The sequence below is a fragment of the Streptomyces luteogriseus genome (assembly GCF_014205055.1).
GTDB lineage: Bacteria > Actinomycetota > Actinomycetes > Streptomycetales > Streptomycetaceae > Streptomyces > Streptomyces luteogriseus.
The window spans coordinates 7,848,096-7,963,438 of record NZ_JACHMS010000001.1 but is presented as its reverse complement, the minus strand read 5'-3'; the positions used below and the strand labels follow the sequence as shown (position 1 = coordinate 7,963,438).

Here is a 115,343-nt window from a genome sequence, read left to right as displayed (position 1 = left end):
AGCGGATGTAGGCGCGGGATCCGCGCGGTCCGTACAGGTCTGCCTCCCGGCTCATCTCCATGCCGAACTTGGTGGCCAGCACCACGTGGTCACGGCTGCCCTTGAGCGCGGCCCCGAGGAGCCGTTCGCCGTCGCCGCGGGAGCCGCCCCGTTCGCCGGACCCGCCGTACATGTCGGCGGTGTCGAACAGGGTGATCCCCTCGTCGAGCGCGGCGTGGACGACGGCCTTGGTGCCCTCCTCGTCGAGACGGGCGCCGAAGTTGTTGCCGCCCACGCCGACGACCGAGACGGTCGGACCGCGCTCTCCGAGCGTCCGGTATCTCATGACCGGTTCCCGAACCCGATGCAGACGTTCTTGGTCTGCAGGTAGCTGGCCAGGCCTTCGAGACCCTTCTCCCGGCCCCAGCCGCTGTGCTTGTAGCCGCCGAAGGGCAGTTCGACGCCGGTGCCGACGCCGGTGGCGTTGACATAGACCTGGCCGGCCCGGATGCCCTCGGCCATCCGCATGGCCTTGTCGATGTCCCGGGTCCACACGTACGAGGCCAGGCCGAACGGGCTGTCGTTGGCGATCTCCAGGGCCTCGCCCGCGTCGTCGAACTCGATGACCGTGACGACGGGGCCGAAGATCTCCTCGCGGGCGCACCGGGCCTGGTTGTCGAGGCCGGTGAGGACGGTCGGCTGGACGTAGTAGCCGTCAGCCAGTTCGGGGTCGGCGGGGGCGCCTCCGCCGGCCCGTGCCACGGCGCCTTCCTCGCGGGCCAGTTCCAGGTAGCCGAGGACCCGGTCCCGCTGCCGTGCGGCGACGAGAGGGCCGACGTCCGGGTCGCTGAGACCGGGGCCGATGCTGAGGGAGGCGGCGTGCGCGACGAGCTTGTCCAGGAACTCCTCGGCGCCGCGCTGGAGGAGCAGCCGGGTACCGGCCGAGCAGGTCTGCCCGGCGTTGCCGAACGCGGAGGCGGCGACCGCGCCGAGCGCCAGGTCGAAGTCGGCGTCGGCGAAGACGACGACCGGGGACTTGCCGCCCAGTTCGGTGACCGAGGGCACCACGTTGGCGGCGGCGGCCTGGGCGACCTTGATGCCGGTCGGTACCGAGCCGGTGAAGGTGACCTGGTCGATGTCCGGGTGGCCGGCGAGGGCGGCACCGGTCTCGCCGTCACCGGGGACGACGTTCAGCACGCCCGGCGGAAGACCGCACTCCAGGGCGATCCTGCCGATCTCCAGCGGGGTGAGCGGTGCCTCGGGGGACGGCTTGAGGACGACCGTGCAGCCGGCGGCCAGCGCCGGGGCGGAGCCGCGCGCGGTGTTCTGCAGGGGGTAGTTGAACGGGATGATGTGGCCGGAGACACCGACCGGCTCGCGGACGGTGTAGTCGATCAGGCCGGGGCCGAGCGGGATCGTCGAACCGCCGAGCTTGTCGGCGACGCCCGCGTAGAACTCGAAGTAGCGGGCGGCCGCTTCGACGTCGGCCTTCGCCTGGCGAAGCGGCTTGCCGACGTCCTGGCTCTCCAGGCGGGCGAGCCGTTCGCCCTGGTAGCGGATCGCCTCCGCGATGCGGAACAGGATCCGGCCCCGGTCGGCGGCCCGCATCCGGGCCCACTCGGGAGCGGTGAAGGCCGCGCGCGCGGCGGCCACCGCCTGGTCCACGTCCGCCTTGCCGGCCAGCGCCACCTGGGCGATGGCCGTGTCGTTCGACGGGTCGAGGACGGTGAAGGAGCGTCCGTCGGCGGCCGGGACCTGCTTGCCGTCGATCAGCAGCTCGGTCAGTTGCAGTCCGGTCGGTGGCAGTTCGCCGCTCATGGCTGGATCTCCCCCAGCACCTCGCCGAAGATGACGACCTCGTCGCCCGGGCGGACCGTGCGGATCCGGCGGACCCAGAGCACGATGCCGTCCTGCGGCGCGGTGACCTCTTCCAGCGTGGTGCCGTAGTGGTCGGTGATGGTGGCGATCAGGTCGCCTTCCTTGCAGGTCTCCCCCGGCTCGGCGCAGGCGACGAAGAAGCCGCCGGAGGCGGACCGGGCGAAGGTGCCGGAGACCGTGGTGTAGGTGTCCCGCAGCTGCGCCGCGCCGTCGATCAGGCCGAGGCTGCGCAGGATGTTGCGGATCGAGTTCATGTGGTGCTCGACGTTGGTCTCGCGGTAGGTGGCGCCGCCGCACTCGATGGTGATGGCGGGCTTGCCGGCCTCGAGGACGGGATGGCGGACCGTGCCGCCCCACTTGCCGCCCTTCCAGACCAGCTCGTGCCCGGCGGCCAGCGCCAGGTCCGTCGCGAGGTCCTCGTAGCCGCCCTGGAGGATGACGAGCGGGGCGATCTCGCCGTAGGCGCCGCCGGTGTGCAGGTCGACCACGGCGTCGACGGCCGGCACGACCTGCTCGACGAAGGTGGCGGCCAGACGCTGCGAGTACGAGCCCTCCGCGTCGCCCGGGAAGATCCGGTTGAGGTTGAGGTGGTCGATGCCGCTGGCGCGGGCGGCCGCCTCGAACGCCGGGGTGTTCAGGCAGGGGATACCGACGACGGTACCGCGCAGCGTGGCCGGGTCGATCTCGGCGAGCACGCGGCGGATGGCCTCCTGGCCGTCGTACTCGTCGCCGTGCACGCCCGCGTCCACGCACAGGACGGGGCCGTCCTGGACGCCGTTGACGACGATCAACGGTATGCCGAGCTCCACGCCGTAGCTGCTGGTGCCGACGGGGATGAGGCCATGAGCACGCTCACCCGGAGCGACGGTCAGCGGACCGATGGAGTACATGTGGTTCCTTCCCAATACGTGGATCAGATGCGGGACGAGGCCTCGGCGAGGACGCCCGCGATGATCGCGGCGATACGGTCGAGGACGGCGCGGTCGCTGATCAGCGGGGGCGCGATCTGAACCAGCGGCGCGGAGCGGTTGTAGACGCGGGCCAGCAGTCCGGCCTCGCGCAGTCGGCGCGGGATCAGGTCGGCGATCAGCTCGGTTCGGGCCTTGGCGCTGAAAGCGCCGTCGTCGAGGTCGCCGACGAGTTCGCAGGAGTAGAAGAAGCCGGTGCCGCGGACGTCGCCGACGATCGGCAGGTCCTTGAGGGCACCCATGCGCCTGGCCAGGTCGCCCTGGAGACCGCGGACGTTGTCCAGGACGCGGTCCCGCTCCATGATCTCCAGGTTGCGCAGGGCGATGGCCGTGCTCAGCGGGTGTCCGGCGAAGGTGTAGCCGTGGTTGAGGACCGCGCCGGGCCGGTTGATGACCTCGGTGATCCTGGTGCCGACCAGGGTCGCGCCCAGGGGGGCGTACCCGGCGGTGATGCCCTTGGCGACGGTGACCATGTCCGGGCGGGCCCCGTAGAGGTCGCCGCCGAACCACTCCCCCACCCGGCCGAAGGCCGTGATGACCTCGTCGGCGACGAGCAGGAAGCCGTACCGGTCGGCCAGCGCCCGCAACCCCTGCCAGTACCCCTGGGGCGGGGTGATGCAGCCGCCCCGGTTCTGCACCGGCTCGGCGATGAGCATCGCGACGGTCTCGGGCCCCTCGGTGAGGATCGTCGCCTCCAGCTCGGCGAGCAGCCAGGCCGTGTACACCTCGTCGTCGGCGAACTCCGGTGCGAGACCGAAGCGGTTGGTGTTCGAGACGAACCGGGTGTCGATCGCCGGCGGACCGTACGGCTCCGTCAGGCCGGGGTCGTCGGTGAGCGAGAGCGCTCCGACGGTCAGGCCGTGGTAGGCGCCGCGCCGGGCGATCGCCTTGGTGCGGCCGGGCTCGCCGCGCAGGGCGTGGTAGCGGCGGGCTATCTTCCAGGCGGTCTCGACGGCTTCTGCGCCGCCGCTCGAGAAGAAGGTGTGCTCGATGTCGACGGGGGCGATCCTGGACAGCCGCTCGGCGAGTTCGATGGCCGAGGGGTGCGCGGATCCGGTCCACAGCGGGCTGTAGCACAGCTCGCGCAGCTGCCGTGCGGCAGCCTCGGCGAACTCGGGGCCGTAGGAGTAACCGAGTTGGCAGCAGTAGAGCCCCGACAGGCCGTCGATGTAGCGCCTGCCGTCCGCGTCGTCGATGTACGGGCCCTCCCCTCGCTGGACGACGAGGAGGTCTTCGCCCTCGTCGCCGAGCGATCCGTTGGCGGTCATGTGCAGCAGCAGGTGCCGCTGAGCGGTGGCCGCGGTCAACTGAGCGGCGGCGGTGGTCATACGGCCTCGCCTCCCGGGTTGGCGACGCCGACGGTGTTCTCGACCGAGAGCAGGGAGTCCTGCCGTCCGGAGCCGAGCCAGCGCACCAGGGCCACCAGGCCGAGCGCGAGGATGGCGAAGGCGATGAGGATCGCGCTGACGGCGGTCACGCTGGGGTCGATCTCGAAGGTGAGGGAGTTGTAGACCTGGACGGGAAGGGTGACGGTGTCGACGGAGGAGAGGAACTGGGAGATGTAGAACTCGTCGAAGCTGGTGATGAAGGAGAAGATCGCTGCCGCGATCATGCCGGGTGCCGCGAGCGGGAAGGTGATCTTCCGGGCGATGGTGAGACGCCCGGCGCCCATGCTGGCGGCGGCGTCCTCCAGGCGCTCGTCGATGCCGCGCAGGGTCGCGATCAGGATCAGCACCGCGATCGGTGCGGCCAGCACCGTGTGACCCAGCGCGATCGCGATGGGGCTGCCCAGCATCGCGGCCGGCTCGAAGAACAGGAACAGCCCGAGCGCGGTGACGATCTGCGGAATGACCAGCGGCCCCAGGACCAGGGCGAACACCGCGGAGCGCAGCGGCAGTTCACTACGGACCAGGCCGGTCGCCGCGGTCACTCCGATGATGAGGGAGAACACGGTGCTCAGGGCAGCGACCAGTGCGGACAGGGACAGTGCGGCGGGCCATTTGCTGCCGTCGGCGAACAGGGCCTTGTACCAGTTCAGCGTCCATGCCTCGGGTGGGAAGGAGGCGAAGGCGTTGTTGCTGAAGGAGGTGACGAGGATGACGACGATCGGCAGCGCCAAAAACAACAGGATCACGGTGGCGACCGCGGTGAGGGCGATGCGGCCGGCGAGGGTCTTGCGCAGTTCCATCATCACGCGCTCCTCTTCTTACGGCTGGCACCCAGCGAGGTGACGACCTTCACCAGCAGCAGTCCGGCCAGGGTGAGGACCAGCAGGATCACGCCCTGGGCGGCCGCCCCGTTCCACTGGTTCTCCTTGGTGACCTGCTGGTTGATGAGGGTGGCGATCATCGTCTGGTTCGGTCCGCCCATCAGGGCCGGGGTGATGTAGTAGCCCAGCGAGAGGATGAAGCTGAGCAGCCCGGCACTGGCCAGACCCGGGGCGACCAGCGGCAGATAGATACGCCGGAAGATGGTCACCTTGCCCGCGCCCATACTCGACGCGGCCGCCAGCAGCCGCCGGTCCACCCCGCGCATCACCCCATACAGCAGCAGCACCGTGTAGGGGAGCATCATCGAGGTGGTGCCGATGACCACACCCAACTCGTTGTAGAGCAGCTGGAACGGCGCTCCGGGGACCGACATGGCGGTCAGGGTCTCGTTCACCAGGCCCTTGTCACCGAGCATGATGATCCAGCCGTAGGTGCGCACCAGCGCGGAGACGAAGTGCGGGACGACCACGACCAGCATCGCCAAGCCGGCCAGGATGGGCTTGAGCCGGGTGATGGCCTGGGCCAGAACGAACCCGAACACCAGGCTCAGCACGGCTGTTTCGGCGGAGATCCGCAGCGTGGTGAACAGCACCGACAGATTGACCCCGGTGAGGGCGTCGGCGTACCAGTGCAGCGTGAAGGAGCCGTCGGCGTCCTTCAGGCTCAGCAGCAGCGTGGAGAAGATCGGGTAGACGAACAGCACCAGCAGATACACGACAACGGGAAGCGCGTACAGGATCCCGACCCGCGTCCGGCGCGAAGCCAGCAGCTTGCGCGGACGAGCCGGAGCCCCCGCGGTGAGGGTGGCAGCCATGACTCACCCCGCCTCTTCGTCGATGGAGAAGAGGTTGACGTCCTCGGGATCCGCACTGATCCCGACCCGCTCGCCGGCCACGGGGCCCCGGCCGGCGGGGACTTCCAGGCGCAGCAGCGGCCCGTCACCACCGTCGATCCGCACCCCGGCGCGCACCAGCGTGCCCACGTAAGTGGCGGTCTCCACCGTGCCGGTACAGAACCCGTCATCGGTGCCACAGGCCCGCAACCGACCCGGCTGCACAGCGACCTTCACCTCAGTGCCGGAGGCCAGCTGGTGGCGGCGCGCCTTCAACAGAGTGCCGGACTGGGTAAGACGGACCAGGGTGTGCTCGCCGTCGTGCTGCTCGATACGCCCGGGCAGGAAGTTCGCCGCGCCGAGGAAGTCCGCCACGAACGGCGTCCTCGGCCGCTCGAACAGCTCGCGGGGGGTGTCGAACTGCTCGATCAGACCGTTGCGCATCACCGCGATACGGTCCGACATCACCAGCGCCTCTTCCTGATCGTGCGTCACATAAATGACGGTCAGGCCGAGTTCCTGCTGGATCGTCTTGATCTCCACCTGGAGCTGGTCACGCAGCTTCTTGTCCAGAGCGCCCAGCGGCTCGTCCATGAGGATGACCGGCGGCCGGTAGACCAGCGCCCTGCACAACGCCACCCGCTGCTGCTGACCACCCGACAACTCACGCGGCTTACGGCCGCCGAACCCGGACAGACCCGCGATCTCCAGCGTCTCCCCGACCCGGCGGCGGATCTCGGCCTTGCCCACCCCGCGCAGCGTGAGCGGGAACGCGACGTTCTCCTGCACGGTCATGTGCGGGAAGAGCAGGTACTGCTGGAAGACGAAACCCAGGCCCCGCTTCTGCGGCGCCAGCCGCGTCACATCACGGTCCCCGACGGTGATGGTGCCGGAGTCCGGTTCGCAGAACCCGGCGATCATCATCAGCGTCGTGGTCTTGCCCGACCCCGAGGAACCCAGGAAGGTGACGAACTCCCCCGCCGCGATCTCCATCGACGCCTCGTCGACAGCCACGACATCGCCGTAAGTCTTACGCAGGGCCACTACCGACAGCGATTTGCCGGTCGCGATGGCCGGCTTGTCGCCGGCCACCTTCACCGACGGTGCCGCGATACCGAATTCAGCCACGAGCCCACTCCAACCAGCGCTTGGTGACGGCCGATTCGTTCTTCAGCCACCAGCCGATGTCCGTGTCGAAACCCTTGTCGTAGTACTCCGGCGCACCCGCCAGCGCGGATCGCTCCTCGTTGGTGAGCTTCGCGTAAGCCAGCGGGGACGACGGGTTCGACGGGAACGCCTTCGCCAGGGCCGCCTGGCTCTCAGCCCGCAGCGAGAAGTCCATCAGCTGGTAGGCGGCGTCCACATTCGCCGCGTCCTTGGCGATGGCATAGCCCTGGAACTGCCGTCGCATACCGTTGAGCTGCCGGGTGACCGGGACACCCTGCTTCTCCAGATCGGCGAGCCGGCCGTCCCAGACGGTGGACATCGTCACTTCCTGGCGGCTGAGCAGGACACCGGGGAGCGGGCCGCTGTCCCAGAACTTCTTGATGTCGCCCCGCAGCCGCGTCAGCACCTTGAAGGCCCGGTCCACATCCAGCGGATACAGCTTGTCCATCGGCACGCCGTCGGCCAGCAGCGCGAACTCCAACTCAGGCAGGTCACCGTCCGGGTTGCACATCGAACGGCCGCCCTTGAACGCCTTGGTGTCCCAGAAGTCCGCCCACGACTCCGGCTTCCTGCCCCCGAACGCGTCCGTGCGATATGCCATACAGGCGCCGTAGAAGCTGCTGCCGACGGCATGGTCGGTGATCTGGTTCTCGGGGATCTTCGCGCTCTTCACGCTCTTGATCCGGTCGAGGTCCAGCGCCTCCAGCGCGTCCTGCTTCACGTACTTGGTGTGCGACATCATCGAGTTGTTGATGAGGTCACACTGCGGCCGACCCTGCTTGATCTGGGCCAGCAGCGGGGCGTCGTCCAGGTTCAGCACCTTCACCTGGATACCGGTCTCCTGCGTGAACGGCGTGTAGATCGCCTTCTGCAGAGCCGCACCATAGGAACCGCCACTGTCACGGACGACCACCGTCTTGCCGCCCTTGCCTCCGCCGGCCGAGGCGCGGCTGGTGCCGGTACCGCAGGCGGAGAGGGTGGTCGCGGCGGCGACACCCGCAGTGACCCCGCCTATTCCTCGCAGGAACAGTCTGCGGTCTATTCGGGCATCTTTCATCGTGTGCCTCCTGGGTGGTACTGGCCGTGGGAAGGGGAGCGGCTGGGGACGTGGATTGGGGGGCGGCTGGAAGGGGGGTCTAGGGGCGGGGTTCCGCCTCGTCTGATCCGGCGCCCAGACCGGGGGCCCGGAAGGTGTCGGCCCGCGCGGCCGTGTCGGGGTCCCACGGGACGGCCAGGGCGGCCAGTTCCTTGCCGGGGGCGACGGTGAGGCCGTGCATGCCGTAGAAGATCCGGCCGTCGGCCGGGGCGTGGACGGTGTGCTCGGTGCCGTCGGTCGGGTCGATGATGCGGCCGAGGAGGTCGCCCTCGGCGACTTCGCCGATGACGTCGGCGTCGAAGGAGAACTCCGGGTACCACAGGCCGGTGGCCTCGGCGGTGACGCCGCCGGACCAGACCCACTCGCGGATCGGTTCCGGAGCGGAGCCGTCCTGGTCGAGGACGCCGAGATGGCGAAGTGCCTTCAGTAGCCCGTCGACACGGCGGAGGGCGGTGGCCTCGTCCCGCCGGCCAAGCTGGCCCACCTCGACGAGGACCGCCGAGATGTTCCGGCGAGCGGCGGCCGCGTGGCTGTTGCCGCCCTCGGGCGTCAGCCCGAGGATGACGTCCTGAATGCCGAAGGAGCCTGCCAGTTCGGCCGTTGCCTTGTCCAGGTCGGGGTCACCGGTGCGGCGGTAGCCGACGAAGTCCCGCAGGACCTGGTCGATGCCGCCGCAGTGCAGGTCGATGTAGACGTCGGCGCCGTCGACGAGGTGGTCGAAGAGCCAGGCGGCCAGCCGCTCGGTGGGGCCGCCGGCCGGGTCACCGGGGAAGACACGGTTGAGGTTCACGCCGTCGACCGGGGAGACGTTGAGCCGGCCCTGGTACACGGCGGGAGGGTTGGCGACCGGACAGACGATCACCTGCCCGCTCACCTCTCCGGGCTCCAGCAGGTCTGCCAGGCGCGCGGCGGCTTCGATGGGCGTGAACTCGCCGCCGTGCACACCGGCGGTGATGACGACGCGGGGACCCGGGCGGACTCCGTTGACCAGGATCACCGGGATGTCCGCGGTGAGGGTGCCGAGATCGACCGGGACGGTGCCGCGGGCCTTGGTGCCGGGCCGGGCCGCCAGAGAGCCGACGGAAAGGGGGGTGTCCTGCATGGTCATGCCTCCGTACGGCCGACGGTGGAGAGGAAGCCGATGGGCTGGGGCGAGGCGCCGTCCAGCGCGAGGTCCGCGGCGATGTCGCCGAAGGCGGGCGAGAGTTTGAAGCCGTGGCCTGAGAAGCCGGCGAGGAGGATGACGTTCTCGGCGCCGGGCAGGGGGCCGACCAGGGGGCGGCTGCTCTCGGTGTAGCCCTCCATGTAGACGGAGAGGCGAGTGGGGTCCGGGTACAGGTCGGGCAGGTAACGCCCGATCAGCTCGGAGAAGATCTCCAGCTCTTCGGGCCGCACGGTGCGGTCCAGCTGGTTGGGGTCGTCGGCGAGCCGGTGCAGCGCGCGGGAGAGTCCGAGCTTGACCGAGATGCCGTCCGGGGAGGGCAGGCCGTAGCAGTGGGTGGGGGCGGTGCGGATGAACGCCGGGCGCTCCTCGCCGAACCAGGCGTCGGGGGCGGTGGGCACGTACCATGCGCTGACGAGGCGACGGACCTCCACCTCCCACGGCAGGTCGGGCAGCAGGTCGTTGACCCAGGGGCCGGGCGTGACGACGGCGGTGTCGAAGCGCTCGCTGCCGGCGTCGGTGCGGATCTCCACGCCGCCCTCGACGGGGACGATCTCGCGGACCGTGGTGTAGCGGTGGATCACGGCGCCCAGCTGCTCGGCGCGGCGGGCGGCGGTCTGGATCGTCAGCTCCGGGCGGATGAACCCGGCGCGGCGGTCGAGCACGGCCGCGTCGCCCTCCTCGATGCGGTACTGCGGGAACCGCTTGGCGAGCGCCTCGGCGTCCAGCACCTCGTGGTCGAGGTCGTGGTCGGCTATGGACTGCAGGACGGTGGCCATCTGCTGGTGGTCGGTCGGCCCCATGAGCAGGCATCCGGTCAGCCGGCGCAGCTCGCGGCCGGTCTCCTGCTGGAGCTGCTCCCACAGGGCGTCGGCGTGCTTGAGGAGCGGGACGTAGCGGGAGTCCTCGAAGTGCGCGCTGCGGAAGATCCGGGTCTCACCGCCGGCCGCGCTGCGGTCGTGGCCGGGAGCGTAGCGGTCGTATCCGACGACCTCGGCGCCGCGGGCCGCCAGCCGCCAGGCGGCCTGGCTGCCCATCGTTCCGACGCCGATCACCGCGACGCGCTTCCTGGCAGCTGACACAGGGCTTTCCTTTCGTAACGCCGAGGCGCATGCTGAGCCTTCGACGTGAGGATTGTTCGATTCGAGATGGTTTGGGCGGGAGCCAGGTCCCCCATGTGGACCTGCGGCTCACAACCGCCGCGTCTCGCAGTCCGGCTCACTTCCGGGGGATCTCTCCGAGACCGTGCCACTATGTGGAATACCGTGCTAGAATCTGGCACAGAGAATGACAGCGGCTTCAGCGGGGAGTCAAGAGGGTGTCCAGCAGAAATTTCGAGGATTAACAGGGGGAAACCGGATGGAAATGAAGAGCGTCACCAGGTCGCTTCGAATCCTGGAGGCGGTCGCCCAGCATCAGCCCGTGACCGTGGGGGAGTTGACGAAGATCTTCGGGCTGCCGAAGTCCACCGTGCAGCGCACGCTGGTCTCACTGGCGGAGGCCGGCTGGCTGCGAGCGAACCGAAAAGACACCACCCGCTGGGAGATCGGCGCCCGCGTCCTGGCCGTACGGCCCGCCGCACTGCAGGGCTCCAGTCTGTTCGCCGCCGCCCGTGAGCCTATGGTTCGCCTTCGGGACGCGGTGAACGAGACCATCCACCTGTCGGTGCCCGACGCCCTGCAGTGCATGGTCGTGGTGGACCGCGTCGACTGCGACCACCCGGTACGCACCTTCCACACGATCGGCGACACCTCACCTCTGCACGCCACAGCCGTCGGGCGCGCCGCACTCGCGCACCTTCCGAGGCGGGACGTCGAAGACCTCATCGAGGCCGGGCTGGAGCGGTTCAGCGACACGACGCCCGGGGACCCCGACGAGCTGCGCGCCGAGCTGGACCGAATCCGCACCGACGGCTACGCGGTCAACCGCAACCAGTTCCGTCCGGGCGTCTGCGCCGTCGCCGCCGCCGTGCTCGACGAGGACGGCACCCCGCTGGCGGCCGTGGCCGTCTCCATGCCCGAGGCGCGCTACGACGAGGAACAGGTGCCCAAGTGGGGCCGCCTCGTCGCGGACACCGCCGCGGAGATCTCACAGCGCCGCCTGGGCGCCTGAACGGCGGACGACGACCCGTACCGCAAGCCGTCGACCCGAGGGCCGGCCTCGCATGCCGACGTGTGCGAGGCCGGCCCTCGGTCATGTGTCACGGCAGCCACCGCTCTGCGCCCGGCCGGGGGAAGGCCGGACGCAGAGCGGCCGCACCACGCGGCTCGGCAGGCCTGGGTCAGGGCCCTGCCGCTGCCCACCGCCGCGGGATATCGGGACCCCTGCACACCGCAAGGCCGGTCCACTGATCTACCGAACCCCGGCCGTGTACCACATTGTGGCATGCTATGCTGCATTCCGGCACAGATCATGACCGGTGACTCCTTGCTGGAGTCGCGAAGTGAGAACCAGGATCCACGGGCCTGAGGGGGCATCTAATGGAAATGAAGAGCGTCACCAGGTCACTGCGGGTTCTGGAGGCGGTCGCCCGACACCAACCCGTGACCGTCGGAGAGCTGACGAAGATCTTCGGGCTGCCGAAGTCCACCGTGCAGCGCACCTTGGTCACCCTCAACGAGGCAGGCTGGCTGCGGGCGAATCGCAAGGACACCACCCGCTGGGAGATCGGCGCCCGCGTCCTGGCCGTACGACCGACCGCACTGCAGGGCTCCAGCCTGTTCGCCGCCGCCCGTGAACCCATGATCCGGCTCCGTGACGCCGTGAACGAGACCATCCACCTGTCGGTGCCCGACGCCCTGCAAGGCATGGTCGTCGTCGACCGCGTCGACTGCGACCACGCCGTACGCACCTTCCACGCCATCGGCGACACCTCGCCCCTGCACGCCACCGCCGCCGGGCACGCCGTCCTGGCCCATCTGAGGAAGTCCGAGATAGCAGAGGTCACCGCGGAGACGCTGGAGGGCTACGGCGAGGAGACCATCACCGACCCGGGGCAGCTGCGCGCGGAACTCGGCCGCGTGAGAGAGCGTGGCTACGCCGTCAACCACAACCAGTACCTGCACGGCATCTGCGCCATCGCGGCACCCGTGCTCGACGCTGAGGACACACCGCTGGCCGCCGTGGCCGTCTCCCTGCCCGACTCCCGCTTCGAGCCCGGCCGGCTACCCGAGCTGGGCCGGCTGGTCGCCGAGACGGCGGCGGAGATCACCGCCCGGCACCTGGCCTGACGCGGGTCCCGGCTCCGCGGGCGTCGCGGGTCGGGCGTCGCGCCTTCGGGCGTCGGCGTCACTTCACGATCACGTAGATCTTGCGCACCGTCTCGATCGTCTTCCAGACACCGACGAAGCCCGGCTTCATGACAAAGCTGTCGCCCGCCTTGTAGACCACCGGCTCGCCGCCTTCCGGCGTGAGTTCCGCGACGCCGGCGAGGATGTGGCAGAACTCGAAGGTCTCTCCCTTGATCGAGCGCGTCTCGCCTGGCGTCGCTTCCCAGACTCCCGTATGGATCATTTCGCCGCGGGCGATGTCCTGGGGCCAGGTCAGGAACGCGGGGTCGCCGGAGACCAGACGTTCCGGGAGCGGGCCGGACTCGTGCGGCGCGAACGAGGGGTTGGTGTCGATGGTCTTCAGGAACGACATGTTCTTTCTTTCCTTGGAGTCGAGAAATCATGACCGCCGTCAGCTCACGGGCACCGCGAGGTACTGGTACTCCAGGAACTCGTCGATCCCCACCCGGCCGCCCTCGCGGCCCAGCCCGGACTGCTTGACGCCGCCGAACGGCGCGGCCGGGTTGGACACGAGGCCCGTGTTCAGCCCCACCATGCCCACCTCCAGCCGCTCGCTCACCCGCAGTGCGCGGTCGAGGCCCTCGGTGAAGACGTAACCGACCAGGCCCCAGGGGGTGTCGTTGGCCCGGCGGATCACCTCGTCCTCGTCGTCGAACGTGAGGATCGCGGCGACCGGGCCGAAGATCTCCGTGTCCATCAGACGGCTGCCGGGATCGACGTCGGCCAGCACGGTCGGCGGGTAGAAACAGCCGGGGCCTTCGGGGGTACGGCCGCCCACGAGCACCTGCGCCCCGCGCTCCACCGCGTCGGCGACGAGCTCCTCCACCTTGGCGCGTCCCCGCCGGTCGATCAGCGGGCCGACGTCGACGCCGTCGCGGGTGCCCGGACCGACGACCAGCGCGCCCATCCGCTCGGCAAGACGCCGCCCGAACTCCTGCGCCACCGAGCGGTGCACGAAGAAGCGGTTGGCGGCCGTGCACGCCTCCCCCATGTTGCGCATCTTCGCGACCATCGCGCCGTCCACGGCCTTGTCCAGGTCGGCGTCCTCGAAGACGACGAACGGCGCGTTGCCGCCCAGTTCCATCGAGGTCCGTACGACCGCCTCCGCGCTCTGGGCGAGCAGCAACTGTCCGACGGCCGTGGAGCCGGTGAAGGAGAGCTTGCGAATCCGCCCGCCGCGCAGGAGCGGTTCGCACACCTCCCCCGCACGGGAGGTGGTGACGACGTTCAGCACGCCGTCCGGCAGCCCGGCCTCCTTGAGGATCGCGGCGAGGGCAAGGCTGGAGAGAGGGGTCTGCGGGGCCGGCTTGAGCACCATCGTGCAGCCGGCGGCGACCGCCGGGCCGATCTTGCGGGTGCCCATGGCCAGCGGGAAGTTCCACGGGGTGATCAGCAGGCAGGGGCCGACCGGGCGGCGGGAGAGCAGCATGCGGTTGCGGCCGTCCGGCAGGGTGGTGAGTCCCCCGTCGATACGGACGGCCTCCTCGGAGAACCAGCGGAAGAACTCGGCCGCGTACGCCACCTCTCCCCTGGCCTCGGCGAGCGGCTTTCCCATCTCGGCCGTCATCAGGTGGGCGAGCTCGTCGGTGCGCTCGAGGATGATCTCGTAGGCGCGGCGCAGGATCTCGCTGCGCACCCGGGGCGCCGTACGCGCCCAGGCCTCCTGCGCCTGCACGGCCGCTTCCTCGGCGAGCTTGGCGTCCTTCATGCCCGCGTCGGCGACATGGCAGAGGGCCTCGCCGGTCGCCGGGTCGTCGACGGGCATGGTGGCGCCGTCCGCGGCGTCCACCCAGGCACCGCCGATGAACAACTGCGTGGGCGTGTCGGTCATGAGTTCTCTCCTGGTTGTCCGGGCCGGTCGGCGGAGGGGTCGAGCAGTTCCGCGAGGTGCAGGGCGCGGATGCCCCGGTCTCCGGCGAGGTGGTCGATCTGGGTGGCGCAGCTGAAGCCGTCGGCCACGACGACGGCCGGGGTGCCCGGGTCGATGTCGTCGAGGCGTGGCTTGAGGGCGAGGTCGGCGACGGCCATCGAGGTGTCGTAATGCTGCTCCTCGAAGCCGAAGTTGCCAGCGAGTCCGCAGCAGCCCTCGGCCTCGTCAACCTTGCGTACGCCGAGGCGGCCGAGCAGGTCGCGGGGGTGGCGGCCCTTGAAGGTGGCGTACTCGTGGCAGTGGGTCTGCAGCACGACGTTGTCCGGCAGCTCCGGGGGCGTCCAGCCGGGTTCGGCGAGGTCGGTGAGGGCTCCGGAGAGGGTGTGGACACGGGCCGCGACACGCCGGGCGGCGTCGGTGCCGAGGAGTTCGGGCACGTCACGCTTGAGTGCCGCGGCGCAGCTGGGTTCGGTCACGACGATAGGCCGTTCGTCGCCGTTGTCGAGGCGGGCGACGGTGCGGGCCATGATGCGGCGCGCGAGGGACAGCTGTCCGGTGCTCACCCAGGTCAGGCCGCAGCACAGGTCGTCCTCGGCCGTGCAGGGGATGCCGGCGTCGGCAAGTACGCGGCTGGCGGCCCCGGCCACCTCGGGGCGGAAGGCGCGGGTGAAGCTGTCCACGAAAAGCAGCGTCTTCGCCGGTTCGCCGGTCCTCGACGCGCGGAGGGCACGGCGCAGCGCGCGGCGGGTGGCGAAGGCCGGGATCCGGCGCTTGGTGGTCACGCCGCCGAGGCGCGCGAGCAGCTTCCCGACGGGTCCGCGCAGCAGCGCGTTCAGCGGGCGGGCCGCGTACCCGACGAGCTTGGACGTGAGCGGCAGCCAGCCGAGGGAGTAGTGGGAGCGGGGTCTGAGCCTGCCCTTGTAGTGCTGGTGCAGGAACTCCGCCTTGTACGTGGCCATGTCGACGCCGACCGGGCAGTCGCTGGAGCAGGCCTTGCACGACAGGCACAGATCGAGTGCGTCGCGCACCTCGGTGGAGCGCCAGCCGTCGGTCACTGTCTCGCCGCGGACCATCTCCTGGAGCATGCGGGCCCGGCCGCGGGTGGAGTCGTTCTCCTCGCCCGTGGCCCGGTAACTGGGGCACATCACCCCGCCCGCATCGCTGCGGCAGCGGCCGACCCCGACACACCGGCGCACCGCACCGGCGAAGCCGTCCTCGTCGTGCGGGAAGCCGAACGTCGTGTCCATCAGAGGCAGTTCACGCAGCGCCAGGTCGGCGCCCAGTGGGGCGGGGTCGACGATGACGCCGGGGTTGAGCAGCCCCTCGGGGTCGAAGACCTGCTTGAACGCGGCGAACGCGGCGATCATCCGGTGGCTGTACATCACCTCAAGCAGCTCACCGCGGGCACGTCCGTCACCGTGCTCACCCGACAGCGTGCCGCCATGCTCCACGACCAGGGCGGCGGCCTCGGCGAGGAACTGCCGCATCACGGCCCGGCCGGCGTCGGTGACCATGTCGAAGTCGATGCGTACGTGCACACACCCGGCGCCGAAGTGCCCGTACAGCACACCGGTCAGGTCGTGCGCGGCCAGCAGCTTGCGGAACCCCCGCAGGTAGGCGGCCAGATTCTCCGGCGCGACGGCGGCGTCCTCCCACCCGGGCCAGGACTCCCCGCCGTCCACCAGCCGGGCCGCGAGCCCGGCCCCGTCCTCACGCACCCGCCACAGCGAGCGCCGCTCGGCGGGACTCTCCACGACCCGGCCACCGGTCAACCGCCCCTGCGCCTCGAGGGCTTCCAGCAACGCGTCCGCCCGTGCGTGCACCTCGGCCGGGTCGTCTCCTTCGAGTTCGACGTACAGCCAGGCGTGGCCTTCGGGCAGGCCGGTGACGGAGTCCGGTCCGCGGCGGGCGCGCATGGTCGCCACGATCGCCTCGTCCATGCCCTCGACCGCGCTGGGCGCGAAGCGCAGGATCTCCGGCACGTCCTCGGCCGCAGCGACCACGTCCTCGTAGCCGAGGGTGAGGAGGGTGGAGGCCTGTGCGGTCGCCACCAGACGGACCGTCGCGGCGGTGACGACCGCACAGGAACCTTCCGTGCCCACCAGCGCACGGGCCAGATCGAAGCCGTTCTCCGGCAGCAGATGGTGCAGCTGATAACCCGAGACCTGACGCGGGATACGCCCCAGCTCCGTCCGGATCAACGCCAGGTTCTCACCGACCAGGCGCTTGAGGTCCGCCTCCAGCCGGGCGACGAGAGCACCCTCGCGAGGGTCGACCGGATGCAGCCCCGTGTGATCGGCCACGGCCCGCACACCATCCGCCGTCACGATCTCCAGCGCGACCACATGCCCGCTGGTGCGCCCGTCACGCACCGACCGGTTCCCGCACGCATCGTTGCCGATCATCCCGCCCAGCGTGCATCGACTGTGCGACGACGGATCCGGACCGAAATCCAGACCATGCAAAGCGGTCGCGCTGCGCAGCGCGTCCAGCACCACCCCCGCCTCGACCCGTGCCGTGCGCGCCTCGACGTCGATGTCCAGGATCCGGTTCATGTACCGGGAGAAGTCCAGCACCACCCCCGGCCCGACGGCGTTGCCGGCCATGCTCGTGCCGCCGCCCCGGGCGGTGACCGGCACACCCGCCTCACGGCAGGCCCGCACAACGCCGACCACATCATCGACGGAACGCGGGAAGACCACCGCCCGCGGCGGCACACGGTAGTTGGACGCGTCATAGGCGTAGGGGCCGGTGGCCCCCGGGCCGGTCTCCACCCGCAGACCGGGCGCCAGCTCGGCGAGCCGGGCCGTGAGACCCGCCAGGTCGCGGGTGGCGGTGGTCATCGGCCCGACGCTCCCGACGTCCCGGCCTCGACCGCGTTCGCCCAGGCCTGGAGACCCTCGTCGACGCCCGCCTCGTCGATCACGAGCGCCGGGATCATGCGGACGACCTGGTTCCAGGCGCCGCACAGCAGCAGGAGCAGGCCCTCGTCGATGGCGGCGCGCTGGACGCGGGCGGCGGTCTCCGGGTCGGGGCTGCCGTCCTCGGTGACGAACTCGGTGGCGAGCATGAGACCGAGGCCGCGGACGTCGCCGATGCCCGGGGTGCGGTCGGCGACGGCCTCCAGGCCCTGGCGCAGCCGCTTGCCCATCGCCTCGGCGTTCTCGACGAGCTTCTCGTCGCGTACGACGTCCAGCGTCGCGCAGGCGGCGGCGCAGGCGACGGCGTTGGCGCCGTACGTGCCGCCCTGCGAGCCGGGCCACGCCTTGGTCATCAGTTCCTCGGAGGCGGCGATGCCGGAGAGAGGGAAGCCGCTGGCCAGGCCCTTTGCGGTGACGAGGATGTCGGGGGTGACGCCGAAGTGGTCGTGGCCCCAGAAGCGGCCGGTGCGGCCGACGCCGGTCTGCACCTCGTCGAGGATCAACAGGAAGCCGTGCCGGTCCGCCCGCTCGCGCAGGCCTTCCATGAAGGCACGGTTCGCGGGAACGTAGCCGCCCTCGCCGAGGACCGGCTCGACGATGATCGCCGCCGTGTCGGCCGGCGAGGAGATCGTCTGGAGGGTGTAGTCGAGTTCCCTCAGGGCGAAACGCGTCGCGGTCTCCTCGTCCCAGCCGTAGCGGTAGGCCGTCGGGAAGGGGGTGACGACCACGCCGCTCATCAGCGGGGAGAAGCCGGACCGGAAGCGGATGCCGGAGGTGGTCATGGAGGCCGCGGCGACGGTGCGGCCGTGGAAGCCACCGTGACAGACGACGACGTTCGGCCGGCCGGTGGCCTGGCGGGCCAGCCGCAGCGCCGACTCCACGGCCTCGCTGCCGGAGTTGGTGAAGAACAGGCTGTCCAGGCCGGCCGGCAGCACCTCGCCCAGCTTGTCGACGAGACGGCGCAGCGGCTGGTGCATGACGGTCGTGTACTGGCCGTGGATCAGCGTGCCCACCTGCTCCTGCGCCGCCGCCACGACCTTGGGGTGGCAGTGCCCGGTGCTGGTGACGCCGATGCCGGCGGTGAAGTCGAGGTAGCGGCGGCCGTCCTCGCCGTAGAGGTGGACGCCCTCGCCCCGGGCCGCCACGACGGGCGTGGCCTGGCGAAGGTGCGGCGACAGTGCGGTCATGATGTCTCCCGGCCGTACGACGAGGTGTGGTTGCTTGGCTCAGCTCCGGTGTCCGAGCATCCAAGCCGCGGCGACCGCCGACAACGCGTGATCTGTCCGGCCGGAACCCGTTGTTCGGACGTTGTGTCAACCGCCGCACCCCCCAGGCACCCCCTGTCCCACCCGTGGACTGCTCTTGCGCAGGTCAGCCCCGCTTGTCAGAGTGACCGGGCACGCAGGGAGGCATCGTGAACCAGCACCCCCCGACGGCCTGCCGTGACTCCGCCCCGGCCGGTCGCGCACCCACCCTCGCCGACGTCCTGGCCCTGCCCGTCCTGGCCGCCGGACAGCCTCAGGTCGTCACGGGACTGGCCCAGCTGGACCGGCCGGTGCGGTGGGTGCACATCACCGAGCTGACGGACCCGGCCTCCTTCCTCAAGGGCGGCGAGCTGGTCCTGACCACCGGTATGCCCCTGCCCGAGGACGCCGCGGGCGTCCGCCGGTACGTCGACGAACTCACCGAGGTGGGAGCGGCTGCCCTGATCATCGAACTCGTACGGCGCTATCACCGGCCGCCCGATGCCCTCGTGCAGGCCTGCCGGGCCCGGGGACTCCCCCTGGTCACCCTCGCCCGGGACGTCAACTTCCTGGAGGTCACCCAGGTCGTGCACGCGCTGATCCTCGGCAACCAGGCCGACGCGATGCGGCGGACGCAGCGGATCCACGAGGCGTTCACCGCTCTGACGTTGCGCGGGGCCGGGCCGGAGGACGTGGTGCGCGCGGCGGCGGAGATGAGCGGCCGCACGGTCGTGCTGGAGAACCTGGTGCACCAGGCGCTGATCTGCGAGCCCTCGGGGAGCACGGTGGAGGAGGCGCTCGGGGACTGGGAGCGGCGCTCCCGTGCGGCCGAGCCCGGCGGCGACCGTACCGAGGTGGGCGGCCCGGAGGGCTGGCTCACCGCTCCCGTCTCCTACCAGGGCGAACGCTGGGGGCGTCTGGCCATGCTGCCCGCCGACGGGCCGGTCTTCGGCCCGGAGCACGTCACCGTCCTGGAGCGGACGGCGATGGCCCTGACCGTGGCCCGGCTCATCCACTCCACGCCGTGGGAGCACACGGCCCACCGCACCGTCCTGCGGGAGCTGGCGGAGCAGCGCCACCACTCCGCCGAGGACGTCCGGGCCCGCTGCGCCGCGCTGGGATTGCCCACGGAGGCAGGTGTCTTCCTGGCGATCCTCGTGGATCCGGGCCCCGGCGCGGAGGGGAGCGAGGCGGAGACGCGGCTGCACCGGGAGCTGAGGTCGGCCGGGATTCCGGCCCTGGTCGGCGAGCTCTCCCCCGGCCGCCTCGGCGTGCTGCTGGCCCTGCGTCCCGCCCAGCCCTGGCGTCCCGTGGCCGAACGGCTGAGCCGCACCGCGCTGGCTCTGGCCCCCGAGGCGATCATCGGCGTCGGCTCGGAGGTGGCGGACCTCGCCGACACCGCACGTTCCTTCCGGGAGGCGGCCCGGGTCATAGAGGCCACCCCGCCCGGACAGCCCCTCCCCGCGGACCGTTCCTTCCACGAGCTGCCGGACATCGACCTGCGCCGGCTGCTGTACGCGCTGCGCGAGGACACCCGGATCCAGGACTACACGGAACGGCGGCTGAGCCGGCTCGTCGACCACGACACCCGGCACGGCACCGACCTGCTGACGACCCTGGGCCACTACCTCGACGCCGCCGGCAACAAGACGACGGCGGCCCGTCGCGGCGGTCTGTCCAGGGAGACCATGTACCAGCGCCTGCGCACCATCGAACGCCTCCTCGACACCGACCTCGAATCCGGCGACCGCCGTACCGAACTGCACGTGGCGCTCACGGTGTTGCGGGTTCTGCGCGGTGGCCAGGGGCGGTGACGAGGCGAGGATCAGGTGTCGAAGTCCACCGTCAGCTCCTCCGACACCGGGAACGACTGGCAGGTGAGGACGTAGCCGGCGTCGACCTCGGACGGTTCGAGGGCGAAGTTGCGGCGCATGTCGGCCTTGCCGTCGGTGACCTGGGCGCGGCAGGTGCCGCAGACACCGCCCTTGCAGGCGAAGGGCAGGTCGGGGCGGGTCTGTTGCGCCCCTTCCAGGATGGTGCGGTCGCGGGGCAGCGGGGACGTGGTGGAGCGGCCGTCGAGGGTGACGGTGACCTGGCTGACCGGGCCGGTGGGGCCGGTCTCGGCGTGGTGGACCTCGCGGACGGGCTCGTCGTCGGCGTAGAAGAGTTCCTGGTGGACGCGGTCGGCGGGCACGTCGAGGCCGGTGAGGACCTGCTGGGCGGCGCGGACCATGCCGTGCGGGCCGCACAGCCACCAGTGGTCGGCGGACTCCACGTCGACCAGGGCGTCGACGAGGGCGGAGAGCCGCTCGGCGTCGAGGCGGCCGGAGAGCACCTCTGCTTCGCGGGGCTCGCGCGAGAGGACATGGGCGAGCTGGAACCGCGTCGGGTAGAGGTCCTTCAGGTCGGCGAGATCGTCGGCGAACATCACCGTGCCGGTGCGGCGGTTGCCGTAGAGGAGGGTGACGCGCGAGCGGGGGTCGGCGGCCAGGACGGACTCGGTGATGGAGACCATGGGGGTGATTCCGGAGCCGGCGGCGATGAGGACGTGGTGGCCGTGAGTGGTGAGGTCGGGGGTGAAGGCGCCGGTGGGTGCCATCACCTCGACGGTGTCGCCGGGGCGTACGTCGTGCACCAGCCAGGAGGAGAAGAGGCCGCCCGGCACGACCCGAACGCCGATGCGCGGTGCCGTGCCGGCGGGGGCGCAGATCGAGTAGGAGCGGCGCTCGTCCCGGCCGTCGATGTCGCGGCGCAGGGTGAGGGACTGGCCGGGGGCGAAGGTGAACTCCTCGGCCAGTTCGGCCGGGATGTCGAAGCTCACGGCTGCCGCGTCCTCGCACAGCGGCTGCACTGCGGCGACCCGCAGGGGGTGGAAGACCGGACGTCGGCGGGCACGCGGGCGGGCCGCCGGGGTGGGGGCCGGCTCCATCAGGTCCTCCATCAGATCTCCTTGACGTACTCGAACGGCTCGCGGCAGGCGAGGCAGCGCCACAGGGACTTGCAGGAGGTGGCGCCGAAGCGGGAGGTCTCCTCGGTGTCGGGGTGACCGCAGCGGGGGCAGGGCACGGAGCGGCGGGCCGGCGACAGGACGAGCGGGACCGGGCCGGCGGCGCGCGCGGGCGCGGCGCCGGGCGGGGCGATGCCGTGCTCGGCGAGCTTGCGGCGGCCGTCCGCCGTGATCCAGTCGGTGCTCCAGGGCGGGTCGAGGACCGTGCGGATCTCGACGCGCTCGTACCCCGCCTCGCGCAGCCGCGCGGCCACGCCGGCGCGCATCTCGGCCATCGCCGGGCAGCCCGAGTAGGTCGGGGTCAGGCTCGCGACCACGGTGCCGTCCGGGGCCAGGCTCACCTCGCGCAGTACGCCGAGGTCGGCCAGGGTGAGCATGGGCAGTTCGGGGTCGGGCACCTGCTCGGCGATGTGCCGGGCCCGTCGCTCGTCGAGGAGTGCCGTCACCATGTCGCCTCCGGGTGGGCGCGGGCCACGCCCTGCAACTCGGCGAGCAGCGGGGCGAGATGCTCGGTGTGCTCCCCGGCGCGGCCGGAGCCGGGCAGCGGGCGGTAGACGGGCATGGGGAGCCCGGCGGCCTCGGTGACCTGGCGCAGCACGGCGACGACCTCGTCCCGGACGTCGTACGCCGTGAACAGCTCGCCCAGGTAGGGCGCGACCTGCTCCTGTGCCCTGCGCATCCGGCGGTGCGACTCCTCGGTGCCGTCGCCGAGGCGCACGGCCCACTCGGCCGCGTACTGGCGGTGGTAGGTCAGCTCCTTCACGCCCTTGGCGGCGATGGCCGCGAGCACCGGGTCGCGGTGTGCGGTGAGCCGCTCGAAGTGCGCGAGGCGCCAGCTGGCGAACACCAGCAGCCGCACGACGGAGAACGCGAAGTCGCCGTTGGGCAGTTCGGCCAGGCGTACGTTGCGGAAGGCGGCGGCGTCGCGGAAGTAGGCGAAGGCGTCCTCGTCGCGGCCGGTGCCGTCTGCCTGGCCCGCGCGGGAGTAGAGCAGACGGGCCTGGCCGAGCAGGTCGAGACCGATGTTGGCCAGCGCCACCTCCTCCTCCAGCTCGGGGGCGCGGGTGGTCCACTCGGCGAGCCGCTGGGCGCAGACCAGGGCGTCGTCGGCCAGGGTGACGCAGAGGGCGGCCAGTTCACCGGCGTCCACGGCGTCGGGCACGGCGGTGTCGACGCCGTGCAGGGGGTCCTCGAAGCCGGTGCCGTAGGCCCAGCGGGTGTCGTCCTCGTGTCCCTCGGCGAGGGTCATGTAGACGTGGTCGTCGCTCATGCCCTCTCCTTCAGATGTGCGGGACGTCGTCGGGGATGTCGTAGAAGGTCGGGTGCCGGTAGACCTTGTCGGCGCTGGGCTCGAAGAACGGGTCCTTCTCGTCGCGGGTCGAGGCGGCGATGTGCTCCGAGCGCACGACCCAGATGGACACGCCCTCGTTGCGCCGGGTGTACAGGTCGCGGGCGTGGGTGAGGGCCATGCGGTCGTCGGCGGCGTGCAGCGATCCCACGTGGACGTGGTTCAGGCCGCGCTTGCCGCGTACGAACACCTCGTACAGCGGCCAGTCCTGCTTGTCGGCGGTCATGCCACCGCTCCCTTCCGCTCGCGGGCCGCCTGCTTGGCGGCGTGGGCGGTGGCCGCCTCGCGCACCCAGGCGCCCTCCTCGTGGGCCGTGCGGCGCCGTTCCATCCGCTGGTCGTTGCACGGGCCGTCGCCCTTGATGACCCGCATCAGCTCGTCCCAGTCGGGCGTGCCGAAGTCGTGGTGGCCCCGCTCCTCGTTCCAGCGCAGCTCCGGGTCGGGGAGCGTCACGCCGAGCTTCCCGGCCTGCGGGACGGTCATGTCGACGAAGCGCTGCCGCAGTTCGTCGTTGCTGTGCCGCTTGATCTTCCAGGCCATGGACTGCGCGGAGTTGGGTGAGGCGTCGTCGGGCGGCCCGAACATCATCAGTGACGGCCACCACCAGCGGTTCACGGCGTCCTGCACCATCTCGCGCTGTTCCGGGGTGCCGCGCATCATCGTCATCAGCAGCTCGTAACCCTGTCGCTGGTGGAACGACTCCTCCTTGCAGATCCGCACCATGGCGCGCGCGTACGGCCCGTAGGAGGAGCGGCACAACGGCACCTGGTTGCAGATCGCGGCGCCGTCCACGAACCAGCCGATCACCCCGACGTCCGCGAAGCTCAGCGTCGGGTAGTTGAAGATCGACGAGTACTTCTGGCGGCCCTCGATGAGGCGCTCGGTCAGGTCCGCGCGGTCGGCGCCCAGCGTCTCCGCCGCCGAGTACAGGTACAACCCGTGCCCGGCCTCGTCCTGGACCTTGGCGAAGAGAATGGCCTTGCGGCGCAGCGACGGCGCGCGGGTGATCCACTCGCCCTCCGGCTGCATGCCGATGATCTCCGAGTGCGCGTGCTGCGCGATCTGCCGGATCAGTGTCTTCCGGTAACCCTCCGGCATCCAGTCGCGCGGCTCGATGCGCTGGTCCCGCGCGATCGTCGCGTCGAAGTGCTGCTGGAGATCCGGCTCGCCGCCGTCCGTCCCCGCGGGGCTGGAGCGTGTCGTATCCATCCGTCCCACTTCCCAACCGACCATTCGTTCGGTACATCGTAGGACACGCCGGCGCGCCTTGGTAAGACCCCTCGGGCAAGTCCTGGACCCTTGACAGGCCTCGAAGCGGCTCGATTACATGGCAACGCCAGCTAACCGAATGTTCGGTCGGCCCATGAGGTGGTGCGAGAAGTGACCCATACCGCTGACGCGACGCCGCCCGCGGAGGCGATGTTCGCCGCGGACGAGGCCTCCCGCGGGCTCGGGATCGAGCTGCGGGAACAGGGCGAAGGGACCGCCACGCTGCGGATGACCGTGACCCCGGCCATGGTGAACGGCCACGGGATCGTCCACGGCGGCTATGTCTTCCTGCTCGCCGACAGCGCTTTCGCCTGCGCCTGCAACAGCCACGGCCCGGTGACCGTCGCGGCGGGCGCCGACATCACCTTCGTGGCCCCCTCGTACGAGGGCGACGAACTCGTGGCCCGGGCCGAGGAGCGCACCCGCTACGGGCGCAGCGGTCTCTACGACGTGACGGTCCGGCGGGGCGACGAGGTGATCGCGGAGTTCCGGGGCCGCAGCCGGAGCATCAGGAGCACGAGGCCGGAGGAGTGCTAGATGACCAGCGAGACGACGACCTCCGGGGCCACGAGGCCCGGGAGGCAGCGGCGCGGCGAGCCCCTCCCCCACGATCTGCTCGACGACACGGAGCGCCTGACGCGCGAGCAGTTGCGGGAGCTCCAGCTCGACCGCCTGCGCCGGAGCCTGCGGCACGCCTACGAGAACGTGGAGACGTACCGGAAGAAGTTCGACGCGGCCGGGGTGTCCCCCGACGACTGCCGCTCGCTGGAGGACCTGTCCCGGTTCCCCTTCACCACGAAGGCCGACCTCCGGGACACCTACCCCTTCGGCATGTTCGCCGTCCCCATGGACCGGGTGCGGCGCGTGCACGCCTCCAGCGGCACCACCGGCCGCCCGACGGTGGTCGGCTACACGGAGAACGACCTGTCGATGTGGGCGGACCTCGTGGCCCGCTCGATCCGCGCCGCCGGCGGGCGTCCGGGCCACAAGGTGCACATCTCCTACGGGTACGGGCTGTTCACCGGCGGTCTCGGCGCGCACTACGGCGCCGAGCGCGCCGGCTGCCTGGTGATCCCGGCCTCCGGTGGCATGACCGCGCGCCAGGTGCAGATCATCCAGGACTTCCGGCCCGAGATCATCATGGTCACCCCGTCCTACATGCTCACCCTGCTCGACGAGTTCGAGCGCCAGGGCCTCGACCCACGCGCGAGCAGTCTGCGCGTGGGCATCTTCGGTGCCGAGCCGTGGACGGAGGAGATGCGCCGCGAGATCGAGGAGCGGACGGACATCCACGCCGTCGACATATACGGCCTGTCCGAGGTGATCGGGCCGGGTGTCGCCCAGGAATGCGTGGAGACCAAGGACGGGCTGCACGTCTGGGAGGACCACTTCTACCCCGAGGTGGTCGATCCGATCACGGGTGAGGTGCTGCCCGAGGGCGAGGAGGGCGAGCTGGTCTTCACGTCCCTGACCAAGGAGGCCCTGCCGGTCGTCCGCTACCGGACCCGCGATCTGACCCGGCTGCTGCCCGGCACGGCCCGCCCCGCGTTCCGCCGCATCGAGAAGATCACCGGCCGCTGCGACGACATGATCATCCTGCGCGGGGTGAACGTCTTCCCCAGCCAGATCGAGGAGATCGTGCTGCGCACGCCCGGCGTAGCCCCGCACTTCCAGATCCAGCTGACCCGGCGCGGCCGCATGGACCACATGACCGTCCGCGTCGAGACCCGCCCGGGTACCGGCCCCGAGCAGCGCGAAGCCGCGGCCGGGACGATCGCGAAGGCCGTCAAGGACGGCATCGGCATCACCGCCGAGGTGACGATCGTCGAACCGGAGACCCTGGAGCGCTCCCTCGGCAAACTCCGCCGGGTCAAGGACCTGCGCGAGGCGTGACCCGGACCGGCCGCGGCGGCTGTCAAGGGCAGCACTTCGCCTCGGACACCGGGGCGAGGACGCTCGCCCCGGGGGTCGCCGCAGCCACGTCCGCGCCTGTGGGGCGTGCGGCCGGCTTGCGGATGAGGAGCAGGGCCGCGTCGTCGTGCAGCCGGCCGCCCACATGTGCCAGCAGTTCGTCGTGGAGCGCGCCCAGGGTGTGGGACGGCTCGTGGGAGACGTGCCGTTCCAGGCCCTCGGCCAGGGGGTAGAAGGCGCGGCCGCCGTCGCGGGCCTCGGTCACACCGTCGGTGTAGAGCAGCAGTTGGTCGCCGTCGGCGAAGGGGAGCACCTGGAGCCCCGGGGGGTGGCCCGTGAGGGCGCGCAGTCCGAGGGGCGGGGCCGGGCGTGCGGGCTCGACCGTGCTGATGGCCCCGGAGGCGCTCACCAGCAGCGGGGGGTTGTGCCCGCAGTTCACCACCTCAAGATGCCCGGCCCTCGGGTATCCGGCGACGACGGCGGTGACGAAGTCGTCGTGGCCGAGGTTGCGGGCGAGGCTCCGCTCGATCCTGTCGACGACGGCGAGGAGGTCGGCTTCGTCGTGGGCGGCCTCACGGAACACACCGAGCACCAGCGCCGCGGTCCCGACGGCGGGCAGTCCCTTGCCGCGCACGTCGCCGACGATCAGCCGCACCCCGTGCGGGGTGGGTATCAGCGCGTACAGGTCACCGCCGATACGGGCCTCCGCCGCCGCGGCACTGTAGCGCACGGCCACCTGGAACGGCCCCACGGTCGACGGCACCGGCCTGAGCAGCGCGTGCTGGGCGGTCTCCGCGACCGAGCGGACGGCGGCGAGCACCCGTTCCCGGCGTCCGCGCAGGGCGCTGGCCAGGCCGCTCGCGAGGGTGACGGCGACCAGGGCCGACAGTACGGCGGTCAGTTCCCGGGCCGGTACGCCGTCCCGGATCCCGAGTGCCAGGCCGAGCGCCGCGGCGAGGAAGCCGACACAGAGGACCCCGCGCGGCCCGTTGGTCGTGGCGGCCAGGGCGGGCCCGGCCGCCAGCAGGGGCAGCCAGATCATCCCGGCTCCGCCGGCGAGGTCGGCGGACACGACGAGGGCGATGACCAGGACGGGCAGGACGGGTGTTCCGACGGCCAGCCGTGCGACGGCGCGCCTGCGGGCCGAAGTCCCGGCACCGGCCACCCGGCTCCTGAACGGCCGTACCGGCCGGTGGTCGACGCCATGGTTACGGGCTTGGCTCATGTCTGGGTCCGCAGTCCTCACCTGTGCCGGCGCACATCCCGGAAATGTCTGACTTATACAGAAAACGGGGTGAGAGTGGTCCCCGGCAAGAAGCGGATTTTCAGATAGTGAGCGAGAGGCTCCGGGTCACGCGGCTCGCGGTCGGGAGCAGCCGCTCGCGGATCTCCGGAAGCCGGGAGAGCCGGTTCGACGGCAGCGAGACACCGAGGGAGCCGAGCGTGTCCCCACTGTAGACCGGGACGGCGACGCAGACCGTGCCCAGGGCGTACTCCTCCAGGTCCGTGATGGCCGGGGCCATGGGCGGGGCCTCCAGCCGCTGGAGGAGTACCGGGAGGCTGGTGATGGTCCGCGGGGTGAGGTCGGCGAGGTGGTGGCGGGAGAGGTACTCCTGGCGGGCCTCTTCGTCCAGCTCCCGCAGGACGGACTTGCCCAGCGCGGTGGCGTGTCCCGCGTCCTCGAAGCCCACCCAGAGATCGACGCGGGGGATGCCGGGGCCGTCGACGATCTCGGCGACCCGGATCTCGCCCTCCTCGTAGAAGGTGAGGTAGGCGGCCGTCGCGAGTTCGTCGCGCAGCGCGGCGAGGGTGGGCCGGACGCGGCTGAGCAGTGCCTGCGCCCGCCCCGTGGACTGCAGGGTCTGGAGTTTGTCGCCGAGGACGAAGCCGCCGTCGTCCAGTTTCCGCACGTACCCGTCGTGCACCAGGGTGCGCAGCAGGTGATAGGCGGTGGCCAGGGGCAGGCTGGTTTCACGTGCCAGCTGCTTGGCCGGTGCGCCGTTCTCGTGCGCGCTCACCGCCTCCAGCAGGCGCATGGCCCGCTGGACGGAGTTGATCAGCGTGGGGCCGGGGCCGTCTTGCGCACCCATACGAACAGCGTGCGTCAGGCGCACGGCCCAGGCAAGGGAGAATGCGGGCGGGCGCTGCCGCGGGCGAGGCGCGGCTGGACAGGCAGTACCCGCACAGCGGGCCGTTGGCGGGGGGCCCGGGCCGCTGGCGTGCCGCGCGGTGGGCTCTTGGCGGCCACCCGCAGCGCGGGCGGAACGCCCCGCTCGACGGGCACCCGGCTTCACAGCGTCGGCGCCCCGCTCGACGGGCGCTCGACGCCGATCAGCAGCGACGCGGGGCCGCGGAGGGCGGTTCCCAGGGTGACGACGCCGATGGAGCGGGTCCGCCCGGAGGCCAGGGCCCGGGCGGCGCTGTTCAGCCGGTAGCCGAGCTCCCCGGCCGCCGCGAGCACCCTGCGGCGTACGTCCTCGGAGACGTACCGCTCCCCGTTGGGCACCCGCGACACCGTCTTCTGCGAGACACCGGCCAGCCGGGCCACGTCCACGCTGCGCGGCGCACCGCCGGCCCGCCCTCCCGTTCGCGTCATCGCTCTCCCCCCCCCCCCCCCGTGTCCGGGGGCCGCACCGCGGCCGATCACACCCAGCGTTCCACACCGTGCCGCACCTGACCGGCCTCGTCGGCGCTCGGCCGACCGCGGCCCGCGACGCACAGCACGGGTTCGCCCGCGTGTCGGCGGTGACGTACAGGTAGTACCGGGTGCCGGTGTCGCGGTGCGCGACCGGGTCGCGGACGAGGCCCGCGGCACCGGATACGTTCGCGGGCGACGGCCGACCGGTATTCCGCTCAGGTTCCGCTTACCCGTTCGGCCGGAAGCGGTCGCCGGCCGCGAAACGCCGCCGTGGTCCTTCACCGCCCTCCCCCGACCGGCGACCATGCGATGTCATGGACATCTTGCTCGTCGCCAGCGCGTTCAACAGCCTGTCCCAGCGTGTGTTCGCCGAACTGTCGGACGAGGGGCACCACGTGGAGGTCGTGCTCGCCTCGCACGGCCCCGACGCCGTCCGGGCCGCCGTACGCGAGGTGGGCCCGGAGCTGATCGTCGCCCCGATGCTGAAGTCGGCCCTGCCGGAAGACGTGTGGCGCGAGCACACCTGCCTGATCGTGCACCCGGGGCCACCCGGTGACCGGGGCCCGTCGTCGCTGGACTGGGCGATCGCCGAGGAGGCGTCCGAGTGGGGCGTGACGGTGCTTCAGGCCGAGGCGGCCATGGACGCGGGGGACGTGTGGGCCGACGGCACCTTCCCGGTGCCTCCGGTGGGCAAGAGCGACATGTACCGCAACGAGGTGGCGGACACGGCCACGGCCGCCGTGCTGCAGGCCGTGCGGCGCTACGCCGAAGGGTCCTACAAGCCGCGCCCGCAGAGCGAACCGGGGGCCCACGTGGTGTGGCGGGACTACTTCCGCCAGGAACAGCGGCGGATCGACTGGGAGCACGACAGCACGACGACGGTGCTGCGCAAGCTCCGCGGCGCCGACTCACAGCCCGGCGTCCGGGACGAGATCTGCGGCCAGGAGGTGTTCCTGCACGGCGGTCACCCCGAGGACCGGCTGCGCGGGGAGCCCGGGGAACTGCTCGCGACCCGGGCCGGCGCGCTCTGCCGGGCCACCCGGGACGGCGCGGTGTGGATCCCGGAGCTGCGCCCCCGCAAGAGCTCCGGTGACCCCGCGCCGTTCCGTCGCCCGGCGGCCTCGGTGCTCGCCCATTTCCCGGCCCCGCCCGGCAGCGCACCGGGCATGCCGGGTGCGTACGACCGCCCGTACTGGCTGCCCGAGATCGCCGCACCGCTGGAACTGCCCCCGGACCGCACCACCTGGACCGACATCCGCTACCGGCAGCGCGGTCCCATCGGGTTCCTGGCCTTCTCGTTCCCGGGCGGGGCCATGAGCACCACCCACTGCCGCAGGCTGCTCGCCGCCTGGCGGTACGCCCTCACCCGCCCCACCTCGGTGCTGGTGCTCGGCGGCGCCCGCGACTTCTTCTCCAACGGCATCCACCTCAACGTCATCGAGGCGTCGAGCGACCCGGCGGGTGAGTCCTGGTCCAATCTGAACGCCATGGACGACGTGGTCGAGGCGGTGCTGCGCACCACCGACCGGCTGGTGGTGTCAGCCCTCGGCGGCAACGCGGCGGCCGGCGGTGTCATGCTCGCCCTGGCCGCCGACGAGGTCTGGTGCCGCACGGGCAGCGTCCTCAACCCGCACTACCGGAACATGGGCCTGTACGGGTCGGAGTACTGGACGTACTCGCTGCCCCGCCGGGTGGGCGCCGAGACGGCCGAGCGGCTGACGGCCGAGGCGTTGCCGGTGAGCTCCGCGACGGCCGCGCGCATCGGGCTGGTGGACCGTCTGGTGCCGGTCACGGCCCAGGAGTTCGCCCCCGAGGTGGAGCGCCTGGCCGCAGACCTGGCCGCGGACCCGGACCTTCCGCGCCGGATCACCGCCAAGGCCACGGCCCGCCACGCGGACGAGCTCGCCCGCCCCCTGGCCGAGTACCGGCGGGCCGAACTCGCCCGTATGCGCGCCGTCTTCTTCGACCCCGAGGCGCCCTACCACGCGCTGCGGTCCGCCTTCGTCCGCAAGCTCCCGAACGGCTCCGCCCGGCCGCTGGCCACCGAGGACGCGCGATGAGCGCGCGGCTCCTCGTGGCGGGGGTCGGCAACATCTTCCTCGCCGACGACGCGTTCGGCCCCGAGGTGATCCGCGCCCTGGACCAGGACCCGCTGCCTGCGGAGGTGCGGGTGCGGGACTTCGGCATCCGCGGCATGGACCTCGCGTACGAGCTGCTCGACGGCTACGACACGGCCGTCCTGGTCGACGCGGCCGTGCGGGGGCACGAGCCGGGCACGCTGTCGCTGATCGAGCCGGACCTGCCCGACGGCGCCACGGCGGGCCCGCCGCCCGAGGCGCACGGCATGGACCCGGCGAAGGTCCTCGCCCTGGCCGCCCACCTGGGTGACGAGCCCCTCCCCCGCGTCCTTGTACTGGCCTGCGAGCCCGAGGTGCGGGCACCCGCCGACGAGGACATCGCCCCGGGCATCAGCACGACGGTGCGCGAGGCGGTCGGGCGGGCCGTCGCGGCGCTGCACACTCTGGTGCCGGTACTGCTCGCCGACCCGGCGGCCACGCCCCCGTTGAGCCGCCCGGACGAATCCGCCGCCCTGTCCTCGGCCGGGCTGCCGGGCAAGGTGGGCGGCGGCGCGGAGGATCGGTAGCGGAACGATTTCCCTACCGACCCGCGAGGAGCGGCGCCCATGTGCGATTCCCTGGACGAGGTCACCCAGGCCGTCCTGGCGAAGAACGACGGTCTGGCCGCGGACCTGCGCGAGGAGCTGGCCCGGCGCGGAGTGAGCGTGGTCAACCTGCTGTCCAGCCCGGGCAGCGGCAAGACGGAACTGCTCGGGCGGGTGCTGGCCAGGGCGGTGGAGCGGAGCCTTCCGGTGGCCGCCCTCACCGCCGACCTGGCCACCGAGAACGATGCCGACCGGCTGGCCCGGTCGGGAGCCCCGGTGAAGCAGCTGCTGACGGACGGGCTGTGCCATCTGGAGGCGAGGCAGCTGCGTGGGCACGTGGAGAGCTGGCTGCCTGCGGGCACGTCGCTGCTGTTCGTGGAGAACGTGGGCAATCTCGTCTGCCCCGCGTCCTATGACCTCGGCGAGAGCCTGCGGATCGTGCTCATGGCGGTCACGGAGGGCGAGGACAAGCCGCTGAAGTACCCGACGGCCTTCGGGTCCGCCCATCTGGTGGTGCTGACGAAGACCGATCTGGCCGGGCCGGCCGGGTTCGACGAGACGGCCTTCGAGACGAACGTCCAGCGGGTCAACCCCGGGGTGGAGGTGATGCGGTCCTGTGCCCGTACCGGCGCCGGGGCCGACGCTCTTCTGGAGCGTGTGCTGGCCGTCCGGGACGGGGCCCCCGCCCACCGGCCGCCCCTGGCGCCCCGCCCGCACACCCACACCCACACGCACGAGGGCGCCGAAGCCGGCCTCGTCCCGTGACGGCGCCCGCCACCGGGGCGGTACGCCGGCGCGTCACCGTTCGGGGCACCGTGCAGGGCGTGGGCTTCCGCCCGTTCGTGCACCGCCTGGCCACCGAACTGGCGCTCGCGGGCTTCGTGAGCAACACGGCGAGCGGTGTCCTCATCGAGGTGGAGGGCCCGCCGGACGGTGTCGCCGACTTCTGCGACCGGCTGACCGCGGAGCCTCCGCCGCTGGCCACCGTCACCGGTGTCGGCTTCGAGGACCTGCCCGTCACCGGCGCCGAGAGCACCTTCGGCATCCGCTCCACCGACCGCTCCCCCGGCAGCACCCTCCTCCCGCCCGACACGGCGACCTGCCCGGACTGCCTGCGGGAGCTGGCCGATCCCGCCGACCGGCGGCACCGGCACCCGTTCGTCACCTGCACCCACTGCGGTCCCCGCTTCACCATCGCCACGGGCATGCCGTACGACCGGGCGGTCACGACCATGGCCGGCTTCCCGATGTGCGCCGCGTGCGCCCGGGAGTACGGCGACCCCCTCGACCGCCGCTTCCACGCCCAGCCCGTGGCCTGCCCCGACTGCGGTCCCCGGCTGCGCCTGGTGCCGGCGCCCGGGAGCGAGGTCCGTCCGGCCCGGGGTGCCGAAGCCCTGGCATCGGCACGGGCGTTGCTGGCCACCGGGCGGATCGTCGCCGTCAAGGGCCTCGGGGGCTATCACCTGGCCTGCGACGCCACCGATGCCCGGGCCGTCGACACCCTGCGCACCCGCAAGGCACGCGGCGGCAAGCCGTTCGCCGTGATGTGCGCGGACCTCGACGACGTACGGCGGATCGCGGACCTCTCCGCGTCCGAACGGGCCGCTCTCACCGGCTCCCGGCGTCCCATCGTCCTGCTGCGCCGGCGCGGAGAGGCGGGCGCACTCGCGCCCGGCGTCTGCCCCGGCAGCCCGCACGTCGGCGTGATGCTTCCCTACACGCCCGTGCACACCCTGCTGCTCGGCCTGCCCGGTGACCCGCCCGGCCCGCGCGTGCTGGTCATGACGAGCGGCAACCGCTCCGGGGAGCCGATCGTCACGGACGACGACGAGGCGCTGACCCGGCTCGCCGGGCTGGCCGACGCCTGGCTCGCCCACGACCGGCCCATCGCCTCGCCCTGCGACGACTCCCTGCTGCGGGTGCGGCCCGACGGCACCGAGCAGGTGCTGCGCCGCTCCCGGGGGTACGTGCCCCGGCCGCTGCGGCTGCCGGTCCCGGTGCGGCCCGCCCTCGCTGTGGGTGGCGACCTGAAGAACGCCCTGTGCCTCGGCGCGGGCGAGCAGGCCTGGTTCGGCCCGCACATCGGCGACATGGGCGACCTGACCACCCTGGAGGCGGCCCGGCGGGCGGACGCGCACCTGCGGCGCCTGACCGGCGTGAGTCCCGAAGTGTTCGCCGCCGACCGGCACCCCGGGTACCACTCGACACGGTGGGCCGCCCGACTGGCCGGGCACGCCCCCGTGACGGTCCAGCACCACCACGCGCACATCGCCTCGGCGATGGCCGAGCACGGCCTGGACGGCACCACCCCCGTGATCGGCGTCGCCTTCGACGGCACGGGCTACGGCGACGACGGCACCGTCTGGGGCGGCGAGATCCTCCTCGCCGACTACACCGGCTTCCGGCGCTACGCCCGCCTCTCCCCCGCCCCGCTGCCCGGCGGCGACGCGGGCGTCGCCAACCCGTGCCGTCTGGCCCTGGCCCGGCTGTGGGCCGCGGGACTGCCGTGGGACGCGGACCTGCCGTGCGTGAGCGCCTGCACACCTCGGGAACTCGCCTTGCTCCGGCGGCAGTTGTCCGGCGAGCTGGCCTGTGTGCCGACCTCCAGCATGGGCCGGCTCTTCGACGCCGTGTCGTCGCTCCTGGGCGTGTGCCATCGCGCGGGGTACGAGGCGCAGGCCGCGCTGGAGCTGGAGGCGGCGGCCGCGTCGGCATGGGGCGCCGACGGGTCCGCGTACGCCTTCGCCGACGGGCTCGACCCCGCGCCCTTGCTGGGTGCGCTGGTCGCCGATCTGCGGCGCGGCACCCCCGCCGCCGTGCTCGCGGCCCGTTTCCACCGTGCCGTGGCGCGGGCGGTGGCGGCGATCTGCCGGCGGGCGCGTCAGGACACCGGACTCGCCACCGTCGCACTCAGCGGCGGGGTGTTCGCCAACGCGCTGCTGGAGGAGGAGTGCGCGCGGCTGCTGACAGAGGACGGCTTCGCGGTGCTGCGGCACGGCGAAGTCCCGCCGAACGACGGCGGGCTGGCCCTCGGCCAGCTGGTGGTCGCGGCGCACCTACGACAGGAGGAGTGACCCATGTGTTTGGCAGTGCCGGGCAAGGTCGTCGCCATCGACGACAGTGCCGAACCGCTCACCGGGCTGATCGACTTCGGCGGCGTGCAGAAGAAGGCGTGCCTGGAGTACGTGTCCGACGTGAAGGTGGGTGAGTACGTCATCGTGCACGTCGGCTTCGCGCTCCAGCGTCTGGACGAGGAGTCGGCCCTGGCCTCGCTGAAGTTGTTCGAGGAACTGGGGCTCCTGGAGGAGGAGTTCGGGGACGCCTGGGAGCAGGCGGCCAAGGAGGCGGGCGGTACCGCGGCGGCGGAGGCCCAGGGCAGTGGGAGTGAGGCCCGGTGAAGTACATCGACGAGTTCAACGACCCCCAGCTGGCACGGCGACTGCTGGACGAGATCCGCGCCACCGCCACCCGGCCCTGGGCCCTGATGGAGGTGTGCGGAGGGCAGACCCACTCGATCATCCGACACGGCATCGACCAACTGCTCCCCGAACAGATCGAGTTGATCCACGGGCCCGGTTGCCCGGTCTGTGTCACGCCGCTGGAGGTCATCGACAAGGCGCTGGAGATCGCCGCGCGCCCCGGGGTGATCTTCTGCTCCTTCGGCGACATGCTCCGGGTGCCGGGCACCGACCGCGACCTGTTCCGGGTCAAGGGCGAGGGCGGCGACGTACGGGTGGTGTACTCGCCGCTCGACGCCCTGGAGCTGGCCCGCCGCAACCCGGACCGGGAGGTGGTGTTCTTCGCGATCGGCTTCGAGACCACCGCCCCGGCCAACGCGATGGCCGTGCACCAGGCGCGCAGGCTGGGCCTGACCAACTTCAGCCTGCTGGTGTCGCATGTGCGGGTCCCCCCGGCCGTCGAGGCGATCATGACGGCGCCCGAGTGCCGGGTGCAGGGCTTCCTGGCCGCCGGGCACGTGTGCAGCGTGATGGGGATGGCCGAGTACCCGGAGCTGGCCGAGCGGTTCCGCGTGCCGATGGTCGTGACCGGCTTCGAGCCTTTGGACATCCTGGAGGGCATCCGCCGGGCGGTCCGCCAGCTGGAGCGCGGTGAGCACCGGGTGGAGAACGCCTACCCGCGTGCCGTGCGCGAGGAGGGCAACCCGGCCGCGGTGCGCATGATCGAGGAGGTCTTCGAGGTCACCGACCGGTCCTGGCGGGGCATCGGGCGGATCCCGGCCAGCGGCTGGCGGCTGACCGACGCCTTCCGCGCGTACGACGCGGAGCACCGCTTCGACGTGAGCGGGATCCGTACCGAGGAGCCCGCCGAGTGCCGGGCGGGCGAGGTGCTCCAGGGCCTGATCAAGCCGACCGAGTGTGCCGCCTTCGGCACCACCTGCACGCCGCGCACCCCGCTCGGCGCCACCATGGTCTCCAGCGAGGGCGCCTGCGCGGCCTACTACCTCTACCGCCGGATGAACGCCCCGGCGCCGCAGGCCGACGGCACCGCGCAGCAGGAGGTGACCCCCGTTGCCTGAGCGACTCGCCGATGTGGTCGACCCGGCCAACTGGACCTGCCCCGCCCCGCTGCGCGACCAGGGGGTGGTGGTCATGGGGCACGGCGGCGGGGGTGCGCTGTCCGCGGAGCTGATGGAGCAGATCTTCACCCCGGCCTACGGCAACGCCACCCTGGCCGGGCTCGCCGACTCCGCCGTCCTCGAACTGGGCGGCGCGCGGCTGGCCTTCTCCACCGACTCCTACGTGGTCCGGCCGCTGTTCTTCCCCGGCGGCTGCCTCGGTGACCTCGCGGTCAACGGCACCGTCAACGACCTCGCGATGAGCGGTGCCGTGCCCGCATACCTCTCCGCCGCCTTCGTCCTGGAGGAGGGCGTGGAACTGAGCGTCGTCGAACGGATCGCCCGCTCGATGGGGGCGGCCGCGGAGGCCGCCGGGGTCACGATCGCCACGGGTGACACCAAGGTGGTGGAGTCCGGGCACGGCGACGGGGTGTACGTCACCACCGCCGGGGTGGGGCTCGTGCCCGCCGGGGTGGACATCCGGCCCCAGCGTGCCCGGCCCGGGGACGCGGTCATCATCAGCGGCCCGATCGGACTGCACGGCGTGGCCATCATGAGCGTGCGGGAAGGGCTGGAGTTCGGGGTGGAGGTCGCCAGCGACACGGCGCCGCTGGCCGGTCTCGTGGCGGCGATGCTGGCCGTCACTCCGGACGTCCATGTGCTGCGCGACCCCACCAGGGGCGGCCTGGGCGCGTCCCTGAACGAGATCGCCCGCGCCTCCGGGACCGGTGTCCGGCTCCAGGAGCGGGCGATTCCGGTGCCGGACGCGGTGGCGAACGCCTGCGGGTTCCTCGGGCTCGATCCGCTGTACGTCGCCAACGAGGGGCGGCTGGTCGCCTTCGTGCCGCCGTCGGAGGCGGAGGAGGTGCTGGCGGCGATGCGGGCCCATCCGCAGGGTGCCGGGGCGACACGGATCGGCGAGTGCGTCGCCGAGCATCCGGGGATGGTGGTGGTCGCCACCGGACTCGGCGGCACGCGGGTGGTGGACCTGCCGCTCGGGGAGCAGCTGCCGCGCATCTGCTGACCGCCGGACAGGAGAAGGGGCCCCGCCGACGGATCGGCGGGGCCCCTTCTCCTGTCTATGCCGGGACCGGCTCGATCCCGGTGATCTCCAGTTCACGGCCGCTGCGCAGGTCGCTGGAGGGCTGGTCGCAGCGCGGGCACCAGAAGAACGGGGGCATGCCCACCGGGAACTCCTCGGCGCACGGGCCGCACCAGGCCTGCGCGGGGATCTGCTCGACGACGAGGTGCGCCCCCGCGAGGGCGGTGCCGTCGCGGGCCACCTCGAAGGCGAAACCGAGGGCGTCGGGGACGACGCCCGCCAGCTCGCCGACCCGGACGGTCACCTTCGAGACGGCGTCCGTCCCGTCCGCCCGGGCCAGCTCGTCGGCCCGCTCGATGATCGCGGTCGCGATCGACAGTTCGTGCACGGCCGGCTCACGGGTAGCGGTGGCCGGCGCGGAACCCGCCCGCCATCCGCCAGATCCGCATCTCGCGCCTCAGGCTGGGCCACTCCCAGGCGAGCAGGGCCAGGGCCGCGCCGCCCACCAGGACGGCCTCGGTCTTCAGCACCCGCTGCCCGCTCATCCCGCCCCGCCTGCGCATGACGGTTCTGCGTGCTCGTTTCATTGCGGCGACTCCCTGCTCGTTCGCATCACGATGTTCATCCCGGCGAGATGTTCGGCATGGTCTCGGCGAGGGCGTCATGCCGCTTCCAGTGGATCCCCGTGGAGCGGCGCGCGTCGGCGGTGCCGTCCGCGTGGTGCCCCTTCTGCCGCTCGCGCGGTCCCTTGTTGCCCTGGTGCATCCCGGCGATGTGCCCGGGCGTGTCGGGCTTCGCCTGGGGCCGGCCCACTCTGATGTTGCCCATGGGTGCTCTCCTTCCTCGCCTCCGACCTGCGGAGTGCGTGGCTATGGCCGCTCGGTGAGGTCCTGGAAGAACTGCTCGACGGCCGGCCAGATCCGGCCGCCGCCGGACATGCCGCGCCACTCCCGGCGTACGACGGCGATCATCCGGTAGCAGTCGTCGATCGGCACGATCCAGTGCTCATCGAGGCCGTGGACGGTGTTCACCAGGAGCGCCTCCACGTCGGGTTCCACGGTTGCGAGCTGTGAACACGTCCCGGCCAGCTGCTGCCAGGCCGCCGTGTCCACCTCCCACCGCATGGCTCCCGCGGGGCTCGGGCCCTCGGCGGTGACGGTGCCGTCCGCCCGGGGCACGAAGAAGACCAGGCCGACGGGTACGCCCAGGACGGCCGTGTCGACCTTGGGCAGCCGGAGCCGGCGCCGGGGCACGAGCCGGTACTGGCCGTCCCTCGCCGCCGCGTCGGCGAACAGCACCGAGCAGGGGCCGCAGGCGCAGCGCACCTCCTGCTGGCCGGTGTCGTACAGGTGGGCGTGCTCGTCGGCGACGGGCGCGGCGCACAGGTCGCACACCTCCCGCTCGGCCACCGCCGTGCGGTCGGCCGAGGAGCGGATGAGGCGGGCCAGGGCCCCGTCGGTGGTCACGGGGCGCTCCGGTGCGTCAGCGTGGTCAGCGGGACGAAGGCGGGGGCCGTCTCGGTCAGGGGCTCCACCGCGGTCAGCTCGGGCGCCGCGGCGAGCACCGCCGCGCGGACCGCGTCGGTGACCTCGTCACCTCCGCCGCCGCAGCCGGACCCGCATCCGCCGCCGCCCGTGGTCAGACGGACCCGGGCGACCTGCCCCTCCACGCCGGCCCACTCCACGTCGCCGCCGCGTTCCTGCACGGCGGGCCGCAGCCGTTCGACCGCGCGGGCCGCCCGGCGTTCGGCGGGCTCGGGGTGGATGTCGTGCAGCACCAGCAGGTGCCCCAGGAGCTCGTCCTCGGCCAGGCGTTCGGCCAGCTGCTCGTCCGCCCGGTCCAGGACGCGGGCCAGGGCCTCGCCGTAGACCTCGGTCAGCAGGGCCACCGCCTCGGTCGCGGTGCGGGTCGTGGGGCCGGGGGCGGACTCGAGGCTGTCCAGCGCCTGGTCGAGCCGGGCGAGCCGGGCCTCGACGTCCGGGTCCGCCAGCCGTGCCGTGGTGGCCTCAGCCATGGTTCGCCCCGTACGTCGGCGAGTGCAGGGTGGTCAGCGTCTTGCCCTTGCCGACGTACATGTGCACACCGCACGGCAGACAGGGGTCGAAGCTGCGGACCGTGCGCATGATGTCGACGCCCTTGAAGTCGTCCGGCCCGTTCTCCTCGAAGATGGGCTGGCCCTGGACGGCGTCCTCGTACGGTCCGGGGGTGCCGAACTTGTCGCGGGGGCTGGCGTTCCACGGGGTGGGCGGGTACGGGTGGTAGTTGGCGATCTTCTTGTCCTTGATCACCAGGTGGTGGGAGAGGACGCCGCGCACCGCTTCGTGGAAGCCGCAGCCGATCGCCTCGTCGGGCACCTCGTAGTTCTCGAACACCTTGGTCTCGCCCGCGCGCACCATGCCCATGGCCTCTTCGAGGAACTGCAGGGCCATGGCGGCCGCGTAGGCGACGAAGTACGGCCGGGCGCGGTCGCGTTCGATGGTGTTGCTCCACTGCGGGATGCGCCACTCCAGGGTGGTCTCCGGCAAGGAATCGCCCTTGGGCAGGGAGATGCGCACACTGTGGCCGGTGGCCTTGATGTACGGGGTGTCGACCAGGCCGCTGAGCGCCGTCGACCACAGGCGGGCGAGGGGGCCGCCGCCGGTGTCGAGGGCGAGGTGGTCGCCGGTGCGCTGGTCGAACCAGCGGGGGCTCATCACCCAGCTGTACTTGTCGTCGAAGTCGCGCTTCTGCGGCACCGGGACGGTGGTCTGGTTCCACGGGTGGCGCATGTCGATGGGGTTGCCCAGCGGGTCGTGGGTGACGAAGGGCTGCTCGTTGACCCAGTCCTCGTAGTAGGAGCTGCCGAGCATGATGCGCAGGCCGAGGTTGATGTCGACGAGGTTGTTGGTGACCAGCTCGCCGTCGACGATGATCCCGGGGGTGACGTACATCGCCTTGCCCCAGGTGTTCATCGTCTCGTAGCGGTAGTCGACGACCTTGGGGTCCTGGAAGGCCCCCCAGCAGCCCAGCAGGGTGCGGCGGCGGCCGACCTCCTCGTAGCCGGGCAGTGCCTCGTAGAAGAAGTCGAAGACGTCGTCGTTCATGGCGACGGCCTTCTTCACGAAGTCGATGACCCTCATGAGGCGGCTGAGGTAGTCGGTGAAGACGGTCGGCTGCGGCATCGTGCCGACGCCGCCCGGGTACAGCGTGGAGGGGTGGACGTGCCGCCCCTCCATGAGGCAGAACATCTCGCGGGTGACCCGGCTGACCTTCAGGGCCTCCTTGTAGACCTCGCCCTCGAAGGGGTTGAAGGCCTTCATGATGTCGGCGATGGTCCGGTAGCCGTGGATCTCGCCGCGGGGCGCCTCGGTGCGTTCGGCGCGGGCCAGGACACCGGGGTTGGTGGCCTTGACCATCGCCTCGCAGAAGTCCACGAAGACCAGGTTGTCCTGGAAGATCGTGTGGTCGAACATGTACTCGGCGGCCTCGCCGAGGTTGACGATGTGCTCGGCCAGCGGGGGCGGCTTGACGCCGTAGGCCATCTGCTGGGCGTAGTCGGAGCAGGTGGTGTGGTTGTCGCCGCAGATGCCGCAGATCCGGGACGTGATGAAGCCCGCGTCGCGCGGGTCCTTGCCCTTCATGAACACCGAGTAGCCGCGGAACAGCGACGAGGTGCTGTGGCATTCGACGACTTCCCGGTTGGCGAAGTCGATCTTCGTGTAGATGCCCAGGTTCCCGATGATCCGTGTGATCGGATCCCAGGACATGTCCACGAGCTGTGGCGGTTTGCGGTCCGTGGGACGGGCCTCGGTGGTGGTCATCTGCGGTACTGCCCCTCGCTGTCGGTGGTGTGGGGGTGGGGGGTGTGCCCGGTGGGGTTCATCAGGCGCGCCAGTGCGGGTCGTAACCGCTGGTCAGCTTGCGCTTGTTGTGGCGCCACCTGGGCTCGTGGTTGACCAGCTCGTTGGTCATGCCGCGCAGTCGGCGGACGACGGCCCCGTACGGCTTGATGACCAGGGACGACAGGGTGCTGCCCGGGGGCTCGTCCATGAACGGCATGAACGCGTCGGGGAAGCCGGGCATCGTGCAGCCGATGCAGATGCCGCCCACGTTGGGGCAGCCGCCGATGCCGGCCATCCAGCCGCGCTTGGGCACGTTGCAGTTGACGACCGGACCCCAGCAGCCCGTCTTCACGAGGCACTTGGGTGAGTTGTAGTCCGCTGCGAAGTTGGCCTGCTCGTAGTACGAGCCGCGGTCGCAGCCCTCGTGGACCGTCTTCCCGAACAGCCACTGCGGGCGCAGCATGTGGTCCAGCGGCGGCGGGGGTGCGGAGCCGGCCGCGTGGTAGAGGACCCAGATCAGGGTCTCCATGAAGTTCTCGGGCTGAATCGGGCAGCCGGGCACGTTGACGATCGGCAGCCCGGCCTGGGAGGTGTAGTCCCAGCCCAGGTAGTCGGCCAGGCCCATGCAGCCCGTCGGGTTGCCGGACATGGCGTGGATGCCGCCGAAGGTGGCGCAGGTGCCGGCGGCGACGACCGCCCAGGCCTTGGGGGCCAGTTGGTCGATCCACCAGTTGAGGGTCTGCGGCTCGCCGGTCTCCGGGTCGTTGCCGAAGGACGTCCAGTAGCCGTCGCCCTCGATGATGTTCTGGTTGGGGATCGAACCCTCGATGACGAGGATGAACGGGCCCAGTTCGTCGCGTACGGCCGCCCGGTAGGGCGCCAGGAAGTCCTCGCCGCCCAGGCTGGGCGAGAGCACCTTGTTGACGAGGTTCACTTTCGGCAGGCCCGGGATCAGCCCGAGGACCAGGTCCTCGATGGAGGGCTGGTCGGCGGCGGTGAGCGAGACGGTGTCGCCGTCGCAGCTCATGCCCTCGGAGATCCAGAGGATGGTGATCTCGTCTATGCCCTTGCGGTCCTCGGACCGTTCGGGCTCCTTGCTGACTTCGGTGGTGCTGCTGTGGGTGGTCATGTCACTCGGCCTCCGCTGCGGGGGTCTCGGAGTCGGACGTGTGCCGCGCAGGAGCTGCGGCGGGAGCCGGTGCCGACGGCTCGTCCGGGGATCCGGCGGGCTCGAGGGGTTCGAGTTCGTCGGGCCGGAAGTAGTGGAAGCGGCCGTACCAGTTGTTCAGTTCGGCGGCCGGGTCGTCGTCGAGGGTGACGGCGAGGTGGACGCTGCCGTCCACGTCGTGGAAGACGGCGGCGACCTCGGCGGTCCGTCCGGCCAGGAACATGTCCTGGGCGTCGGCGCCGCGTCTGCGGGGGCGGAGCCGTACGCGGCTGCCGCCGCCGAGCCGGACGCCGTCGACGAGCACGGTGTCGGTGGTCGGGGAGAGACCGTCGTCGGCACCCTCCTGCCACCAGGCGGGCCGGTCGGCGGATGCCATGGGGGTGAACGGTGCAGCGCCCGGCAGCCGGTCGGCGGACACCACGGCGGGGACGGCCGGTGCCGCAGAGCCGACAGCACCCGGCACCCGCTCGGCGGGCGCCGGCCGGGCGGCCGGTGTCAGGGAACGGACGGCGCCGTGGAGCCGTTCGAAGACCTCCTGCGGCATGGTGTCGACCCGGTCGAGGATCGCCGCCGCCCGTGGGTCGGTGGCCCGCGCCTCGCGCTTCTCCTCGTCGGTCAGCAGCATCGTGCGCAGCGTGAGGATCTCGTCGATCTCCGCGGCGTCGTGCAGGTCGCCCGGGCTTTCGGGGGCCACCTGGGGGTGGTCGGGCAGGATGATCGGCGCGGACAGCACGACGGATCCGGTGTCGCCGGACTCGCCGCCGAGCACGGGGAAGGTGAACTCGTTGCGGCACGCACGCACGGGTGCTGCCAGGTCCGCCGGCGGATCGATCAACGAGACGAACTCCACCCCGTCTCCGCCGAGGAGGGTGTGGGTGGCGATGAGGGCCCGGCGCAGTGCCTCGTCCCGGAAGGTGCGCGGCGGCGGGGCGGGCGCGGTGTTCGTGGTCCGTACGCGGATCCGGCAGAGGCCGTCGGAGAGCCGCTCGGCGGTGACGGTGGTCTCGGCCCGGATCTCCTCACGGCTGCGCACCACCCGTCCGGCGTCATCGGGCAGATGTTCGACGTCCTCCCCTGCCTCGGCGCCCACCGCGACGGTGCGTCCGCCCCGGAGGAGTTCTCCTAGCGGGGCCTCGATCTCGTACTCGCGCGGCAGGGCCTCGTCGAAGGTCAGATGCACCGTGCCGTCGTCGCCGTGCAGCGACTCGACGGGCCGGCCTGCTTCCTCCACCTGCTTGCGCTGCATCTGGAGGTAGCGGACCCGCACGCGTACGCGGGCGCTGTCCGGCCGCCCGACCCGCAGCAGACACTCGGTCTGCTGGTACCAGGAGTCGGCGGAGCCTGAGACACCGGGAGTGACGGGGCCGTCCGCCTCCACCCAGTCCCGGGGGAACAACACGCCGAACTGCCAGCGGACACGGTTCTTGGTGGAGGACCGGCGGTAGGGGTACAGGAGGTAGCCCTCGTAGAGGACGGCGTCGGCGACGGCGCCGAGCTGCTCGAAGTCGCCCGGGGACGGGCCTGGGCCGCCCTTCTGGGCAGCGCTCTTCGTGCCGCCGTCGGCCAGTGCCTCCGCCATCGTGCCTCCTCGTCACCGTGTGCACGCGCATTCCTTCCACCACGGTCACACCGGTCATCCACGGTCGCCTCCTCCGGCGCAGTGGGATTGGGCCGTTCGGGGTGGCTCCGAGGCCGTGGCCGGGTGACTCGGGTCGGTTCGCCCGGATCGGGGCGTGGCGGACAGCGACGGGCCCGTCGGCGCCTGGGCGCGACGGGCCCGTGTCGGTGGTGTGGAGGGTGGGACGTGTTCAGCGCCGCACGTGGGAGAGCCTGCGCGCCAGCAGCGGGACGACGACCGCGGCGGCCACCACATGGGACGCGGCGAGCACGATCTGGGTGGAGGTGGCGGTGTGCGGGGCGACGGCCGGGCCGGCGAGGGACAGCGCGGTGAGGGCGACGGTGGTCACGGTGAAGGTGCGGGCTGGCTGCTTCGCCCAGTGGGCGAGGACGACCGCGAGGACGATTCCGGCGACCGACCAGAACAGCACTCCGCCGAAGAAGCCGCCGACCGGGATCTCCGCGGCCTCCGTGGCCCCGGGGCTCGCCGCTTCCATCGGGACACCGGCGGCCCGCGCGACGAGCGCGAACGCCTCCGTCACCACGGCACCGGCGAGGGTGGCCAGAATGCCGACCAGCCACACGGGGCGTGTGGAGAGAAGGCCGGACTCGGTCCGCTGTTCCTGGGACTGAGGCGTCGTCACACTCATGTCACTGTCTCCTGAAGGGCGTTGGGGCGCGGTGGGGCGTACGGAGAGATAGACCGGACGGCGGCGCGGAACTCATCGGTGGCCGGGGGGGCGTTTTCACGGGACCGGTGGTTCCCCCGGATGGCACACGTCACCCGCACGAACCGGCGCGTCACGGGAAGGCGTTACCTCATGGATCAGCCGACGCATCACCCCCGCCCCACCACCAGCCCCGCCGTCACGACCCTGGCCGACCCGTTGGTCAACAGGGGCACCGCCTTCAGCCGGCGCGAACGCGAGGAGCTGGGCATCGACGGGCTGCTGCCGCCCGCCGTGGAGACCCTGGACGAGCAGGTGGCCCGCGCCTACGAGGCGTTCCGCGGCTACGACAAGCCCCTCAACCGGCACATCTACCTGCGGCAGCTCCAGGACACCAACGAGGTCCTCTTCTACCGTCTGGTCACCGAGTACCTGGAGGAGTTGCTGCCCGTCGTCTACACGCCGACGGTGGGTGAGGCCTGCCAGAAGTTCAGCGAGATCTACCGGCGGCCGCGCGGTCTGTTCCTGACCTGGGAGGACCGGCACCGCTTCCGGGACATCCTGCGCAACCGCCCGCACCGGGACCACGACGTGGACGTCATCGTCGTCACCGACGGCCAGCGCATCCTCGGACTGGGCGACCAGGGCGTGGGCGGCATGGGCATCCCCATCGGCAAGTTGAGCCTGTACACGGCGATCGGCGGCATCCACCCCGCCCGCACCCTGCCCATCCTGCTGGACGTGGGCACCGACAACGAGACCCTGCTCGACAACCCTCGCTACCTGGGCCGCCGCGACCGGCGGCTGACCGGTGCCGAGTACGACGAGATGATCGAGGCGTTCGTGTCGGCGGTCGAGGCGGAACTGCCCGGGACGCTGCTCCAGTGGGAGGACTTCGCCACCGCGCACGCCCACCCGATCCTCGCCCGCTACCGCGACCGGCTGCTCACGTTCAACGACGACATCCAGGGCACCGCGGCCGTCACGCTCGGCGCCCTGTCCACCGCGGCGGACGTGGCCGGCACCCCGCTGCCCGAGCAGCGCGTGGTGATCCTGGGCGCGGGGTCGGCCGCCATCGGCGTCGCCGACATGATCCGTACGGCCATGGTCGACGAGGGTCTGCCCGAGGACGAGGCGACGGCCCGGTTCTGGATCCTCGACGTCGACGGCCTGCTGGTGTCCTCGCGGTCCGAACTGACACCGCAGCAGCGGGAGTTCGCGCGGGACGACAGCGAGGTGGCCGACTGGGACGGCACCGGCCTGGCGGAAGTGGTGCGCCGCGTCGGGCCGACGGCGCTCATCGGGCTGTCGACGGCGCACGGCGCGTTCACCGAGGAGATCGTGCGGCAGATGGCGTCGACCTGCGAACGGCCCGTCGTCTTCCCGCTCTCCAACCCCACCTCGCACTCCGAGGCCGAGCCCGCCGACCTCACCCGCTGGACCGACGGGCGGGCGCTGATCGCCACCGGCTCGCCCTTCCCGCCGCTGACCGTCGACGGGCGCGAGGTGCCGGTGGCGCAGTCGAACAACGTGTACGTCTTCCCGGCCATGGGCCTCGCGGTGACCGCGAGCCGGGCCACCCGTGTCACGGACCGGATGCTCGTGGCCGCCGCCCGGGCCGTCGCACGGTGCGCGGTCCGGGCGGCGGACGGCGACGACCTGCCCGTGCCGCTGCTGCCGCCGCTGACCGGGATGCGGGAGTCCGCCCGCGAGATCGCCCTGGCCGCGGCCCTCGCCGCCGTAGAGGACGGGGTGGCCCCGCAGGCCACGGAGGAGGAGCTGCGCAAGGCCGTCGCCCGGGCGCAGTGGACGCCCCGGTACGAGGACTAGGAGCGTACGCCGGTCTTCCGGGGCCCGTACTGTCGGGAGACACGACGGTCGACCCCGGAGGCATCGGCACATGGATCAGCAGCGGCCCCTCCCCGACGACGCGCTGGACGCGGCGGCGGACGCGTTCGAGCGGCTGCGTCCGCGGCTGTTCGGCATCGCCTACCGCGTGCTGGGCAGCGTGTCGGAGGCCGAGGACGTGGTGCAGGACGTGTGGGTGCGCTGGCAGGGGGCCGACCGGAGCACGGTGCTGGACGAGGGCGCGTTCCTGGCGAAGATCACCACACGGCTGGCGATCAACGTGGCGCAGTCGGCGCGGGTCCGGCGCGAGACCTACGTGGGGCCGTGGCTGCCGGAACCGGTGGACACCGGTGTCGATCCGCAGGTCGGCGCGGAGCGCGGCGAGGCACTGGAGCTGGCCGTGCTGGTGGTCCTGGAGCGGCTGAACCCGGTGGAGCGGGCGGCGTATGTGCTGCGCGAGGCGTTCGACTACGCGTACGACGAGATCGCGGGCATGCTGGAGCTGAGCCAGTCCAACACGCGGCAGATCGTCAGCCGGGCCCGCAAACGGCTGTCCGCCGAGCGCCGGGAACCGGTCGACACGGCTCAGCACCGGCGGCTGCTCGACGCCTTCGTCGCCGCCGCGCGGGAGGGCGACATCGCCGCGCTGGAGAGCGTGCTGTCCGCCGACGTCGTCGCCTACGCCGACGGCAACGGTATGCGCGGCGTGGCCCGGCTGGAGCTCGTCGGGCCCGGGCGCGTGGCCAGGGTCACCGCCTTCGCGCACACGTTCTTCCCCGGCGCCGAGTACCGCGTTGTCGAGGCCAACGGGCAGCCGAGCCTGCTGCTCGTGCAGGACGGGGCGGCCGTCGCCCTGGTGAGCGCCACCGTGGGCCCCGAGGGCATCGACGGTCTCTACTGGGTCCTGACGCCGGAGAAGCTGAGGGCGTACGAGCGGTCGGCCCGCAGGGTGACCGACCGCCCGTAGCCCCGCCGGTACGGGTCAGTTCCGCTTCAGCCACTCCTCGTACCGCGTGGTGGCGAGGTGTGTGCTCTCGTCGCCGGTGAGCACATCGGGCATGCCCGCGAACAGGCCGGCGGTCTCGTCGGTGACGACGGCGCGACCGTCCGGCTTCACCGCGAGGGTGATCTCACCGAGCCGGTCGAGGCCGTGCACCTCGGGGCCCGCGATGGTGCGGATGCCGTTCGAGGGTTCGCCCTGCGCGGCCTCGGCGACGGCCGCGGCGACGTCGGCGGAGGCGATCGGGCGCAGGCGCGTGGACGGCAGCCGCACCTCGGCGCCGTCGGTGGACATGTCCATCACCGGGGCGACGAACTCGAAGAACTGGGCGGCGCGCACGATGCTGTAGGGCACGCCGCTGCCGCGCACGGCGTTCTCCTGGGCGACCTTGGCCTCGTAGTACCCGTAGCCGGGGACCTCGTCTACGCCGACGATCGAGAGCGCCACGTGATGGCGGACGCCTGCCTCCTTCTCGGCGGCGAACAGATTCCGGGCCGAGCGGGTGAAGAAGTCCAGGGCCGGTTCGGTGTCGAAGGACGGCGCGTTCGACACGTCCACGACCACGTCCGCGCCCTTGAGGGCGGCTGCCAGTCCTTCGCCGGTGAGGGTGTCGACGCCCGTGGAGGGGGCGGCCGGCACGGCCTCGTGACCGCCCTCGCGCAGGAGGGCGCACACCTGGGAGCCGATGAGGCCCGTACCGCCGACGACCACGATCTTCATCACTGTCTCCATTCGCTGAGGTGCTGACTCACCAGAGAGACAGGGCGGCGCCCGGATCTGTGACGGCCGGGCCGGGAACCCACTCCGTCGGCACGGCCGCGGGCATGCCGAGGGCGGTCGAGGTCTGGCGCCGGACGGCGGTGAGCGCACGCCGGGCCGTCCCGCCGCTTCAGACGCCGCCGGGCGGTGACCTGCGGGCCCTGTGCCCGGCGGCGGAACAGCCGGACTCCATCACCGGCGCCGGCCGGTAGGGCGCCGCGCCCCTCACCCGACCCTGATGCCCACGATGCACGTGTCGTCGTCGGTGTCCGACTTGCTGTAGGTCAGGAGGCGGTCCAACTGCTGGTCGAGCGTGCTCGGCGCCGTGCGGGCGGTGGTCAGGAGGTGGGTCAGGGACTCCTCGACGGGCCGGTCCCGGCGCTCGACCAGACCGTCCGTGTACATCAACAGGGTGTCTCCGGCGGCCAGTTGGAGCTCGGTCTCCTCATAGACGGCCTCGGGGACGGCCCCCAGCAGCAGGCCCTTGACCAAGGGCAGGGGGGCTGCTTCGGTGTCCCGGACGAGGACGGGCGGCAGGTGTCCCGCCCGGGCCCAGCGCAGCGTCCGCCGGACCGGGTCGTACAGTCCGCACACCGCCGTCGCGGTGACGGCGCCGGTCAGATGGTGCGCCACGATGTTGAGCCAGGACAGCAGCTGGCCCGGCCCCGCGCCGGTCACGGCCAGGCCGCGCAGCGCGTTGCGCAGGACGACCATGCTGGTGGCGGCCTCGATGCCGTGCCCGGCCACGTCCCCGACGCACAGCAGTACCTTCCGGGACGGCAGGACGACGGCGTCGTACCAGTCGCCGCCCACCAGCTGCTCGGTCTCCGCGGGCCGGTAGCGGACGGCGACCTGGAGGCCGGACACCTGCAACGGCGCCTGGGTGGGGGGCATGATGGCGTGCTGCAACTGCAGGGTCAGCCGGTTGCGTTCGGTGGCCTGCTGCTCGGTGTGGGCCAGCTGGTCCCGGGTGGCCGCGAGCGCCACCTCGGTCCAGTGCTGGGCCGAGATGTCCTGGCAGGCCCCGCGGACCAGGAGCAGCCGGTCGTCGGTGTCCAGCACCGGTTCGGCGACGATCCGGATGTGCCGGGTCACCCCGTCCGGCCGCTGGAGCCGGAAGGCGGCGGCGGCCGGCCGCTGGTGGTGCAGCAGCGTGCGCAGGAAGCGGCGGATGGAGACGCCGTCGTCCGGGTGGGCGTGGGCCGGCAGCTCCTCCAGGGGCACCGGGGTGCTCGTCTGGGGGCGTCCGTAGAGGTCGAAGAGCTGCCCGTTCCAGGTGATCTCCCCGGTGAGCACGTTCTCCTCGAACCCGCCGATGCGGCCGAGCCGTTGGGCGTGCTGGAGCAGGCTGGCCAGTCGCGCCGTCTCGTCCTCGATGCGCCAGATGAGGAGGACGGACATGCCGTGGCGGCTGATGCTGATGTCCGCGACCGCCGAGAGGGGCACCTGGTCGACGAGGGCGGTGAGGTTCATCCGGCGGGTCCGGAAGGGCTCGCCGGTGGCGTAGACCCGCTCGACTCGCTGGAACAACTCGCTGTCCCCGGCGGCCATCGGGTAGGCCTCCAGGAGCAGCGCGCCGCTCACGACCGCCCGCGGCCTGCCCGCCGGGTCGAGGAACCGGCTGTTCACGTGCTGGATGCGGAAGTCGACCAAGTGCCCGTCGGCGTCGAGGTGCGGCACCAGGACGAGGGCGGGGTCGTGCAGTCCGTCGGCCAGGTCCATCAGCTCGGCGGCGTCCGGCAGGACGCGGGGCTCCTGGGCCGCTCCCTGGGGCGGTGTGTGCGTCTCCAGTGTGTGGGCGCACAGTTCGGCCAGCGCCTCCACCTGGCGGACGATCTGCGGGGGCTGGGGCGCGAGCGGCTCCGGCCAGGCGATCTCCAGCACGCCGTGGATGCGGCCGCCGGTGCCGGCGGGCAGGGCGGCCCGGCCGCCGTCCGGATGGTGGTGCAGGCCGATGGTGGGCAGCCCGGTCACGCCGAGGGTGGTGATCCACTGCCCCTCGCGCTCGATGAGCCCCCGCCGCGCCACGGTCACCACGTCCGGCGGGACATAGCGCCAGCGCGCGGCCTCGGCCGGTGAGAAGCCGGCACTGCCCGCCAGGGTGAGCGAACCGTCGGCGCCCGCCGCCCAGATGGCCACGGCCACGGCGCCGAGGGGGCGCAGCGCCTGCTCCAGCAGGGCGTCGGCGACGGCCTGGGCGTCGTCCGCCGCCAGTACGCCGCTCTCCGCCGCGCGCAGGCGTACGGCGGCCGACTCGTCCTCGGCCTCGTCGGCGCCCCGGGTGGCGGCGAGGAAGGCGTCCGTCACCTCGGACATCCGGTCCCGGGCGGCCTGGTTGATGACGTCGACGGCGAGCTCGAGGGGGGTGACCTGGGCCTGCTCGGCCAACTGGGTGAGCTGCCGGGCGGCCTGGGCCGGTCCGCACTTCAGCCGTTCGACGAGGACGCCCTTGGCGAGCTCGATCAGGGCACGCCCTTCGGCCTCCGCCTGGGCGGCCCGCACCTCCCGGCTGAGCCGCTCCACGGTGGCGGCGAGCCGGCCCACCGGGGATGCGGTGGAGAGGTCCTCGAGGTCGGCGGGCGGGGCATCCGGGGACTCCGACAGCTCGCCGGAAGCCCCCGACCGCCCGTCGGGAACCTGCTCGTCGCCCTCGGAGGGCTTCGGCTCCCCCTCGATGCTCAGGGGCAACCCGTCGTACGTCGCCGACGGCGACTCGGCCTCCGGACCGGCGGCCGAGTCGCGCTTCGGCTCACCGCCCCGATCCGGTTCGCGCGGCTGCTCGGACTTGCTCACAGTGTGGAGGCTCCTCGGCTGGAGCGCCCTGGGGCGCGGAACGACAGGCGCTGCGGGGCGCCCGGCCCGCCGGTGCGGGGGCCGGGCGCCGGTGTCCTCATGCGGGCAGCCAGCGGCGGACGCAGGCCATGAGGTCGCGCGTGTCGACGGGCTTGGTGACGTAGTCGGTGGCACCCGAGGCGAGGCTCTTGTCCCTGTCCCCCGGCATCGCCTTCGCCGTGACGGCGATGATGGGCAGCTCGGCGTACTGCGGCATGCGGCGGATCTCGGCCGTCGCGGTGTAGCCGTCCATCTCGGGCATCATCACGTCCATGAGCACGATGGCGACGTCCGGGTTGTTCACCAGTGTCTCGATGCCTCTGCGCCCGTTCTCCGCGTGCAGCACGCGGAAGCCGTGCATCTCCAGGATCCCGCTCAGCGCGAAGAGGTTGCGCGCGTCGTCGTCGACGACGAGGACGGTACGGCCCGCCGTCGCGTCGTCGACCGAGGGCGGCGTCAGGTGCTGCGGCCCTTCGGTCCGGACGAGGGAGAGCACGTCGCCGGGTTCCTCGGCGGACAGGTGCAGGGCGATGCGCTCGCGCAGTTCGTCGAGGCTGGACAGCAACTCCAGTGCGCCGCCGGCGGAGCGGGAGCGCAGCGTCTCGTCCAGGGACGCGTCCCCGGGATGGCTGGTGTGCACCAGCACCGGCACGCTCGTCAGCGCCGAGTCCCCTTCCAGGGCTTGGAGGAACCGGGACGCCTCGTCGTCGCGCATGCCCAGTTCCAGGACGACGCAGTGGCACGGCTCGGAGGCCAGCGCACCGGCCGCCTCCTGCGCGCCGACGGCGGTGATGACGTCGACCGCGGGCCGCTGAGCACCGTCGGCGCGCCCGTGTGTCAGGTCGGCGACCACGCTCTCCGCGACGAGGGTCAGCAGACCGCGCGAGCGCTCCTCCACGACGAGCAGGCGCCGGGGCCGGGGGCCGGGGCCGATCTGGGGCACCGGCACCGAACCGGCCAGTCCCTGCGGCGCGGGTTCGGCCGAGGCCCGGTCGAGGGGCCTGCCGTGGCTGAGCAGCTCCTCGAAGTCGGGGCGGGCCACGGGCAGGAAGAGCGTGAAGGTGCTGCCCTGGCCGGGCGTGCTGTGCACCGACACGGCGCCGCCGAGCAGTTGGGCGATCTCACGGGTGATGGACAGACCCAGGCCGGTGCCGCCGTACTTGCGGCTGGTCGTACCGTCCGCCTGCTGGAAGGCGCCGAAGATCGTCTCCAGGTGCTGCTCGGGAATGCCGATGCCGGTGTCCTTCACCCGGAAGGCCACGACGGCGGCGCCCCGGACCACGCCCTCGGGCACCTCGTCGTCCGACGCGGGCTCGATGCTCAGCTCCACGCCGCCCTGCTCGGTGAACTTCACCGCGTTGGACAGGAGGTTGCGCAGCACCTGGCGCAGCCGGGAGTCGTCGGTGAGCACGTCCGCGGGCGCGCCGGGGGCGGTCGTCACCGTGAAGTCCAGGCTCTTCTGTGTCGTCATGGGCCGGAAGGTGGCCTCGACGTACTCGATGAGCTGCCGCAGCGTCACCCGCTCGGGGGTGACGTCCATCTTCCCGGCCTCGACCTTCGACAGGTCGAGGATGTCGTTGATCAGCTGGAGCAGATCGGAACCGGCGGAGTGGATGATCTGCGCGTACTCGACCTGCTTGGGCGTGAGGTTGCGGGACGGGTTCTGCGCGAGCAACTGGGCGAGGATGAGCAGGCTGTTGAGCGGGGTGCGCAGTTCGTGGCTCATGTTGGCCAGGAACTCCGACTTGTACTTCGAGGCCAGCGACAGCTGCTGGGCGCGGGTCTCCAGTTCCTGGCGGGCCTGCTCGATCTGCAGGTTCTTCGCCTCGATGTCCCGGTTCTGGGCCGCCAGCAGCGAGGCCTTCTCCTCCAGTTCCGCGTTGGAGCGCTGCAGTTCCTCCTGCTGCACTTGCAACTCGGTGGAGCGGGCCTGGAGTTCGACGGTGAGGCGCTGCGACTCGACGAGCAGTTCGTCGGTGCGGGCGTTGGCCACGATGGTGTTGACGTTGACGCCGATGGTCTCCATCAGCTGGGCGAGGAAGTCGCTGTGAATCTGGGTGAAGGGCGTGACCGACGCCAGCTCGATGACACCGAGGACCTGGCCCTCGACGACGATGGGCAGCAGCACCAGCGCGGTCGGCACCACCTCGCCGAGGCCCGAGGAGATGGTGACGTAGCCGTCCGGCAGCTCGTTCACCACGATGGTGCGCCGACTGCGCGCGGCCTGGCCGACCAGGGTGCGGCCGAAGGCGATACGGGAGGGCCGGCTGCTCTCCTCGGGGTAGCCGTAGGAGCCGACGAGGCGCAGTTCGGGCCCGTCGTCGCCGTCCTCGGCGAGGTAGAAGGCCCCGTACTGGGCCGACACCAGCGGGACCAGCTCGTCCATGATCAGCTCGGCGACGACGGGCAGGTCGCGGTGGCCCTGCATCAGGCCCGAGATGCGGGCGAGGTTGGTCTTGAGCCAGTCCTGTTCCTGGTTGGCCCGGGTGGTCTCGCGCAGGGACTCCACCATCGAGTTGATGTTGTCCTTGAGCTCGGCGACCTCGCCGGACGCCTCCACGGTGATCGAGCGCGTCAGGTCGCCCTCGGCGACGGCGCTCGCGACCTCGGCGATGGCGCGGACCTGCCGGGTCAGGTTGCCCGCCAGTTCGTTGACGTTCTCCGTCAGGCGCTTCCAGGTGCCGGAGACACCCTCGACCTCGGCCTGTCCGCCGAGGCGTCCCTCGGTGCCGACCTCGCGGGCGACGCGGGTGACCTCGTCGGCGAACGCCGACAGCTGGTCGACCATCGTGTTGATCGTCGTCTTGAGTTCGAGGATCTCGCCGCGGGCGTCCACGTCGATCTTCTTCGACAGGTCACCCTTGGCCACCGCGGTCGTCACCAGCGCGATGTTGCGCACCTGGCCGGTGAGGTTGTTGGCCATGGAGTTGACGTTGTCGGTGAGGTCCTTCCAGGTGCCGGCGACGTTCGGCACGTGGGCCTGGCCACCGAGGCGCCCCTCGGTACCGACCTCGCGGGCGACGCGCGTGACCTCGTCGGCGAACGCCGACAGCGTGTCGACCATCGTGTTGATGACCTCGGCCAGCGCGGCGACCTCGCCGGCGGCCTCGACCGTGATCCGCTGCGACAGGTCGCCGCGCGCCACGGCGGTGGCGACCTGGGCGATGGAGCGGACCTGGCCGGTGAGGTTCGACGCCATCACGTTGACGTTGTCGGTGAGGTCCTTCCAGGTGCCCGACACCCCGCGCACCTGGGCCTGTCCACCGAGGCGGCCCTCGGTGCCGACCTCGCGGGCGACCCGGGTGACCTCGTCGGCGAACGCCGACAGCTGGTCGACCATCGTGTTGATGGTGCTCTTCAGCTCCAGGATCTCCCCGCGCGCGTCCACGGTGATCTTCTGCGAGAGGTCGCCCTTGGCCACCGCCGTGGCCACCAGCGCGATGTTGCGCACCTGGCCGGTGAGGTTGCCGGCCATGAAGTTCACGGAGTCGGTGAGATCGCGCCAGGTGCCCTTGACACCCTTGACGTCCGCCTGGCCGCCGAGGCGGCCCTCGGTGCCGACCTCGCGGGCGACCCGGGTGACCTCGTCGGCGAACGCCGACAGCTGGTCGACCATCGTGTTGATGGTGCTCTTCAGCTCCAGGATCTCCCCGCGCGCGTCCACGGTGATCTTCTGCGAGAGGTCGCCCTCCGCGACCGCCGTGGTCACCTGGGCGATGGAACGGACCTGGCTGGTGAGGTTGCCGGCCATGTGGTTCACGGAGTCGGTCAGATCGCGCCAGACGCCGGCCACGCCCGGCACCTGTGCCTGGCCTCCGAGCCGTCCCTCACTGCCGACCTCGCGGGCGACGCGGGTGACCTCGTCGGCGAAGGCGGACAGCTGGTCGACCATCGTGTTGACGGTCTCCTTCAGCTGGAGGATCTCGCCGCGGGCGGGCACGTCGATCTTCTGCGAGAGGTCGCCCTTGGCCACCGCCGTGGCCACCTGGGCGATGTCGCGGACCTGGGTGGTCAGATTGCCCGCCATGGCGTTGACCGAGTCGGTCAGGTCGGCCCAGGTGCCCGAGACGCCCGGCACCTCCGCCTGCCCGCCGAGCGTTCCCTCGGTACCGACCTCGCGGGCGACCCGGGTGACTTCGGAGGTGAACACGGACAGCTGGTCGACCATGCCGTTGAAGACCTTGGCGATGTCGCCCATGAGGCCGTCCGCGTCGTCCGGCAGCCGGGTACCGAAGTCCCCGTCGCGTACGGCTGTCAGGCCGGCCAGCAGCCGCCGCAACTCCTGGTCGCCCGGCACCGCATCGACGACCCCAGTGCTGTCGCTGGTCATGCGCACCCTCGTTCCGCTCCCCAAGAGCCCTCGAGAACCGAGGACTCGGAACCCCCCGGGCCGATGTGCGGCCCGGTTGTCGTGCATGCGTTTTCCACGTTCACAGATGTGGATGTGGTGTGGAAATACGCCGCAGGTTAACCCACGTTTCAAGCCCCGAACAAAGCAGGAGCCGCCGGCCTCGGCCGAACAGCGGCGCCGCGTCACCAGCCGTTTCCCGCAGCCCGGGACGCCGTCCCGGTGCACCGGGAAGCGGCTTCCCCACCCTTGCCACGCGGAGGGCGACTCAGGACACGGCGGCGTCATCCAGCGAGGCGCGCATCTCCAGGATGCCGTCGACCCCGGTGATCTCGCAGAGCCGCTGGAGCTGAGGTGACGGCGCGACCACGCGCAGGGTGCCCGTCCGGTGGGTGAGGATCAGCAGATTGAGCAGCGTCGAGTCCGCGAAGGTGATGCCGGAGGCGTCCAGCACCACCTTCGGGTGCTCCCTGACCGCGCCCCTCAGGGCGTCCGACAATGGCGGGATCGAGTCCATGTCGTAGGCGCCGCGGGCGGCGACGACCCAGGCCCCGAGCCATGCGTACTGCACCACCGCTGCCCCTTCGGGGGCGTGGGCGGTGGCCCGCTCCGGCAGCATCTCGACGCCGGTGTCGCGCGTGAGCGCCGGCGCACCGGCCTCGTCCCAGGGCACCTTCGGGCTCCTTATGTGGCTTTCCCCGACGGGAACACGTCATCAGTTGCATGAAAAGTATGTCACGTATCTGCGTTCCGGCAATGCTGCCCCCTAAAATGCTCGACATGGTAGGAGTGCCCGAGTCCCACAGCGGATGGACGTTCATCACCAGCCACGCGCGCGTACTGGCAGCCATCGCGGACAACCCGAGCGCCCGCATCCGCGACATCGCCGCCCATTGCCGGCTGACGGAACGCGCCGTCTCGCGGATCATCTCCGATCTGGAGCAGGACGGTTACCTCTCCCACACCCGGGACGGGCGCACGAACAACTACCGCATCGAGCCGGACAAGGTGCTGCGCCACCCGGCCGAGGCCGGTCTCTCGGTGGCCTCCCTGCTCTCCCTGCTCGTCCAGGACGAGTCCGACCGTGTCAGGAAACCGGTCGCCCCGTAGGAGCCCTCGTCTACGGCGACGCGGCCCTCGAAGCGGTCCAGCGCCTCGTCCCCCTCACCGAGGAGGCCGGGATGAGCATGGCGACCCTGGCGCTCGCCTGGGTCCTGCGTCGCGGCGAGGTCGCCTCCGCGATCACCGGCGCCTCCCGCCCCGAGCAGGTCCGCAGCAATGCCGCGGCCTCGCCCGTGGAACTCTCCGAGGACCTGCCGGCAGCGGTGGACCAGGCTCTCGGCGACGTCCCCGTCACGGAACCGACGCTCGCCCCGGGCGCGCAGTCGGGCGTCAAGCACCGCTGACCCTGCGCGGATCCGGTCCCCGACGAAGCTCGAGGCCCCTGCCCGGCGGGTGCCGGACGCGGGCTTCGAGCGTGTGCCGAGCGTCAGCAGCTCATCGCCCACGTGTGGGAGTCGCCCCGGTCGTTGGCCACGCCATTGTGGCCGACCTCCTGGCCCGGGGTGAGGCAGATCGTCGTCTGCCCGCCCTGACCTGCGCTGGAGTAGACCTTGACGTGGTCCTTGATACCGGGCCCGGAGATCCCGTGGTTGGCCCAGGAGGAGTCTTCGTCCGCGATCCAGCTCTCCCACCAGCCGTCATCGCCGGACCAGTTGGCGCGCTGACCGGAGAAGTCGGCGTGGGCCGGACTGGGCGTGGCAGCCTCGGCGGTCGAGTAACACAGCGTGGTCGCACGCGCCGCTGCCGCCAGGGCCCACGCGCTCGGCGTGCCCTTCCTCTGCCCTGGCACGGGTGCCGGGCGGAGTCACTGGGGTTGCACCTTCCGTAGCGGTACGTTCTCCCCGGCCCGCCTGCGCTGCATGGAATGGCCGAGGAACTCGCTGCCCACGAGTCACCCGCTTCCCAGAACACGACCTAGCCCGGGCGGATCGCGGCCTCGATGTGGGCGAGGTGGGCGGCGAGGATCTCCTCGAACGCCACATGACGATCCGCCCCGAGGGGACGGACATCGCGGGCGAAGTGGGCCAGGGCGGGGAAGCGTTCCGGGTCGGCGCCCAGGACCGCCACCCGGAACAGCTCCATGCCCTGCTCGCGTTCCGCGGCGGTGACGGTGCTGACCCCGGCCTCGGAGGCGATCAGCGCGGCGATGAGGACGGCGAGCCGGTGGTAGCGCGCCGGGATCTCCTCGTCGGGCAGTCCCGACGCGCGCAGGGCCTGCAGCACCTCTTCCATGACCAGCCGGGAGCCCGTACCGCTTGACGCGTAGCGTCCCCAGACGGTGGCGAGCTGGGGCTGCCGTCCGAAGGCTTCCCTCAGGTGCAGGGCCAGTGACGTGATGCGCTGCTTCCAGTCGCCCTCAAAACGGTGGCCGTCCATAGCGGCCAGAAGAATCCGGTCGGCGACCGCGCGCAGCAGTTCGGTCTTGCTGCGGAAATGCCGGTAGAGGCTGGAGGAATCGGTGCCGAGGGTCGTCGCCAGCTTGCGCACGCTGAACGAATCCGCGTCGCTCGTGCGCAGCAGTTCCGCCGCCGCGTCCAGGATCTCCTCGGTTGACCAGCGCCTTCGACCCGCCATCCCGCTCCTCTCGCCGAAACCTCATCCTATCGGTGCACCTGGCGCTGCACGCACCGCGTGCATAATGAGGACATGGACGTGCCGGGCGAGCCGGCATGCCATTCGTGCCCCGTTGTCCGGTCAGGTGACCGATACACCCCCGGGCAACACGAAAGGAGCATGTCGTGACGAACCCACTGGATTGCGCGGCACTGGACGCGGCCATCGAGAACGTCCACCGCGCCGGGATGCCGGGACTGTTCGCCGAGGTACGGGACAGCGACCAGGTCTGGCGCGGCGCCGCCGGGGTCGCCGATGCCGCCACCGGCCGCCCCGTCACCGCCGACATGCGCCACCGCGTCGGCAGCATCACCAAAACCTTCACCGCCGCCGCGGTGCTGCAGCAGGTCGAGAGCGGTCGGATCGGTCTCGACGCACCGATCGGCCGGTACCTTCCGAAGCTGGTTCCCGGAGCGCGCGGTGACGCGATCACGGTCCGGATGCTGATCAACCACACCAGCGGCCTCGCCGAGTACCTCCCCTACGCCTACCCCTCCCTCAAGGCGTTCCCCGCCCTCGCGGACACGGGGCCCGAGAGCCTGGACGATCACCGGTTCACACGGTTCGACCCCGTCGAACTGATCGAGATGGGCGTCACCGCACCCGCCGTCGGCACCCCGGGCGGTTCTCCGGGGGTGTACTCCAACACCAACTACCTGCTCCTCGTCCAACTCCTGGAACAGGTGACCGGCACGACCGCCGAGCGATGCATCACCCGGAACGTCATCGAGCGCGCCGGGCTTCGGGACACCGAACTCCCCACCGGACCGCACGTCGAAGGGCCGCACTCACGCCTCTACGAAGCGTGGTTCGGCATGATCGACCCGCCACGCGACTACAGCGTCTACGACATGTCATGGGTGGGGCCGTCCGCCTCACTCATATCGACCGTCACGGACCTCAACCGGTTCTTCGGCATGCTGCTGTCCGGGGAGATCGTCGGCCCGTCGTCGCTGGCCCAGATGCAACGCACCGTCCCGGTCGTCTCCCAGGAGGGAAGGATCATCGATTACGGCCTCGGCCTGCACCCGATGGAGGGCCCCGGCCAGGGCATCTTCTGGGGCCATGGCGGCACGGTCTGGGGCGGTGGAGCGCTGGCAATGACCCGTGCCGACGGCAGGCGCCAGATGTCCGTCGCGGTGAACATGCAGCGGTGGAACAGGCTCGACGCCTCCGGCAGGCCGCGGCCCCATCCCATCGATGACGCGCTTGCGGCTCTGTACCGCGTGGCGATGTACGGCTGACGGGGCAGGAGTCGGCGACGCCCGGCGACCGTCCGGGACCGGGCGCGACCGGGGTGGGCGGCGCCGTTCGGTGAGCCGGCTTCGGCGACAGACAGCACCAACGCGCTCCGCCTGCTATGGGCGGGCGTTTCAGCGGAGTCGCACAGTGCCCGGCGCCGCGCCCGGACCGGCGAAACGGCCGGCCCGGCCGGGCCGGCCGCTCCCTCTCACGCCCCTCGGGCGAAGGGATCCCATTGATCGGAGTGAGTACTCACTCATTGACGGAGTGAGTACTCACTCATACTCTCGGGTCATGACAGCATCTCAGGAGAACCAGACCACTCGCCGCCGCGCCCCCGGCATGTCGCCGGAGCAGCGCCGCGAGATGATCATCCGGACCGCTATCCCGCTGATCACGGAGTACGGCTCCGCCGTGACGACCGCCAAGATCGCCCGCGCCGCGGGCATCGGCGAGGGCACGATCTTCCGCGTCTTCGCCGACAAGGACGAGCTGCTGCAAGCCTGTATTGCGGAGGCGCTCTCCCCTGAGCACGCGATCCGCGAGCTGGACGCGATCGACGTGTCCCAGCCGCTGCCCGACCGGCTCGCGGAGGCGGCCGAGGCGCTGCAGGCGCACATGGACCGGCTTGGCGCGATCATCGGCTCGCTGGGGCACGGCGGCGGCAAGCACCCCGGCACGGTGCGCGGCGCGGGGCGCAACGAGTCGACGACCCGTATCCGTGCGGCCCTCACGGAGCTGCTGGAGCCCGACAAGGCCGCCCTGCGCCGACCGCCGGAGCAGATCGCGGCCCTCTTCATCGGGCTGCTCTTCACCCAGCCGCGTACGGAGGACGAGCCCGACCTGACCCCGCAGGAACTGGTGGAGGTCTTCCTGTACGGGGCGCTCTCGGGGCGTGCCAAGTGAGCGCGCGGAGAAGGCGCCTGAGGGTTACGGCCCTGGCCGTCCTGGCCCCCGTCCTGGTGTGGCTGGCCGCGGACCCACTGCTGGGGCACCGGCTGCGGATCGCCGATGGCGAGCAGACGCTCGACATCGGCGCCGCGCCCGTGGCGGTTGTCGCACTGCTCGCGTCGCTCTCCGGCTGGGGACTCCTGGCCGCCCTCGAGCGGTTCGGGGTACGGCGCGCCCGCGCCATCTGGACCGGGGCGGCCGGCGCCGTACTGGCCGTGTCCTTCCTGCCGCTCCTCGGCGACGGCATGGACGCCGGCACCCGGATCTCCCTCGCGCTGATGCACCTGGCGGTGGCGGCGGTACTGATCCCGGGGCTGGGTGGCAGGTCGCCCGGGGTGGGGGCCGGAGCGGGCAGGGGGGGGTGAGCGTCGGCAGCACGTGAGGAGGGCGGGCAGCACCGGATTCGGGCGGCGGAACCAACACCGCCCTCAGCCCTCCACGTCGGCGACTCCCCTTTCCTCCACGTCGGAGCACCTCAGCGCGAGGGCCGCGATGTCGTCGTCGAGCCTTCCGCCGCTGTGCCGGAGCAGATCCCGGTGCAGCGCGCCGAGCAGCTCGCGGGGCTGTTCCAGGTCCTGCAGCCGCATCCAGTCCGGCAGCGGAAAGAACCGGCCGGCGTGATCCCGGGTCTCCGATACGCCGTCCGTGTAGAACAGCAGCTGGTCCCCCGGGGAGAAGGCGACGCTGTCGACCCAGTAGCGGTCACCGATGAGCGACGCGAGGTTGAGGGGCGGAGAGGGGACGGTGGGGTCCAGGACCCGGACCTTCCCGCGGTGCGCGATCAGCGGCGGCGGATGGCCGCAGTTGAGAAGCCGGATGTGACCGCCGTCGGGCGGGATCTCGGCGAGGAGAGCGGTGGCGAAGTGCTCGGGCTGGTCCTGGGCGGGAAACGCGGCACTGTGGCGCGTGACGGTGGTTTCCAGGCGATGGACGATGCCCTGCAGGTCGGGCTCGTCGTACGCCGCCTCCCGGAAGCTGCCGATCACCGCCGAGGCCACACCCACCGCGGACAGACCCTTGCCCCGCACGTCGCCGATGAGCAGCCGGACCCCGTGCGGTGTACCGAGCGCCTCGTAGAAGTCGCCGCCGATCCGGGCCTGCTCCTGGGCCGCCAGATACAGCGACTCGATCTCGAGGTCCTCGATGCGGCGCGGCAGCGGGCGCAGCAGAACCTTCTGGGCCGCGTCGGCGACGAGCCGGAGCTGGAAGAGCACCTCCTCGCGCTGAAGTCGGACGTGACTCCCGTACGCGGCCGCCAACGTGACCGCGACGATGGCGGCCGACGTGTACTGCGTCCCCAGATCGGCATAGAAGAGGCTGAGGACCGTCATGAGCAGCAGACAGAACGCCCCCAGCCCGATCGTGGGAAGCACGGGCCACATCGCGGCGGCGAGCGCGGGCGCGGCGGGCAGAAGGCGGCTGATGGCGATCTCCCGGGGCGTGGAGAACGCCAGGACGGCGATGAGGACGGTCAGGACCACGGGTGACAGCCGGGCGGCTTCCCACCGGCCGCTGTAGGCGGGGCGACTGCGCCTCAACCGTGCAGACATGATCACAAATGCATAATATCGACCTAAACGGGACTCGGGCACGGAGAAGGCGCCGTGCGGCGCACGCTCTGCGGCGGACAGTTCTGTGCGGGGACCCAAGGCCGTGCGCCGCGCCTGAACCCTAGGCCGCGCACCACGCATGACCCGAGGTCGCGCACCACGCAGCCCCCACAGATTCCCGCGCCGACCAGGCATGGACCGGATGGCCCCTGGCCGCTCGGGATCACCAGTGTTAAAAAGGTCGCATGGCGAATCCCTTCGCCCGCTTTCAGCACCTATCGGTCAAGCGCGTGATCAGCAAGACCACGCGGAGCGTGGCCGGGCAGGTGTTGATTTTCCAGGTGGCTCTCGTGGTGCTGCTCGTGGCCTGCGGCGTCTTCGCTCTCATTCTGCAGTCGGAGCGGGACACCAACGCCGAGGCCAGGCGCCGCTCCACGGCCGTGGCACAGACCTTCGCGCACTCACCGGGCGTCCTGGCGGCATTGCAAGCCCCGGATCCGAGCAAGATCCTCCAGCCGCTCACCGAAGCGGGGCGCCGGGCTGCCGGTGTCGACTTCATCGTGGTGATGGACACCAAGGGCATCCGGTACACGCACCCCTTGCCGGACCGCATCGGAAAGAGGTTCGTGGGCGAGATCGGACCATCACTGGCGGGGAAGGTCTACGTGGAGAGCGTCGACGGCCCGCTCGGTCGCGAAGTGCAGGCCACGGTCCCGATCGAGAACGCCGACGACGAGGTGGTGGGCCTCGTCTCGGCAGGGATGAAGGTCAAGAACGTCCAGAGTCAGCTGACCCGGCAACTACCGATCATCCTGGGCGCCGGCGCCGGAGCGCTCGCGTTGTCCACCGGAGTCACGGCGCTGGTGGGCAGGCGGCTGCGACGGCAGACACACAGCCTGGCCCCGGACGAGATGACCCTGATGTACGAGCACCACGACACGGTCCTCCACTCCGTCCGGGAAGGCGTCCTGATCGTGGCCGCCGACGGGCGGCTCATGCTGGCGAACGACGAGGCCAGACGGCTGCTGGAACTGCCCCCGGACGTCGAGGGCGGGCTCGTCTCGGAATTGCCCGGCCTCGATCCCGAGACAAGGGCGCTGCTCACCTCCGGACGCGAGGCGACCGACGAGGTGCACCTCGCGGGAGAGCGGCTGCTCGCGGTCAACCAACGGCCCACGGATCACCGGGGAGGTCCCAGGGGAACCGTGGTGACGCTGCGCGACTCCACCGAACTTCAGGCGGTCACCGGCAGGGCCGAGGTGGCACGGGAGCGGCTCAGGCTGCTCTACGACGCCGGACTCCACATCGGTACCACTCTGGACGTGCTGCGCACCGCCGACGAGTTGGCGCGGGTCCCCGTTCCTCGCTTCGCGGACTTCGTCACCGTGGACCTGGCCGACACCGTCCTGCACGGCGATGAGCCGTCCCCCACGGCGACGGACATGCGACGCGCGGCCGTGTGCGGCATCCGGGACGACCACCCGCTCTCCGAGCAGGGCCGGCTCTTCGACTACGTTCCCTCCACCCCCCAGGCCCGCGGCTACGGCAGCGGCCACTCCCAGTTGGTGAGCGATCTGCCGACCGCCACGAGCTGGCGCCTGCAGGACCCGGAGCGTGCCCGGGCGATCATCGACTACGGCATCCATTCCCTCATCACCGCGCCGATCCAGGCCCGGGGCGTCGTGCTCGGCATGGCCAGCTTCTGGCGCGGGCAGCAGCACGAGCCGTTCAACGAGGAGGACCTGTCGCTGGCGGAGGAGCTGGTGGCCCGTGCTGCGATCAGCATCGACAACGCCCGCCGCTACACCCGTGAGCACGCCCTGGCCGTCACCCTCCAGCAGAGCCTGCTGCCGCAGGCGATGCCCGAGCAGAACGCCCTCGACCTCGCCTACCGCTACCTCCCCGCCCAGTCGGGTGTGGGCGGAGACTGGTTCGACGTGATCCCCATGCCGGGGAGCCGGGTGGCACTTGCCGTCGGCGATGTGGTCGGCCACGGCCTGCACGCCGCCGCCACGATGGGACGGCTGCGCACCGCGGTCCACAACTTCTCCGCGCTCGATCTGCCACCCGACGAGCTGCTGAGCCATCTGGATGACCTGGTCGGAAGCATCGACCAGAACGAGACGTCCGAGACCGCGGCGGGCGTCGTGGGCGCCACCTGCCTGTACGGGATCTACGACCCCGTGACGCGCCGCTACGTGGTGGCGCGTGCGGGGCATCTGGTCCCCGCGCTGGTCCACCCCGACGGGACCGTCACCTTCCCGGACGTGCCGGCCGGTCCGCCCCTGGGTCTGGGCGGCATGCCGTTCCGGACAGCGGAGCTGTGCCTCGAGGAGGGAACCCAGCTCGTCCTGTACACCGACGGCCTCATCGAGGACCGCAGGCGCGACCTGGACGCGGGACTGGAACTGCTGCGCGATGCGCTGACGGGCCACCCCGGCCGGCCGCCCGAGGAGACCTGCCAGGACGTGCTGGCCAGCCTGCTCCCGGGGCACCCCAAGGACGATGTCGCCCTGCTCGTCGCCCGCACACGGGAACTGCCGCCCGACCAGATCGCCGACTGGGACGTGCCGGCCGACCCCGCCGCCGTCTCCGGCATGCGCGACGCCGTGTCGCAACGGCTCGAGGCGTGGGGCCTGTCGGAGTGCGGCTTCACCCTGGAACTCATCCTGAGCGAGCTCATCACCAACGCCATCCGCTACGGCGCCGGGCCGATCCACGTCCGACTGATCCGGGACCGCACGCTGATCTGCGAAGTGGCCGACGGCAGCAGCACCTCACCGCATCTGCGGTACGCCGCGACGACCGATGAAGGAGGCCGGGGTCTGTTCCTGGTGTCGCAGATGGCCGAACGCTGGGGCACCAGGTACACCCCGCACGGCAAGGTGATCTGGGCCGAACAGTCCCTGCCGGAGGTCACACAGCAGCCCGCCCCGAGTCCGGCCGCCGCGGACACGCCCCTGGACGACGGGGCAGCCGAACGGTGAATCAGGTCGTCGCACAGGCGGAGTCCATGGTGCGGGTGCTGACGTCGAAGACGTGCGGGCGCTGACGTCGAGCACGTGCGGGCGTGAGCCGCGTCGCATCGGAGGGGGTGGGACTTGCTATGCAACGAGTTGCATAGCACGATCGTCGGCATGGCGCTCGAGCACGCGATCCTGGTGTCGCTCCTGGAGAAGCCGGGATCCGGCTATGAGCTGGCCCGGCGTTTCGAACGGTCCATCGGCTACTTCTGGACCGCGACCCACCAACAGATCTATCGCGTACTGAAGCGCATGGAGAACGACGGCTGGGTCGAAGCCCGGGAGGTCCCGCAGCAAAGACGGCCGGACAAGAGGGAGTACTCCGTCGCCGACCTCGGCCGGGCCGCACTGTCCTCGTGGTTGCACGATCCGATCGAGCCGGAGAGCGTCCGCCACGACCTGGCGGTGAAGATCCGCGGTGCCGCCTTCGACGACCCTGCCGCCCTGATCCGCGAGGTGGAGCGGCACCGGCAGACGCACCGGGACCGGCTCGCGCACTATCTCGCGGGCGAGGAGCGGGACTTCACGGGGCCCGATGCGGGCGCGACCGCTCCGGATACGCCGCTGGACGCGGAGCGGGAGCTCCAGCACGTCGTCCTGCGCGGCGGCATCGCGTACGAGCGGATGATGATCGGCTGGCTGGACGACGTGCTCGCCACGCTGGCCCGGTTCGGCCCGGATCACTGACCGCGCCACCGCACCGGCCGCGACTGCTCCTCCTCTCCGGCTCACAGGCTCACCTCCCGCCCCACCCCCCGTTCCTTCCCTCCGCCCACCTGCCGAAAGGGGTCCTCACCATGGCTGACCACCTGCTCTTCAACCCGCGCACATACGACCCCGCGCATTTCGACCCCGAGACACGCCGTCTGCTGCGTGCCACCATCGACTGGTTCGAGGAGCGCGGGAAGCGGCAGCTGATCGAGGACTACCGGACCCGCGCATGGCTCGGTGACTTCCTCGCCTTCGCCGCGAAGGAGAACCTGTTCGCGACCTTCCTGACGCCGTCGTCCAGTGCGGGGGAAGGGCAGCCGGACAAGCGGTGGGACACTGCCCGTATCGCCGCGCTCAACGAGATCCTCGGCTTCTACGGCCTGGACTACTGGTACGCCTGGCAGGTCACCATCCTCGGCCTCGGCCCGGTCTGGCAGAGCGACAACGCCGCCGCCCGCGCCCGCGCCGCGGAACTCCTCGCCCAGGGAGAGGTGTTCGCGTTCGGCCTGTCCGAGAAGGCCCACGGCGCCGACATCTACTCCACCGACATGCTGCTCGAGCCCCACGGCGACGGCGGCTTCCGCGCCACCGGCTCCAAGTACTACATCGGCAACGGCAACGTGGCCGGACTCGTCTCCGTCTTCGGCCGGCGCACCGACGTCGAGGGCCCCGACGGCTATGTGTTCTTCGCCGCCGACAGCCGTCATCCGGCCTACCACCTGGTCAAGAACGTCGTCGACTCCTCCAAGTTCGTCAGCGAGTTCCGCCTGGAGGACTATCCGGTAACGTCCGATGACGTCCTGCACACCGGCCGCGCCGCCTTCGACGCCGCTCTCAACACGGTCAACGTGGGCAAGTTCAACCTCTGCACCGCGTCGATCGGCATCTGTGAGCACGCGATGTACGAGGCCGTCACCCACGCCGGCAACCGCGTCCTCTACGGCCGCCCCGTCACCGCCTTCCCGCACGTGCGGCGCGAGCTGACCGACGCCTACGTCAGGCTCGTCGGCATGAAGCTGTTCAGCGACCGCGCCGTCGACTACTTCCGCTCCGCCGGCCCGGACGACCGGCGCTACCTGCTCTTCAACCCGATGACGAAGATGAAGGTGACCACCGAGGGCGAGAAGGTCATCGACCTGATGTGGGACGTGATCGCCGCCAAGGGCTTCGAGAAGGACAACTACTTCAGCCAGGCGGCCGTGGAGATCCGCGGCCTGCCGAAGCTGGAGGGCACGGTCCACGTCAACCTGGCGCTGATCTTGAAGTTCATGCGCAACCATCTCCTCGACCCGGCCGAGTACCCGAGTGTGCCGACGCGTCTCGACGCGGCCGACGACGACTTCCTGTTCCGGCAGGGACCGGCCCGGGGTCTGGGCTCGGTGCGCTTCCACGACTGGCGCCCGGCCTTCGAGGCGTACGCGCATCTGCCCAACGTCGCTCGCTTGCGCGAACAGGCCGACGCGCTCTGCGAGTTCGTCACCACGGCCGCCCCCGACGCGGAGCAGAGCCGCGACCTCGACCTCGTCCTGTCGATCGGCCAGCTCTTCGCGCTCGTCGTGCACGGGCAGCTCGTCCTCGAGCAGGCCGGCCTGACCGGACTCGACGAGGACGTACTCGACGAACTCTTCGCCGTCCTCGTACGGGACTTCTCCGGGCACGCCGTCGAACTGCACGGCAAGGACTCGGCGACCGAACGGCAGCAGGAGTGGGCACTGGCCTCGCTCCGGCGCCCGGTCGTCGACGAGGCGCGCACACAGCGCGTATGGCAGCGGGTCGAGGCGCTGTCCGGCACATACGAGATGGCCCAGTAGCCGAGCCACGTCCCTCATCGGTGGCCGGGCGTCGCCGGCCCGGCCACCGGTCGGAGGCCGGGCGGTGCATCAACGCGCCCAGAGGATCCAGGACCGTGGCGACTCGGCCGGACGCATCAGCCGCTAGTCGTCGGTGTCCATCGGGTGGAATCCTCCGCCGGTGCCAGGCCGAAGTCCGGCACCGGCGCCTGCCGCAGGTCAGGTGGGCGCCCGCCCGTCACTCTCGCGCTGGGATCCCGAAGGGGACGGGTTCGCCGGAGCGCAGGTGCTCCCTCAGCCACCGCTCGGTGTTGTTCACATGCAGCAGCGCGGCGGCCTGGCTGAGGACGGCGTCACGGGTGGACAGCGCGTTGAAGATCGCCTCGTGCTCGGCGAGGGTCCGGGCCGCGGCCTTGTCGTCGACCAGTCCGCGCCAGATGCGGGCGCGCAGTGTGCGGCCGGAGATGCCTTCCAGGAGGGTGAGGAGGGTCTCGTTGCCCGTGGCGGCGACGACTGCGCGGTGGAAGGCGGAGTCGTGCGCGTTCAGCTGTTCCACGTTGTCGCGGGCCTCGCGCATGGCGTCCAGGTGCCGCTTCACGTCGGCCAGTTGGACCTCGGAGATCCGAGTGGCGGCAAGGGCCGTGGCGACCGGCTCGAGAAGCCGCCGTACCTCCATGAGATCCCGCAGGGCGACCGAGTCGCTCTGCATCAGCTCCACCGCACCGCCGACCCCCGCCAGGAGCAGGCTCGGCTGGAGGCTGGTGACATACGTTCCGTCGCCCCGCCGGACCTCCAGGACACGCGCCACGGACAGCGCCTTGACCGCTTCGCGGGCGAGGTTGCGGGAGAGCCCGAGCTGAGCGGCCAGGTCCGGCTCCGGCGGAAGCTTGGAGCCCGGCGGGAGGGCACCGGTCCGGATCAGCTCACGGATCTGCTCGATGGCCTTGTCCGTCAGAGACAACGCGGCCCCCTCCCCCGACCGTGCTCCGCGGGCACGTCCCACCTCATCGGCCGATGGGGTCGCAGGCCGCCCCAGAGACCGGCGGGGATGTGCTGACCATGGAGTTCCACGTTTCGTACGACCTGTTCCGGAGTCCGCATGTCGAGCGTGACGATGATGATACTGGGATGCCTGTGAGCGTGTCGGGCGGCGACCTCCGGCGCTTCGACGTCAAGGGGTCGAGTGCCGGGCAGGTGCGCGGGCGGGCCCTGCGGACCCTGGACGATGCGGTGATCGCGCCAGGCCACGGCTGATACGAAGGACGGGCTTCCCTCCGCTGAACTGCGGACGCTGCCGAGGTTCGCGTCGCGCACCCCGTCGGTCGTCCGCGGCCTGCCGCACAACATTGGCTGGATGTCTTCAAGGGCACCGTCGGTGTGACGCGTCCACCTCTCCGGACGAAGTCCCGGGAAAGCCGAGCTCACACATCACTCGCACGCCGGCGAGGCCATTCGGCGCCGGGCACACATCCGGTCGCTCAGCGTTTTCAATAACGCGAACCAGTCATGAAGTACCTGTGAGACATGCGATGTCTGGCTAGTCGCGTTACCTACCAGAGGAACAGAAAACGGGTCATTCGACTGCGGGCACCTACATCGACCTGCCCACGCCGACCCAGGACTCCTCCGGCCTCACCATCACCCTGCCGTCGTCGGCGCCGTACAGCGCGGGCGCCTACGTCCTCAAGCTCGCCTTCTCCGGCACGATCCCAGGCCTGCGGCCGCTCACCGGCGCCATCGCCTTCGCGGACGTCGACTACACCGGCAAGGCCGCCGCGTTCACCGTCGGCGACCACACCGCGGCCGACCTGGCCACGGCCGGACTGGGCCCGCGTACCCTCTCCTCCCTGCGGCCGGCCCCCGGATACCAGGTGATCGGCTACTCCGGCGACAACTTCACCGGCACCTCCTGGACCTTCGACGCCGACACTCCCGACCTCAGGAACACCGGCAACAACGACCAGATCACCTCGCTGAGGGTCCGGTTCAACCCGGCGACGTACTTCCGGATCACCAACGCCACCAACGGACTCGCCCTCGACAGCGGCGGCGACGTGGCCTCCGGGTCCAGCCTCAAGCAGTGGACCTGGGACGGCAGTCCCAACCTGCAGTGGCAGGCGGAGGCGGTCGGAGGCGGCTACTACCGGCTGGTCAACCGCACGAACGGCATGGTCGCCGACGGCTGGGGCGCCACCGACGACGGCTCTCCGGCCCGCCAGGCCCCCTGGAACGGCGGCACGAACCAGCAGTGGACCATCACCCACCGGGGCGGTGACCGCTATTCACTCGCGAACCGCACCACCGGCCTGGTCCTCGACGGCGGCGGCGACGTCGGCTCGGGAAGCGTCACCAAGCAGTGGACCTACGGCTCCAGCACCAACCTGCTGTGGACCTTCACCGCGCAGTGACCGGCGGATCCCTTGCCGCTGACGTGGCGACGGGATCCGTGACGCCCTTGGCCTCAGCGAAAGGGACACGCGTGCATCGAGCCGGGGAAGCGGCAAGGCGCTGGACGTCTGGAACCACTCCAACCTCCCGCACCCGCGCCTGGGACCAGGTCAAGCGGACCACCAACTCCCGCATGGCTACCCCGGCACCTGTCGCCCCGAGTCGTGGTGGTCGACCTCGGCACCCACGACCTACCGCCTACGACGACTTCGTCCAGAAGCTGCGCACGCGCTCGGTGCCGGCCGGTACGGCGGCCACCTCCAGCATGGTCAAGGCACGCAGCGACGCCGGAGACAGCCGGACCCGCCACTGGTTCCTCGACGACTCGGGCCCGGACTTCCTCGGCTGCTACTGGCACTACTCGACCTGACGGCAGAGTCGTCTCCGACCGGCTCGTCTCGTTCATCGCCGGTCTGCCGACAGGCAAGGTGACGACACCGACGACCCGGATGCGCCTCGTGCAGCGACTCCGCCGGACGGCCACCGGCCTGCTGCGGGCGGCACCGTGTCGCCCGCAACCGGCACCGCCCGGACCAATGCCGCGGCCGGACCGTATGTGTGGAAGAACGCCCAGGTGGTGGGCGCCGGTTACGTCACCGGGCTGAGAACGAGGATGTGCCCGCCGAGCGATCGCGGCCTTCACGACAGGCCGCCCAGGATGGTCACTCACGGTAGCGGGAGTGGGCATATGCGCCTTCTAGGCTTCCGCCCCCCTCGCGTGAAGAGGTCCGGCCATGGACTCTGACGAGTGCGCCGGGCCGTCAGCCGACATGCTCACTGTCCGGGGATGGAAACCCACGGAAGCCCCGCGCTGACCCGCCCCTGGAGCCGCGCTGTCGAGGCACGGGCTCACCTCGGCCTTGACTCTCCACAGCTCTCCGTCCTTCTCCCGGCGCCGCGGGAAGGTGGGCCTTGAGCCGTCCGGGAAAGGATCTACCCCCTGCCCGGCCTCAACCCGGAGAAGTACGCTGAGCAAATGCCCATTCCGCGCAACGCCGCAGGAAACCGGACGTCAGCCGCAGCGGCCCGGAACGGGCTGGTCGAAGCGGTGCGCGCGTTGGTGTTCACCCAGAACTGGGCCGACGTCCGGCGTACGATCGACGCCCACCCCGCATTGCTGAGCGACATGTGCACAGAGCTGTTCGATCTCGTGATCGAGCAGTTACGGGAGGCCGGAAATCTCACCAGCGTGCGCCAGTACGAGCAGTTCCGCGACCTTCTCGTGCTGGCACGGCAGATCGGTGTCGACGGCGCCATCGCCGACATGGTCGGCGAAGATCTGTCTCCGGAACTGCGGGCCGCCGTCGCTCCCCTGACCGAGCCGTCGACGGCCGGCGGTCTCGGGCCGGAGCAGCGGATCGGGCTGATCCGACGCGCCCTGGAACTGGCCGGCCCGGAGGAAACCCCGAGGACCTGGGGCTCGCTGCACGGGCTCCTCGGCGAGGCCCTGCTCGACGACCGTACGGGGGACCGTGGTCAGAACGCTGAGGATGCGCTCGACGCGTTCCGCAAGGCTGTCTCCCGGCTGTCGAAGGCGTCCCAGCCCGTCCTGTGGGCCATCACGATGAACAACCTGGCGCGGGCACACACGGAACAGACCGGAGGCGACCCGGACGACCACCACGCGCAGGCAAGAACCGCCTTACGCCAGGCCGTTGAAGTGTTCACCGACGAGGCGGGACCGCGGATCCTCGCGGTGGAGACGGAGCGGATGCTGCTGGCGCTGGCCGGCGGCACGCCCGCCGACCTGCGCCGCGCGATCGACCTTCTGCGCCGCACCCTTGCCTTCGTCGATGCGACCGTCACGGCCGGCCATCCGGCCGATCTCCCCCGGCTGGCACAGCTTCTCGACGACGTGGTGCGCGTGTCCACGGACGACGAGGACGCCGGCGAGCTGCCCGAGGACATGCGCACAGATGACCCGGTGTGGGACCGCGCGGTCGGAGGCATGATCCTGCTGACCGAATACTGGCGGACCGGCGAGGTCGACGCGCTGTGGCGTGCCCTGCACCGTCTGGAAGACGCGGCACGATCCACCGACGTGTCGCATCCCCGCCGGGGAGACGTCCTGGCAGCACTCGGCTGTGCGCTTTGGAGCTACCACGGTCGAGTCCACGATCCGACGGCCCGCGACCAGGGCACCACCGCACACCGGCAGGCCGTCGCCCTGCTTCCACCCGGATCACTCCCGCACGTGGCCTGTCTCGCCGCGCTCGCCGGAGATTTGGCCCAGCGCCACCAGGAGACCGGTGAGCGAGGGGACTTGGACGAAGCCATCGATCTGATGGGCCAGGCCGCATCGTCGCTCCCCGATGCGCCGCAGGGCGCCGCGCTCCTCCGGCAGCTGGGTGACTGTCGCCTTGCTCGGCACTCGGCCTACGGCGACCCGGCCGACCTGGACACCGGCCTGGACGCTCTCCGGGCGGCCGAGGCCCTGATCCCGCCCGACGCCGCCGGCCGGTTCAGGGTGCTCACCTCCCTGTCCGCGGCACTCGTCGTCCGCTACGGCCGACGGGGCGACCTCGCCGACCTGGAGGAGGCCCTCGCCCACGGCCGCGAAGCGCTGGGCCTCGCATCGGACCGATCCAGAGCCCGCGTCGTCCTGCTCCGCGAACTGGGCCGCAACCTCACGAGCCGCTACGAGCGAACCCGCCGACCGGCCGACCTCGACGAGGCGGTCCAGTACTCCCGGGAGGCCCTGGCACTCTCCCCGGCCACGGTACCCGACCGTGCCGATCTGCTCCTGCACCTGGGACTCGCGCTGAACCTCCGCCATGACCTGCGCCAGCAGTCCGACGACCTCGACGAGTGCGTCGAACTCGTCCAACAGGCCGTCGACCTGTGCCCGCCCGGGACTGCGTTCCGGGACGTCACGTTGAACGTGCTCAGCGGCGTCCTGCGGGACCGCTACTTCCGCACCGGCGACATGGCCGACCTCGCGCAGTCGATCGACCTGTCCTACGAGGCCCTGCGCCTGGCACCGCCAGGGACCTTGCGTTGGCCGCACCTGGTCAACCTCGGCGTCGCACTGCGCCAGCGTTACGCCCGGAGCGGCGAGCTGTCCGATCTGGACGAAGCGATCGCGCAGTGGCGTGAAGCGTACGACATCTCCTCCACGGACACGGCAGGTCTCCCGTCCGAGCGGTTGTCGGTCCTCATCGGGCTCTCGGTCGCACTTCTCGACAGACATCGGCACACCCGCGACGGCCGGCACCTCCAGGAGGCCGTCGACCGGGTGCGGGAGGCATGGGCTCTCGCCTCGTCATCAACCGGTGCCGACGGCAACATCGCCAACTGTCTGGCCACCACGCTGCTGAACCGCTACTGGCAGGACGGCGATCCGCACGACCTCGACGAGGCAGAGCTGGTGCTCCGCCGAGCCGCCGATGCGGACCAGAGCAGTGTGCACGGCCAGATGTTCCTGCCCAGCACCCTGGCACGGGTGCTCGGCCACCGGTACGACAACGCCGTGGCGGGCGGCGAGCCGGCCGATCCGGACGAGGCGCGGTCATTGTTCCGCCGGGCCGTGACCGCAGGCCTGGCGGCCAACCCGGAACTCGCCCGCGTCGACAGCCAGGTGTGGGGCGAGTGGGCGGCCCGGCGGAACTCCTGGAGGGAGGCCGCGGAGGCGTACGGCTACGGCCTGCAGGCCATGGAGCGGCTGTTCCGTGCTCAGCTCACACGCACGACCAAGGAGTTGCGGCTGCGCGACGTACAGGGCCTGGCGGTGGCCGCCGCGTACGCGCTGGCGAAGTCCGGCGACGCGGTCTCGGCGGCGGTGGCGCTCGAACGGGGGCGGGCCCTGATCCTCTCCGAGGGGCTCGAGCGCAGCCGCGCCAGGCTGGAACAGCTCGCCGCGATCGGACGTGCGGACCTCATCGAGCGCTTCCGGCGCAGCAGCACGGCCCTCGCCGCACTCGAACACCGTGCGCTCGCCCAGGCGAACCGGCCCGACATGGTGCTGCCGCCGTCCGCGACCGCCCCCGAGGCCGATCTCACCGACGCCTTGCGTACCGCCCGCACCCAGCTCGACGCCGCCGACATCCGGCAGGTCCCTGCCTTCGAACAGTTCCTCGACCCGCCCGGCTTCGACGACGTCCGCGCCGCGGCAACGACCCCGCTCGTCTATCTGGCGGCCGCGGAGCAGGGCGGGTACGCGCTAGTGGTGGCCGAGGACCGGGTCGAGGTGTGCTGGCTGCCGTCACTTACGGCGGTCTCGCTGCGGGCACGGGTGGAGACGTATCTGCGGGCGTACCGGGCGCGGGCGAGCGACCCGGTCGCGTGGGTGGGGGCCCTGGACGCAACGACGCACTGGCTGTGGGACGTCGTCATGGAACCGGTCGTCACCGCCCTGGCACCGGCCGGCCGGGCCGCCCTGGTGCCCGCGGGCCTGCTCGGCCTCCTCCCGCTGCACGCCGCATGGCGGGAAGACGTCACGGCACCGAGCGGCCGCCGGTACGCGCTGGACGACCTGCTGCTCACCTACACCCCCAACGCGCGGGCACGGGTGGCGGCGGCGGAGCAGGCCCGCGCCGCCGCCGACGACGGTTTGCTGGCGGTCGACGATCCGCGCCCGGTGGCAGCCGGACCGTTGCCGGCCGCCGGCCGCGAGGTGCAGGAGGCCCTCAAGCACTTCACCCGCGCCCGCCGGCTCGACGGTGAACGGGCCACCCTGCGGGCCGTCGAGGACGCGCTCGGCGACCATCCCATACTCCACTTCGCCTGCCATGGCTTCGCCGACGTGGCCGAGCCCCTGGCGAGCGGGCTGATGCTCGCCCATGACCAGTCGCTGACGCTGCGCGACCTCCTGCGGCACGGCTCACTGAGCGCGCGCCTGGCCGTGCTGTCCGCGTGTGAAACGGCCGTACCCGGCACCGAACTGCCGGACGAGGTCGTCAACCTCCCGACCGGCCTGCTGCAGGCGGGCGTAGCGGGTGTCGTCGGCTCACTGTGGTCGGTCTCCGACACGAGCACGATGGCTCTCATGGCCCGTTTCTACGAGCTGTGGCGATCGGACGGCCTGGATCCGCCGGAGGCGCTTCGCCGAGCGCAGCAGTGGGTCCGCGACGCCCCGAACGGGGCAAAGCGCGACAGGTACCCGGACGTCGAGGAACTGAGCGGAAACCACGTGCCGACGAAGGCCAGACGGCCGTGGGAGCGGTTGCGGGCGCATCGTTCCCCGTCCTACTGGGCCGCGTTCGTCTACGTGGGAGAGTGAGCCGACTGCACGCGCGCTCCTACGACGCTGTGGTCGTCCCCGTCCCCGTCCCCGTCCCCGTCGCCGACGGGGACCAGGCGCCGAAGGACCATCGGTGCGGCCCAGCTCGGCGAGCCTGGACGGGCCGGGACGGGACCGGCCTGGACGGGTCGGGCGGATCAGGATGTCGACGACCCGCCGCTCGCCGTAGGATCGCGCCACGGAGCCGGGCGAGGTGCGGACGTCGCAGGGGGGCCAAGTGCGGTTGTCGCTGGCGGAACTGACGGAGCTGCGGGTGCCGCCGCCGGAACTCGTCGACCGGATCCTGGGTCCGGTGCGGGACCGGGCCGCGCAGGGCCCGCCGGACGATCTCGGGCCGCAGGAACGGCAGTTGTGGCACGCGATGGCGGGCGCGGTCTGCGAGCGGCTGGGTGATCCGGACGGCACCGTGCAGCACTTCGGCGCCGCCCTGACGGAAGTCGACGACGACAGCGAAGACCGGCCCGACGCGGAGTTCCGCCTCGCTGTCGCCCTCCACTCCCGGTTCACCGATCGCGGGGACCCCGACGACGTCCACCGGGCGATCGGTCTCTTCCGCTCCGTGCTGACCGTGGCCGACGAAGGCACCTGGCCGCGTCTCATGGCCGCGGCGCTCCTGGGTCGATGCCTGGCCGACCGGTTCACGGCAGTGGGGGACCCGGCCGACCTGGCAGCGGCCGGCGCCCTGCTGGAGAGGGAGCTCGACGCGGCGGGCGAGCCACCGCCCTCACCGGAAGACGGTGACCCGGAGGAGCTTCACACCTGGATCTCCGCCCTGGATGTACTCGGCGAATGCCTGCGCGAACAGGCAGAGCTGGCCCACGATGAACACCTGCTGGGGCGGGCCGTGGACCGTGCCCGCCAGGCGCTGGACCTCGCCGGGGACGACCCCGCCTTCCGCGCCGCTCCGGAGAAGGGACTCGCCCGCACCCTGCTCGTACGCGCCCTGTGGGCGAAGTCGGTGGAGGACCTCGACGAGGTGATCCGGCTGCTCGATCCGTCGGCGCCGCTCGCCCAGTCGGAGAGCCCGGCGGCGCGCGCGGTGAACCTGGGCATCGCCCATTTCGAGCGGTACCGCCTACGGGGCGCCCCCGATGACCTGGCGCACGCCCGCACGGTGCTCGAGCGGGCCCTGGACGGACTGCGGCAGGGCTCTGCCGCGCGCGCAGGAGCCCAGCTCAACCTCGCCGTCGTACTCCGGGAGACGGCCGCCCGTGCCGCCGACGGGCTGGAACTCCTCGACCGCGCCGTCGAGACGGCCGAGGCGGCGGCCGCCGGCGTGCAACCGGGGTCGCCGCTGTACGTCGGGGCCACCGCCGCCGCGGCCGAGGCGCGGATCGCCCGCCAGGCACAGGGCGGGGGCGGCGGGGCGTCGGAACTGGAGCAGGCCTGCCGGAAACTGGAGGCGGCGGCGCCGTATCTGCCGCCCGGAGGCGGCCTGCTGGTCGCCTCCTTCCGCGACGCCTGGGGCAGCGCCCTCGTCCGGCTCGCGGGCCTCACCTCCGAGCCGGTGGTCCTGGAGCAGGGCGTGGACCTGCTGCGCCGGGCCCTGGCCGATCCGGGCGGACTCCCCGACCGGCCCCGGACGGCAGGGAACCTTGCGGCCGGTCTGTACGAGCGGTTCCTCGCCCGCGGCTGGATGAGCGATCTGGACGAGGCCATCGAGCTGTGGCAGGAGTCCGTCGACCGGCGGCACCCGGGGTCGCCGCACAGCGTCGCCGCGCACAGCGGGCTGGCGGTGGCCTTGCACCAGCGGTACGAGCGGCGTGGCACGGCCGCCGACCTGGACGAGGCCGTGGAGCGGTTGACGGCCGCTGCCGCGCTGCCGGCCGACCCGGCCGAACACCGGGCCGTCCTGAGCAACCTCGGCCATGCCCACCAGGCACGCTACGAGGCCACCGGCGATCCGCGGGACCTGGCTCCCGCGGTGGCCGCTCAGCGGCAGGCTCTCGCCCAGTACGGGCCGGAGGCGGGCCCCGAGGTGAACGCCCGTATCGGACTGGCCCTCGCCCTGGGCGCGCAGGCCGAACGCACCGGCTCGGCGGCGCTGGCCGAGGAAGCGGAGGGCCATGCCGAGGCGGCCCGTGCCGAGGCCGGCCCGGCGTCGCGGGTGTGGGTGTCGGCTGTGTTCGTGCTGGCCGGACTGACTCGTCTGCGCCATGCGCTGACCGGGGATCCCGAACTGCTGCGCGAGGCCGAGGAACTCTACCGGCAGGGCTACGAGGTGGCCCGCGAAAGGTATCCGGCCGCGGCGGCGGAAGGCTCGATGGAGTGGGGCCTGTGGCAGTCGCGGCTGGAGCGGTTTCCGCAGGCCGTGGCCGCCTTCGACCTCGCCGAGCAGGCGGTGGGACGGCTGGTGGCCGAGCAGGGACAGCGTGCGGCCAAGGAGACCTGGCTGCGCACCTCGCGCGGGCTGCCCGCGGCGGTGGCCATGGCGGCCTGGCGGTCCGGCGACGCTGCGGGCGCGGTCTCCCGTCTGGAGCGCACCCGCGCGCTGCTGCTGGCCGAGCGTCTGCGGCTGCGCGGGACGGCGGCCGACCCGGCGCAGCAGCAGTCGTCCCCGGTGGATGCCGTCGGCGCGACGGTGGATGCTGCCGGCGCGACCGGGACGGACGACGCGCGAGCCGAAGGGGGCACCGTCGTCTATCTGGTTCCGGGCCCTGAATCAGGTGTGGCCTTCACGGTGACGGGCTCGGCAGTGCGGGCCACGGCCTTGGACGGCCTGGGGGCGCCCGCGCTCGCCCCCTGGCAGGACGGGACCTGGAGCGACATCACGCGGCTCGACCCGTTCGCCCGGTGGGCCTGGGAGAACGTCCTGGCCAAGGTGGTGCCCGAGCAGGGCACGCCGGTCACCCTGATCCCCGTCGGCGAGTTGGTGCACCTGCCGTGGCAGACGGCGTACGCCGCACCCGGCACCGGCCGCCCGCCCCGCTTCCTCCTCGACGGCCACGCGGTCGGCTTCGCGCCCTGCCTGCGCGTACTGCCCGCCGGCGCAACCGCCCGGGTGGTCCGGTACCTGGGAGTGGCGGTGGGCCGCGGCATGGGCCTACGCGAACTCGCCTTCGCCGAGCGGGAGGTACGGGCGGCCGCCGGCCGGTTCGCCGAGTCCCTGCTGCTGATGGACGAGGAAGCCACGCCCGAGCGGGTGCTGGACTGGCTGCAACGCGGGGGCGGCGTCGCCCACTTCGCCTGCCACGCCGAGACCGACCCCGCCGACCCCCTCTCCTCCGCGCTCGTCCTCGGCGGCGGCGCGCGCCTAGCCGTCAGGGACCTGCTGGACCTGCGCGGCGCGCTCGACCTGGTGATCCTCTCCGCCTGCGCCACCTCCGTGGCCGGGCGGGACCTGCCCGACGAGGTCGTGGGCCTTCCGGGCACCCTCATCGGGGCTGGTGCCCGGGGCGTGGTGTCGGCGGCCTGGCCGGTCAACGACCTCGCCGCGTGCCTGGTGATGACCGACTTCGTGGGCCGGTGGGCCGACGGGGCACCCCCGGCCGAGGCGCTGCGCGCCGCCCAGACCGGGCTACGGGACCTGCCGCACGGCACGCTGGCCAAGCGGCTGCGCGTGTTGCGCGGCCCGGTCGCCACCGCGGCACCACCCACCCCTCCCCCGCCGGCCCCCAGCCGCCCCTTCGAAACGCTCTCCGACTGGGGCGCGTTCACCTATACAGGCCATGTCGGCACCGGACCCTGACACGGGCAGCCCGGAAAGCACCGGACAGCACCCCACGGGAGAGCACCGATGAGCACACCGCCGTCCCTGCGTTACCAGCACGGCACCGACCCGGAGTTCGCACAGCGTGCCGCGGCCAGCTTCGCCCTGGAGGACTTCGGCTCGGCGCTGGTGCTGTCCGGGCCCTGCCCGCGCTGCGGTCAGGAGATGGACTTCATGCTGGTGAAGGAGCTGTTCCGGGACGGCACCGGCGCGGATCCCGCGCCCGGCCGTCCGGTCGTGATGTTCTGCACGGCCGAGGCGGTGTACGAGGGCTCCCCGGACGGAACGTCTGGTTGCGGCGCCTTCTGGAGCCTGTCTCTCCCGGCCGGGGCGAGTGGATGAGCGGCGGTCTGCTGCCCGGCCCCACGCCGAGCGCCGCCCAGCTCCGGCGGGCCATGTCGGTGCGACGGGCCCTGGAGCGGGAGCTGGATCGGGTGCGCGAGGTCGCCGTGGCCTGGCGCAACGGTCTCGGCGCGATCCTGGCCGGACTCGTCGGGTTCAGCCTGATCAAGGGCCGCAGCGACGTCGGGCAGCTCGCCCCCGGCTGGTCCACGGCCGCCGGACTGCTGCTGCTGGCCGCCCTCTGCGTGGGCGGCGCCGGCGCGCTCTGCCTGCTGCGTGCGGCGCATGGTCGTCCGTACGCCCGGCGGCTCTCGGAGGCCGACGATGCGAGCGGGCGGCCGCTGGAGGTCCAGGACCACGATGAGGCACTGGCCAGCGCCCGCTTCCTGCACACGGGGATCGTGCTGACCTGCCTATGCACGACACTGCTCGTGTCCGCGGTCGGCGTGACCTGGTACGCCCCCGCGAAGAGCCCACCGGGGCTCATGGTCCGGCAGGGCGCGACATCCGTGTGCGGCGAGGTGGTCTCGGCCCGCCGGGGAACGGTCGTGTTGAAGGTGGACGGCGTCACCACGACGGTAAACCTGTCCCAGGCCGACTCCGTCACACCGGTCGCGTCCTGCCCCGGGCCGGCGCCCGCCGCCACAGGATAGGCGGCAGTGCCGGAGCACGACCCGAGACCGCTGGTGATCGAACTCTGTGTCGACGTCGCCCGCGCGCCTCCCGGCCGGTGGCGCCGTCCCCGCACGCTCACACGCCGCGAGCCCAGCGCCGTGGAGAGCGCGGCGGTACGGGCTGCGGTTTTCTCCAACGGTCGTGCGTCGAGCAGGGTTGGCTGACCGAGAGACCTGGGACGACGAGCTCGAAGACCTCTCCCTCCGTGGTGTAGCAGAGTGAAGTGACACGATCTCCCCATTTAGCGGATGGTCTCAAGGTCGTTGAGAAGGGCGAGTAGGGTCCCCCAGCACATGCCGACGGTGTCGCGGTCGGGTACTACGCCGCGTTCTCGTTGTTTGCGCAGGTGGACGAAGTTTCGGTACTCGCGGACGATCGCCATGAAGTCGTGGACGTCCATCTGGATCCAGCCGGGGGGCCGGGCCGTGTCCAGGAGCAGGGCGATGAGGGCCATGCCGTAAGCCGCCGTGCTGTTCGCAGATCCGCGTCTCGGTGACGCGTGCTATGTGCTGTTGGAGGAAGTCTTCATTGCTGACGAGGGGGCGGATCCGGTCTTCGAGGTCGTCGGGGACGGTGAAGACAATGGTGTGGCCGTCGGTGCCGATTTCGCCCAGGACGGGCCGGTGGGAGACGTAGGTGATGGCGGGGTTCTCGGCGGCGGGATGTGTGTTGAGTTCTTGGCGTACTAGGTCGGCGCAGGCGATGCTGCTGGTGAGGATGTCGGTGAGCCATGGGATGCGGGGTGAGCCGTCGTACTCGGCGGGAGATGGCCAGGCGGCGCGTTGCAGGAGCTGGGCGAGTTGGTAACTGCGGCATTCGAAGGGTCCGTCGATGTCGACGATGAGACGGCGATGCGTTCGAGGGTGAGGGGGTCGAGGGGTTTCATCGCGTCTGGTCCTTGTCCGCAGTGCGCTGGGCCTGTTCGAAGGCCCGGGTGAGGCGTTCGACGATGACGCGGCCGCGCTGTTTGAAGCCCAGTTCGGTCAGGGCATCCAAGGTGCACGACTCGTTGCAGCTGGTTTCGCTGCCCGGCATGGACCGGGCGGTCGTTCCGGCCAGGCATGACCGAGGGCTCTGGTGTTCTCAGGGAGGGCCCTTCCCGAGAAGATCACGTTCGGAGGCGAGCGCCCGCCGCGCGGCCGTCCGCCGCCCCCACCATGCCGGGCGGGACGGGCACTCCAGGATCTGCCATGCTCTGTTCAACCAGCCTGCCCGGCCTGACCTGGCGTCACCTAGGGATTGTCGTGGTTGGGTCTCCCGCCAACACCTCCCCCTCATCCTGGGGAGTTCGCCATGACCGTCGCCCGCGTTCGAGGCCGACAGCGATGGCGTTGGAGATCGGCTGGCCGGTGCGGTTCTCGTAGCAGCCGAAGGCGGGATTGGGATTGACCTCAAGGCAGAAAACCTGGCCGTCGTCGGTCAGGATCAGGTCGATGCCGGCCAGGGGCAGGCCAAGGCGGTCCGCGAGGACTGAGCACCGCTCCGCTAGTTCGTCGGGTGGCTGCCAGGGGAGGAATTCAGTTCGATCGGCGTAGCGGTAGTCGAGCCCGTTGGTGACGACCCGGGTGGCGAACACGGCTCCAGCGGCCACGTGCACTCGAACGTTGGTCCCGGGGATGAGGCGCTGGAACTGGACGGGGCAGCCACGGATGAGAGGGAGTCGTGCGTCCGCGTCATCGTTGAGGACCTGAACAATGGACCGCACGGAGCTGATCGACTTGTAGATCAGCAGGCCGTGACGGGCCCTGAAGTCGTGCACCAGCTCCGGATCGTTGGTGACCAGCGTCTCCGGTATCTGGAACCCGGCCTGGCGGATTAGCTGCGTCTGATAGGGCTTGGACTGGTTGGAGGCGGATGCGCCCGCGCGATTCATCACGCAGCCAGGCGCGATTTCGATCCAGTTGCTCAGCGCGTGGTGCCATGTCCGACAGCGCTCTACCGTCTCCTCGGGCCCGTCGCATACTTCAGGCAGTACGGTCCAGTCCATGAAGCGGCTGTAGATGCCGGTCACCGAGGCGCAGTCGACGGGCCCGAGGCCGGTGAGGACCTGCCCCTCGATCTGGGCCCCGACAATCTGGGCATCGATGGGGGTCTCTTCGAACCGACGCTGGTGCAGCACTGCATGGGTGTGACCGAGCCGGTCAAGGGCGGCGATCACCAGCGCGGTCGACGGATCGCTTGTTATCCCGCAGACGACGATCACGATGCTCTGACCGCCAGGCCGTAGAAATGACTGTGCAGGTGGTCAAGGAGGGGGTCGCCGCCGAGGCGCAGGTCGGGGAGGGGAGTGGCTCTGGTGAAGGTCACCGAACGCGAGTCGCGGTACAGGCCTATTTCCAGCAGGTCCGTACCGGCCAGGTTCGCGAGCTGCACGCACGCCGGGATGAGGTCCTGAACGTCCTCGCCCCCGAATACGCTCTCCCTGAACACCACGAGTGTATGGGTTGCCGCAGGGCCGGGAGGTTCTGATCCCGCATGACTGGACAAGGACCGCGGTCGCACAGGCAGCCCTGCCCGTGCCGCGAGCAGGGTCCACTCCGCCGCTGATCGCCATGCACCGCAAAAGCCCCGTGCGCTGGGCTGATTGACGGCCACCGGAGCGATGCACATGAGCAAACTGAGCATGAGGGCGCTCAGCTCGCTCTTCGCATAGAGGGTGTCGGCCTCACTCGCCAGTGCCAGAGGAGCGATGGGCGCGCGAACCACACGGTTGAGCGCGCCTGTGATGTCGCTGTCGGCGAATGTACGGCCGTCGGCAAGACGGACGCGGAAGCCGGCGACGCTTCGCTCGACGCGGTGATCCAGCTGCGTGGAGTAGAGCAGATCGTCCGGCGTGACGAGTTCGACCGGTGTCAGTCCGCGGTCCCTCAGACCTTGGCGTGCCCAGTTTCCGACAGGATCGGTCGGATCGCACAGAATCAGCCACATGGCGGTTCACGGTTCTCGGTTCCGGTCTCGGCTTCCTGTTCGAGGAATCTGCTCGCCAGGTCCGGTCGCAGCGCAGCGGGAATGAAGTGGGCGAGCTGAGAGATGTTCCGCTGCAGCTCCACGAGCTGGCTGGTCAGGCGTTCCTCACCCACTCCGGACAGGAAGTCGGCGTCGAGGGGGCCGTCTATCGCGGTGTACTCCGGAGGATGGCCCGGCTTGTCTATTGCGCCATCCTTTTGCGCATCCTTGCTGTCCTTCTCGTGGTCCTTCTCGTGGTCCTTCGGGTCGACAGGGGGAGGACCGACCTGTACCAGAGTGATGGTTCCTGTTTCCCGCTCTGTGTCATCGCCGAGGTTGGACCCTATGACATAGGGGATCACCACGTCGTCCTGGGAGCTTTCGGCTGCCTCGGCTGAGAATTTGAGCGTCGCGCACCCGTTGGGTTCGATTCGGCGAGGAACCTCCTTGAGTATGAAACCTCCGCCGACGTCGGTGTCGGCCGTATCGGAGAATTTCAGGTCTCCGGTACCGATGTTGGCCACCTCTAGTGTGAAATCCGAACGCGGCGCGCCCACCCCCTGCACGAATCTTCTTCCGTCCAGGGAGACGCGTGGCTGCCGGGTGTTCGCTTCGGAAGTGGACGTCACCCACACAAAACCGAGTGGCTGGGGGTCGGCGTTGATGAATCTCACCCTCCAGGGCCGGATGGCGCTCTCCAGGATGGTGATCTCCACTGTGAAGATGTCTTGTGGTTCCTCGCGTGTCCAGTGAGCGGTGGCGACGTCCTGGCCGAGCTCCTTAAAAACAACCTCTTCCGGCGCGGCCGGGACCGCCATGATCCGACTTGTTCCCGCCCGGAGTTCAATGATGGGCGGCGCACCGACGCCGAACGGTTCACAGTCGGGACCGATGGTTATCAGGCGGAGGAACATGCTGTCAGCGGTGGGAGGGACGTTGAAGGGGATCATTCCGGTGGGCTGCAGGTGCGCGAGCACGAGCTGGTCTGTGTCCTTCGGGAACATGCTGAATGCCATGATGCTTTCGTCCTTTCTGCGGATTCGGCGTCACCCCTGACGCAGGGGCACGATGTCCGCGTGAATGAGACGTCCCGTCCCCACCGTGGTGGCAGCGCCGCTGCCGGACTGCGGAGATGTCTCAAATTCCTGGACGACGATGCGCAAGGGCCGCGCCCCGCTTTGCGGAATGTCCAGAAAGTGCTTCTGCCCGAGTGGCGCGGTGGTGGCGCGGAAGATGGTGGTCCACCCCGTGGAGCTCCCGGTCGTGCCTGCGGCATCCAGTACCTGCAGCTCGGTGCGCACCACGTTGGGCGCAGGGCCACCCGGACCGAGGCCGTCGAGGACGATGGCCGCCCGGCTGCCCTCACGGGTCACAATCAGCCGCCGGTGGGGCGGAAGCTGGGCGGGTTCCGTCAGGACCGCCGCCGACAAGGCGGCCACGCCGTCCGTTGTGTGTGGCTGATAGCGGGCCAGCGCGAGCCGGACGAAGGGGAAATAGGAGGAGGAGACGAGCGGGGACAGATCGATGTCGGCATACCACCGGTCGGCCTCAGGGTCGAACTGGACCGGATAGGCAGACACCCCGATCGTGCGCTGCAGCTCGGGGAGGTACACCTGGGCTTTCACCGCCGCGTTGATCTGGTCCTGAGGAACGACGGCAAGTGGAGCACCGGTGTCCTGGATCGGGTCGCGCCCAGCCATGCTGATGTAGCGCTCGGCTTCCGCCGTGGCCTGTGGGGTGGGCCAGGTGAGTACGGCAAGTGATTCCTCGTTCCCCGAGATGTACCAGGGCCGTTCGAGGAAGACCCGCAGGCCGCCGCCCTGCCGTGACCGGGTGATCGACATTGCGTCCGAGGTGTGCGACCAGCGGAAGGTCGGCATGGCGTAGAGCAGCTTCGGAATGGGGGGGCTGGCCGTGCTTGGGACGTCCGTGAGCTGGAGGACGCCCTCGGCCAGGCAGGCCCGGGGGTCGGCGGCGACGGCGCGGGCGAAACAGTCCTCGAAGCGCGATACGCCTGTCACCGTGTACGTGACGTGATGCCGGCGGGTATCGCCGAACTCCTGCCGGATCGTCGGGATCGCACGGCTGGGGATGTCCTGCTCTATGTCGAAGGAGCCGACATGCGCCCTGCGCGTGGTGCGGCGGGGCTGGCACGGCGGCAGGTCCTCCTCGTCCGTCCATTCGGCGTGCACATCGATACGACCGGTACTGGGAATGTCGATCTTCAGTTGATCGGTCTTGAGGAGCGTGTCGGTGCTTCTGGCCCGCCGCTGGGACGTCAACTGTCCCTGGGGGTCAGACAGCGGCCGTTGCACGGCGTGGACGATGCTGATCGTTCGCGGCGGTGTGATCAAGCGGTTCAACCCCGAAAGGATCTGCAGGAACCCAGGGTCCTCCTTGTCGTTCGGGTCGACGTCCATCCAGCGGGCGATGCCGAACAATCGGATGTCGTTGTCCGTTGGACAGGACGGAATGTCAAGCTTCACCTGCTCGGCGGGACCCAGGGCCACCGTGAAGGTGCGCCTGTCGGTGGACCTGCTCATGGTGCAGCCCGATGCAGCGGCCACCACTTGCAAGGCCAGCGGACCGGGCGCAGGCCAGGTACCCGGCCACTTGGCGACCAGGGGGAGGTTGTGGCCCTGTACCTCACCGGGAGAGCCGGTTGCAGGGTCGATCGGACGAGGTCGCGTGTTCAGGGTTACATGATTGCTGGCCGGATCCGCCAGCCACGGCAGTACGACCCCTGCCTCAGGCAGGACGACGTAGGGGGGCTCGCTATCGGTACCGCCCTCGGCTCCCACGACGTCCGCTCCATGCACGTCCAAGAGGTCGCGGTCGGCCCGCCTGGCGACCTCGAAGAGTCGTTTCACTTCCGACGCCGGGGCGTCGGGTCCCATGGCTCGGTCGAATAGGCCCTCGTGTCGCATCGCCAGCTCGAGTGAGCACTTCGGGGCCAGGAGCTGGCGGAGGTCGGAGACGCGGTACCCGTGTGCGGCGGAGTAGTTGCTCACCGAGGTGTCCCGGTCACTGCGGATGACCATGCGGTCGTGGCCCTCCCCGTCGGCGAACGCACGAGTGGGCACGATCTCGGGCGGCAGAAGTGGCTCGTACCGGTGGTACACCACGGCTTCAGTTCGCCCCTCACCCGCCGTGACTTCGCTGTCCCGCAGTCCCCCGCCCGCGAGGTCGGCGATCCGCGCCCGGAGGCGGTACGTGCGGCCGAATCTCAGCTGCGGCAACGACCCCGGTTCGCACTCCACCACGGCCTCGAACGGCTGCCCGTCCGCGGTTGCCGCTGTCGCGTCACCCGTGTCGACCGGTCTCTCGGGGCGCTCGGCGACCAGACTCCAGCCGTCCCACCGTGCGACCGTCTGGTGCACGTAGAGCGCGTCCTGCTCGTCGGCGCCCGTTGCTATGGGGCCCGGCCGGACCCACCCCTCCTCCAGCAGTCCGCCCGGTCCGCCGTCGGCGGCCTCCTCACCCACCGGCACGCCGCCGATAAGGTAGCGGACGCGCCTGCGGCACAGGGAGAACCACCGTCCGGCGGTGTCGTCCCAGACATCCAGCCGGTAGCCACCCAGGAGGGAGTCCGCCTCCAGCGGTATGGAGAGGAGACCTTCGGGCGTCGCCCGTCGTCGTGCCCGTTCCAGTTGCTTGTCGTGTTGCCGTCGGCGGTCCCGCTCGACCAGGGCGAAGCCCGCCGAACGAAGTGCGGGCAGGGCGCCGGGTGCGGCTGGGCCACCGGACGAGGCCTCTGCGGTGTCGGATCGGGCAGCGCCGACCAGCCGTAGCGTGGCCCCGTCGACGTCGAACGGCATCAGTTCGAACCGTGGGTTGCCGGACGGGGCCGGGCCGGTACGTGCCAGGGGGAGCATTCCCTGGGAGAACTCCGTCGATGCCGGGCCCGCGGCGGACGCCGGAAGGAAGCGGTTGCCGACCACGCTGTAGGAGGTTCTCGGAGACCTGTCCTGCTGTGTGGCGTCGCGCCAGTGGGCGGGCGGGCGGGGGTCGTTGGCTGGCCACTGCGGAACGACGGCGAGTTCCGCTGCGGTTGCCCCACCGGCCAGCCGGGAGGCGGGCACCGCCATGTCGATCAGCAGTCCGAGCGTGCGCAGCAGGAAGGGGTGGTCGGCGAGCCGTGCGACTGCGCCGTGGAATTCCGCTTCGCTGCGGCCTGACCCCTGTTCGGTGAACTCCGAGGCGTCGCGACGGTAGAATCCGTACGCACGCTGGAGAGGAGTCTGCTTGGCTTCCGGGCCGTCGGACGACAACGCGGCTCCAGCCTGCCACGTGTCACCGATCCGCCGCAGCTCCTGCCTCAGTTCCGCGTTGTCCTCCGGATCCTCACCTTTGTACGCAACAAGCGCCCGGCCGGTGGCGGTGTACACGTTGCGGATCTCCGTACCGGCCTCGGAGGCCGGGAACTCGTGGACGGAGCGGCCGTCGTAGGCGACCGGCTGATGAGGCTTCACCAGGAGGTCGGCAGGGAACAGTGCCTTCCACGCTCGTAGTTGGTCGGCGACGGAGAACTGCAGCGGCCGCCCTTCGAGGGTGACATGCGGTACACGCAGCGGCGGTTCGGGAAGCCGCTGCTGGGCGCGGAAGACATCGAACCCCAGAGCGGCGAGGCGTTCGGGCCAGCTCTGCATGCCGAAGTGGCCGACGGTGAGCCTGGGCCCCGCCGGCCCCAGCAGGCGGGGGGTCAGCAGCACCGAGAACACCGCCATCTGCTCGGGCTGCCCCGGCAGCGGCATGATGCGCCCAGCCGGCAGCGCGGTCCAGGTGAACTGCCTCTCCAGAACGGTCCCTGCCATGACTCACACCCCTGTGAAGGCTCGGCAGTAGTCCTGCCAAGGGAACTGCTCCCCCTGCGGTCCGAGTGCCGTCTCGACCGACGACGCATGAGCCCGGTTCGGTGCCGCGGAGAGAGCGAGGTCCCCGGCGAAGGCGAGCTGAGGCGCCTCGAAGCTCTTGTGGCATTCAAGGGTCACGGACGTGGACCAGAATGTGAGGTCCACGGTGATGACCAACTTCGCTGACCCGCTCAGCTTGTTGGTGTCAGTGGAGTAGGTGAGGCTCATCGTCAGCTCGATCGAAACTCCGATGAGTCCGAGCACCCGCACGCTGCCGCCGACCCGCAAGTAGCCGGTGATCTCGACCCCGTCCCCGGCCTTGCTGCAGACGACACCACCGAAGGCGTGCACCTCTCCGGATGCGATGCCGAAGTTCATGGCCACGGCGGCACCGAACTCGATGCCTCCCACGAAGCGCTGCAGACCTGCGCCCGGGCCTCCGGCGCTCACGCCCAGCTCCAGGTAACCGCCACCGCCGAGTCCGGAAACGGTCACCAGGAACGGACGTTCCCGCGTTCCGAAGGCGAAATCAATCGTGATCGGTTTATTGGTCAGCGACAACGTGACGCCGGATTCGAGCAGGAGATTCTGAACGGTGAAGACCATGAGAGGGACGGTGGGCACACTCACCGAATACGTCGCCTTGACCTGTGCCGCCGACGCCTCGATCCGGGGCCCGCCGTTCAACGACTTCAGTATATCCGTGGCCAGGGTCCCCAAGAACCCGAGCTCTCCCTTGAGCTCGGCCGAGACGAGGTCGAACGTGAGGTGCGGCCGCTCACCCGAGTTAGCGGTGAAGCACACCTCCCGGAAGACCAGGGACACCAGCGCCGCATCGTGGGACGGAATCTCCAGCGAGAAGTCCGTCATTCTGCCGGTCGTGCACAGGACGGGCCGACCGGAGTCGAGAGTCGACACCGCCTCCAGGGAAATGTACGACTTCAAACCGGGATAGAAGGGCGCGAGCTTCTGCCTCAGATCCTCCTTCCACGTCAAGGTCGCCGACGGTGTGCCGGGCACCTGTCCCCAGACGATCTTCGGCTTGCTCGTGATGCGGGAGACGATGTCACGCAGGGGCACGATTCCGAACAGCGTCGCGTCGGCACTGAACAGGTCGCGTGGATTGACAACCGGCCCGGCGACCACCGGACCCAGCACCCGGTCGATCTGATTCACCGACATGCTTGGCGCCGCGAGCAGCCCTGCCCGCTCCCCCGCCGCACCGAAGTCGAGAGTTCTGCACTCCAGAAGGTTCAGCATCGCCTCGGGTGGCACCGCACCGGGCCTCGTCCCTAGGAACGCGTCCGTGAACGCGGCGGGAATGGGCGGCGTGGGACCGATCAGCTGCCGCACGGCGGGCAGCCCGACCTCCAACCGTGTCACCTTCGGGTAGAACTTCACTGAGCCTACTGAGCCTGGAAGGGATTGCACGCTCACGCCGCCAAAGGACATGGACTGCACCTCCTGCACCGCGCCCTCCAGCGGCTTGGTCGGCGACTGCATGGCGAGCGGGATGCTGCGGCCGACCACCGCCGTCGGCCGACCCATGTCGCGGCGGGCCGCCGTGCGCGGGCCCCGGGCGTACTCGGCGTCCAGTACCGCGGCACTGGCGGCTCCCGTCGCGGCATCGCCGACGAACAGCAGCGGCAGACGCAGGGAGACGGTTTCCTGACCGGCGCGCGCCAGAGCGGTGAACTGGACTTCCGAGCCGCCGCGCGTCGGCCAGAACCCCCACCCGTCGATCCAGGACGGCGTGTCCAGCCCCGTGATGTGCTGCGGCTGGATCGTCACGTGCTGGAAGGGGAACGCCCGCTCATGCGTGCCGCCCGCCCCGATGCCGTAATCGCGGTCCGGCTCGGTGACAACGAGGATCTCGCGTTTACGCAGGGCCGCCAGGGCGGGCGGGCCCTGCTCGAAGCGCCGTTCCGACAGCCGTATGTAGGTTGCGCGGTGTCCGAAGGGGAACAGGACGCCCTGCACCGCCACCTCGACGTGGATGTCCCGTCCCATCGCGGTCCGATGGCTCCACGCGAGCTCCGGCCATCGGACGGAGGCGGAGAACCAGGCTCCGTACTGGCTCATGATCAGGCGGTCGACCGCCACTGGCGAGTCCGCGTTCCGGACCGCGGCGGCCACGATCTTCTCCACCCACCCGCTCAGCGGTGTGCCGAGACCGGACGCGTCGGGCAGAGCCCGGTAGGGCCGGATACTCAGTCGCCCGTCACCGTCGGGACCGGTGAGCCTGCTGTGCCACAGCTCGGTGGCGCCGCCCGTGCCCAGGGCCGGAGACGTCCGGTGCACACACCTGGTGCCTGCCTGCAGAGTAGACAGCATCCGCCACGGCAGTTCGATCCTGCTCACCTCACGCCCGTCCGTGTCCGGCGCGGTGACCAGCGGGAAGCGCTTCATCGCGTCCAGCACCCCGTCGACGGAGAGCACGACGGAGTCCTGGCGGACGGCGAAATGCAACTGTGAGGAATCGGCCATCACGCCCCGGCTCGACGTGCCGGACTCAAGCACGGACTCGGCAATGTGCTGGGGCGGAAGGTCCACGATCAGCCGTCCGCCAGGCCCCTCGCCCACCAGCTCGACCACGCCGTCCGGCCGCACCTGCTCCCGCAGACCCACAGATCTCACTTTCAGCATCACCAAGTCCTCCGGGCGCAGCACCCGGTACTCGTCCGCCGCTGTCTCCCCCTTCCACACGTCGATGAGCTGCCAGTCCGACCAGGTGCGACCGTCGGACGACCGGTGCATCACCGCCGCGCCCGTCCACAGGGCGAACACGTCGGTGCGGTCGGCGCCCCAGGAAACCGCTGCTAGAGGTGCTGCGCCGGCTCCGTCCCCCGTCACCAGATCCCCGCCCAGGTCCTCCCAGGCCGACCGCCCGTCCAGTGCGCGATGCCACAGTCCCCGGCCGCCGACCGCGAAGAAGTCCCGCTCCGTCGCCGCGAACCCGGGGGAAGGCCGCCCGTCCCCGGGGGGTTGCCCTAGGTCGTCCCAGGCCGTCGCACGGCCGGCCTCGTAACGCCCGCGGAGGAAGCCCCCCTCCCGGGCGCCGGCTGCGAAGACATCGAACCGGTGGGGACCGACCGGGACCGCCTCAAGTCGCCCGCGGGCCCGCGGGCCTGGGCGGAGTGCGCCTTCGTCGCCGTCCAGTCGCCTGTGGACGATCTCCGTGAAGCGAACACCCGCATAGTAGAAGACGTGCAGGCTTCCGGGACCGGGCGCGGCAGCGGTGAAGCCGCCCGTGGCGGAGTACCGGGCGAGCGTTCCGCGCGGCGTCCACGACGTCCAACTGTCGCCCGCGCATTCCCGGTGCCACAGTTCGTGCGCGCGGCTGAGGGCGAGCAGTTCGATCCGGCCGGGGCCGCTCGACGTCGCGGTCAGCCAGTCGCCCTCGGGTGCCCCCGGCGTCGGCCAGGGGCACCCGAGCGGCCGCCATCGACTCCATGTCCTGTCGAACACCTTGTGCCACACGCCACCGTCGTCGACGCCGAGAAAGACATCGAGCCGACCGGGTGCCGGTGAGCACGCGGAGAGCACCGTCATGGCTGGCTCCTCGGCGCTGGTTACAAAGTCCGGTAGCCGGCCGCGCCGGCCGTTGTTGCGAACGCGTCTTCCGGCGGGGTCTCCAACAGGCGGCCGCTGTAAGCCTCCACGCGGTCGATGTAGTAGTCCCACGGGAAGTGCGGCCCCGGGTCGGTATGGTCGTTGCCCGGTACGTTGTAGTGCCCGCCGAAGCCGGTGAACCAGTCGCGGGTATTCGCGTCGAGCGGCACGTCGATCGGAATTCCGTACAGGGCGCACAGGTAAGCGGACAGTTCCGCTGAGGAGTCGAGCATCTCTTCGGTCCAGTCGCCGGGGCCGGTGGCGCCCGGATACCCGAATTCGTGCTCGATGCCGAAGTACACACTATTGCCGCTCTTGCAGTGCCAAGCTTTGTACTTCCCGTCCCTGGGGCCCTCGGCGTCGGGGTCGGGCAGCGGAACCATCTGGATCCGGCGTCCGTCCCTGGCGACGACGAAGTGCGCCGAGACCTGGGCCGCGGGGTTCTGCAACCAGCCGACGGCGCCGTCGTACCGGCCGGCGGTGTAGTGGATGACGATGCCCCGGGGGGCCATCAGGCTGCCACCCGACCGGTTCGGGCTGTTCCGGTACCCGACGTCCGGCCGCGCCAACTCACGCAGATTCCGGTGCGCCCCGATGAGCTCCGGTGACGTACCGTCCGTCCCGGCATCCTCATGGACGACGTGGTAAGCGCCGGCCCTGTGCCGTGGCTCGAAACCAGCGTTGTGGTTGAGGGAATCCTGGTGCGCTTGGTCCTCCCGAAGCCAGATCTCCCCGACGAAGACCTGTTCCTGCGGGCACCACACGGCCCAGAAATCGCCCGCTCCGTCACTCAACGAACTGACGGAGCCGTTTCGGTACTGCTGCACACTCGGCATACTCATCAGAGTTCGGCCTCCACGAGAGGGCTGCCGGAAGGGCGAAGAAGGCGAATCGAGGCGGAATCAGCGTTCCGGCGAGGTCGTTGCACCGTTGAACCGCGCTTTACGTCGCCCCTTGGCGCCCGTGCGAACGTCTGTCCAATTCACCATTTTGCCCACGATCCAGGCAGGTCGCAAGCGCAGTGATCACTTGGTCCCCGGCTCAGCAATTGAGTCTGCCCGGGCCGCCGAAGACCAGGTATGTGCCCCGGATGCACCGGAGTTGCTAGTCGCGTCGATGCCGTAGCAGTTCGCGGACGTGGGCTCGCAAAAGGAGGGCGGACTCGGCGCAGGCGCGGGAGATGATGACGTCGGGCCTCGGACAGATACTCTGAACGGCGCCGCCTCCTGGGCGGTTCACCAGTTGATGCCGATTGTATTGCCGGACCGCGGGTCCCAGCCTCGGACGCCGGTGACATTCTCCTCACCCTGGCCGGTATAGCGGTACCACCGCACGATGCCCGTCTGGTCGACCCCATACATGATGTGAAGGGTCGTGCTCGCCGTTGCCGTTGTGGGCGTACCAGAGCAGATCCCCGTTCTGAGCGACGGCGAATACCTTGAAGAAGTCCGGCCCGGTGCTGGAGGAGCGGCCTGCCTGTGGAGCGACGAACACATGGCGGACGTTCTGCCATCCAGCAATCTCACCTTCGCCCCCGGCCGGAGCCGGGCGGACTTCTTCGGAGAGCGGATCGTCGGCGGTTATGTCGTCGCGGAAGCCAAGGGCCCCTCAGGCCCGCTGACGAAGGAGCTGCGCGAAGCCATGGAGGAACAGAAGGGGACAGTCAAGACCATCAAGGGCGAAGCGCCGAAGGTCGCCTACGCGAGCGCGGTGCACTTCTCTCTCTCCCCCCCACAGCGCCACGTGTCTAACGGCGATCGCCCCGGACACAGCCGACCCTCGCGCCGTAGACCTCTCCGTCGACCCGGACCTACATGTGCTGGCCTACTACGCGCCGTTCCTCGACGAACCACTCATTCTGGGCGACTACGTCGTGGCGGGCTTCGCGGCGCTCGGCGTGACGCTCGGGGTCTTGGCGCCGGTGCTGCAGCGTGTGGAACGGGCGGCTCGACGCAACGGAATCGCGGGCCTTCGCGGCGACATCCTGGGCCTGCTCGCCCGCCACCGTCCTCGCCAGGAGCGCACGCGCTACGTCGGCGGCACTCTTTTCGCGGCAGCCTGGCCGGTTCCCGAGGACCGGCGCCCCCCTGGCCGTCGGGACAGCGACGTACTCCCGACTTCCTGCACGAGGCGTTCCGCAGCATGAACGAGGAGGACGACTGGCGGGCAGAGCCCGTGAAGGAGGGAGACCTCGACTGGCGGGATCTGTCCCCTGCCAGGGGCTACGTACCGGGAATCCTTCCCCAGGGTGATCTCCTTGAGGGCTGAGGCATGGACGGCCGCCGGGCACCCTACGGCCGCTGCAGATTCACCGACGTGGCGCGGACGCCGCCGACAGCTGCTGGCTTGGCGTGAGCCGCTCCACCATCACGCGTCCAATCGGTCAAGTGCGGCACCCGCTGGCAGGCCGGGGCCGCCCCGTCGCCCGGACATCCGGGGGTCGAATTGCTCCGGCGCGCGCGCCAAACCAAAGAGACGCAGGGACATGCGCTCTCGGTACTCCTCCAACTCTGAGTCGATCAACCCCAGATGGCCGAGTTCAACGGAGCGTAGTAAGCACCAAGTCAGCACGGGAGTCAGCACCGCACCGTCAAATCACTCCGAACCGCGCGTCACGAACAGCACTCGTTTCGACCACCTTCGAGCCCCAGAACGGGCCCTGTCGTGAGCCGGCATGGTGGCCACACGCATAGCCAAACCTCGAACTATGTTGCCCCGCCACATGTGCGCCTGACCTGCACGTTTCTACGGTGTGGCGACACGTACCCGTCCCCACCGCACACGAGGAAGTGGCGTCCATGGCCTCCGCAACCCCCGCTCCCCCACCCCCCGCCAGCCTCAAACGCATCGTCGCCGCCAGCCTCATCGGCACCACCATCGAGTGGTACGACTTCTTCCTCTACGGCTCCGCCGCCGCGCTCGTGTTCAACAAGCTGTTCTTCCCGGACTCCGACCCGCTCGTCGGCACCCTGCTGTCGTTCCTGACGTACGCGGTCGGGTTCGCCGCCCGGCCGCTGGGCGCGCTGGTGTTCGGGCACTACGGCGACCGACTCGGGCGCAAGAAGCTGCTGGTGCTGAGCCTGCTGCTGATGGGCGGGGCCACCTTCGCGATCGGGCTGCTGCCCACGCACGCCTCCGTCGGGACGGCCGCGCCGGTCCTGCTCACCGTGCTCCGGCTGGTCCAGGGGTTCGCGCTCGGCGGTGAGTGGGGTGGTGCCGTGCTGCTGGTGTCGGAGCACGGGGACGCCCGGCGGCGCGGGTTCTGGGCGTCGTGGCCGCAGACCGGGGCGCCGGCGGGGCAGCTCCTCGCCACCGGTGTGCTGTCCCTGCTCACGGCCCTGCTGTCGGACGCCGCGTTCGGCAGCTGGGGCTGGCGCATCCCGTTCCTGCTCTCCGGGGTGCTGGTGATCGTCGGTTTGTGGATTCGTCTGTCTGTCGATGAATCGCCGGTCTTCAAACAGGCGTTGGCACAGACCGAAGCGCGCAAGGCGGACGTCGCCGCGGAGTCCGAGAAACTGCCCCTCGTCTCCGTGCTGCGGCACCATTGGCGTGACGTCCTGGTCGCCATGGGCGCGCGGATGGCGGAGAACATCAGCTACTACGTCATCACCGCGTTCATCCTCGTCTACGCCACCACCTCGGCCGGTGTCTCCAAGCAGACCGCGCTCAATTCGGTGCTGATCGCCTCGGCCGTGCACTTCGCTGTGATCCCGGCGTGGGGCGCGCTGTCCGACCGGGTCGGCCGCCGGCCCGTGTATCTGATCGGTGCGGTGGGGATCGGGCTGTGGATGTTCCCCTTCTTCTCGTTGATCGACACCGGCGGCTTCGGCAATCTGATCCTCGCCGTCACCGTCGGGCTGGTGCTGCACGGGGCGATGTACGCGCCCCAGGCCGCGTTCTTCTCGGAGATGTTCGCGACGCGGATGCGCTACTCCGGCGCGTCGATCGGCGCGCAGTTCGCCTCGGTCGCGGCGGGGGCGCCCGCGCCGCTGATCGCCACCGCGCTGCTGTCCGACTACGGCAGCTCGACTCCGATCGCCCTGTACGTCATCGCCGCCGTCGTGCTCACGGTCGTGGCGGTGGCGGCGGCACAGGAGACGCGTCACCGGGACCTGGCCGACGTCGCTCTTCCCCCCGGACAGGGCGCGGACCGGACGGCCGCCGCTCCGGAGGACGCCCGCACCCCCTGACCCTCCGGAAACAGCTGCTCTCCGGCCCCCGTACGTACCCGCGTACGGGGGTCAGTGCTGTGCCGGCGCCGACAACCGGTGCAGGCGCAGCGCGAGCTGGATCTCCAGGGCCCTGGCCGGGCTCTGCCAGTCGTCGCCGAGGAGACGGCCGACGCGCTCCAGGCGCTGGGCGACCGTGTTCACATGGACGTGCAGTTCGTCCTTGGTGCGGGCAGGGCTCATACCGCAGGCGAAGTACGCGTCGAGGGTGCGCAGCAGTTCCGTGCCACGCCGCCGGTCGTAGGCGACGACCTGGCCGATGGTGCGGTCGACGAAGCCCGGGATGTCCCGGTCGCCGGCCAGGAGCAGCCCCAGGAAACCGAAGTCCTGGGCGGCGGCCCCGTCCCCCGCACGGCCGAGCACGCGCAGGGCTTCCAGGCAGCGGCGGGCCTCTGCATAGGCCGTGGCCACGGTCTCGGGGCGGGTGGCGAGGTCCTCGGCGGGTGCGGAGGCGCCGACGGTGACGGGTGCGTGGACCGCTGTGCCCAGGTGCCGGGCGGCGCGCCGGGCCACATCGGTCGCGGTGTCGCCGGGGCCGAGGGGCAGCAGCAGGACGGTGCCCCCGTCGCGCGCGGCGGCCAGGCCGTGCCGGGTGGCGGCGAGGTGGGACGCCGCCGCCGCGAGGCGTCTGCGGGCGTCCGCCTCCTGCTCGGCGTCGGCCGCGGTGCCCTCCAGCCGTGCGGCCAGCACCACGTGGCACGCGTCGAGGTCGGCGTGCAGCCTGGCGGCCCGCTCCCGCAGCAGGCGCGGGTCGCGGTCGCGGGCGTCGAGGAGGTCGTCCAGCAGCTCACCGCGCACGCGCTGTTCGGCCTCGGCGGCGGATCTGCGGGCCAGGAGCAGCAGGGAGGTGACCATGGCGGCGCGCTCCAGGGTGCGCTGATCGACGGGGTCGAGCCCCGGGTGCCCTCTCAGGACCAGTGCGCCGAGCAGTTCGCCGCCGGCGGCGACGGCGGCGATCCAGTCGTCCTCGTGCAGCACCGCGTGCCCCTCCGCGCCGGACTTCTCCAGGGCGCCGGCGGGCGCGGCGGCGGCCTCGGCGAACTCCACCGTGCCGTCGAGGATCTCGGAGACCGCGGCGGCCACGTCGTGCACGCCGCCGCCGCGCAGGACGAGTTCGGCGAGCCGGTCGTGCACGTCGGAGGCGCGCTCGATGACGCCGCTGCGGTCGCGGATGATCTCGTTCGCCCGCTCGAGGCCGGCGAGGGCCGACCGGGTCTCGGCGAGCAGGTTGGCGGTGTCGATGGCGGCCGCGGCGAGAGCGGCGAAGGATCCGAGCAGGGCGATCTGTTCCCGCTCGAAGACCCGGGCACGGCGGTCCGCGGCGAACAGCACGCCGATGACGTGGTGCCCGAGCGTCAGCGGCACGCCGAGGATGGCCACCAGGCCCTCGTCCCGCACACCCGCGTCGATGGTGAGGGTGTGCTGGAAGCGGTCGTCCTTGAAGTAGTCGTCGGTGACATAGGGGCGCGCGGTCTGGGCGACCAGGCCGCCGAGTCCCTCGCCCATGCCGAGCCGCAGCTGCTGGAACCGGGCCGCGACCGAGCCCTCGGTGACCCGCATGTAGGTGTCGCCGCGCTCCGTGTCGTGCAGGCTGAGGTAGGCGACGTCGGTGCCCAGCAGCGAGCGGGCGCGCTGCACGATCGCCTGGAGCACGGCGTCGAGGTCGCGCAGTCCGGCGAGGTCGTGGGCGGTCTCGAACAGGGCGGACAGCTCGGCCTCGCGCCGGCGTCGCCCCTCCAGCTCGGCGCGCACGCGCAGGGCGAGCGGCTTGGCCTGCCGGAGCGCGGCGATCCACTGCGCCGGGCGTCCTTCCGCACGCGCGAGCAGCTCCGGCTGCTCATAGGCGTCGGCCGACGCGCCCCGGGCCAGGAGCTCGAGGAACGGCATTTCGGCGGACTGCACGTGATCGCTGGACATGCTCACAGGATTCACCATGACCGGCCCGTCCCGTCAGCCCTGTGGACAACTCCTCCGGGCGGACGGGAGCGGCTGTTCAGTGGGCGGTCCAGCCACCGTCGAGCACCAGCGAGGTACCGGTCACGAAGGACGCCTGCGGACTGCACAGATACGCCACCGCCTCGGCGACCTCCTCGGGTTCGATGAGCCGTTTGACGGCACTGTCCTGCAGCAGCACCTCGGACAGCACCCGTTCCTCCGGGATGCCGTGCGCCTGCGCCTGGTCGGTGAGCTGTTTCTCGACCAGGGGGGTGCGCACATAGGCGGGGTTCACACAGTTCGAGGTGACTCCATGGGGCGCGCCTTCGAGGGCGGTGGTCTTGGACAGTCCCTCCAGGCCGTGTTTGGCGGCGACATAGGCCGACTTGTAGGCCGAGGCGCGCAGCCCGTGGACGGACGACACGTTCACGACGCGGCCCCACCCCTGCCCGTACATGTGGGGCAGGGCGCCGCGGATGAGCCGGAACGGTGCCTCCAGCATCACGGTGAGCACCGTGTGGAACACCTCGGGCGGGAACTCCTCGATGGGGCGCACCAGTTGGATCCCGGCGTTGTTGACGAGGATGTCGGTGCCCGCGGCGGCGAGTTCGGCGGCGTCCAGGTCGGTGAGGTCGAGGACCTGCGGCTCCACCGTGCCGGCGAGGCCGCGCCCCTGGTCGGCCAGCGCCTCCAGGCCCGCGGCGTCCCGGTCGACTGCTCTGACCTTGGCCCCGGCGGCCGCGAGCCGCAGCGCGCAGGCACGGCCGATGCCGCCGGCGGCGCCGGTGACGAGCGCGGTGCGGCCGCCCAGGTCGAGCGGGGAGGCTTGGGGGGCCGGGAGGGCACGGGGCACGGTCATGGTGCGACCCTAGGCAGCGCCCCAGCCCCACCCCATGTGGTCACGCCCCATAGTTCAGCCGGAGGCAGTGGGGTCGAACCATGTGGGGTCGTCCGACAGGGCCTGCTTGATCCGGAGCAGGCCGAAGTCGTTCAGCTCGGGCAGTGCGTCGACGTCGAACCAGGCCACGTCCAGCGACTCGTCGTCGTTGACCCGTGCTTCACCGCCCACGGCCCGGCAGCGGAAGGTGATGTCCATGTACTGACAGGTGTCGCCGTTCTCGTACGTGACGGGCTGCAGGGCCTGGACGACGACGACCCGTTCGGCGACGCACCGTACGGCCGTCTCCTCGTAGACCTCCCGCACCGCGCAGGCCGCGGGCTGCTCCCCCGGGTCCGGGATGCCGCCGAGCACGGACCACTTGCGGGTGTCGGCGCGGCGGTTGAGCAGCACTCTGCCCTCGTCGTCGAAGACGAGGGCGGTGACCCCGGGGAGCCAGAGCAGCTGATGACCGGCCGAGGCACGGAGCGTGCGGATGAAGTCGGGAGTAGCCATGCGGTCGACCCTAATGGGCCGCTTCCGGCGCCCTGGCGTGATTCGGGCTGCGTGCGGACGGCGTACGGCTACGCGTCACCGTCGCGTCGCCCGCGCAGCCCGGCGCCGACGGCCCAGCCGAGTCCGCCGGCCGCGACGAGCACGAGGGCGATCTCCGGCAGGATGCCCAGCCGGGTGGCGGGGGTCTGCGAGGACCGCAGCGGCACCTTCTGCACGAGGGAGTCGGCCACGAACATGCCGGTCTTCTGGGTGATCCTGCCGTCCGGCATGATGATCGCGCTGACCCCGCTGGTCACCGGCACCGTCACGGTCCGGCTGTGCTCGACCGCGCGCACCCGGGACATGGCGAGCTGCTGGTAGGTCATCTCGCTGCGGTCGAAGGTGGCGTTGTTGCTGGGCACGGAGATCAGCTGGGCGCCGTCGGTGACCTCGGAGCGCACGGTCCAGTCGAAGGCGGCCTCGTAGCAGGTGACGAGGCCGACCTTGGCGCCGTCCATGGTGAACACACCCGGCTTGGTGCCCCGGCTGAAGTCCTGGCGGACCATCGCCGTCCAGTTCTCGTTGATGGCGCCGATGAGCGAGCGCAGCGGCAGGTACTCGCCGAACGGCTGGATCTGGCGCTTGTCGTAGGTGTCGACGGGGCCCTTCGCCGGGTCCCACAGAATCTGCTCGTTGTACAGCTTGCCGTCCCGTTCGACGACGCCGCCGACCGAGATGGGCGCGCCGATGGACTTGGCGGCCGTGTCGATGACGGTGCGGGCGTCGGGGTTGGCGAAGGGGTCGATGTCGGAGGAGTTCTCCGGCCACAGCACGAAGTCGGGCCGCGCGACCTTGCCGGCCTCGACCTCGGCGGCCAGTCGCTCGGTCTCGCGCGCGTGGTAGTCGAGTACGGCCCGTCGCTGGGAGTTGAAGTCGAGGCCGGCTCGGGGCACGTTGCCCTGGATCACCGCGACGGTGGCATGGCCGTCCTCGGCCGTGTCGCTGACCAGCGGCCGGGCCGCGACGGCGCCCACGACGGGGACGGCCAGACTCAGCACGCCCATGGCCGCCGCGGCGCGCCGTACCTCACCGGTCCGCCGCCACCGCACGGCGAGCCGTACGACTTCGTACAGTCCGAAGCCGCACAGGACGACCGCGAAGCCGAGGACCGGCGTACCGCCCACCGCGGCGAGCGGCAGGAACACACCGTCCGCCTGACCGAACGCGATCTTTCCCCAGGGGAAGCCGTTGAAGGGCGCACGTGCGCGTGCGGCCTCTCCGGCGATCCACACGGCGGCCGCCCACACCGGCCAGCCGGGCAGCTTCGACACGGCCGCGATTCCGGCGCCGACCCCGGCGACGAAGAGGGCCTCGATCGCCACCAGCGCGAGCCAGGGCCCCGGCCCGACCTCCACACCGGTCCACACCAGCAGCGGCAGCAGGAAACCGAGGCCGAAGAGGTAGCCGAGCCCGAGTGCCGCCTTCCAGCCGCGGCCTCGCAGCACCCAGCCGAGGACGGCGAAGGCCGGCAGGGCCAGCCACCACAGCGTGCGGGGCGGGAAGGAGACGTAGAGGAGCAGGCCGGAGAGCGCGGCTGCGGCGGCCGGGACGAGACGCACGAGCCGCCGGGCCCACGTCCGCGCCCCGGGCGCGATCCGCGGCTCCAGCTGGTCCGACTCGCCGACGGAGGTTGCGGTGACGGTCACTCCCGGAGTGTAAGGCGCGTGACCTTGAGGCCGACAGCGCGGTAGGCGCGGCGGACGTCCTGTTCATTTCGTCACGACACATCCCCAAACCGCCCACAAGCCGTTACGGTGTGGCCAGCCTCAGTCGTACGGCCCCTGTTGGCCGGTGCGACCGGGGTCTTCACAGGTCGGGGGCTTTGGTTGCGCCGGGGGGGGCGGGCGGGGTGGGTTCCAGTGGGGTGACGTCCGTGTCCGGGCCGGACACGGACGGCGAGAGACGAATCGTTTCTGACACGGCGGGGGTCGTGGTGCTGGGCGCCTGCGCCGCCTGGTCCCTGATCACGGCGGCCGTGCACGACGGCAGGCCGGAGGGCGTTCTCCTGGCGGTGCTGGCGGTGGCCGCCGGGTACGCCGCCGGGCGGATCGGCGGGGCCCTGCTGCCGGTCGGCGCACCCGTCGCCGGAGCACTGGCCGGCATCGCGCTGACGGTGGCCGTTCCGCACCTCGCTCCGGGCCCGCAGATCGCCGCACCCCTCGGGCACGCCGGGGCCACCGCCGCCGTACTGACGTTGTCGGCCGGTGCGGCGTGCTGTGCGGCCTGGGCGGCGCCGGTTCCGGCCGTTCGCTTCGCCCTGCGGCTGCTGGCCGCGGGGACCGCGGTGCTGGCGGCCCTGCTCGGCTCGACCAGTGGCGTGGTGACCTGTCTCGCGGTACTGGTGTGCTCGCTGGCCGCCGGCCGCATCCGTCACCGCGGCTCCGCCATGGCCGTACTGGCCACGGTCGCCGCCCTGGTGACGGGTCTGATCTGGGCGGTCGCCGCACGGGCCGTACCGGGCGGGTTCGTGGCGGCTCTGGAGGGACGCCTCACACCGCACCGCGTGCAGTTGTGGCAGGACGCATGGCGTCTGCTCGGGGACGACACCGCGCTGGGGGCGGGACCGGGCCGCTTCGGGGAGCTGAGCGCGACGTCCGCCCATGTGCTGCTGTCCGACGGCAAGCCCCACTCGGCTCCCCTGCAGCAGGCGGCGGAACAGGGGATCGTCGGGGTGGCCCTGCTGGCGGCGGCGTTCGGCTGGGTCCTGTACGCGCTGTGGCGCGGCCCGCGCCCGACCCCGGTGGCACTCACCGCGGGCGCGGCCCTGACGGCGCTCGCCGCCATCGCCGGGATCGGCAACGCGCTGAGCTTCACGGCGGTGTCGGTGGGGGCGGGCCTGCTGGCGGGCATGGCCACGGCACGCCCCCTCGCCGACGAACAGGCGGGCCGCACTCCGGACATGCGGGCACGCGGCGCGGGGCACACCACGGCGCGGTGACCGGTCGGATGCCCGGTTCTCGACCGCGGCTCCGGGGTGGCCGGTGATCACAGCCAGTGACCACGTTCGTTGATCACTGCCGGTGACGAACGCCCGGCGTTTCAGTGCGCGGGAGCGCCCGGCTTGGAGGGCCGCAGCCGCGCCTCGATCACCTGTACGGCGGCCTCCGCGTCGTCCACGGTGATCGTGAAGGTGTGCCCGTCCCACAGCTCCAGCTCGACGCCCTCACCGCGTCGCACCACCACCGCGGTGCCCTTCTCGGGCCGCCAGCGGTAGCCCCAGCCACCCCAGTGGCGAGGGGTGACATGCGAGATGTACGTGGCGCCGACCACCTCGGAGAGCGGGATACGGCGGCGGGGAACGCCGATGTGGCCGCAGCGCACCTCGAGGTGCTCCTCGTCGACCCGCAAGGCGACGTGCACGAACGCGAGCGTTCCGAAGAGGACCAGCAGTCCGGCGGCGATGCACCCGACGACGGCCATGACCAGCGGGGCGATGCCGGACGTCCACGCGGAGTCGACGGCGAGCTCGACACCGAGCGCCATGCACGCGGCGCCCACGAGCGCCAGCAGCCACTGCACCCGGTTGGTGGCGCGGCCGGTCCACACGTCGGTGTGCGGGTGGGGGGCGTTCTCGCCGTGGCGGTGGTCCCTCATGCCTTGAGGGTACTCAGGATTCGCTCCGCTGGTACCCCGTGGCGGAGCGTGACTGCGCCGGGCGGGCGTCGCGCCGGTCCGGCCGGCCGGTGACCGTCGGTGACGTGTTCCGGTCAGCGCGCGGGCGTGACCGCCTGCAGCAGACGCCCTTCGGCGTACGCCAACGCGGAGGTGGGCAACACGCCCTCGCGGCCGCTGAGCAGCACGGTGAGCGTGCCGTGCGGAGTGGCCCCCGGGGCGGGCTGTTCACCGAGCCGGCGCAGGGCCTGGGCGGCCACGGCTCCCGCGGAGCCGTGCAGCACGAGGGGCGCACGGCCGGGGCGCTGGACGGCGGTCCGGATGCGCTCGGCGACCAGTTCGTAGTGGGTGCAGCCGAGGACGACGGTGGTCACGTCGTCCGGGGTGAGGGCGGCGGCCGCGGACACCGCCGCGTCGATCGCCGCCTCGTCCGCGTGCTCCACGGCCTCGGCGAGACCCCAGCACGGCACCTCGGTGACGGGCACGCCGCCGGCGAAGTCCCGGATGAGGTTCTGCTGGTAGGGGCTGCCGGTGGTGGCCGGGGTGGCCCAGATGGCGAGGTGCCCGCCGCCGGCCGCGGCCGGCTTGATCGCCGGGACGGTGCCGACGACCGGGATGTCCGGTTCGAGGCGGGCGCGCAGGGCGGTGAGGGCGTGCACGGTCGCGGTGTTGCAGCCGACGATCAGGGCCTCGGGGCGGCGCGCGGCGGCGGCTTCGGCGACGGCCAGGGCGCGCTCGGTGAGGTCCTGCGGGGTGCGCGGGCCCCACGGCATGCCGTCGGGGTCCAGGGAGAGCACGAGATCGGCGTCGGGGCGCAGCCGCCGTACCGCGGCGGTGGCCGCCAGCAGACCGATTCCGGAGTCCATGAGCGCGATCTTCACCCGATCACGATAGACGATGAGCCGTCCCGGGCAGGCCGGGTGGTGCAGACTGCGCGCGTGAGCGCCGTTGTGTGGACTGCTGCTGGATCACTGCTCGCCTGGCTGTGGCTGCTGCTCTGTCAGGGCTTCTTCTGGCGCACCGATGTGCGGCTGCCGTCGCGCACGGAGCAGGAGGAGTGGCCGTCCGTGTGCGTCGTCGTCCCCGCCCGTGACGAGGCGGCCGTGCTGCCCGCCGCGCTGCCTTCGCTGCTCGCGCAGGACTATCCGGGGCGGGCGGAGATCTTCCTCGTCGACGACGGCAGTGCGGACGGCACCGGTGATCTGGCGCGTGAGCTGGCGCGCCGGCACGGCGGGCTGCCGCTGACCGTGGGATCGCCGGGTGAGCCACCGGCCGGCTGGACCGGCAAGCTGTGGGCGGTGCGGCACGGCATCGGGCTGGCACGCGCGCGTGATCCCGAGTACCTCCTGCTCACGGACGCCGACATCGCGCACGCGCCGGACAGTCTGCGGGAGCTGGTGGCGGCGGCCCGCTCCGGTGGGTTCGACGTCGTCTCCCAGATGGCACGGCTGCGGGTGGAGAGCGTCTGGGAACGGCTCGTGGTGCCGGCGTTCGTCTACTTCTTCGCGCAGCTCTACCCCTTCCGTCGGATCGCCGGGACGGGGCGGACGGCGGCCGCGGCAGGGGGCTGCGTGCTGCTGCGGGCGGATAGCGCCGAGCGGGCACGGATCCCGGACGCGATCCGGCACGCCGTGATCGACGACGTGGCGCTCGCGCGGGCCGTCAAGCGCGGCGGCGGCCGCGTCTGGCTGGGGCTCGCCGAGCGGGTGGACAGCGTGCGGCCGTATCCGCGGCTGCACGACCTGTGGCGCATGGTGTCGCGCAGCGCGTACGCCCAACTGCGGCACAACGTCCTGCTGCTGGCCGGTACGGTCGCCGGGCTGGCGCTGGTGTATCTGGTCCCGCCGGTGGCGGTCCTGTCGGGCCTCGCCGCCGGCCGTGCGCCGGCCGCGCTTCTCGGAGGTCTCGCGTGGCTCGTCATGGCGGGGACGTACGTCCCGATGCTCCGCTACTACCGGCAGCCGCTGTGGCTCGCTCCCCTGCTGCCGTTCACCGCGTTCCTCTATCTCCTCATGACGGTGGATTCGGCGGTGCAGCACTACCGGGGGCGGGGGGCGGCCTGGAAGGGCCGCACCTACGCGCGCCCGGACGCCATGCCCGACGAGGGCTGACGGCCGACGTGAGGGGTCATTTCCTGCCGGGGGTCCAGTTCATGCCCCACCCGTAGGCGTGGTCGACGGTCCGCTGCGGGCTCACCCCGCGGTCGGGCACCAGGTAGCGGGCCTCACGCTGGACGATCAGGTCATCGCCGGTGTTGGTGATCAGGGCGAGCGCGCACACGAGGGAGGGGACCGTGCACTCGTCGAGGGAGAAGTCGATCGGCGCGCCGTGCTGCGGCCGGAGCGTGACCGAGGCGTGCAGGTCGGCGAAGGAGCGGGCGCCCTCGTAGATGGTGACGAAGACGAGGATGCGCCGGAAGGCGTTCTTGTGGTCGAGGTTGACGGTGAGGTTCTCCCCCGTCGACACGGCGCCGGTGCGGTCGTCGCCGTCGAGGTGGATGTACGGGGGCTGGTGCAGCGCTCCGAAGCTGTTGCCGAGGGCCTGGACGACGCCCTTGCTGCCGTCGTTGAGTTCGTACAGCGCGCACAGGTCGAGGTCGAGGTCGGAGTGCATCGCCGTCGGGCGCCCGAACTTGCTGCTCCATCCCGAGAACTGCTTGCGCACCTCCCAGTTGAGGTTCACGTGCAGGGCACCGGAGGTGCCGCCCTGCTTGGTGAGGGAGACGGAAGGGGACGCCTTGGTGAGCGTCACCTTGGTGAGGCGGACGGGCGCGGCAGGCGGGGGCGGCGGCGCGGACCGGGGCATCGGCGGGGGCGTGTACGCGGCGGCCGGTGGAGCGGCGGGAGGCGCCGGAGCCACGACCGGTGCGGGTGCCGCTTGCTGGGGCTCGTCCACCGTGATGCCGTAGTCCGTGGCCAGCCCTTCGAGTCCGCTGCTGTAGCCCTGGCCGACGGCGCGGAACTTCCAGGCGCCCTGGCGGCGGTAGAACTCGCCCAGCACGAAAGCGGTTTCGGTGGTGGCGCCCGGGTTGTCGAAACGTGCCACCGGCGTGCCCTGGGCCGCATCCTGGACCTCGATGTACAGGTCGGGGACCTGTCCGAACGCGCCGCCCTCGGAGGAGGCGGCGAGGACCAGCGTCTCGATCTCGGGCTCCACGCGCGCGAGGTCGACGAGGAGCGTGTCGGTCACCCTGCCGCCGGCGTCGCGCTTGCCCTCGTGCCGGACGGCGCCGGAGGAGTGGGCGGGCTGGTTGTAGAAGACGAAGTCCGCGTCCGAGCGGACCTTGCCGCTCACCAGCAGCAGAGCGGAGGTGTCGGCGTCGGGCACTCCGGGTCCGGTTCGCCATCCCAATTCCACCCGCAGCGCCGCGGTGGGCACCGGAGTGTTTGAACCTTTCAGCATTTGCATGTCCGCCCCCATTGCGTGTCACCCCGCCAGGCCCGTCCCGGCCGTTCGTCGAGTTCCGTGCGCACAACCTATTCCTTGCCGCGGCGAAGTCCCACGCACCACCGCACGGCAGACCTGCCGCCAACCGCCGGTAACCGGCCCGGAACTCGGCTTTTACACGATCAGGCCCCCGTTCGGCGCCCCTTTTTGCCGAGTTCGCTCGCATTGGGGATCCCGGGTCACTGCGGACACGGAAAACAACCCTCTTATCGGTCTCCCCAACCAGCACATCGTGGGCTTAACTTATGTGCCATGACCTCCCCCCGCTCCACCTATGGCGGCGGCTACTACTCCGCCTCCTTCCCGGACACCCCGATCTACGACAGGCTCGTCGCCGAGCGGGGCACCCCGCAGATCGCCCCGATCCGGGTCCCCGCTCAGTACGACATGCCGGGCAGCCACCTGCCCGCGCTCCCTTCGGCGCTGCCGGCCCTTCCGGCAGCTCCCTCCCAGCCCGCCTACGGCTATCCGCAGGCGCAGCAGCCCGCACCGCTGCAGCAGGCGCCCGCGGCGTACATCCCGCAGCAGGCCACCGCTCCGCGCGGCTACCCCGGCCCGCAGCCTCAGCAGCCGCGTCCGGCGGCCCCCGCGGGCTACGAGGCGATGCGCCCCGCTGCTCCCCGGCCGGCCCCGGCTCCCTATCAGGACCCGTACAACAACCAGCAGTACCGAGGGTACTGAGCCGGCCTCCGGGGGCTGTCGGTGCCGACTGGCACGATGGCCCCATGGGGAACGCTCACCTGCACTCGATCCACGTCCATCCGGTCAAGGCGGTCCGGGGCGTCACGCCCCGGGAGGCCGACGTGGAGCCCTGGGGACTGGCCGGGGACCGGCGCTGGGTGCTGATCGACGACGGGGGAAAGGTCGTCACGCAACGCCGGCTGCCGCGCCTCGCGCTCGTCGCCGCCGAGCCCCGGCCCGGTGGCGGCGTACGTCTGTCCGCGCCCGGCATGACGTCGTTGACGGTGCCCGTTCCCCGGCCGTCCGTCACCGTGCCGGTGGAGATCTTCCGCGACAAGGTCGAGGCGGTCGAGGCCGAGGGCGAGGCCGCGCACGCCTGGTTCAGCTCCTGCCTCGGCATCGCCGTACGCCTGGCCCACATGGACGATCCGGCCACGCGCCGACCCGTCGCCCCGGAGTACGCGCGGCCCGGTGAGACCGTCTCCTTCGCCGACGGCTTTCCGCTGCTGCTCACCACGACGGCCTCGCTCGACGCCCTCAACTCCCTGATCGCGCGGGGCGAGTACGCCGGCGAGGGACCCCTGCCGATGAACCGCTTCAGGCCGAACGTGGTCGTGGCGGGCACCCTCGCCTGGGCCGAGGACGACTGGTCGCGCCTCACCATCGGGGACGTACCCTTCCGCGTGGCCAAGACCTGCGGCCGCTGCGTGGTGACCACCACCGACCAGGACACCGGCGAGCGCGGCCGCGAGCCCCTGTTCAGCCTGGGACACCACCGCCGCCTCGGCGGCAAGCTGGTCTTCGGGCAGAACCTGGTACCGCTGTCGCGCGGCACGATCCGGGTCGGGGACCCGGTCGGAAACCTCGAATAGCCCTGCGGGCGGGGGCGGGAACCGTGCCGCGGGTCCGGGCGTTGGGCTTGTGTGAGAAATTCGTGAGAGGCCCTGGGGAGAGGTGACGTGGCTCTCTCTTCGACGGGTCCGTGCGTGGACGGCTCCGCCGGGGAGTATCACGGAGCGGGAAGGGGGTGCATGCGGTGCGAGCGATCAGGGGGCTCTGGCGCTGGCGGCGCAATCCGCTGTGCCGCGCGACCGACCTGGCCGAGGCCTGGGTGGCACTGGCCGCCCTGCTGCTGATCCTGCTGGCCGCCCCGGTGGCCGGCTCGCTCGTCGGGGAGACGGCTCAGGACGCGCTGCAGCGTTCCGTCCGGTCACAGCACGAGGCGCGCCATCTGGTGACGGCCACGGTGGTCCGCAAACTGGACCGCTCCCCGCTGGACGCCGACCCGGAGACCTCGTCGGGCAGGGATCTGCGCAACCGCGTCCTCGCCGACTGGACCGCGCCGGACGGCACCCCGCACCAGGGCCCGGTGCTGGCGAGCCTCAAGGACCCGCAGCGGGGCGACACGGTCCGGATATGGACCGACCGGCACGGCCGGATGGTGGCCCGCCCGCTCGACTCCGCGACGGCCTCGACGCACGCGGTCCTCGCCGGCTTCGGCGCCGCCCTGGCCACGGGCGGTCTCATAGAGGGCGGCAGACGGCTGATCGTCTGGCGCATGGTCCGACGCCGGTACGCCCGTTGGGACCAGGCATGGGACAGGGCGGGCCCGGACTGGGGCAGGACGGGCACCGGCAGCTGACCGCCTTCCGGCTCTGGTCAACCCACCACCCGCGCGCACGCTACGGTGGTCCGGCCGAACCGTTCGGCACAACCCGCGCGCGAGCGAGCCTCAGGGACGCGCCGGTGTCGATGCCGCGTGCGCGCCAGGCCCGACGGGCCGGGCGGTCGCGGTCGCGACCCCGGGCTGGAGCGCCCCGACGGCGGACGAGCCATCAGTACGACCGAGGTGGGGGCACAGCTACACCATGGCACAGGGCACGGTCCAGGTGACGCACACCGGCACGTCGCGGTGGCGGCGCCGCACGGGTGAGTACCCATCGCTCGCCGCCGCCCTGGAGGCCGCGGCCGACGGAGACGTCCTCACCGTCGCGCCCGGCACCTACCGGGAGAACCTCGTCCTGCAGCGCGCGGTGACCCTGCGCGGTCCCGAGGGCTCCCCCGGGTCGGTGCGGATCGCGCCCGTTGACGGTGTGCCGCTCACCGTGCGCGCATCGGCGGTGGTGCAGGACCTGCACGTGGAGGGCCAGGACGCGGCCGCCCCCGCGGTGCTGGTGGAGGAGGGCACCCCCGAGCTGCGGGACGTGCGGGTCGTGACGCGGTCGGCGGCCGGCATCGAGGTGCGCGGCAACGCCCGGCCCACGGTGCGGCGCTGCGCGGTCGACAACCCGGCGGGCATCGGCATCGCCGTACTCGACGGCGCGGGCGGGGTGTTCGAGGAGTGCGAGGTCGTCGCGGCCGGCCAGGCGGGCGTGGTGGTGCGCGGCGGCGCCCATCCCCGCCTGGAGCGCTGCCGGGTGCACCACACCTCGGGCTCGGGTCTGTCGGCGACCGGGGAGAACTCCGCGCTGGAGGCGGTGGGCTGCGAGATCTACGAAGTCCGGGGCAGCGGTGTGCACATCACCGGCCGGGCCACCGCGCACCTCACCGACTGCGACGTGCACCGCACGACGGCCGACGGGGTCACGCTCGACACGGACGCCGTGCTGACGCTGGCCGACTGCCGGATCCACGACATCCCGGAGAACGCGGTCGACCTGCGTTCTCGCTCCGTTCTCACGCTGACGCGCACCACGGTGCGGCAGTTCGGGCGCAACGGCCTGTCGGTGTGGGACCCGGGCACCCGCGTGGACGCCAACCAGTGCGAGATCTTCGACAGCACGGGCGACTACCCGGCGGTGTGGGTCAGTGACGGCGCCACCGCCGTCCTGGACTCGTGCCGGGTGCACGACGTGCCGGACGCGCTGTTCGTGCTCGACCGCGGCTCGCGCGCGGACGTCGTCGACACCGACCTGTCGCAGGTGCGCAACACGGCCGTGTCGGTGAGCGACGGCGCGACCGCGCAGCTCGACGACTGCCGCATCCGGGACGCGGCGACGGGCGCCTGGTTCCGCGACCACGGCAGCGGTGGCACGCTCAGCAACTGCACGGTGGACGGCACCCAGACCGGCGTGATCGTCACCAAGGGCGCCGACCCCACCGTGGAGCGCTGCACGATCGACTCCCCCGCGGAAGCCGGTGTCTACGTCTCGGCGGGCGGCCGGGGCAGCTTCCTGAACTGCCGGGTCACGGGCAGCGGCGGCTACGGCTTCCACGTGATCGACGGCAGCCGTACGACGCTGCGGAAGTGCCGCACGGAGCGGTGCGCACGCGGGGGGTACGAGTTCGCGGACAGCGGCGCGGACGCCGCGTCCGGAGCGAGCCCGCTCGTCGAGGACTGCACGAGCGACGAGAGCGCGGGGCTGCGTGAGCCCGCCACGCGGGAGGCTGCCGTGCAGACGGCGAGCCACTCCCCCGGTCTGCTGGGCGGGGTCCCGGGACAGCGCACCGAACCGGAGCCTCCGGCGCCGGTCGCCGAGCCCGAGCAGCCCGCCCGCTCCTCCAAGGACGTCCTCGGTGAACTCGACGCGCTGGTGGGCCTGGAGAGCGTCAAGCGCGAGGTGCGCGCCCTCACCGACATGATCGAGGTCGGCCGGCGCCGGCAGCAGGCCGGTCTGAAGGCGGCCTCGGTCAAGCGGCACCTGGTCTTCACCGGCTCCCCCGGCACCGGCAAGACCACGGTCGCGCGGCTCTACGGCGAGATCCTCGCCTCTCTCGGTGTGCTGGACAAGGGTCATCTGGTGGAGGTGTCCCGGGTCGACCTGGTCGGCGAGCACATCGGCTCGACGGCGATCCGCACCCAGGAGGCCTTCGAGAAGGCGCGCGGCGGCGTGCTGTTCATCGACGAGGCGTACGCGCTGTCCCCGGAGGACGCGGGCCGCGACTTCGGCAAGGAGGCCATCGACACGCTGGTGAAGCTGATGGAGGATCACCGGGACGCGGTCGTGGTGATCGTCGCGGGCTACACGGCCGAGATGGAGCGCTTCCTGTCCGTCAACCCGGGCGTGGCGTCCCGCTTCTCGCGGACCATCACCTTCAGCGACTACGGCCCCGAGGACCTGCTGCGGATCGTCGAGCAGCAGGCCGATGAGCACGAGTACCGGCTGGCGCCGGGCGCGGCGGAGGGCCTGCGGAAGTACTTCACGGTGCTCCCCAAGGGCCCGGCGTTCGGCAACGGCCGTACCGCACGGCAGACCTTCGAGGCCATGGTCGAGCGGCACGCGAGCCGGGTCGCCCAGCTTCCGGAGCCGAGCACGGACGATCTGACGCTGCTCTACGCCGAGGATCTGCCCGAGCTGCTCTGAGGATGAGCCCGCCTATGCGGCGGGCGGTTCGGGCTCGTGCCGTGGCGACGGTACGTCCGGCGCCTCCGATGTCTCCCCTCCGGGGGCATCCGGGGCCGTCGGCCGCAGCCGGGCCAGCAGGGTGCGCCGTTCCTCGGCGAAGGCCGGGTCGGCCTGGTAGTCGGAGTGTCCGAGGATCGGCGCGGGCAGCGGCAGGAGCGCGGTGCGGCCGTAGGCGAGGGGATCCATCAGGGGGGCGTGGTCGACCTCCGCGCCGGGCAGGCGCATCGGGCCGCCGATGGGGTCGGTGAGCCGGTAGAGGTTGCGCCAGCAGTCGACGTCGCGGTGCAGCGAACCGAGCGCGTCCGGTCCGAAGTGCGCCGGGAACCAGCGGCCGTAGAGGCGCTCGAGTGGGGAGCCGTAGGTCAGCAGTGCGACCCGTTTGCGGGCGGACGGGGCGAGTTGCCAGGCCGCGGCGGCGGCGAGCACGCTGCCCTGCGAGTGGCCGGAGATGACCAGCCGTCCGCCGGTCGCGCGGGTCCAGGTCGCCATCCGCCAGGTCAGGTCGGGCACCGCGCGCTCGGCGTAGCAGGGCGGGGCGAAGGGGTGGGAGGCGCGGGGCCAGAAGGTGCCGACGTCCCACAGGATGCCGATGGTGCGGCGGGCGGCGGCGTCCTTGTAGGCGCGCCGGCCCCAGGTGACGAAGAGTATGAAGCCGAGGCCGATCAGCCAGGAGCCGAGGGCCTGTGCGGTCTCGGCGGCGCCGTGCAGGACGGGGTAGGTGCCCTGCGCTGCCTCGCCCGGGGTCTCGTCGGTGACCAGGGCGCCCACGAGGGCTCCGGCGCCGAGCAGCAGGGTGACCCCGGAGGTGACGGCGACGACGCGGGGTCCCCGGTCGGTGAGGGAGGCCATGGCGCGGGTGTAGGCGATACGCCGGGTGCGGGCGCGGTCCTGGGCCTCGTCCGGGTAGTCGAGTGCCACCGCGACGCGCTCGGCGCGGGCGAGCTGCCAGGCGCGGTGGGCCAGCCAGCCGAACAGCCCCAGCAGCACGACGAGCAGCGGCGGGATCACGGACGCCTGCCAGGTCAGCAGCACCGGCGGGCCGTCGATCGACGCCCCGGTGCCGTCCAGCCAGTCGGACACGCGCTGGGACACGCCGCCGGACATCACTCCGCCCAGGGCGCAGGCCAGCATCGCCACGGCGGGCCCGCCCAGGCCCCGCAGCACGGCCCGCCGGTCGGGGTCGGTGCGGTGCAGGACGTACGCCACGACGCCGAGGACGACCACGAGCAGGCCCTGCACCAGGGCGATCGCTCCGAAGGTCGTGTCGCCCGGCAGCCGGCCTTCCGACGTCCACCCCGGGCGGTCCCAGCCGGCGTACAGCAGGGAGAGGACGAGCAGGACGAGTGCGGCGAGCGGCAGGCGCCGTACGAAACGCTCGTCGAGTGTGCGGTCCAGGCGCCTCTCGCTGCGGCCGCGACGGCACACCACCCACACCACGGCGACGGCGCAGGCCACGAGGGCCGCTTCGAGCATCGGCCCCAGGGTGCCGAGTACGGCGGGACCGCCGGGGCGCCGGTCGTGGCGGGCGGCGGCGCTGCCGACCGCGGCGGCGACCGTGATCAGGCCGGCGGCGGTGTGCGCGGCACGCAGCCGGGCCACCAGCCGGCGCCCGTACCAGAAGCCGGGCCGGCCGAGTGCGGTCGGTCCGCCCTCGCCCTCGGGCTCGGGGGCCCGCTCGATGGGCTGCTGGGACTCGTAGTCGCTCCACGTGCGCCGGGACAGGTACCACAGCAGGACGGTCAGGGCGGTGGGCACGACGGCGGCGAGGGCGAGTCTGCGGCCGGGGGCGCTCCACCAGCCGCCGTCCGAGACGGTGGGTGAGAGGAAGCCCAGCCAGGAGTGGCTGTCCGCGCACGCCGCGGTGCCCGCGCACTGCCAGGCCGCCAGGTCGAGCGCGACCTCGCAGGCCGCCGCGACGAGCAGCACCGTCAGTGTGAGCCCCGCGAGCCGCATGAGGAGCCCGTACAGGCGCACAGTGCGGCGGCGGCCGTGGGCGGTGGGGCGCATCCAGTGGGCGAGGTTGACGACCATGAACGGCAGGAGCAGCAGCCACAGGGCGCGGGTGCCGTTGCCGGAGGTGAGGTTGCACCAGACGTAGGCCTCGGGCACCGGTCCGTCGCGGCGTCGGCCGTCCGGGCTGTGCTCGGCGTCTACGTCGTCGGCGCGCCGGAAGACGGCCGCGGTGTGGTCGCCGGTGATCCGCACCGTCCGCGGGTCGTTCAGCATCTCCTGGGGCGTGGTGCCGCCCACGCCGTGGACCAGGAGTTCCAGGGCGGTTCCGGTCTCGCCGGGCCGCGTGGCGGGACCGTCCGGTCCGCCGGTCGAGGCCTGTTCCTGCGCTCGTTCCACTGATTCGCACTTCCCCCGTGACACGCCGTCGGCTCAGCCTGTGCGGGCACAAGGATCTCCACTTCCGCGCCGCCCCACACCTGCTGTCACGGAATCTCCCCGATCCGTGATGAAGCGGAGCGCGGAGATGAGCCAACGGTGGCATGTGCGCGACGAGCGGGCGCGGTGGCGCTCTCCGGTCCGCGACATGCGAGGATGGGACGTCCTCGCACCGGAGCCGGGAAGAATGTCCTCGTCGGAGCCGGTGCGGGGTGTGTCGGACGGCATTGAGGCGAAAGGACCGGAGCGTACGTGAGCGAGAATCAGAACCTCCTCGCGGAGCAGCGGCGATCCCTGATCCTCGACGAGGTCCGCCGCCGGGGTGGTGTCCGGGTCAACGAGCTGACCCGCAAGCTCGGTGTGTCGGACATGACCGTCCGCCGCGACCTCGACGCGCTCGCCCGCCAGGGCGTGCTGGAGAAGGTGCACGGCGGCGCGGTACCGGTGGTCGAGGCGAGTACGCACGAACCGGGCTTCGAGGCCAAGTCCGGCCTGGAGCTGACCGCCAAGGAGGACATCGCACGCGCCGCGGCCAAGCTGGTCGCGCCCGGTGCGGCGATCGCCCTGTCGGGCGGTACCACGACCTTCGCGCTGGCGCACCAGTTGCTGGACGTCCCGGACCTCACGGTGGTCACCAACTCGGTGCGGGTCGCCGACGTGTTCCACGCGGCGCAGCGCACCTCGGGCCCGCGGCAGGGCGCGGCCACGGTCGTGCTGACGGGCGGAGTGCGCACGCCCTCCGACTCGCTGGTGGGTCCGGTCGCCGACCAGGCGATCGCGGCGCTCCACTTCGACCTGTTGTTCCTCGGGGTGCACGGCATATCGGTCGAGGCCGGCCTGTCGACGCCGAATCTCGCGGAGGCCGAGACGAACCGGCGGCTCGTGCAGTCGGCCCGCCGTGTGGTCGTGGTCGCGGACCACACCAAGTGGGGCAAGGTGGGCTTGAGTTCGTTCGCCTCGCTGGAGCGGATCGACACGCTCGTGACGGACGCCGGCCTGCCGGACGAGGCGCGCGGGGTGGTCACGGAGCATCTGCGTCGGCTGGTGGTGGCCGGGGAGCCCGGGGACGACGCAGACATCTGACGTGGCGTCAGCTAGGGTGACGCCTCCGGCATCGCCCGCTCCCGCCCAGGAGGCCGCGTCCATGGCTCGTCGACTGCGCCCGGTGGGGCCCGACTTCGTCACGACCGCGCCCGTCCGGCACGTCTTCGTACGGGAGGTGGCCGCCCCGGTGGCGGCGGTCTACAGCGCGCTCGTGGACGTGCCCGGCTGGGCCGAGTGGTTCCCACAGGTGGCGGCCGCCCGCCCGGTCGACGCCGGTGCCGGACGCGACATCACGCTCACCGGTGGCATCCGGTTCCGCGAGTCGGTGATCGCGGCGAAGGCACCCGAGGTGTACGCCTACCGCATCGACGTCACCAACCTGCCGGGCGTGCGGGCGCTGGCCGAGGAGTGGCGGCTCGCGCCGGCCGGCACCGGCACCCGGGTGCGGTGGACGTTCGCCACCGACGGGACGGCCGCGTACCGGCTGGCCCTGAAGGTGGCGCGCGGGGGCCAGGCGCGGGCGTTCCGGGACGCCGTGCGGTCGTTGGACCGGCGGCTGGCGGCCTGAGGGGCCGTTCTCAGCGGCCCGTCGCATCAGTCGGTCCGGTGCCCTCAGCCGGCTCGTCGCATCAGCCGGGCCCTTGCCTCAGTCGGGCCAGACGCCCGTCTTCAGGAGCGAGTCGATCGCGGCCGTGTACGGCCTTGTGTCGAGCCCCTGCGAGGCCAGCCAGGCGTCCGAGTAGTACTTGTCGAGATACCGGTCCCCGGGGTCGCACAGCAGGGTCACGACGCTGCCCTGCCGGCCCTCGGAGACCATTTCGGCGACGATCTTCAACGCGCTCCACAGCCCGGTACCGGTCGAGCCGCCGGCCTTGCGGCCGATGGCGCGCTCAAGGGCCCGGACGGCGGCGACGCTGGCCGCGTCGGGCACCTTCATCATCCGGTCGATCGCACCGGGCACGAAGCTCGGTTCCATGCGGGGCCTTCCGATGCCCTCGATACGGGAGCCGCAGTCGCAGGTGACGTCCGGATCGCCGGTGGTCCAGCCCTCGAAGAAGCACGAGTTCTCGGGGTCGGCCACGCAGACGCGGGTGTCGTACTGCATGTAGTGGACGTAGCGCGCGAGGGTCGCGGAGGTGCCGCCGGTGCCCGCCGTGGCGACGATCCACGCGGGCTCGGGAAACCGCTCCAGGCGCAGCTGGCGGAAGATGGACTCGGCGATGTTGTTGTTGCCGCGCCAGTCCGTGGCCCGTTCGGCGTAGGTGAACTGG

94 protein-coding genes and 3 pseudogenes (2 of these 97 cut by a window edge) are annotated in these 115,343 nt (G+C 71.4%); 41 read left to right on the top strand and 56 right to left on the bottom strand.

Annotated elements, in window-relative coordinates; all coding sequences use genetic code 11:
* From BJ965_RS35355 to solA, 10 genes are all read right to left on the bottom strand, one after another.
* A protein-coding gene (locus BJ965_RS35355; RefSeq protein WP_184914909.1) for an aldo/keto reductase crosses the window boundary here: on the bottom strand, positions 1–325 show its 5' end (the start). It extends 614 nt beyond the left edge of the window; 325 of the gene's 939 nt are visible here — the first part of the coding sequence; it begins with the start codon at positions 323–325; the stop codon falls past the left edge of the window.
* Positions 322–1,797, bottom strand: coding sequence for an aldehyde dehydrogenase family protein (locus BJ965_RS35350; protein WP_184914905.1), 1,476 nt, complete (start codon positions 1,795–1,797; stop codon positions 322–324). The genes BJ965_RS35355 and BJ965_RS35350 overlap by 4 nt, the downstream gene beginning before the upstream one ends.
* Positions 1,794–2,747 (bottom strand): succinylglutamate desuccinylase/aspartoacylase family protein, encoded by a 954-nt coding sequence (locus tag BJ965_RS35345; protein ID WP_184914902.1) that lies wholly within the window; start codon positions 2,745–2,747, stop codon positions 1,794–1,796. Before BJ965_RS35345 ends, BJ965_RS35350 begins: the two co-directional genes overlap by 4 nt.
* 23 nt (positions 2,748–2,770) lie before the next feature.
* Positions 2,771–4,153 carry an aminotransferase class III-fold pyridoxal phosphate-dependent enzyme gene (locus BJ965_RS35340; RefSeq protein WP_184914898.1) on the bottom strand — a complete coding sequence of 461 codons (1,383 nt, stop codon included), beginning with the start codon at positions 4,151–4,153 and terminating at the stop codon, positions 2,771–2,773.
* The gene (locus BJ965_RS35335; protein WP_184914895.1) at positions 4,150–5,016 is read right to left on the bottom strand and encodes an ABC transporter permease; all 867 of its coding nucleotides are present in this window, start codon (positions 5,014–5,016) and stop codon (positions 4,150–4,152) included. The genes BJ965_RS35340 and BJ965_RS35335 overlap by 4 nt, the downstream gene beginning before the upstream one ends.
* A complete protein-coding gene (locus tag BJ965_RS35330) occupies positions 5,016–5,909 on the bottom strand; it encodes an ABC transporter permease (RefSeq protein WP_184914892.1) in 894 nt (297 codons plus the stop codon). Before BJ965_RS35330 ends, BJ965_RS35335 begins: the two co-directional genes overlap by 1 nt.
* A gap of 3 nt (positions 5,910–5,912) precedes the next feature.
* Positions 5,913–7,055 carry an ABC transporter ATP-binding protein gene (locus BJ965_RS35325; protein WP_184914888.1) on the bottom strand — a complete coding sequence of 381 codons (1,143 nt, stop codon included), beginning with the start codon at positions 7,053–7,055 and terminating at the stop codon, positions 5,913–5,915.
* Positions 7,048–8,151, bottom strand: a complete 1,104-nt coding sequence (locus tag BJ965_RS35320; protein ID WP_184914885.1) for an ABC transporter substrate-binding protein — start codon at positions 8,149–8,151, stop codon at positions 7,048–7,050. The genes BJ965_RS35325 and BJ965_RS35320 overlap by 8 nt, the downstream gene beginning before the upstream one ends.
* Positions 8,152–8,230: 79 nt before the next feature.
* On the bottom strand, positions 8,231–9,298 hold the full coding sequence (locus tag BJ965_RS35315; RefSeq protein ID WP_184914881.1) for a succinylglutamate desuccinylase/aspartoacylase family protein: 1,068 nt from the start codon (positions 9,296–9,298) through the stop codon (positions 8,231–8,233).
* Positions 9,295–10,434 (bottom strand): N-methyl-L-tryptophan oxidase, encoded by a 1,140-nt coding sequence (gene solA, locus BJ965_RS35310; RefSeq protein WP_184914878.1) that lies wholly within the window; start codon positions 10,432–10,434, stop codon positions 9,295–9,297. The genes BJ965_RS35315 and solA overlap by 4 nt, the downstream gene beginning before the upstream one ends.
* 283 nt (positions 10,435–10,717) lie before the next feature.
* Between solA and BJ965_RS35305 the strand changes: the two genes are divergently transcribed.
* Both BJ965_RS35305 and BJ965_RS35300 read left to right on the top strand, forming a co-directional pair.
* Positions 10,718–11,464, top strand: coding sequence for an IclR family transcriptional regulator (locus BJ965_RS35305; RefSeq protein WP_184917879.1), 747 nt, complete (start codon positions 10,718–10,720; stop codon positions 11,462–11,464).
* A 374-nt stretch (positions 11,465–11,838) separates the two neighbouring features.
* Complete coding sequence (locus BJ965_RS35300) at positions 11,839–12,582, top strand: IclR family transcriptional regulator (RefSeq protein ID WP_184917876.1); 744 nt, start codon at positions 11,839–11,841, stop codon at positions 12,580–12,582.
* Between the two features lie 58 nt (positions 12,583–12,640).
* Here BJ965_RS35300 and BJ965_RS35295 read toward each other — a convergent pair whose 3' ends face one another.
* From BJ965_RS35295 to BJ965_RS35280, 4 genes are read right to left on the bottom strand one after another with little or no spacing between them, the layout of a single operon-like run.
* Positions 12,641–12,994, bottom strand: coding sequence for a cupin domain-containing protein (locus BJ965_RS35295; protein ID WP_184914875.1), 354 nt, complete (start codon positions 12,992–12,994; stop codon positions 12,641–12,643).
* Between the two features lie 39 nt (positions 12,995–13,033).
* Positions 13,034–14,473, bottom strand: coding sequence for an NAD-dependent succinate-semialdehyde dehydrogenase (locus BJ965_RS35290; RefSeq protein ID WP_184914872.1), 1,440 nt, complete (start codon positions 14,471–14,473; stop codon positions 13,034–13,036).
* Positions 14,470–17,355, bottom strand: coding sequence for an FAD-binding and (Fe-S)-binding domain-containing protein (locus BJ965_RS35285; protein WP_184914869.1), 2,886 nt, complete (start codon positions 17,353–17,355; stop codon positions 14,470–14,472). Before BJ965_RS35285 ends, BJ965_RS35290 begins: the two co-directional genes overlap by 4 nt.
* Positions 17,352–18,620, bottom strand: a complete 1,269-nt coding sequence (locus BJ965_RS35280) for an aspartate aminotransferase family protein (protein WP_184914866.1) — start codon at positions 18,618–18,620, stop codon at positions 17,352–17,354. Before BJ965_RS35280 ends, BJ965_RS35285 begins: the two co-directional genes overlap by 4 nt.
* 227 nt (positions 18,621–18,847) lie before the next feature.
* Here BJ965_RS35280 and BJ965_RS35275 point away from each other — a divergent pair, with 227 nt between their 5' ends.
* A complete protein-coding gene (locus BJ965_RS35275; protein WP_184914862.1) occupies positions 18,848–20,491 on the top strand; it encodes a PucR family transcriptional regulator in 1,644 nt (547 codons plus the stop codon).
* An 11-nt stretch (positions 20,492–20,502) separates the two neighbouring features.
* Here the strand turns inward: BJ965_RS35275 and paaE are convergent, their stop codons facing one another.
* The 5 genes from paaE to paaA are packed head-to-tail and all read right to left on the bottom strand — an operon-like array spanning position 20,503 to position 24,241.
* The gene (gene paaE, locus BJ965_RS35270; protein WP_376777962.1) at positions 20,503–21,618 is read right to left on the bottom strand and encodes a 1,2-phenylacetyl-CoA epoxidase subunit PaaE; all 1,116 of its coding nucleotides are present in this window, start codon (positions 21,616–21,618) and stop codon (positions 20,503–20,505) included.
* Positions 21,618–22,133, bottom strand: coding sequence for a 1,2-phenylacetyl-CoA epoxidase subunit PaaD (gene paaD, locus BJ965_RS35265; RefSeq protein WP_184914859.1), 516 nt, complete (start codon positions 22,131–22,133; stop codon positions 21,618–21,620). The genes paaE and paaD overlap by 1 nt, the downstream gene beginning before the upstream one ends.
* Positions 22,127–22,954 carry a 1,2-phenylacetyl-CoA epoxidase subunit PaaC gene (paaC, locus tag BJ965_RS35260; RefSeq protein WP_184914856.1) on the bottom strand — a complete coding sequence of 276 codons (828 nt, stop codon included), beginning with the start codon at positions 22,952–22,954 and terminating at the stop codon, positions 22,127–22,129. The genes paaD and paaC overlap by 7 nt, the downstream gene beginning before the upstream one ends.
* 10 nt (positions 22,955–22,964) lie before the next feature.
* Positions 22,965–23,258: a 1,2-phenylacetyl-CoA epoxidase subunit PaaB gene (paaB, locus tag BJ965_RS35255; RefSeq protein ID WP_031142175.1), complete on the bottom strand. Its 294-nt coding sequence runs from the start codon at positions 23,256–23,258 to the stop codon at positions 22,965–22,967.
* Complete coding sequence (gene paaA / locus BJ965_RS35250; RefSeq protein ID WP_184914851.1) at positions 23,255–24,241, bottom strand: 1,2-phenylacetyl-CoA epoxidase subunit PaaA; 987 nt, start codon at positions 24,239–24,241, stop codon at positions 23,255–23,257. The genes paaB and paaA overlap by 4 nt, the downstream gene beginning before the upstream one ends.
* Before the next feature lie 210 nt (positions 24,242–24,451).
* On the opposite strand from paaA, the gene paaI reads away from it, so the two are divergent.
* Positions 24,452–24,838: a hydroxyphenylacetyl-CoA thioesterase PaaI gene (paaI, locus tag BJ965_RS35245; RefSeq protein ID WP_184917870.1), complete on the top strand. Its 387-nt coding sequence runs from the start codon at positions 24,452–24,454 to the stop codon at positions 24,836–24,838.
* Positions 24,839–26,194: a phenylacetate--CoA ligase PaaK gene (gene paaK / locus BJ965_RS35240; protein WP_184914848.1), complete on the top strand. Its 1,356-nt coding sequence runs from the start codon at positions 24,839–24,841 to the stop codon at positions 26,192–26,194. It begins immediately after the preceding gene.
* A gap of 22 nt (positions 26,195–26,216) precedes the next feature.
* Here paaK and BJ965_RS35235 read toward each other — a convergent pair whose 3' ends face one another.
* The 3 genes and pseudogenes from BJ965_RS35235 to BJ965_RS35225 all read right to left on the bottom strand — a co-directional run.
* The gene (locus BJ965_RS35235; RefSeq protein ID WP_184914845.1) at positions 26,217–27,437 is read right to left on the bottom strand and encodes a PP2C family protein-serine/threonine phosphatase; all 1,221 of its coding nucleotides are present in this window, start codon (positions 27,435–27,437) and stop codon (positions 26,217–26,219) included.
* A 100-nt stretch (positions 27,438–27,537) separates the two neighbouring features.
* Entirely contained in the window at positions 27,538–28,302 is a 765-nt protein-coding gene (locus BJ965_RS35230; protein ID WP_184914842.1) for an IclR family transcriptional regulator, read from the bottom strand.
* A 227-nt stretch (positions 28,303–28,529) separates the two neighbouring features.
* Positions 28,530–28,808: pseudogene (locus BJ965_RS35225) on the bottom strand (LacI family DNA-binding transcriptional regulator); the annotation flags it as partial.
* Positions 28,809–29,164: 356 nt separating this feature from the next.
* Between BJ965_RS35225 and BJ965_RS35220 the strand changes: the two are divergent.
* The 7 genes from BJ965_RS35220 to hypE are packed head-to-tail and all read left to right on the top strand — an operon-like array spanning position 29,165 to position 37,112.
* On the top strand, positions 29,165–30,910 hold the full coding sequence (locus tag BJ965_RS35220; RefSeq protein ID WP_184914839.1) for a hydrogenase maturation protein: 1,746 nt from the start codon (positions 29,165–29,167) through the stop codon (positions 30,908–30,910).
* Positions 30,907–31,494 (top strand): hydrogenase maturation protease, encoded by a 588-nt coding sequence (locus tag BJ965_RS35215; protein ID WP_184914837.1) that lies wholly within the window; start codon positions 30,907–30,909, stop codon positions 31,492–31,494. The genes BJ965_RS35220 and BJ965_RS35215 overlap by 4 nt, the downstream gene beginning before the upstream one ends.
* A gap of 39 nt (positions 31,495–31,533) precedes the next feature.
* Entirely contained in the window at positions 31,534–32,277 is a 744-nt protein-coding gene (hypB, locus tag BJ965_RS35210) for a hydrogenase nickel incorporation protein HypB (RefSeq protein WP_184914835.1), read from the top strand.
* Positions 32,274–34,586 (top strand): carbamoyltransferase HypF, encoded by a 2,313-nt coding sequence (gene hypF / locus BJ965_RS35205; RefSeq protein WP_184914832.1) that lies wholly within the window; start codon positions 32,274–32,276, stop codon positions 34,584–34,586. Before hypB ends, hypF begins: the two co-directional genes overlap by 4 nt.
* 3 nt (positions 34,587–34,589) lie before the next feature.
* Entirely contained in the window at positions 34,590–34,910 is a 321-nt protein-coding gene (locus BJ965_RS35200) for a HypC/HybG/HupF family hydrogenase formation chaperone (RefSeq protein WP_184914828.1), read from the top strand.
* Positions 34,907–36,049, top strand: coding sequence for a hydrogenase formation protein HypD (gene hypD, locus BJ965_RS35195; RefSeq protein ID WP_184914825.1), 1,143 nt, complete (start codon positions 34,907–34,909; stop codon positions 36,047–36,049). The genes BJ965_RS35200 and hypD overlap by 4 nt, the downstream gene beginning before the upstream one ends.
* Positions 36,042–37,112 (top strand): hydrogenase expression/formation protein HypE, encoded by a 1,071-nt coding sequence (gene hypE / locus BJ965_RS35190; protein ID WP_281402956.1) that lies wholly within the window; start codon positions 36,042–36,044, stop codon positions 37,110–37,112. The genes hypD and hypE overlap by 8 nt, the downstream gene beginning before the upstream one ends.
* A 55-nt stretch (positions 37,113–37,167) precedes the next feature.
* Here hypE and hypA read toward each other — a convergent pair whose 3' ends face one another.
* The 9 genes from hypA to BJ965_RS35145 form a co-directional block, all read right to left on the bottom strand.
* Positions 37,168–37,518 carry a hydrogenase maturation nickel metallochaperone HypA gene (gene hypA, locus BJ965_RS35185; protein WP_184914821.1) on the bottom strand — a complete coding sequence of 117 codons (351 nt, stop codon included), beginning with the start codon at positions 37,516–37,518 and terminating at the stop codon, positions 37,168–37,170.
* A 7-nt stretch (positions 37,519–37,525) separates the two neighbouring features.
* Complete coding sequence (locus tag BJ965_RS35180) at positions 37,526–37,717, bottom strand: hypothetical protein (protein ID WP_184918092.1); 192 nt, start codon at positions 37,715–37,717, stop codon at positions 37,526–37,528.
* A 34-nt stretch (positions 37,718–37,751) separates the two neighbouring features.
* Positions 37,752–37,958: a hypothetical protein gene (locus BJ965_RS35175; protein WP_184914817.1), complete on the bottom strand. Its 207-nt coding sequence runs from the start codon at positions 37,956–37,958 to the stop codon at positions 37,752–37,754.
* Positions 37,959–37,999: 41 nt separating this feature from the next.
* Positions 38,000–38,596: a DUF5947 family protein gene (locus BJ965_RS35170; RefSeq protein ID WP_184914813.1), complete on the bottom strand. Its 597-nt coding sequence runs from the start codon at positions 38,594–38,596 to the stop codon at positions 38,000–38,002.
* Complete coding sequence (locus BJ965_RS35165; RefSeq protein WP_184914809.1) at positions 38,593–39,144, bottom strand: NifU family protein; 552 nt, start codon at positions 39,142–39,144, stop codon at positions 38,593–38,595. The genes BJ965_RS35170 and BJ965_RS35165 overlap by 4 nt, the downstream gene beginning before the upstream one ends.
* Positions 39,137–40,930: a nickel-dependent hydrogenase large subunit gene (locus tag BJ965_RS35160; protein ID WP_184914805.1), complete on the bottom strand. Its 1,794-nt coding sequence runs from the start codon at positions 40,928–40,930 to the stop codon at positions 39,137–39,139. Before BJ965_RS35160 ends, BJ965_RS35165 begins: the two co-directional genes overlap by 8 nt.
* A gap of 61 nt (positions 40,931–40,991) precedes the next feature.
* The gene (locus BJ965_RS35155; protein WP_184914802.1) at positions 40,992–42,080 is read right to left on the bottom strand and encodes an NADH-quinone oxidoreductase subunit B family protein; all 1,089 of its coding nucleotides are present in this window, start codon (positions 42,078–42,080) and stop codon (positions 40,992–40,994) included.
* A gap of 1 nt (position 42,081) precedes the next feature.
* Complete coding sequence (locus BJ965_RS35150) at positions 42,082–43,698, bottom strand: hypothetical protein (RefSeq protein WP_184914798.1); 1,617 nt, start codon at positions 43,696–43,698, stop codon at positions 42,082–42,084.
* A 229-nt stretch (positions 43,699–43,927) separates the two neighbouring features.
* On the bottom strand, positions 43,928–44,386 hold the full coding sequence (locus BJ965_RS35145; protein ID WP_184914795.1) for a DUF6069 family protein: 459 nt from the start codon (positions 44,384–44,386) through the stop codon (positions 43,928–43,930).
* Between the two features lie 171 nt (positions 44,387–44,557).
* Between BJ965_RS35145 and BJ965_RS35140 the strand changes: the two genes are divergently transcribed.
* Together BJ965_RS35140 and sigJ are read left to right on the top strand one after the other, a co-directional pair.
* Positions 44,558–46,234, top strand: a complete 1,677-nt coding sequence (locus tag BJ965_RS35140; RefSeq protein ID WP_184914792.1) for an NAD-dependent malic enzyme — start codon at positions 44,558–44,560, stop codon at positions 46,232–46,234.
* 70 nt (positions 46,235–46,304) lie between these two features.
* Positions 46,305–47,219, top strand: a complete 915-nt coding sequence (gene sigJ, locus BJ965_RS35135) for an RNA polymerase sigma factor SigJ (RefSeq protein ID WP_184914789.1) — start codon at positions 46,305–46,307, stop codon at positions 47,217–47,219.
* 15 nt (positions 47,220–47,234) lie between these two features.
* On the opposite strand, the gene BJ965_RS35130 is transcribed toward sigJ, so the two are convergent.
* A complete protein-coding gene (locus BJ965_RS35130) occupies positions 47,235–47,972 on the bottom strand; it encodes an SDR family oxidoreductase (protein ID WP_184914786.1) in 738 nt (245 codons plus the stop codon).
* A gap of 104 nt (positions 47,973–48,076) precedes the next feature.
* On the opposite strand from BJ965_RS35130, the gene BJ965_RS35125 reads away from it, so the two are divergent.
* On the top strand, positions 48,077–48,223 hold the full coding sequence (locus tag BJ965_RS35125; RefSeq protein ID WP_184918089.1) for a hypothetical protein: 147 nt from the start codon (positions 48,077–48,079) through the stop codon (positions 48,221–48,223).
* Between the two features lie 13 nt (positions 48,224–48,236).
* Here the strand turns inward: BJ965_RS35125 and BJ965_RS35120 are convergent, their stop codons facing one another.
* The 3 genes from BJ965_RS35120 to BJ965_RS35110 form a co-directional block, all read right to left on the bottom strand.
* Complete coding sequence (locus BJ965_RS35120) at positions 48,237–50,615, bottom strand: SpoIIE family protein phosphatase (RefSeq protein ID WP_246548508.1); 2,379 nt, start codon at positions 50,613–50,615, stop codon at positions 48,237–48,239.
* Between the two features lie 286 nt (positions 50,616–50,901).
* Complete coding sequence (locus tag BJ965_RS35115; RefSeq protein ID WP_184914783.1) at positions 50,902–55,173, bottom strand: HAMP domain-containing protein; 4,272 nt, start codon at positions 55,171–55,173, stop codon at positions 50,902–50,904.
* Between the two features lie 286 nt (positions 55,174–55,459).
* Positions 55,460–55,864 (bottom strand): STAS domain-containing protein, encoded by a 405-nt coding sequence (locus BJ965_RS35110; RefSeq protein WP_313667510.1) that lies wholly within the window; start codon positions 55,862–55,864, stop codon positions 55,460–55,462.
* Between the two features lie 107 nt (positions 55,865–55,971).
* Between BJ965_RS35110 and BJ965_RS35105 the strand changes: the two genes are divergently transcribed.
* Positions 55,972–56,301 carry a helix-turn-helix transcriptional regulator gene (locus BJ965_RS35105; protein WP_184914780.1) on the top strand — a complete coding sequence of 110 codons (330 nt, stop codon included), beginning with the start codon at positions 55,972–55,974 and terminating at the stop codon, positions 56,299–56,301.
* Between the two features lie 26 nt (positions 56,302–56,327).
* A pseudogene (locus BJ965_RS35100) lies at positions 56,328–56,597 on the top strand (aldo/keto reductase); the annotation flags it as partial.
* 83 nt (positions 56,598–56,680) lie between these two features.
* On the opposite strand, the gene BJ965_RS35095 reads toward BJ965_RS35100, so the two are convergent.
* On the bottom strand, positions 56,681–56,977 hold the full coding sequence (locus BJ965_RS35095) for a hypothetical protein (RefSeq protein ID WP_246548506.1): 297 nt from the start codon (positions 56,975–56,977) through the stop codon (positions 56,681–56,683).
* A 191-nt stretch (positions 56,978–57,168) separates the two neighbouring features.
* Positions 57,169–57,828 carry a TetR/AcrR family transcriptional regulator gene (locus BJ965_RS35090; protein WP_184914777.1) on the bottom strand — a complete coding sequence of 220 codons (660 nt, stop codon included), beginning with the start codon at positions 57,826–57,828 and terminating at the stop codon, positions 57,169–57,171.
* A gap of 164 nt (positions 57,829–57,992) precedes the next feature.
* Here BJ965_RS35090 and BJ965_RS35085 point away from each other — a divergent pair, with 164 nt between their 5' ends.
* From BJ965_RS35085 to BJ965_RS35075, 3 genes are all read left to right on the top strand, one after another.
* Positions 57,993–59,111, top strand: coding sequence for a serine hydrolase domain-containing protein (locus BJ965_RS35085; RefSeq protein WP_184914774.1), 1,119 nt, complete (start codon positions 57,993–57,995; stop codon positions 59,109–59,111).
* Positions 59,112–59,403: 292 nt separating this feature from the next.
* Positions 59,404–60,015 carry a TetR/AcrR family transcriptional regulator gene (locus BJ965_RS35080; RefSeq protein WP_184914771.1) on the top strand — a complete coding sequence of 204 codons (612 nt, stop codon included), beginning with the start codon at positions 59,404–59,406 and terminating at the stop codon, positions 60,013–60,015.
* Positions 60,012–60,425: a DUF6069 family protein gene (locus tag BJ965_RS35075; protein WP_184914767.1), complete on the top strand. Its 414-nt coding sequence runs from the start codon at positions 60,012–60,014 to the stop codon at positions 60,423–60,425. The genes BJ965_RS35080 and BJ965_RS35075 overlap by 4 nt, the downstream gene beginning before the upstream one ends.
* Positions 60,426–60,488: 63 nt before the next feature.
* Here the strand turns inward: BJ965_RS35075 and BJ965_RS35070 are convergent, their stop codons facing one another.
* The gene (locus tag BJ965_RS35070) at positions 60,489–61,610 is read right to left on the bottom strand and encodes a PP2C family protein-serine/threonine phosphatase (RefSeq protein WP_184914762.1); all 1,122 of its coding nucleotides are present in this window, start codon (positions 61,608–61,610) and stop codon (positions 60,489–60,491) included.
* A gap of 245 nt (positions 61,611–61,855) precedes the next feature.
* On the opposite strand from BJ965_RS35070, the gene BJ965_RS35065 reads away from it, so the two are divergent.
* From BJ965_RS35065 to BJ965_RS35055, 3 genes are all read left to right on the top strand, one after another.
* Complete coding sequence (locus tag BJ965_RS35065; protein WP_184914759.1) at positions 61,856–64,597, top strand: SpoIIE family protein phosphatase/ATP-binding protein; 2,742 nt, start codon at positions 61,856–61,858, stop codon at positions 64,595–64,597.
* 150 nt (positions 64,598–64,747) lie between these two features.
* Positions 64,748–65,320, top strand: a complete 573-nt coding sequence (locus BJ965_RS35060) for a PadR family transcriptional regulator (RefSeq protein ID WP_184914756.1) — start codon at positions 64,748–64,750, stop codon at positions 65,318–65,320.
* A gap of 110 nt (positions 65,321–65,430) precedes the next feature.
* Entirely contained in the window at positions 65,431–67,155 is a 1,725-nt protein-coding gene (locus tag BJ965_RS35055; RefSeq protein WP_184914754.1) for an acyl-CoA dehydrogenase family protein, read from the top strand.
* Between the two features lie 217 nt (positions 67,156–67,372).
* Here BJ965_RS35055 and BJ965_RS35050 read toward each other — a convergent pair whose 3' ends face one another.
* Entirely contained in the window at positions 67,373–68,095 is a 723-nt protein-coding gene (locus BJ965_RS35050) for a FadR/GntR family transcriptional regulator (RefSeq protein ID WP_184914750.1), read from the bottom strand.
* 167 nt (positions 68,096–68,262) lie between these two features.
* On the opposite strand from BJ965_RS35050, the gene BJ965_RS40015 reads away from it, so the two are divergent.
* The 7 genes and pseudogenes from BJ965_RS40015 (at position 68,263) to BJ965_RS35020 (ending at position 79,525) form a co-directional block, all read left to right on the top strand.
* Entirely contained in the window at positions 68,263–68,388 is a 126-nt protein-coding gene (locus tag BJ965_RS40015; protein ID WP_281402955.1) for a hypothetical protein, read from the top strand.
* A gap of 323 nt (positions 68,389–68,711) precedes the next feature.
* Positions 68,712–69,542 (top strand): annotated as a pseudogene (locus BJ965_RS35045) (RICIN domain-containing protein); the annotation flags it as partial.
* A gap of 173 nt (positions 69,543–69,715) precedes the next feature.
* A complete protein-coding gene (locus tag BJ965_RS35040; RefSeq protein ID WP_184914745.1) occupies positions 69,716–69,952 on the top strand; it encodes a hypothetical protein in 237 nt (78 codons plus the stop codon).
* Between the two features lie 606 nt (positions 69,953–70,558).
* Positions 70,559–74,800, top strand: a complete 4,242-nt coding sequence (locus tag BJ965_RS35035) for a CHAT domain-containing protein (protein ID WP_184914742.1) — start codon at positions 70,559–70,561, stop codon at positions 74,798–74,800.
* A 214-nt stretch (positions 74,801–75,014) separates the two neighbouring features.
* Complete coding sequence (locus tag BJ965_RS40230) at positions 75,015–78,509, top strand: CHAT domain-containing protein (protein WP_184914738.1); 3,495 nt, start codon at positions 75,015–75,017, stop codon at positions 78,507–78,509.
* Positions 78,510–78,557: 48 nt separating this feature from the next.
* Positions 78,558–78,872, top strand: a complete 315-nt coding sequence (locus BJ965_RS35025; protein ID WP_184914735.1) for a hypothetical protein — start codon at positions 78,558–78,560, stop codon at positions 78,870–78,872.
* Positions 78,869–79,525 (top strand): hypothetical protein, encoded by a 657-nt coding sequence (locus tag BJ965_RS35020; RefSeq protein WP_184914731.1) that lies wholly within the window; start codon positions 78,869–78,871, stop codon positions 79,523–79,525. The genes BJ965_RS35025 and BJ965_RS35020 overlap by 4 nt, the downstream gene beginning before the upstream one ends.
* Before the next feature lie 263 nt (positions 79,526–79,788).
* On the opposite strand, the gene BJ965_RS35015 is transcribed toward BJ965_RS35020, so the two are convergent.
* On the bottom strand, positions 79,789–80,001 hold the full coding sequence (locus tag BJ965_RS35015; protein ID WP_184914727.1) for a hypothetical protein: 213 nt from the start codon (positions 79,999–80,001) through the stop codon (positions 79,789–79,791).
* 13 nt (positions 80,002–80,014) lie between these two features.
* Here BJ965_RS35015 and BJ965_RS35010 point away from each other — a divergent pair, with 13 nt between their 5' ends.
* Entirely contained in the window at positions 80,015–80,236 is a 222-nt protein-coding gene (locus BJ965_RS35010) for a hypothetical protein (RefSeq protein WP_184914723.1), read from the top strand.
* Between the two features lie 193 nt (positions 80,237–80,429).
* Here BJ965_RS35010 and BJ965_RS35005 read toward each other — a convergent pair whose 3' ends face one another.
* The 7 genes from BJ965_RS35005 to BJ965_RS34975 form a co-directional block, all read right to left on the bottom strand.
* Complete coding sequence (locus BJ965_RS35005) at positions 80,430–80,582, bottom strand: hypothetical protein (RefSeq protein WP_184914720.1); 153 nt, start codon at positions 80,580–80,582, stop codon at positions 80,430–80,432.
* Between the two features lie 193 nt (positions 80,583–80,775).
* Positions 80,776–81,750 carry an ATP-grasp domain-containing protein gene (locus BJ965_RS35000; RefSeq protein ID WP_184914718.1) on the bottom strand — a complete coding sequence of 325 codons (975 nt, stop codon included), beginning with the start codon at positions 81,748–81,750 and terminating at the stop codon, positions 80,776–80,778.
* The gene (locus BJ965_RS34995) at positions 81,747–82,475 is read right to left on the bottom strand and encodes a hypothetical protein (RefSeq protein ID WP_184914714.1); all 729 of its coding nucleotides are present in this window, start codon (positions 82,473–82,475) and stop codon (positions 81,747–81,749) included. Before BJ965_RS34995 ends, BJ965_RS35000 begins: the two co-directional genes overlap by 4 nt.
* On the bottom strand, positions 82,466–83,509 hold the full coding sequence (locus BJ965_RS34990; RefSeq protein ID WP_184914712.1) for a hypothetical protein: 1,044 nt from the start codon (positions 83,507–83,509) through the stop codon (positions 82,466–82,468). The genes BJ965_RS34995 and BJ965_RS34990 overlap by 10 nt, the downstream gene beginning before the upstream one ends.
* 30 nt (positions 83,510–83,539) lie before the next feature.
* Positions 83,540–87,220, bottom strand: a complete 3,681-nt coding sequence (locus BJ965_RS34985) for a hypothetical protein (RefSeq protein ID WP_246546152.1) — start codon at positions 87,218–87,220, stop codon at positions 83,540–83,542.
* A 90-nt stretch (positions 87,221–87,310) separates the two neighbouring features.
* Complete coding sequence (locus tag BJ965_RS34980; RefSeq protein ID WP_246546150.1) at positions 87,311–90,133, bottom strand: hypothetical protein; 2,823 nt, start codon at positions 90,131–90,133, stop codon at positions 87,311–87,313.
* Positions 90,134–90,918: 785 nt separating this feature from the next.
* On the bottom strand, positions 90,919–91,785 hold the full coding sequence (locus tag BJ965_RS34975) for an N-acetylmuramoyl-L-alanine amidase (protein ID WP_313667506.1): 867 nt from the start codon (positions 91,783–91,785) through the stop codon (positions 90,919–90,921).
* Between the two features lie 989 nt (positions 91,786–92,774).
* On the opposite strand from BJ965_RS34975, the gene BJ965_RS34970 reads away from it, so the two are divergent.
* Together BJ965_RS34970 and BJ965_RS34965 are read left to right on the top strand one after the other, a co-directional pair.
* Positions 92,775–93,104: a hypothetical protein gene (locus tag BJ965_RS34970; RefSeq protein WP_184914703.1), complete on the top strand. Its 330-nt coding sequence runs from the start codon at positions 92,775–92,777 to the stop codon at positions 93,102–93,104.
* A 652-nt stretch (positions 93,105–93,756) separates the two neighbouring features.
* Complete coding sequence (locus BJ965_RS34965; RefSeq protein WP_184914700.1) at positions 93,757–95,148, top strand: MFS transporter; 1,392 nt, start codon at positions 93,757–93,759, stop codon at positions 95,146–95,148.
* A gap of 51 nt (positions 95,149–95,199) precedes the next feature.
* Here BJ965_RS34965 and BJ965_RS34960 read toward each other — a convergent pair whose 3' ends face one another.
* The 4 genes from BJ965_RS34960 to lnt form a co-directional block, all read right to left on the bottom strand.
* Positions 95,200–97,104 (bottom strand): helix-turn-helix domain-containing protein, encoded by a 1,905-nt coding sequence (locus BJ965_RS34960; RefSeq protein ID WP_184914698.1) that lies wholly within the window; start codon positions 97,102–97,104, stop codon positions 95,200–95,202.
* A 76-nt stretch (positions 97,105–97,180) separates the two neighbouring features.
* Positions 97,181–97,981 carry a 3-hydroxybutyrate dehydrogenase gene (locus BJ965_RS34955; RefSeq protein ID WP_184914695.1) on the bottom strand — a complete coding sequence of 267 codons (801 nt, stop codon included), beginning with the start codon at positions 97,979–97,981 and terminating at the stop codon, positions 97,181–97,183.
* 54 nt (positions 97,982–98,035) lie between these two features.
* Positions 98,036–98,515 carry an NUDIX hydrolase gene (locus BJ965_RS34950; protein WP_184914692.1) on the bottom strand — a complete coding sequence of 160 codons (480 nt, stop codon included), beginning with the start codon at positions 98,513–98,515 and terminating at the stop codon, positions 98,036–98,038.
* Positions 98,516–98,583: 68 nt separating this feature from the next.
* The gene (lnt, locus tag BJ965_RS34945; protein ID WP_184914689.1) at positions 98,584–100,200 is read right to left on the bottom strand and encodes an apolipoprotein N-acyltransferase; all 1,617 of its coding nucleotides are present in this window, start codon (positions 100,198–100,200) and stop codon (positions 98,584–98,586) included.
* Between the two features lie 284 nt (positions 100,201–100,484).
* Between lnt and BJ965_RS34940 the strand changes: the two genes are divergently transcribed.
* Positions 100,485–101,492, top strand: a complete 1,008-nt coding sequence (locus BJ965_RS34940; RefSeq protein ID WP_313667504.1) for an O-antigen ligase family protein — start codon at positions 100,485–100,487, stop codon at positions 101,490–101,492.
* Positions 101,493–101,593: 101 nt separating this feature from the next.
* Here BJ965_RS34940 and BJ965_RS34935 read toward each other — a convergent pair whose 3' ends face one another.
* Positions 101,594–102,148 (bottom strand): hypothetical protein, encoded by a 555-nt coding sequence (locus BJ965_RS34935; protein ID WP_184914681.1) that lies wholly within the window; start codon positions 102,146–102,148, stop codon positions 101,594–101,596.
* Positions 102,149–102,261: 113 nt separating this feature from the next.
* Entirely contained in the window at positions 102,262–103,047 is a 786-nt protein-coding gene (locus tag BJ965_RS34930; protein WP_184914678.1) for a glutamate racemase, read from the bottom strand.
* A 39-nt stretch (positions 103,048–103,086) separates the two neighbouring features.
* Between BJ965_RS34930 and BJ965_RS34925 the strand changes: the two genes are divergently transcribed.
* On the top strand, positions 103,087–104,277 hold the full coding sequence (locus BJ965_RS34925; RefSeq protein WP_184914674.1) for a glycosyltransferase: 1,191 nt from the start codon (positions 103,087–103,089) through the stop codon (positions 104,275–104,277).
* A gap of 16 nt (positions 104,278–104,293) precedes the next feature.
* On the opposite strand, the gene BJ965_RS34920 is transcribed toward BJ965_RS34925, so the two are convergent.
* Positions 104,294–105,568, bottom strand: a complete 1,275-nt coding sequence (locus tag BJ965_RS34920; protein ID WP_184914658.1) for a TerD family protein — start codon at positions 105,566–105,568, stop codon at positions 104,294–104,296.
* 297 nt (positions 105,569–105,865) lie between these two features.
* On the opposite strand from BJ965_RS34920, the gene BJ965_RS34915 reads away from it, so the two are divergent.
* The 4 genes from BJ965_RS34915 (at position 105,866) to BJ965_RS34900 (ending at position 110,598) form a co-directional block, all read left to right on the top strand.
* On the top strand, positions 105,866–106,294 hold the full coding sequence (locus BJ965_RS34915) for a DUF6643 family protein (RefSeq protein ID WP_184914640.1): 429 nt from the start codon (positions 105,866–105,868) through the stop codon (positions 106,292–106,294).
* A gap of 44 nt (positions 106,295–106,338) precedes the next feature.
* On the top strand, positions 106,339–107,166 hold the full coding sequence (locus tag BJ965_RS34910) for an MOSC domain-containing protein (protein ID WP_184914636.1): 828 nt from the start codon (positions 106,339–106,341) through the stop codon (positions 107,164–107,166).
* Positions 107,167–107,330: 164 nt separating this feature from the next.
* Positions 107,331–107,936 (top strand): Rv1733c family protein, encoded by a 606-nt coding sequence (locus BJ965_RS34905; RefSeq protein ID WP_184914632.1) that lies wholly within the window; start codon positions 107,331–107,333, stop codon positions 107,934–107,936.
* 226 nt (positions 107,937–108,162) lie between these two features.
* Complete coding sequence (locus tag BJ965_RS34900; RefSeq protein ID WP_184914629.1) at positions 108,163–110,598, top strand: right-handed parallel beta-helix repeat-containing protein; 2,436 nt, start codon at positions 108,163–108,165, stop codon at positions 110,596–110,598.
* Positions 110,599–110,610: 12 nt separating this feature from the next.
* Here the strand turns inward: BJ965_RS34900 and BJ965_RS34895 are convergent, their stop codons facing one another.
* The gene (locus tag BJ965_RS34895) at positions 110,611–112,989 is read right to left on the bottom strand and encodes a hypothetical protein (protein WP_184914626.1); all 2,379 of its coding nucleotides are present in this window, start codon (positions 112,987–112,989) and stop codon (positions 110,611–110,613) included.
* 291 nt (positions 112,990–113,280) lie between these two features.
* Between BJ965_RS34895 and BJ965_RS34890 the strand changes: the two genes are divergently transcribed.
* Both BJ965_RS34890 and BJ965_RS34885 read left to right on the top strand, forming a co-directional pair.
* Positions 113,281–114,111: a DeoR/GlpR family DNA-binding transcription regulator gene (locus tag BJ965_RS34890; RefSeq protein ID WP_030854510.1), complete on the top strand. Its 831-nt coding sequence runs from the start codon at positions 113,281–113,283 to the stop codon at positions 114,109–114,111.
* A gap of 61 nt (positions 114,112–114,172) precedes the next feature.
* Complete coding sequence (locus tag BJ965_RS34885; RefSeq protein ID WP_184914624.1) at positions 114,173–114,640, top strand: SRPBCC family protein; 468 nt, start codon at positions 114,173–114,175, stop codon at positions 114,638–114,640.
* A gap of 78 nt (positions 114,641–114,718) precedes the next feature.
* On the opposite strand, the gene BJ965_RS34880 is transcribed toward BJ965_RS34885, so the two are convergent.
* Positions 114,719–115,343, bottom strand: partial view of a PLP-dependent cysteine synthase family protein gene (locus BJ965_RS34880; protein WP_184914620.1) — the 3' portion only. It continues 500 nt past the right edge of the window; only the last 625 of its 1,125 coding nucleotides appear in the window; the start codon falls outside the window, past its right edge; the stop codon is at positions 114,719–114,721.

Bases quoted from the DNA above. Each gene is read 5' to 3' on its own strand.
- BJ965_RS35350 (WP_184914905.1), bottom strand. From the start codon at position 1,797: ATGAGCGGCGAACTGCCACCGACCGGACTGCAACTGACCGAGCTGCTG.
- BJ965_RS35345 (WP_184914902.1), bottom strand. From the start codon at position 2,747: ATGTACTCCATCGGTCCGCTGACCGTCGCTCCGGGTGAGCGTGCTCAT.
- BJ965_RS35340 (WP_184914898.1), bottom strand. From the start codon at position 4,153: ATGACCACCGCCGCCGCTCAGTTGACCGCGGCCACCGCTCAGCGGCAC.
- BJ965_RS35335 (WP_184914895.1), bottom strand. From the start codon at position 5,016: ATGATGGAACTGCGCAAGACCCTCGCCGGCCGCATCGCCCTCACCGCG.
- BJ965_RS35330 (WP_184914892.1), bottom strand. From the start codon at position 5,909: ATGGCTGCCACCCTCACCGCGGGGGCTCCGGCTCGTCCGCGCAAGCTG.
- BJ965_RS35320 (WP_184914885.1), bottom strand. From the start codon at position 8,151: ATGAAAGATGCCCGAATAGACCGCAGACTGTTCCTGCGAGGAATAGGC.
- BJ965_RS35315 (WP_184914881.1), bottom strand. From the start codon at position 9,298: ATGACCATGCAGGACACCCCCCTTTCCGTCGGCTCTCTGGCGGCCCGG.
- BJ965_RS35305 (WP_184917879.1), top strand. From the start codon at position 10,718: ATGAAGAGCGTCACCAGGTCGCTTCGAATCCTGGAGGCGGTCGCCCAG.
- BJ965_RS35300 (WP_184917876.1), top strand. From the start codon at position 11,839: ATGAAGAGCGTCACCAGGTCACTGCGGGTTCTGGAGGCGGTCGCCCGA.
- BJ965_RS35295 (WP_184914875.1), bottom strand. From the start codon at position 12,994: ATGTCGTTCCTGAAGACCATCGACACCAACCCCTCGTTCGCGCCGCAC.
- BJ965_RS35290 (WP_184914872.1), bottom strand. From the start codon at position 14,473: ATGACCGACACGCCCACGCAGTTGTTCATCGGCGGTGCCTGGGTGGAC.
- BJ965_RS35285 (WP_184914869.1), bottom strand. From the start codon at position 17,355: ATGACCACCGCCACCCGCGACCTGGCGGGTCTCACGGCCCGGCTCGCC.
- BJ965_RS35280 (WP_184914866.1), bottom strand. From the start codon at position 18,620: ATGACCGCACTGTCGCCGCACCTTCGCCAGGCCACGCCCGTCGTGGCG.
- paaE (WP_376777962.1), bottom strand. From the start codon at position 21,618: ATGGAGGACCTGATGGAGCCGGCCCCCACCCCGGCGGCCCGCCCGCGT.
- paaD (WP_184914859.1), bottom strand. From the start codon at position 22,133: ATGGTGACGGCACTCCTCGACGAGCGACGGGCCCGGCACATCGCCGAG.
- paaC (WP_184914856.1), bottom strand. From the start codon at position 22,954: ATGAGCGACGACCACGTCTACATGACCCTCGCCGAGGGACACGAGGAC.
- paaB (WP_031142175.1), bottom strand. From the start codon at position 23,258: ATGACCGCCGACAAGCAGGACTGGCCGCTGTACGAGGTGTTCGTACGC.
- paaA (WP_184914851.1), bottom strand. From the start codon at position 24,241: ATGGATACGACACGCTCCAGCCCCGCGGGGACGGACGGCGGCGAGCCG.
- paaI (WP_184917870.1), top strand. From the start codon at position 24,452: ATGTTCGCCGCGGACGAGGCCTCCCGCGGGCTCGGGATCGAGCTGCGG.
- paaK (WP_184914848.1), top strand. From the start codon at position 24,839: ATGACCAGCGAGACGACGACCTCCGGGGCCACGAGGCCCGGGAGGCAG.
- BJ965_RS35235 (WP_184914845.1), bottom strand. From the start codon at position 27,437: ATGAGCCAAGCCCGTAACCATGGCGTCGACCACCGGCCGGTACGGCCG.
- BJ965_RS35230 (WP_184914842.1), bottom strand. From the start codon at position 28,302: ATGGGTGCGCAAGACGGCCCCGGCCCCACGCTGATCAACTCCGTCCAG.
- BJ965_RS35220 (WP_184914839.1), top strand. From the start codon at position 29,165: ATGGACATCTTGCTCGTCGCCAGCGCGTTCAACAGCCTGTCCCAGCGT.
- BJ965_RS35215 (WP_184914837.1), top strand. From the start codon at position 30,907: ATGAGCGCGCGGCTCCTCGTGGCGGGGGTCGGCAACATCTTCCTCGCC.
- hypB (WP_184914835.1), top strand. From the start codon at position 31,534: ATGTGCGATTCCCTGGACGAGGTCACCCAGGCCGTCCTGGCGAAGAAC.
- BJ965_RS35200 (WP_184914828.1), top strand. From the start codon at position 34,590: ATGTGTTTGGCAGTGCCGGGCAAGGTCGTCGCCATCGACGACAGTGCC.
- BJ965_RS35180 (WP_184918092.1), bottom strand. From the start codon at position 37,717: ATGAAACGAGCACGCAGAACCGTCATGCGCAGGCGGGGCGGGATGAGC.
- BJ965_RS35175 (WP_184914817.1), bottom strand. From the start codon at position 37,958: ATGGGCAACATCAGAGTGGGCCGGCCCCAGGCGAAGCCCGACACGCCC.
- BJ965_RS35165 (WP_184914809.1), bottom strand. From the start codon at position 39,144: ATGGCTGAGGCCACCACGGCACGGCTGGCGGACCCGGACGTCGAGGCC.
- BJ965_RS35160 (WP_184914805.1), bottom strand. From the start codon at position 40,930: ATGACCACCACCGAGGCCCGTCCCACGGACCGCAAACCGCCACAGCTC.
- BJ965_RS35155 (WP_184914802.1), bottom strand. From the start codon at position 42,080: ATGACCACCCACAGCAGCACCACCGAAGTCAGCAAGGAGCCCGAACGG.
- BJ965_RS35150 (WP_184914798.1), bottom strand. From the start codon at position 43,698: ATGGCGGAGGCACTGGCCGACGGCGGCACGAAGAGCGCTGCCCAGAAG.
- BJ965_RS35145 (WP_184914795.1), bottom strand. From the start codon at position 44,386: ATGAGTGTGACGACGCCTCAGTCCCAGGAACAGCGGACCGAGTCCGGC.
- BJ965_RS35140 (WP_184914792.1), top strand. From the start codon at position 44,558: ATGGATCAGCCGACGCATCACCCCCGCCCCACCACCAGCCCCGCCGTC.
- sigJ (WP_184914789.1), top strand. From the start codon at position 46,305: ATGGATCAGCAGCGGCCCCTCCCCGACGACGCGCTGGACGCGGCGGCG.
- BJ965_RS35130 (WP_184914786.1), bottom strand. From the start codon at position 47,972: ATGAAGATCGTGGTCGTCGGCGGTACGGGCCTCATCGGCTCCCAGGTG.
- BJ965_RS35125 (WP_184918089.1), top strand. From the start codon at position 48,077: ATGCCGAGGGCGGTCGAGGTCTGGCGCCGGACGGCGGTGAGCGCACGC.
- BJ965_RS35115 (WP_184914783.1), bottom strand. From the start codon at position 55,173: ATGACCAGCGACAGCACTGGGGTCGTCGATGCGGTGCCGGGCGACCAG.
- BJ965_RS35105 (WP_184914780.1), top strand. From the start codon at position 55,972: ATGGTAGGAGTGCCCGAGTCCCACAGCGGATGGACGTTCATCACCAGC.
- BJ965_RS35090 (WP_184914777.1), bottom strand. From the start codon at position 57,828: ATGGCGGGTCGAAGGCGCTGGTCAACCGAGGAGATCCTGGACGCGGCG.
- BJ965_RS35080 (WP_184914771.1), top strand. From the start codon at position 59,404: ATGACAGCATCTCAGGAGAACCAGACCACTCGCCGCCGCGCCCCCGGC.
- BJ965_RS35070 (WP_184914762.1), bottom strand. From the start codon at position 61,610: ATGTCTGCACGGTTGAGGCGCAGTCGCCCCGCCTACAGCGGCCGGTGG.
- BJ965_RS35065 (WP_184914759.1), top strand. From the start codon at position 61,856: ATGGCGAATCCCTTCGCCCGCTTTCAGCACCTATCGGTCAAGCGCGTG.
- BJ965_RS35060 (WP_184914756.1), top strand. From the start codon at position 64,748: ATGGCGCTCGAGCACGCGATCCTGGTGTCGCTCCTGGAGAAGCCGGGA.
- BJ965_RS35055 (WP_184914754.1), top strand. From the start codon at position 65,431: ATGGCTGACCACCTGCTCTTCAACCCGCGCACATACGACCCCGCGCAT.
- BJ965_RS40015 (WP_281402955.1), top strand. From the start codon at position 68,263: ATGCCTGTGAGCGTGTCGGGCGGCGACCTCCGGCGCTTCGACGTCAAG.
- BJ965_RS35040 (WP_184914745.1), top strand. From the start codon at position 69,716: ATGGCTACCCCGGCACCTGTCGCCCCGAGTCGTGGTGGTCGACCTCGG.
- BJ965_RS35035 (WP_184914742.1), top strand. From the start codon at position 70,559: ATGCCCATTCCGCGCAACGCCGCAGGAAACCGGACGTCAGCCGCAGCG.
- BJ965_RS35025 (WP_184914735.1), top strand. From the start codon at position 78,558: ATGAGCACACCGCCGTCCCTGCGTTACCAGCACGGCACCGACCCGGAG.
- BJ965_RS35020 (WP_184914731.1), top strand. From the start codon at position 78,869: ATGAGCGGCGGTCTGCTGCCCGGCCCCACGCCGAGCGCCGCCCAGCTC.
- BJ965_RS35015 (WP_184914727.1), bottom strand. From the start codon at position 80,001: ATGGCCCTCATCGCCCTGCTCCTGGACACGGCCCGGCCCCCCGGCTGG.
- BJ965_RS35005 (WP_184914720.1), bottom strand. From the start codon at position 80,582: ATGCCGGGCAGCGAAACCAGCTGCAACGAGTCGTGCACCTTGGATGCC.
- BJ965_RS34995 (WP_184914714.1), bottom strand. From the start codon at position 82,475: ATGTGGCTGATTCTGTGCGATCCGACCGATCCTGTCGGAAACTGGGCA.
- BJ965_RS34990 (WP_184914712.1), bottom strand. From the start codon at position 83,509: ATGGCATTCAGCATGTTCCCGAAGGACACAGACCAGCTCGTGCTCGCG.
- BJ965_RS34985 (WP_246546152.1), bottom strand. From the start codon at position 87,220: ATGGCGGTGTTCTCGGTGCTGCTGACCCCCCGCCTGCTGGGGCCGGCG.
- BJ965_RS34965 (WP_184914700.1), top strand. From the start codon at position 93,757: ATGGCCTCCGCAACCCCCGCTCCCCCACCCCCCGCCAGCCTCAAACGC.
- BJ965_RS34960 (WP_184914698.1), bottom strand. From the start codon at position 97,104: ATGTCCAGCGATCACGTGCAGTCCGCCGAAATGCCGTTCCTCGAGCTC.
- BJ965_RS34955 (WP_184914695.1), bottom strand. From the start codon at position 97,981: ATGACCGTGCCCCGTGCCCTCCCGGCCCCCCAAGCCTCCCCGCTCGAC.
- BJ965_RS34950 (WP_184914692.1), bottom strand. From the start codon at position 98,515: ATGGCTACTCCCGACTTCATCCGCACGCTCCGTGCCTCGGCCGGTCAT.
- BJ965_RS34935 (WP_184914681.1), bottom strand. From the start codon at position 102,148: ATGAGGGACCACCGCCACGGCGAGAACGCCCCCCACCCGCACACCGAC.
- BJ965_RS34920 (WP_184914658.1), bottom strand. From the start codon at position 105,568: ATGCTGAAAGGTTCAAACACTCCGGTGCCCACCGCGGCGCTGCGGGTG.
- BJ965_RS34915 (WP_184914640.1), top strand. From the start codon at position 105,866: ATGACCTCCCCCCGCTCCACCTATGGCGGCGGCTACTACTCCGCCTCC.
- BJ965_RS34910 (WP_184914636.1), top strand. From the start codon at position 106,339: ATGGGGAACGCTCACCTGCACTCGATCCACGTCCATCCGGTCAAGGCG.
- BJ965_RS34900 (WP_184914629.1), top strand. From the start codon at position 108,163: ATGGCACAGGGCACGGTCCAGGTGACGCACACCGGCACGTCGCGGTGG.
- BJ965_RS34885 (WP_184914624.1), top strand. From the start codon at position 114,173: ATGGCTCGTCGACTGCGCCCGGTGGGGCCCGACTTCGTCACGACCGCG.